Raw genomic sequence first — 115,343 nt, 5'->3', positions numbered from 1 at the left:
AAAGTAATTACAGATTTAAAACTACGGGCTTCTTATGGAGAAACTGGTAGCGAAGATAATGGGGTTGGCGCCTTTGCCTACCTTCCGGGGTATAATTTTGGATCGGGCAACGCTTATTTAGATGGCCAATTAATTACCGGTATAGCAGCCAGAGGTCTTCCGGTTACCAGATTAACCTGGGTAAAGAGTGCCATTACCAACATTGCCCTCGATTTTAATTTATGGAAAGGCAAGCTAGGTGGCTCTGTAGAGGTTTTCAGAAGAGATTTGACGGGCATACCTGCGCCACGGTATGATGTGCTTTTGCCCATTGAAGTGGGTTTTACAGCACCCAGCGAGAATTTAAATGCCAACAGAACTTTAGGCATTGAAATGGCCTTAAACCACTCGGGCAAAAGTGGCGAGCTCGAGTACAGCGTTGGCGTAAATGCCACCCTTGCAAGGTTAAGAAATGTGTACACGTACAAACCCCGATTCGGAAATTCCATCGATCAATACCGAAATTCGGTAGAAGATCGCTGGGCCCGCATCAACTGGGGATACGAATTTATCGGGCAGTTTCAATCGCAAGAGCAAATTGCAAATTACCCGGTTGATATTGATGGACAAAACAATACGACCTTATTGCCGGGCGATTTTATTTATAAAGATCAGAACAACGATGGTGTGATTGATGGGCTTGATGAACGACCAAACGGGTATAGCGAAGGTAACCTGCCTTACCTTAATTTTGGTTTAAACAGCGCTTTTGCTTACAAAGGGTTTGATGTACAGCTCAACTTTGCCGGTGCAACCATGCAAAGCCGTGGCCGTGCTGCCGAATTGAAACTGCCTTTTCAAAATGATGCAAACTCACCCGATTTTCTTTTAAACGATCGCTGGCACAGAGAGAATATCTTCGATGTAAATAGCCCCTGGATTCCCGGAACGTATCCGGCTTTAAAAAAATCCAATAACGAAAGCAACCAACGCGCTTCCAGTTTCTGGTTCAGAAATACTTCTTACTTACGGTTGAGAAATGTACAGCTGGGCTACAACTTGCCGCAAAAATGGCTTAAAGGTGCTAAAATCAGTAAAATCAGAATCTACGCAAATGGCTTTAACCTGTTTTCAATAGACAATTTAAAAGATATTGGAATCGATCCTGAAACTCAGCTCAATACGGGATTAGAATATCCATCTGTAAGGGTTTACAATCTGGGTGCCAACTTAACTTTCTAAAAAGATGAAACAATTTAAAAAAATTATCATATATACCCTTTGCGCCGCCACTTTGGTTCAACTATCGGGATGCAAAAAATTTCTTGATCGCAAGCCAACCGATGTATTACTGGATGAGCAGGTGTGGAGCGATCCGAAACTGGCCGTATCTGTACTCGCCAATATTTACAACCGTTTGCAGCCAACGGGCGGACTAGAAGGCGGAAAATTATCGCCAACCGACCTCGAAGAAGCCATGTGGTCTGGTGGCCTTGGTGCCAATAATGCCCGTAACACGCGGGTCAATTATCCTTATACCGATAAACAGTTATGGTCTTATGACCTGATTCGGGATGTAAATCTTTTTCTCGAAAACCTCGATAAGTCGACGGCAATGCAAGAGGCAGACAGGAAACATTTGTTGGCAGAAGGCCGTTTTATCAGGGCTTACATCTACTTTTTACATGTACGCAGTATGGGCGGCGTACCTTTGGTTACCAATACCTTTCAGTACGATGGATCGCTAGATGTTGATGCCTTAAAAGTGCCTCGAAGCACCGAAGCAGGCATATATGATTTTATCGCCTCCGAGCTGGATGCCATCAAAGATCAACTGCCTTTAACAGTTACGAGTAAAACCAGGGCCAATAAGTGGACTGTTCTGGCTTTAAAATCTCAGGCCATGTTATATGCTGCATCTATTGCAAAATACAATAGTTTAATGACGGATCCTATTGTTTTGCCTGGCGCTGAGGTGGGTATTCCGGCGAGCCGTGCGCAGGAGTATTACCAAAAATCGTTGGATGCAGCAAAAGAGATTATCGACAGCAAACAATTTGTGCTGTATAATGAGAATCCAGATAAAGCACAAAATTTTTATGATCTGTTTACCAAAAAAGCGAACAACCGCGAAGTGATCTGGGCTCAGGATTATACCCTCGACGGAAAATATCACGATTATACGGTAGAGAGCATTCCGCGATCGCTGCGGGAAAATGCTACAGGAGCTGCCGGCGTAACGCCTTCGTTAAATTTGGTTGAAGCTTTTGATTATTTAGATGGTACCAATGGCTCGCTTAAAATTCAAACGCCAAATGGTTCTGATTATATCTATTATACCCGGCCTGAGGATGTTTTTTTGAATAAAGATAACCGCATGTTTGGAAGTATTATTACGCCGGGATCAACCTTTCGGGGCAAACGGATCGACATTCAGGCGGGCGTAATGGAGTGGAATACGGCAACCAACCAATATGTAATGCGTACTTCGCCCGATTTGGGAAGTGTTTTTGCCGATGGAGGAACTTTGGTTGCCGCCGATGGGCCATTGCCCAATGCGGCAAATGTGACCAATACAGGTTTCTATATGCGCAAGTATCTCGACTCGAGAGTCGGCTCAGGCCAATCTGGGCAAGGAAGTGATGTATGGTGGATCAGGTACCGTTTCGGAGGCGTTTTATTAAATGCAACCGAAGCCGCCTTCGAACTTGGCAAAACAGCCGAAGCTTTAGGTTATATCAATCAGGTACGAGAAAGGGCTGGCTTTCCGGCAAATAGCCTCAAAACATTAAGCAATGATGTGATCAGAAAAGAGTTTCAGGTAGAAATGGCATTTGAAGAACAACGTTACTGGGATTTGAAACGTTGGAGAATTGCCCACGAAGTTTATAACGGAAACAGGCAGTCGCCAAATACCTTAGTTAATGCCTTATGGCCATATCGGGTGGTTAGACCATCAGATCCAACAAAACACAATAAATACGTGTTTGTAAAACGTGTGGCGCCACGCTTTACCCAACCACGACTATTTAGACTTGGCAACTATTACTCGGCGGTTCCACAGAATGTGATTAATGCCAACTCTCTTATTGTTAAGAATCCTTATCACTAATTTTTAAATCATGAAACAATTAATATATAGTATTATTTTTTTAGCTATCGGCTTAACAGGTTGTGAATATGATAATTATGAACCACCAAAATCGCAGTTGAGCGGAAGAATCCTTTTCGATGGCAAACCAGTTGGCATTCGGCAAGGCATTAGCGTATTGCAACTTACCCAGCCCGGCTTTCAAACAGTAACGCCAATAAATGTGAATGTAAAGCAGGATGGAACATTTTCGTCGATGTTATTTGATGGTGATTATAAATTGGTACAGGTTGCCGGTAATGGCCCGTGGGAAGCCAGCACTGCCACAATAGATGTATCTGTAAAGGGCAGTACAACTATTGACGTACAGGTTAAGCCCTACTTTTCTATCAATGATGTCAGTTTTGTAGTAGAAAACAATGTGTTAAAAACTTCTTGTCTTGTGGTTAATAATGTAGCTGGGAGGCAATTGGAACGTATTTCGCTCATATTGGGCAAAACAACCATAGTTGATGATCCAACTAAACTGGTTCCCAATCCAGTCGATCCTTTAAGTAGCAAAGCAGGGACAGGTTTAAATTTAGCACAACCCATTTTACTTAGCCAGAATCTGGCCGTGCCGCCATTAACCACCACACCATTTCTTTATGCCCGCATCGCGGTAAAAGTGGTGGGTGTGCCGGAGCTACTTTATTCAAATGTATTTTCTGTAAAGCCCTAGTTATAATACAACAGACCATGAAAAAAATCATCTTTAGCATCACCCTAATTGTAGTTTCCCTTTTGGCCCTGAAATCGAAAGCACAATCTACACCCAAAGCCCGGCCAAATGTAGTGATTATTATGGCCGATGATTTGGACAGCAGGCAGTTGAGCTGTTATGGCGGCAAAAATATTCAGACTAAAAACATCGACCAGCTTGCGGGCGAAGGTTTAAAGTTCGACAAAATATACGCTTCGCATGCTACCTGTGTACCCACCCGAGCATCGCTTTTTACCGGGCTTTACCCCATGCGGCATGGCTCTTTTCAAAACCATAAGCCTGTTTACAGCAACATGAAAAGTATTGGTCATTATCTCGGCGAGTTAGGCTATCAGGTAGCATTAACCGGTAAAGACCATAGCACAAGGCCGAGAACAAGCTTTCCATTCGAAATTTTAGCAGGTTTTCAGCCCAACTGTGTTTCGAGCAATGATGAATATACATTAAATGATATAGAAAAATACGTTGCCAATCCGCAAAAGCCTTTTTGTCTGTTCATTATGAGCATTAATCCGCATAAACCATGGGATCAGGGCGATCCAACGGAATTTGACGCCGAAAAGCTGATTTTGCCACCGAGCATGGTTGATACAAAAGAAACCCGAAAAGCGTATTGCAGCTACCTGGCAGAAATTCGACGTCTTGATAACCAGGTGGGCGATGTGATGGCCATGTTAAAGAAAACCGGTCAGGATAAAAATACCATTTTTATGTTTTTGGGCGAACGAGGCCCTCAATTTGCCGGAGGAAAATGGAATTGTTGGGACCTGGGCCAAAAAAGTTCGATGATTGTGCGTTGGCCCGAGCAAATTAAACCGAATAAGGTAACCGATGCCATTGTACAATATGAAGATATTACACCCACATTAATTGATATCGCTGGCGGAAAGCCTATCGATTCGCTGGATGGGAAAAGTTTTCTTCCGGTATTAAAAGCTACATCCAAAACCGCCAGGAAATATGCTTATGGCATTTACAACAATATCCCCGAAGGACCTGCTTACCCAATGAGAAGCATTAGAGACGGGCGTTATAAACTCATATTAAACCTGAGCCCCGAAAAAACCTACGCTATTAAATGGTACAATGGCCCGGGGGATGTAGGCGTGTGGAAATCATGGAACGACAAAGCTGAAATAAACGAAGAAGCGAAAATTTTAGTAAACCGCATTAAACACAGACCAGCAATTGAGTTTTACGATACCGATAAAGATCCTTATGAACTGAATAATCTGGCAGCAAACCCGGCATATAAAAAACAAATTGATACTTTCAACCGGGCGTTAACGGCCTGGATGAAGCAACAACATGATGAAGGCGCTTCCGTTGATCGGGTTTATGCAAAACAAAATTAATATGAAAGGCTTCCAAAAATTTTTGATACAAGGCGTGTGCCCCGCCGTAGCGGTTTTAAGTGTACTTGCGTTCAGTGTGCCCAACCATAAGCAAAATCGAGACGATCAAAAGCCAAATATTATCTTAATCATGGCTGATGATCTCACCATGTACGATATTGAGCCTTTCGGAAGTAAGCAGGTGCATACACCCAACCTTAAACGTTTGGCCGGCGAAGGCGTATGTCTCGATAATATGTTTAATATGGTTCCCGTGTGTTCGCCCACCAGGCAATCGCTGCTAACAGGCTTGGGCCCTGTAAGAAATGGAGCCTATCCTAATCATACGATGATTTATAATGGAATAAAAACTTTGCCTACTTATCTTCAGGCGCTGGGCTACCGCACTGCAATTATCGGAAAAAAGCACTACGCACCCGAATCTGCCTATCCATTTGAATTTTTAGGAGGAAGAGATGGCGATAACGGTCAGGGACAAGATGTTGATCTCTCTAAAGCTGAAGATTACATCAAAAAATCTGCTGACAAACCTTATTTTTTAATGTTTGCCAGTAATCAACCGCATGAGCCGTGGAATCGTGGCAATCAGCAGGCCTACAACCCGGAAGAGATTAAGCTAAACCCAAATATGGTCGATACTAAACTTACACGGAAGCAAATGGCTAAATATTTTGCTGAAATTACTTATCTCGATAGTTTGGTTGGGGTTTGTTTAGACATTGTAGAGCGATCGGGAGATAAAGAAAACACCGTGATCATGTTTGCAACCGAGCAGGGCAATTCTTTTCCGTTTTCAAAATGGACCCTTTACGATCAGGGCCTTCGTTCGGGATTTATTGTACGCTGGCCGGGAAAAATTAAACCCGGCACTCGCAATCCGGCTATGTTGCAATATGCCGATATTACCCCCACAATGATTGATTTAGCGGGAGGCGATCCTAAAAAAATAAATACAGGTTCGAAAGATGGCAATGGCAATACAGGTTTCGATGGATCGAGCTTTAAAAAGGTGTTGACGGGAGAAACCAACCACCAAAGAGATTTCGTTTTTGCCGAGCATACCACCCGTGGCATTATTCGCGGTAGCGACGCCTACGCCATGAGGTCGGTGAGGAGCGCCCATTTTCTATATATCGAAAATCTAAATAGCGAAAGCCTTTTTAAAAATACGGTTACCAATGGTCCTTTGTTCCAATCGTGGATGACAGAAAACCCCGTTCGGGCAGCTGCCTACCAAAAGAGACCAAAAGAAGAACTGTATGATGTAATCAAAGATCCCTTTAATTTGCACAACCTGGCTGCAGACCCCAGGTTTAAATCGGTTAAAAGCGAACTTTCTTCTAAATTGCTTGCTTTTATGAAACAACAAAATGATAAAGGGCTGGCCACAGAAATGGACGCCTTAAACCGCCAGCCGAAACATCAACAAAAAGATTAATATGAAATATTTAAAGTTATTATTTGCCTTTTTCTTCCTCGCATTTAGCCATACCGCTTTTGCGCAAAACAAAAAACCAAATATCATTATCATTCTTGTTGATGATATGGGTTTTAGCGATGTAAGCACCTTTGGCGGCAATTTCGTGCCTACACCCAATATAGACCGTTTGGCTAAAAATGGTTTAATGCTTAACCAATATTATAGTGGTGCACCCATTTGTTCGCCATCAAGAACCAGCCTGCTTACGGGCATGTACCCCGGAAGATGGAATTTTAGCACTTATCTGGATAATAGGCAACACAATAGAAATGCAGAACAAGCAGATTACTTAAATCCCGAAGCGCCGTCTATTGCCCGGATTTTTCAATCTGCCGGCTATGCAACGGGTCATTTTGGTAAATGGCACATGGGCGGAGGCAGAGATGTGAAGGATGCGCCGATTTTTGAAAAATACGGTTACGATGCCCACGCAAGTACTTACGAGAGTCCTGAGCCAGACCCACTGCTCACTGCTACAAACTGGATCTGGTCGGATAAAGACAGCATTAAGCGTTGGGACAGAACGAAATATTTTGTTCATAAAACACTTGAGTTTTTCAAAGAAAATAAAGATAAACCGCGATTTGTAAATCTTTGGCCAGATGATGTACATACGCCCTGGGTGCCCAATGTTGGAGATGAATATACTGGTCAGTTCCCTTTGGGACGAGAATCTGAGCAGGCTTTTAAACTGGTATTAAAAGAGCTTGACATACAAGTTGGCAGACTGATGGACGGTTTGAAACAAATGGGCGAAGACAAAAATACCATCATCATCTTCACCAGCGATAATGGGCCTCTGCCAAGTTTTAAAGGAAGTCGTACGGGTGGTTTAAGAGGTTCTAAACTTTCACTATACGAAGGTGGAACCAGAATGCCGTTTTTAATTAGTTGGCCCGGACATATTCCGCAGGGAAAAACAGATGCCGGCTCGGAAGTAAATGCGATAGATTTATTGCCTTCGTTAGCCAGTATGGCCGGTGTTAAGCTACCGGCAAACTATCAGGGCGATGGATTAGACCGGAGTAAGGTTTTCGTCGGAAAATCATCATTGAGAAACAAAAATATGTTTTGGGAATATGGCCGAAATGAAATTGCCTTTAAATTTCCTGCCAAGCCCAATAGAAGTCCCAACCTTGCAGTGCGCTCAGGAGAATGGAAATTGCTGATGAATAGTGATGGCTCTGATGTGGAGCTTTACAACATTGTAAAAGATAAAAACGAAACTACCGAGCTAAGCAGCACACAGGTTAAAATAACCAATCAATTAAAAAAAGAATTGAGTGCCTGGTGGGAATCGCTGCCTAAACTTAAACCTTAATAGCTGCAAAATGAAAAAGTATTTATCGAGCATCTTTATTATTTTGTCAGTACCGGGCTTTTTTTTAACCGAGTCGATGGCACAATCAACTAAAAAGCCAAACATCATTATCATTCTCGTTGATGATTTGGGCTGGGGCGATGTGGGTTATCATGGTGGGAACATTCCTACGCCAAATATCGATCGGTTGGCAAAGCAGGGAATAGAGTTAAACCGGTTTTACACAGCCGCTGTTTGTTCGCCAACGAGGGCTGGGTTGCTTACTGGCAGATATCCGGATCGTTTTGGATTGCGGAAAAGTGTAATTCCGCCCTGGTCTGATTTCGGGGTGAGCACCGATGAGGTTTTTCTGCCCGAGTTGCTCAAAGCTGCGGGGTACAAAAACAGGGCCATGCTCGGTAAATGGCATCTTGGTCATGTCGCATTAAAATATCATCCGCTAAACAGGGGCTTTACCCATTTTTATGGTCATTTAAATGGTGCTATTGATTATTTTACCCACAAACGGGAGGGTGAACTAGATTGGCACAATGATTATAATTCGAGCTATGATGTTGGATATTCGACTGATCTCATTGCCGATGAAGCCATTAAAAACATTAAATCGTATCAGGCACAATCGCCGTTCTTTCTTTATATCGCTTTTAATGCGCCACATGGCCCGCTGCAAGCGAAAGCAGCTGATTTAAAGCGTTTTGGTTACGATGCCAGTAAGCCGGTTTTTGCCAATGGAGGCAAAGAAGGCTATGAGGGCAGGGGCAATACTAAGCAACAAACTTATGCTGCTATGGTGAACAATTTAGATGAAAACATTGGGCGGATATTAGCAACCCTGAGCAATCTCAAACTTGATGAAAATACCATTGTGCTGTTTCAGAGTGATAACGGTCCGGCGCCAAATGAGGCGGGCTCCAGCGGAATTCTGCGTGGCAAAAAGTTTACGCAGTGGGAAGGCGGCGTAAGGGTTCCAGCAATTATCAGGTGGCCAAACGGTTTCAAAGGCGGTTGGAAAAGTGAACAGGTAACTGGTTTTATCGACGTTTTGCCAACTATTCTGGCAGCTGCTGGCGTGAAGCAAAGACCAGAAAAACCGCTTGATGGAATTGATGTGCTTCCGGTACTACAACAAAAACAATCGGTCATTAATCGCAACTTCTTTTTGGGCGATGGTGTTTTGGTGAACGGAGAATGGAAAATTTTTGAGAAATTGGAGCCAAATGCTGGCCCGAAACGTGCATCTGATTTACTTTATCAGATTGATAAAGATAGTAGCGAAAAGAACAATGTAAGCGCCAAATATCCCGATGTTTTTCAGGATCTTAAAGAGAAATTAGCGCCGTTTGATGCCATTAAAGCGCCCTTAGAGGTTGCTGGTTTTGATGTGGGTAAAAAAGGTTTTGTAGCGCCAAAAGAGTGGAAAGTTGCGGGATTCCGCTAGTCAGGGTTTGTAACGTGACTTTGTCAGCCCTCGCTAGTCAGGGTTTGTAACCCTGACTTTGGTAGCTCTGGATTTAAAATCCAGCACTATTTAGGTCGAGATTAGAAATCTCGACCAGCAGCGTGCGTTAGCCGTTCGCTAATCAGGATTTGTAATCCTGATTTATTTAGCTCTGGATTTCAAATCCAGTGTTATTGAGGTCGAGATTAGAAATCTCGACCAGCGGTGATTGACACTATTCGCTAGTCAGGGTTTGTAACGTGACTTTGTTAGCTCTGGATTTTAAATCCAGCACTATTTAGGTCGAGATTAGAAATCTCGACCAGCGGTGAGCGCTAACCGGGGTTCCGCTAGTCAGGTTTGTAACGTGACTTTGTTAGCTCTCGCTAGTCAGGGTTTGTAACCCTGACTTTGTTAGCTCTGGATTTCAAATCCAGTGTTATTGAGGTCGAGATTAGAAATCTCGACCAGCGGTGATTGACACTATCCGCTAGTCAGGGTTTGTAAACCTGACTTTGTTAGCTCTGGATTTCAAATCCAGCACTATTTAGGTCGAGATTGGAAATCTCGACCAGCAGCGTGCGTTAGCCGTTCGCTAATCAGGATTTGTAATCCTGATTGACCTAGCTCTGGATTTTAAATCCAGCATAAGTTAAACCAACACTGAATAAATAATCAAGCCTAAACAATTGATTGGGCTTAATAAAAATCACCCTAATAAAAACAAAAAATGAAAAAAGTATCACTTGTTTTATCGCTTTTAGGATTAACACTTTCCCTATCTGCACAACAAAAAACAAATGGAAATTGGTCGGCAGTTAAAGGGAAAATAGCTTCGCCCTGGGCTGAGGAACTTAACCCTAAAAATGTGCTGCCAGAATATCCCCGTCCGCAATTTCAACGCAAAAACAATTGGAAAAGCTTAAACGGATTGTGGGATTATGCTATTGCCGAAAAATCGCAACGTCCCGCTATTGATCAGGGAAAAATATTGGTGCCATTTGCAGTAGAATCGTCGCTTTCTGGTGTAGGTAAAACCGTAGGAAAAGATAGTTTACTTTGGTATAAAACAGCGTTTACCGTTCCATCGAACTTAAAGGGCAAAGAAATACTTTTGCATTTTGGTGCAGTAGACTGGAGAACAACGGTAAGCCTGAACGGGAAAGTGGTTGGCAAACATGAGGGTGGTTTTGATCCATTTAGCTTTAATATTACCCCGTTTTTAAAGAAAAGTGGTACCCAGGTGCTAACTGTAGAAGTTTGGGATCCTACGGATGACGGAACGCAACCTCGGGGTAAACAAGTTAAAAACCCCAAAGGAATCTGGTATACACCAGTTACCGGAATTTGGCAAACGGTATGGATAGAGGGCGTGAACAAAGCACACGTTGATCATATTAAAATGACACCCGATATTGATAGCCAAAGCCTCGAAGTTATTCCCTTTGTTGAAAATGCAGGGGCTGGCGATCAGGTTAAAATTTCTGCCTGGGATGGAAGCAACAAAGTGGCTGAAGAGGTTTCTGATGGTAAATCGGCTGTTAAGCTAAAAATCAATAACCAAAAATTGTGGAGTCCAACCAATCCCTTTTTGTATAACCTCAAAGTAGAGTTGATCTCTAAAAACAAAACCGTTGATGAGGTAACAAGTTATTTCGCGATGCGCAAAACTTCTATCGGGAAAGATACCGACGGAATAGAACGCATGTTGTTGAATAACGAATTTGTTTTTCAGTACGGCCCGTTAGATCAGGGTTGGTGGCCAGATGGCTTATACACCGCCCCAACAGATAAGGCACTAAAATTTGACATCGATAAAACGAAGGAGATGGGCTTTAACATGATCAGAAAGCACATTAAAGTAGAGCCCGCCCGTTGGTATTACTATTGTGATTTAGAAGGTATGCTGGTTTGGCAAGATATGCCTAGTGGCGATTTAGGCAACAGATGGGAAAACCGTCCGGGTGTTTTAGATCGTCAAACTGATCAGAACCGGACACCAGAATCTGAAGGATATTATAAAAAAGAGTGGAATACCATTATGGAAACACTGCACAACTATCCTTCAATTGTAGTTTGGACGCCTTTTAACGAAGCCTGGGGCCAATTTAAAACGATAGAAATTGCAAAATGGACGAAAGAAAAAGATCCATCGCGACTGGTAAACACAGCGAGTGGAGGTAACTTTTTTCCCGTTGGCGATATCATCGATTTACACAATTACCCACATCCTGCCATGCCGAGTCCTGAGTATTTTGGAAAAGATTATGCCCTGGTTTTAGGCGAGTTTGGCGGCCTGGGATTACCCGTTGATAACCATGTTTGGCAACAGAAAAATAATTGGGGTTATCAGAGCTTTAAAAATAAAACCGATCTATATAATAAATACGCAGAATTTGTAACCCGGTTAGAATCGTTAATAAAAGTTGGATTATCAGCTGCAGTTTATACGCAAACTACTGATGTAGAGGTTGAAACAAATGGATTAATGACGTACGATAGAAAGGTGTTAAAGTTTGATGAAACAAAAATGAAAGAAATTCATAGCAAGCTTTATCAGGTTACAGTACCATTAAAAAAATAAAACTGATTTATTATTTAAAATAATGAACAATAAACGCCGCATTTCATCGATGCCGGCGTTTATTTTTGTTAATAAACTGCTCAAAATTATACACCGATTAGTTAGTATATTGATGTCCCTATCAATAAGAAAAAATAATGAGTACAATTCAATCAGCCCAAAATCTACCCAAAAAACAACATTTTGCAATTCTTGATGGCCTAAGAGGAATTGCAGCCATTTCTGTAGTCATTTTTCATTGTATAGAATTTGCTGCTCCAGATTATCACGATAATTTCGTAGCTCACAGCTATCTGGCTGTAGATTTTTTCTTTTGTCTCTCCGGATTTGTTATCGCCTACGCATACGATACCAAGCTAATGCGTATTGGGGTTTGGCAGTTTTTAAAATTGCGTTTAATTCGGCTCCACCCGCTTATTTTTGTAGGCGCCATTATTGGTTTGCTCGCTTTCGTTTTCGACCCGTTCAGTAATCTGTATGAACAATATGGTGGTTTTAACACCTTTCTAATGTTTTTATCTTCCGTATTCCTCATTCCTTATCCCATTGTAACCGAACGCTACTTCAATATTTTTCATCTTAATCCGCCAACATGGTCCTTGTTTTGGGAATATATTGCCAGCTTTTTTTATGCTGTGCTGTTGTTTAAAATAAAAAACAAAACCTTGTGGATATTAACCGGGCTTGCAGCTTTGCTTTTGTGTTACCAGGCCCATCGATCAACCTATCTGGGGGTAGGTTGGGGCGGTGAGAATTTTTGGGGCGGAGGTGTTAGAATCACCTTTTCTTTTATGGCGGGAATGCTTGTTTACCGTTCCAAATTCGTTATTCGTTCTCGTTTAGGCTTTTTCTCCTTAGCCACATTATTAGCACTTGCCTTCCTATTCCCTTATACCGGTCGGTTCAACCGTTTTATCGATCCCCTTATCGTAATCTGTTATTTTCCACTTCTTATTTTATTGGGTGCAGGAGCAAAATCATTATCGCAAAACCATCTCCGGATCTGCAATTTTGCAGGAAATATTTCGTACCCGCTTTATATCATTCATTATCCGTTTTTATGGATTTTCTTAAGTTATATCGAAAAAACAAAACCCAACATGGCCGAAATGCGAATTATTATTGGGGTAGGGGTGGTTTTGCTAATACTTTTAGCGCAAATTGTTTTAACCTTTGTTGATATCCCAATAAGGAAATACCTGAGCAAAAATGTGTTGATCAACAGTAAAGTAATGCATAATCCTAAACCTCACCCTGTGAACGTTTGAGTTGAAAACCTCTCCCTAGTAACGTTCGGGTTAAAAGCAATGCCTTTGCTTTCCCTTCCGACTTTTTCGGAAGGGATGTACAGACAGAACAAAACCCACCGAAATTAATAGGGAGAGGTTTAGCTATTTAATCCGTCCGCTTTCATTTTCCAAAGCCGAGGTTCGGGTTCTTGGCCCTTTTGAGTTTCCGCTCGAGAATTTATAACCAAAGCTCAGTTTCAATTGCCTCGTTTCAAAATAACTATAGTTTCGAATGGTAAAGTCGCCCACACTTTGAAACGAGTTGGCCCGGCTTCCCTTAAAAACGTCGCTGAAAACGATTCTCAACGTTCCATTTTTTTGAAAGAAACTCCGCTGCAATCCCAGGTCTAGCTGGCTGTTGGGTTCGAAAAACTGGTTTGCGCCGATGAGCCTTTTTGAGTTATAAAAGCCCATAATTTCGCCAACAAAGCCTTGCGGAAATTTGAAAGTCTGTTGCAGGCTCAGTCGTGAAGCAATTTGCCTCAGGTCGAGTTTTCTTCCATATCCAAAGTCGATGTTGTTTTTCAGCCCGAAAAGTGTTCCGTTAAATGTGAGCTCCCACCAACTAAAAGGTTTTAACGATTGCGTCAAAGTTAATGCAATGTGTTGCTGGTTACCTATATTTCTTGGAATCATCACAATCTTCGAAGCCCCGATCGTATCCGTTACCTCTACACTAAAGTCGTTGGTATAAGTGTAGCTTAGCCCAATAATGGTTGCGCTTTTATGCACATACTGTATCAAACCACGGTGGCTGATCTGCGGCTTTAAGAACGGATTTCCTTGCCAGAAAGATAGTTCATCCAGCAAATAGATAAAAGGATTGAGGCTTTGATAGGCCGGCCGGTCTATTCTTTTCGAATAGCTGATTGAAAAGCTATTTGCGGGCGAAGCCGTTAAGCTGGCAGAGAAGAAAGGGAAAAGGTTTGTGTAGTTTCTGTCGATCCGTTGCTGATTGCCCGAAATCTGCGAAATTTGTTCAAGCTTACCCGTAGATGCTGAATTTTCCATCCGCAGTCCCCCTTGAAGCTGCCATTTGCCAAATTGTTTTTTATAATTAAAATATCCGCTGCTGATCTTCTCCCTGAAAAAGAACTGATTCGACCTCGAAGGATCCAGCACTTCACCTGCCTGCTGAACTTCGAGAAACCTCGAGTTGTTCGATGACGATACCGTTGAATACTTTACACCCGTTTCTAATTTTCCTTTCCAAAGGTTACTGTTATAATCCAGTTTAACAGCGCCTAAAGTAATATCTATTCCGTTTAACGAGCGATAAAGATTGTTGCTCAATACCGTTTCATCAGCTAAAGTATATCTATTCGTTTGCAGGTTGCCGGCCCGCTTCGTAAAACTGCCATAATCCACATCAACGTTCAACACCCTGCCCAATGTATCTTCATATTTATAATTTGCATTTAAATTATATCGCTGCGTACCCTGCGCATAATAGTCGTTTATTGCAGTTAAAGTTTGTTCAACCAAATTGGTCGATGCCAAGCCAATTTCAGTTTTTGTATCCGTTATTCCGCCTCCAAATAAAAAGTTTCCATTCAGTAATACCCCAACCGTACTGTTTTTATTAATCACAAAATCTGCTCCCAGTCTCGATCCAATTTTATTTCTTTTATCCACATCATCCGTAAAACTGTTGTAAAACCTGCCCTCCTGAATCCTGTCGCCTCCATACAGATAGGAGTAATACCCCAAAAAATGACTATACGTACCGTAAAGGTTAAATCTGTTTTTTCTAAAGTTGATGGATAAATCCTGACTGTTTCTAAAGTAAACGCCATAATTTAACCCCGTGGTGAGGCTCATGTTCAACCCTTCTACAGTTGATTTTAAGGTTTTAACATTGATAATTCCGGCGGTACCTGCGGCATCATATTTTGCTCCGGGACTGTTGATAATCTCAATCGACCTGATATTGGAAGACGACATTGTTTTAAGTAACTCGGCAACTTCTCCATTCGATAGATAAGTCATTTTCCCATCAATCAAAATCGATGCGCCAGCCTTGCCATTCAACGAAATGGAATTATCGCTGCCTACGCTCACCCCCGGGGCCCGTGCCAGTAATTCGAGCGCATTTGTACCTTGCGCACTGATGCTTTTCGAAACATTAAATACAATGTTGCCATCGTTCATTTCGATTACCCTTTGGTTACCACTCACTTGTACCGACTGCAAATTTTTCGACTTGGGCAAGAGCCTGATCTCTCCAAAATGCTGAATTGCGGCTGCACTTTCATTTAATGGAAATTTAACAATCAGATCTTCATAACCCAGAGACGTCAACTTCAACGTAAGGCCCTGATGTTTTTTTATTGGATGAGCAAATTTGAAATTTCCCTGTTCATCCGCAATGGTGCCACTAATGAGGATTCCCGTTTCGAGAAGTGAAACCGTTGCAAACGGAACGCCCTGATGGTCGGGATTAATAACCCTACCCGATATCAGCCATTGATCGGCTTTCGGTTTCTGCTGTTCCGTTGTCCGGCTGCGGATCACAATCAACGATTCTGAAAGGACTTGAGAAAACAGATTCTTCGAAGAGAGTATACTGTCTAGCAATTCACTTACAGCCAGTTTATTAACATTTACAGAGATCAACATCGTGTCCGGTACCACTTCATCGCTATATACGATAGCGTACCCACTTTGATTCTGAATCTGCTTAAATAGCTCTACAATTGGTTTTTTATCCAATTTTACCGTAATTTTTGTCTGCTGGGCATTGGCGCACAAACTAAAAATAACAAACAGTACGAGCGTAATAATTTTACAGCGGTATTTTTTATCTGTCATATCCAATGCTTTAAAACCAAATTAGTTGCCCATCCGCCTGTTTTCTTCCTTATTGCTTTGCTCAATGTTGTTCTGATTGAATTTTTTGCCGAGGCTGAAATTATAACTAAAAGAAAGGCTAAAGTTGCGGGTTTGCCGCTTTTGATAAAAATCGATAATTGTACCGTTGTTTATCGAAAATTCCTTCTCGCGTACCGTATTAAGTACATCAGAAACGTAAAAGCGCAACACACCTTTTTGCTTAAGTATTTTTTGCGAAAGCATCACATCAACGTAGAACATATGGCCCAAGCGGGTATTACCCGAAAGCGACGGCGATTTATATTCGGCAATTACATCCAACGTTGGGATTTTCTTAAAGCTGATGGTTTGCATAGATTTTGCCGCCAGCGTAGTTTTGCTATTTCCTAAAGTATTGGTAGAGGCCCGTGCCCGGTAAACCGAAAGATTAGTATTACTCTGCCAAATTTTTGTTAGCTGATGTGAGGCGTTCATGTTCATACCGTATTCGCGGCCATTTTTAAAATTAAATGATTTATATTCAACCACATTGTTCTCTATAGTATTCGCCAGCAGGGCAATCAGGTTATTGGTTGCAGCGTAGTAAACATCTACATTGTAATGGCGTAAAAAGTTGTAGCCCGCCTGTATGTTGTGTGTATATTGCGGAAGCAGATCAGGGTTTCCCGTTAAAACCATAAAATCATGAACCTGCAATCGGTAAGGGTTCAGGTCGTTAAAAGCCGGACGTTGAAGCCTTTTTGAATAATTGAGAAATACAGACGATCCTTTATCCTCATTTAACGTTCTCATGAGGTATACAGATGGAAAAAGGCCAAAGTATTTTCTTTTAAATGCATCTGCCGAGGTAACCGAAAGGCCATTAGATATGGTTTCCTCAGCCCTTAAGCCAATCTTTATGCTATTTGGGCCTATTGTTTTTTCCAGCGTGGCATACAACATGGCCAGCTGTTCCTTATACAAAAACCGGTTACTAATGGAGGGATTATTTACCCAAATGCCCTGAACATCATTTTCGCTTATGCTCTCGTTATCCCTTTCAATAGCGCTATATTTTACGCCACCTTTAAATTCGATTTTATTTTTCCAGGTTTTGGTGTAATCTGCCTGTGCCGCATAAATTTCCGTACTGCTTGGTGTCAGCGTTCTCGAAAGCATGCTTTTTAACGGGTTAGTGTAGCTGGTTGAAAGTTTGTTCTCCTCGTTTTTAGCATTTTCAGAGTAATCGCCAATAAATTTTAGTGATGATCCCAAACTGTCTATCTTCCATGTATAATTAAGCGTTGTACTGTTAAAATTGATCTTCCTGTCCCAATCCGAACGGGCATAACCCAATTGCGCAACACTGGTTTGGTACACAATATCCGTTAAAAAGAGCTGGGCAAGTTGGTTTGTCGATCCCGTATTTTGGATAGCGATTGATTGTTTTGAAGAAATATCATACACCGCACTCACGCGATACTGATGCCGCGAAATATTGTTGCTGCGGTTTGTTTTATTGCTAAATGTGCTACCATCAGGGTAAAAAACTGTTTCCTCGCCAAACGATGAGTTTCTGTCTTTCGTGTACGAACCGTTTGCAGCAACATAAAGTTTTTTCACTTTGTAGGCCACAGATCCTCCGCCACTCCAAAGTGATTCTTTTCCCTGCTTTTGGTATCTGCCGTATAACGACCCATTCATTCCGTCTTTCCGCGATTTCTTGAGGATGATATGCACGATTCCACCCGTTCCTGCGGCCTCAAATTCTGCCGGCGGATTAGAAATGACTTCTATTTTACTGATATCTTCAGACCTTAACGACTTGAGGTATTCGGCAAGGTCATCCTGCGACATGCGCTGCACCACATCGTTAATCATCACCATTACAGACTGGTTGCCCTTAATTCTGATACTGCCATCCTGACTAACCCATATTCCGGGCGATTTTTGGAGCACCTCAAAGGCCGATAATCCCTGCGCTAACGAACCGTTTTCTACGTTAACAATGTATCTGTCGGTTTTTCTTTCGATAAGCGGCCGGTTGCTGCTAATGTTTACCGTTTGCAAATGCTGTGCATCCTCAAACATCACCAACCGTTTCAACACAGCCGTGTCTGCCTGCTTAAATGAAATTTCAAGCGGCTTATAACCGACACAAGAAACCAAAATTTGATAGCTATAATCGGGCAGAAAATCATGTTTGAGCTGATAATTCCCTTTATCGCTACTAAAAACCTTTTCAATAATATCGGCCGAGCGCATTAAGGTAATGGAGGCGAAGGGAATGCCCGCCCCGTTTTTGTCAGCTATCGTTCCATTAAACCCCTGTTGCGAAGTGATGCTAGTTTTGAGCTGATTATTTGCCTCAGCACCCACCGCAATGAGTTTGTCAGAAATCATTTGGAAAACCAGTTTCTTCTCTTTAAAAATGCGCTCAAGCACAGCGGCGGTCGGCGTTGTTTTTACATTCAGTGAAACTTTCATCGTATCCTGTACTATTTCATCACTATAAATAAAAACATAGCCACACTGTTTTTCTATCTGCTTAAACAACGTTTTAAGCGGTTCGTTCCGTAGCGCCAGCGTCAACGGTTTTTCCTGAGCAGAAACGCTTACATTTGCTATCCACACCAAAATCAGCAATAGGAGTGCCTTCCTCATTCTTGCTCCTTAATAACTACCAACCGCTTATTGATTGTATAGGTTAACGGATAAGATAATTTAAGCGAGGTTAATGCCTGTTCGATCGTTTCATTTATAAATAGCCCACTAAAGCGTTTCTCTTTTAATGCTTCACTTTGGATATTGATCTTTACATCGTACTTTTTCTCCATTTTAACTGCCAGATTCTTAAGTTTTTCCTTGCTGAAAATAAGTGTGTCCGCTATCCATCCCGTCTCTTTTAGCAGTGCCGATTCATTTACAATCTCCAGTCCGAATTTATTTTGACCATCCTTTTTATCACCATTGTACACCACCTTTTGGTTGGGGTATAGCAACAGGCTGCTGTTTTTATCCTTTCTGTTGCTCACTTTAATCAATCCCCTTACCAGTGCTACTTCAATACCGTGGTTGTTCTTTTCCGTTCTTACGTTAAATGCCGTTCCCTTTACTTCGATATCGATATTGCCGGCGTGCACAAAAAGAGGGATGCGGTTATTTTTTACAACATCAAAAAAGGCTTCCCCTTCAATTGTAATTTCCCTCGCTTCCCTTCCAAATGCTTTGTTGTAGCTTAAGGTCGAATGTTTATTTAGCCATACTTTGGTGCCGTCGTTAAGCACTTTAAAAGTTTTTGCATTTGTAGTCGTCAGCTGTTCAATATCAGTTAACGGTTGTGGGTTTATGAGTTTGTAAAGCAGCAAACCAATTAACGAAATGGCAATTAAAGCAGCAGCACCCTTAAGCCAGAACCCCGAATAGCGAGAAAATTTAGGCCAATAATGGTGTTTACCGTTAAAATGGTCGTTCTCGTTGGCATCAATCGTGGCCCAAATTTGATTCAGTTGCTGTTGGCCATTCGAATTATACGAGGTGTTTTGCTTTGTTAAATAATTGTCGAGGTGAGCTGATAAATCCCGGTAGTATTCGTTTTCACTGATCGTTGTGTCCAGCAGTGCCCTATCGTCGGCATCAATTTCACCAGAAAGCTTTTTCGAGAATAACTTAATGAATTTTTGTCTGTTCATCATTCCATGCATTTACATTAAAGACAGTTGTAATTTAGCAACTACTTACTGCGGCTATAAAAAAAAGGAGAGGACCCGCTGCGCTGCTGTGTTTCGCACTTTCTTTGCCTGGGGATGATAACCCAGGTAAGTACTTAGCGTGTCGGCAAGCGATTTTACTGCTTTATAGAGCTGGTTTTCTACCGTTCTGATCGAAACGCCCATAATTTCGGCTACGGCTTTGCTTTTTAATCCATCTTCTTTAATCATGATGAATATCATTCGGCGTTGTTCAGGAAGACCCGCCACTGCCTCGTTAAGCAGTCGGAATAATTCCTGATCGACAAGGCCAGAAACGTCGGTAACCATCGCTGGTTCAACAGATGGTTTTGCTGTTGACCAGGGGCTGAAAATCAGTTTTCGCCTTTTTTCAGAGCGGATTAAATTAAGGCAGGCATTTTTTATGGAAGTATATAAATAGATCTGCGGATTGCTTACCCGGGGCAGATTGGCACGTTTTAACCAGAGTTTTACAAAAAGTTCGGAGGTGATTTCTTCGGCACTTTCTAAGTTTTTAACATACTGCATCGCCAGGCACAGCAGTTTGTGGTAATAAAGGCCAAAGAGCTCGTTGAAGGCAGATTTATTTCCCTGCTCAATTTTTTTAAATAATGTTAAAATCTTCAGTTCTTTCTCTGACATCAGCAGGCAATCTCTTGTAGTTCTGTGCTTTTTGTTAATAAAGACACCGATGTTTCAAGATATACTTATTCTAATGAAAAATAAATTATTTCAGAAAATTTACAAAAAAGACATTTATCCGCTCGTTTATTTTACGTTGCCAAAAAGCCGCTGCCAAAAGGTTGATTTTCAGCATAACAAACAATTTCGTAGGGTGGGAAATCGCCCTTTCGAGGAAAAAACTATGTTTTCTATGTGCCTATGTGGTCGAAAATTTATACTGCAGGCATTAGCTTTTCAGTTAGCTCTGGATTTTAAATCCAGTGTTATTAAGGTCGAGATTAAAATCTCGCTCAGCATCCGTGCTAGTTAGGCAACCCCGCTTGTCAGGATTTGTAATGCTGACTCAGTTAGCTCTGGATTTAAATCCAGTATTTTTCTACTGGTGGGTGCCCCATCCAACAGCACTATTTATCGGCGGGCGGGGGATACCCACCGATAGGGAAGGGAAAAAAGCTATGTGTTCTATGTTTCTATGTGGTCGAAAATTTATACTGCAGGCATTAGCTTTTACAGCAAGGTGTAAAGCATGTTGGTGGTTAAATACACACTATAGATCAGGTTTTGTAAATCGTTACAAACTGCTTTACACAAGCCGCATTCCTCAGTGCCGATGTAGGCTATCTAATTGGTTTTTTGTACTTTGATCATCAATACTGATAGGCTTTTTCCATTTTTGATCAATCCCTTCACCTGAACACAAAAACCTTAAATAATAGAATATATTCAACTATTAACTAACGATAATGGAAGCGCACAAATGGTTGATATAAAAAACCTGAACATCGGTATTTTACACAATAGTTATCTTAAACAAGGGGGCGAAGATGCCGTTGCCAGAAATGAGTATCAATTGTTGGTGGCGCATCATTTGAAGGTTCATTTTTTAAACTTCAAGAATCCCGAAGGTACCCTCAATCAATTTTTTACATTCATTAATTTTTTCTTTAACCTGTATTCATTTATTAAATGTTATAGCTGGTTAAGGCGAAACAAAATAAAGGTTTTACATGTGCACAACTGGTTTTTTACCGCCTCGCCATCTATTTTATGGGCAGCAAAGTTACTTAAGGTTACGGTTTTTGTCACCTTGCACAATTACAGAATGATCTGTCCATCGGCCACATTAACCCACAACGGGAAGCCGTTTCTTAACAGTATGAGCAATAGTTTTTCGTGGCAGGCCATTAAAATGGGTGTTTATCGCAACTCGTCCCTTTTAACCTTTAACCTCGTATTTTCCAACTGGCTGCACCACAAACTGGGCACCTGGCAATTAGCCAAAAAGTACATTACGCTAACCGACCATACTAAAACGGTGTTTGAAAATAGCTACCTCAAGGCGCTAACCACAAAGTTTGTAACCAAACCGAACTTTACGCCAGCGCCAAAATCAACAAACCAACCGCGGGCCGACGATCATTTTCTTTTTGTGGGCCGGTTATCTGTTGATAAGGGGGTAGAAGTACTTTTATCCGCCTTTCAGTGTTCCGAGCATAAGCTAACCATTATTGGCGAGGGGCCATTGCAGCAAATGGTAGCGCAATTTGCCCGCACGCATAAAAATATTACTTATCTGGGCTTTCAAAGCAAAGAAGTTGTTGAACAGGAGCTGAACAAATGCACCGCATTACTGTTTCCATCCATATGGTACGAAACTTTCGGCCTGGTTATGATTGAAGCTTTTGCCACATCAACCCCCGTAATAGCAGGCAATTACAGTTCGGCCTCGCTAATTGTGCAGCATGGTTATAACGGCTTACACTATGAGAATGGCAACGCCATGAAATTAAAACAAACGCTCGATAATTGGATGGCATTTGATACTGCAAAACGAAACCGATACAGGCAAAACGCCTATCAAACGTATTTACAAAAATATACGGCAAAGCAAAATTTCGACCAGCTTATGGACATTTACCAATCGGGTTTAGCAGATGATTAGGATGGATAAAATAATTACAACGAGTTGGGACGATGGTCATCCGCTTGATTTTCGGCTGGCCGAACTGCTCCATAAGTATAACCTTAAAGCAACATTTTACATACCTAAACACAACCCGCAAAATGTGGTAATGGGCGAGCATGACGTGCATTTACTGAGCAAAACATTCGAAATTGGTGGCCATACCTTAAACCATGTTAATTTAACCAGGCTAAACGGCAATGCACTTAAAGAACAAATTGATGGATGTTATAACTGGCTAACGGCCGTTGTTGGGCAAAAGCCGGTATCATTTTGCCCGCCGTTTGGGGCCTTTAACAATACCGTGTTGCGTGCGGTTAGCCATGCAGGTTTTAAAACCATTCGATCTACACAACTGCTATCAACAAGCAGCCAGCAGTTGGTAGCCCATACCACACTACAAATGTACAAGCACACTACCTTAACCTACGCAAAGCATTTAATAAAACGGGCACGGGTAAACGATTTAGCTTTTTGGCTTTTGAGCGGGCCAACGTGTGATTTGTTCAAATTAGTAGATTTTTATCTATGCGATATTGACAAAAATGGCGGCTGCTTTCATTTGTGGGGCCACTCGTGGGAGATAGAAAAATTTAATTTATGGGTAAAGTTAGAATCGCTCTTGCAGCACCTTTCGCAACGCGAGGGTTACCACTATGTGGCAAATGCAGAGTTAGCTAAACGCTGATTGAAAACTTATTAATGTTGATAGGAGTTTTCAGCAATGGCGGCTTTCGTTTCAGAACGTAACTGCTCTGCTGAGTGTGTGGGAAATGATTTTTAAGCGGAAATTTGATTTATAAATGTTGTACACCCCGAAATGAGATTACAATAGGAATTACATACTGAGTTTGCGATCCAGTACAGTTTCGGCAAAAGTGTCGGCTTCTTCCAACTCTTTTATCACACGTGCAATGCTAAACTCTTTTTCCAAAAGCGCAATTGCGCCGTAGTTGGCTTTTCGGTTGCTTAACAAAAAGAGGTTGTACTCTAATTTCTTTTGTCTTTTGATGTTGTCGTCTTTCGTGTCGCCATCCGGCAGGGTCGCAATCACGGTGTTTATCGCCGACAATTCTACCGTTAGTACCTCAATTTCTGAAGTAACCTCTACCGTTGTATTCGCATAGTTTTCTTGTTGGCGTTCTAACGAAAGTTTCTTAAACGAGAGGTCTTTTTTCTCCTTTTCGATGAGAGCCAGCACGGTGTCGCAGTCCGCAACCGTTGTTAATGTTGATACTGAATAATTCATAATAAAATAATTTTGGTAATAAATATTCCTAATAGTAGTAAAATATCTTTTAAAGGAACAGTTATAGGTTTCATTTTTTTGTATGATTATAACTACCGCCATCTCTTGCTCAAAACAACAGTTTACTTTATTAATGCTCCCTATTTTTTGCCAGCTGAAATTTCTGCGCCGAAAAAGAGCCCCTGTCGTCGCTTAAACGAAGTTGGAAACGTTTTTTTTGGAAACAAAAAAAAGTTTCCAAGAAAAGTGTTTCGCAATCCCGAAACGATTTTTCACGAAACAAAAAAATGTTTCTGACAATTCTGTTTCGAAAAAGGATTAACTTGGATGAAAATTTCAAAGCGTGAAAAAATTAAGGGAACAACTGGGCTTAAACCAATCCGAAATGGCGAAGCTGCTTGGCAGCAGTAAAGCCACCGGAAGCTTGTACGAAAAGGGCGCTCGAGAGCTTAATGCCAAATCGCTGAATATGTTAACCACGATAGAGTTTTTGCTGCAAAATCCGGCCGAAATCTGCGTGACCGATAAAATTCGCCTTAACGAACAAAAGGCCTTAGTGGCTATGCTTAAAAAGCTGGCTTATGAGCAGAAGCGTGCAGAACACAAGCATGAGCTAGTGCACGAAAAACTTTTGCGCATGCAAGAGGTTTACGCCTGCAACCAAAAACTCTGGCGTTTGCTTAATGAATTAAAAACAAATTTAAAAGGCCCCGGTGCCAACCCTTTTATTGGCGTGCTGGAAGTGAGGTGTTTGGATAAACTTAAAGCTTGCGGCCTCGATCAACAGGTTGCCCTCCACCATCAACTGGCTATCCTCGATGCCGAAATGGCCTCTGCAAAGCAAATTATTGAAGAATATGAAGGGTTCGGGCTGCCAGATTGGGGAAAAGATGAGTTAACGTAGTTGTAGGCAACCACGCTAGGCAGGCTCGTAAATCCTCACTCAGTTCAACGCTGGATTAGAAATCCAGTGTTAATTAGGCCGAGATTTGAAATCTCGCCCAGCGTCTTCGCTAATTAGGCTCCCCGCTAGTCCCCGCGCTAGTCAGGATTTGTAATCCTGACTCCACTAGCCCTGGATTTGAAATCCAGTATTAATTAGGCCGAGATTTGAAATCTCGCCCAGCATCCGCGCTAGTTAGGCTCCCCGCTAGTCAGGATTTATAACTGACCCCACCAGCCCTGGATTTTAAATCCAGTATTATCAAGGCCGAGATTTGAAATCTCGCCCAGCATTGAGCACTAACAATCCCCGCTAGTCAGGATTTGTAATGCCACTAGCGCTGGATTAGAAATCCAGTATTAATCAGGCTGAGATTTGAAATCTCGCCCAGCGTCTTCGCTAGTTAGCCCCCCCGCTAGTCAGGATTTGTAATCCTGACTCCACTAGCTCTGGATTTGAAATCCAGTATTATTGAGGCCGAGATTTGAAATCTCGCCCAGCATCTTCGCTAGTTAGCCCCCGCGCTAGTCAGGATTTGTAATGCCTCCGTTAGCGCTGGATTAGAAATCCAGTGTTAATTAGGCCGAGATTTGAAATCTCGCCCAGCATCTTCGCTAGTTAGGCTCCCCGCTAGTCAGGATTTGTAATGCCACTAGCCCTGGATTAGAAATCCAGTATTAATCAGGCTGAGATTTGAAATCTCGCCCAGCAGCCCCGCTAGTTAGCCCCCGCGCTAGTCAGGATTTGTAATCCTGACTCCACTAGCCCTGGATTTTAAATCCAGTATTAATCAGGACGAGATTGGAAATCTCGCCCGGCATTGAGTAATTACTCCCTTAGCGCTGGATTTGAAACCCAGCATTAGCCAGAATGAGATCGCAAATCTTGTAGCTTAAATAACCTCCAAATCAAACTATTTCTGGCAATAATGGTTAGCAACGTATGAAAATATCTCTCCTTACTTTGGTTTACAAGCGCAGGCCGGCCATTTTGAATATGTTACGCGGGCTTAGCGAAGGAAGGAAATTACCTGCCGAAGTGGTGATAGTACACATGAATGAGCCCATTTATGAGCTGGCTGAATATCCGTTTCCCGTTAAGGAGTATACGCTATCTACTAGCGATACCCTGCCTCTTGCCCATGCACGAAATTTCGCGGTACAAAAAGCATCGTTTGATAATATGATTTTTTTAGATGCCGATTGTATTCCTGCCGCGGATTTTCTCGAAGAATATGAACATGCCTTTCACACATCCGATAGCCTTTTTTCGGGCCGAGTTGCTTATTTGCCAAAAGCTGTGATGCAGAAGCCAGATTTGTTGCAGGTAATGGCGCAGTTTGGCATTCCAGATCCCGTTAGGGGAGGCGTAGATCAATATCCTTTTCAACTGTTCTGGTCGTTAAACTTTGGCTGCTCCAAAACTACTTACACAAAAATTGGCGGTTTTGATGAGGATTTTTCTGGCTACGGTGCAGAAGATACCGACTTTGGCTTTTCGGCAAACAAACAGCAGGTTGAGCTCATTACCATCAATGCCATGGCCTATCATCAATACCATCCGAGCTACGATCCACCGCTGAACCACCTCGAAGCTATTGTAAAAAACGCCATTAAATTTAACGCTAAATGGCAAACCTGGCCAATGGAGGGCTGGTTGAAGAAGTTTTGTGCAATGGGCTATACCTGTTTTGAAAATGGGCAGTTACAGATTTTACGGCTCCCCGGTGCCGATGAAATAGCCGCTGCTTTAAAAGAGCGTTGAGTTTTTGAACGTAGAATAATAGGTTCGTTTAATATAGTTTGCCGCTTCGCTTGCCGCATCCCATCCAACAATGGCGCTCCAATCGGGTTTTAGCCCAATTGTATCAACAAACAAATCATGCCAACAGGTGCTGAATAGCTCATCGGTACGAACAATAGCTGCCAAATTCAGCTTCCGTAAAATTTCGGCCTTAACCACTTGCTCATCAAAAGGGCGCTCTTCCGGTATGACAATAAATCGCTTGCTCAACGCCGCTACTTCCATAACCGTGTTGTGGCCTGCGTTGCCAATAACTATAGCGCACCGGGCCAGTATGGCTTTCGGATCGGTTACATTGCCCAAAAAACTAACGTTCTTATAATCGTGTTCAGTGAGCTCCAAATTTCCAAGGATGTTAAAATGCCATTCTGCACAGGTTTTGGCAAGGTGTTGTATAAACGGGATATTAATGCTTGTGCCTCCGCGGCCAATCACAATGGCAATTTGCTTATTGGTTAACTTAGCTTCGTCGGGCTGAGGTTGATAACGGGATATGCCCCCCGCAAAAAATGTTTTCGCTAAGATCCAGGGCGCATCGTTGTCTTTCATTTTTTCAGGGTAAGGTGCAAGCAGGCCAACGGCATTATGGTAAGCCTGCAAATGCGGTAAATCGTTCCTGTTTCCATGTTGTTTCACCGTAATAAAGGGAACACCGCAAAGTGTAGCCAACATGGCCACTTCTACCGAAACATCGACCACCAGCAGCAAAGGGAAAGTGCTTTTAAAAAAATCTGTCATTAGGTTTACCCGTTCCCGCTGCCGCCTGATATTTAGTGGTGCATAATGTAAGCCTTGCGGGTCAAGAGGTTTAAAATCCAGGTCATCATCTTCCGGTGTATCCATCGGCAAATTTACCATGTTATACTCTGGCGGAATACGATCTGCATAAGCCTTAAGGTTACTACCCATAAGGGTTATGCCAAAGCCCGGAAGCATTTTTGCAATGGCAAGTGTGCGCATCATGTGCCCTGCGCCGTGGTGATGAACGTAAAAAGCAATATTACAACACGGAAACATTTTTTTGCTGTTCAATAGTGTCCATCAGTATCTTCTCGTAGGCCGCTGTTGTCCGTTCAATATTCAGCATCTTTTCAGCATACGTTCTGCAGTTTTCTCTTTGCAGGTGAATGGCACTGTTAATGCATTCGGCCAGTTCTGATGGGTTGGTGCTGCTGGTTAAGCAACCCGTTTGCGCATTAACGAGGTAAGGCAGCGCACCTTTTGCAATGCCCGCAACAGGCGTGCCGCAGGCCAGGCTTTCGGCAACTACCAGCCCAAAAGGTTCTTCCCAACAAGGGGTAATGACCGAGCATAGTGCATTGCCGATTAGTAAATTCAGTTCTTCGTGATCGCAATTGCCCAAAAGCGCTACATTGTCATCCAATAAAGGTTCAACATAAGTTTGGTAGTAATGATGATCGGCGATGCTGCCTGCAACTTTGATTTTGTAACCCGCAATTTTCGCGGCCTGAATGGCAATGTGAGTGCCTTTATCAGGATGGATACGGCCAAACCAAATCACATAATCGCCCGAAGGCCGATCGATATATTTCCAGCTGCCTACGTCTACACCATTTGTAATTACCTCGCAAGCGTTAAGGTAGGGCTGCCAGGCTATTGCATTCGAGTTGGATACACTAACATACCTTACTTTCCCCGTTTTCCGCTCGTGAGACATTGCCCTTTTCAGTTCAAAAATGGGTGGCGTGTGCAACACCGTAACCATAGGCGTTTCGATAAGCGTAGCCATGGTTACCGGAACGTAGTTTAAGCTGTTGTTGAATATTACATCGTGTTCTTTGCCATCAATATCCTGCATCAGCTCCAGGTAGGCATGGTGGGTAGAAATAAAATCTTCGCTAAGCTCGTGCGAACGAAACCTGCTAAAAGTTTCGCGGTCGTAATCGATATCACTCAGAATAACCGAAACGTTCAAGTCTGGATCTGAGTGTTCACTTGCATAAAGTGTAACCTGGTGACCTTTAGCGGCCAATCGTTTTGTAATTTCGTAGGTGAAAGCCTCAAGGCCACCCATAAAAGGTTTTTTAATCGGGTGTTTGAGATGCGCTATAATGCCAATATTCATAGGTACACAACCATGAACACCGTTACTAAGTTTTCGTTTTGTTTCAATGCGGTAAGCTGGCGACCTTTGTAAAGCCCTTTTCGGAGTTATTAAGCACTTTTTGGAGTACGAATGTTGGTGCTAGCGTCAGTGGGTGTCTAAATTTTTTCCACCCTTGGGTGTCCTCACGCAATAGCCTATATCGGCAGATAGGGACACGGCCAATAGCATTTAGTTAAGGATAAAACTAAAAAACATTGTCACCCTGAGTTTCCCGAGAAATCGGGACAAGTGGTCGAAGGGCAATTAGACGGGCTTCGACAGGCTCAGCCTGACAGGCGGCTAGCTTAACTAAACAGCAAATGGGGACACGGCCAATAGCGTTTCTGCCCGGTGGCATCAGTCCATCTGTGTTTTCGATTTTTCAACCTGCGCCAACAAATTTTTTATAACCGCCCGCGGGGTGCTTTGGTTTAGCTGTGAAAGAACATGGTGCAAGGCATTGATCAGCATGCGATCCTTTTTTCCATAATCCCAAATTGGAAAAATACAGTCTTCAAAAATTTCTTCAAAGGTTCTTTCACGGATAAAAATTCTGGTCGTTTTTTCATCATCCTGAAGTGTGTTGCCCGGGTAGTGTAGTGCCCTGAAAGCGAGTAACTGGCCCAGTGCCTGAAGGCTTAAAATTGCCGTTCCGGGATCGTTAATTCCCGGGCTCAGCGCCTTTAGCGCCACCTCCGTTAACTGGCGTAATCCATAAAAGTAGTTGTTGGCTATGCTCTGCCCGCCGTGAATGTTGATCGTACCGTTTATTTGGTCCTTTACGTCACGCGAAACACTTTGCACATTTAAAAACCTGATAAATGGAGTGCCTTCAATTAATGATGTTCCTGTAGGCACATCGATGCTGAGTATAAGGTTTTCTCTTTTGCAGAGGGCCAGTAGCGGTTTTTCCATAAAACCCTGATAAACGCCCGATTTGTTGGCGGGCAGGTTGAGCCCGCTCGCCGTAAGCGTACAGGTTTGTGTTACTGTAGAAAACTGCCAGTTTTTTTCCAATGCCCGCTGGGTAGTGTCGGAAATCTGATGGATGATGGTTTCATATTTTACAGACTGGGTAACATAGTGCAAAAAATAGATAAAAAGGAAAATATCGATCACGGTGAAGCTGATGAGCAGATAGGTGCTAATGGCGGGCACATAAACCCCTGAATCAATATCGCGAATGGTGCTCATTAAAAACAAGGCGTATACAATGGTGCCGATATAAAAACCGAGCACAATTTGCTGAAAGCGGTTTCCGATGAGTTTATCCAGAATCCGGTTGCTCATTTGCGACGCGGCCTGGTTTAACAAAATCATCACCATACTAAAACTAAACACCGTAAGCGATATAATTCCGCCGGTTATGGTCGAAATAATGCTCCTTGCCGTACTCGCATCTTTCAGCGTAAGCCAGTGGGCGTTTGCTTTAATGGCCTTCCCTGCATCAGAATAGTCGAATTGTACCATAACTAACGAAAGTATAAGAAACAACAGGGCTACTACCGCCGGAATAAAGGCAATGCTGCTAACGATTTTGAAATACAGAACAGAAACAGACTTCAGTCCTTTTTGAGTAATCACTTTTATATTCATTTATATCGTTTGATGTTTTGGTGATTGTAGGTTTTGGTTTTTTAAGCTGAAAAAAAGCCAGAAGTTTTTACGATTTCGCCGCCTTCTGACGAATTTTTCAATGTCGATGCTTCAGATTTAATCTAATCTGCCGATGTAGCCAGGTCAATATAAGCAATCCATCAATAAATTTATGCCCAGGCACAAAGTATGATTTTTTTAGCAAACCATCGGTGACACCAGCTTTGCTAAAATCTGCAAACCCTGCGGTAAGTTTATCGATTTTTCTCATGAGACATTTTTCGGCCAAACGCCATTTCGGCAACCAATGCCGTAAACTGCGAGCTGCGTAACTAAATCATTGCCTTTAAAAAAACGTTTTGCCAACACGATTTTATTAGCTAGTTTTAAGGAGTGATCAATAGCACGATCAGGTTTTATCACATGGTGTGACCTTGATGAAACATCAACTAACCAAATTAAATTTATAACCCAGTCCCTCAAGTCAGCCTGTTGAGCAACACTTGCCGGGCTCAACACCATTAATCAACTTACAATGAAACAGAACAGACGAGATTTTATAGAATTATGCGGCCTTTCGGGCTTGCTTTGTGCTTTTTCTGGTGCAATGCCATTATTGAGCTACGGTAAGGATAAAAAAGACCTGTTTAAGATTTCGCTGGCCGAGTGGTCGCTGCAAGCTTCGCTGTTTAGTAAAAAAATGACGAACATGGATTTCCCGGCGCTGGCCAAAAAGGAGTTCGATATTTCTATTGTAGAGTATGTGAGTGTCTTTTTCGACGGTAAGGAAACTGATTCTGCTTACTTAAAGGAACTGAAAACGAGGACCGATGATTTGGGGGTGCAAAACCACTTAATTATGGTTGACAGGGAAGGGGATTTGGGAGATATTGATAAGACCAGGAGAGCTAAAGCGGTTGAAAATCATTTTAAATGGGTAAATGTAGCCAAATTTTTGGGTTGCGATAAAATTCGGGTAAATGCCAGTGGCAAGGGGAGTATGAACGAGGTAAAGGAAGCTGTAATAGATGGGCTAAGCAAGCTGGTGAGTTACGCCAAAGCGCAAAACATCAGCGTTATAGTAGAAAACCATGGTGGCTATTCTTCTAACGGTGCGTGGCTCGCCAGTGTGATGGATGGTGTTGGAAGCAATTATTGCGGTACGCTGCCTGACTTTGGGAATTTTAAGATCAGCGAAAATGAAACTTACGATTTATACAAAGGCGTAGGCGAATTACTTCCCTATGCAAAGGGCATCAGTGCCAAAACGTTCAGGTTTGATCAGGATGGGAACGAGGCGGATATGGATTACATGCGCTTGTTTAAAATGATCAAAGATTCTGGTTTCAGGGGAATTGTAGGGATTGAGTGGGAAGGAAACTCATTAACCGAAAAAGAAGGCATAATGGCTACAAAAAGGCTTTTAGAGCGGGTAAGGACCAAACTGAGTTAATATTTGCTAATGAGCCAAATTGCGGCAGTACCTACCTTTTGAGCGCCACCGCAAACTTCGCTGCAGCATTTTTGTTAACAACCCGGGCAATAGCTTAAATCATTGCCCTGTTTTAACTTTACCTTATTTTTATCAATCCCTTTACTTACTCAACAATGGCCAAAAAACCGACCTCAAAAAAAATTGCATTAGCGCTATTTATGGCGTTATCGCTCCATGCTGTTACTAATGCCCAAACCAAGCTAAACGTTGCCATTGCTGGCCTGAGCCACGATCATGTTTACCTGATTATGAACAGTTACCAAAAAGGTGAGGTGAATATTGTGGGCATTGCCGAACGCGACACGCAATTGGTGGCCCGTTTTAAAAAGCGCTATCAAATTCCCGCACAATTATTTTATAATGACCTGCCAGGTTTGCTCAAAAAAGTAAAGCCCGATGCGGTGCTGGCCTACAATCCCATTAGCGAACATTTGGCAGTGGTTGAAGCCGCGGCCCCATTGGGTATTTCGGTGATGGTAGAAAAGCCTTTGGCAGTTACGGTAAAACAGGCCGAACGAATGGGGCAGCTTGCAGCGCAGTACCATATTAATGTGCTTACCAATTACGAAACCACCTGGTACGCGACCAATCAGGAGGCATTTCGATTGATAAAAGAACAAAAAAGCATCGGCGAAGTGCGCAAAATGATAGTACATGACGGTCATCAGGGTCCAGCAGAAATTGGCGTGAGCCAGTCGTTTCTCAGCTGGCTCACCGATCCTGAAAAAAATGGTGGCGGCGCATTGGTCGATTTTGGCTGTTATGGTGCCAATTTAATGACCTGGCTAATGGATGGAAAAGCACCGATTTCGGTTTCGGCAATTACCCACCAGATAAAGCCCGATAAATACCCGAAAGTTGATGATGACGCCACTATTTTATTGGAATATGCCGACGCAACAGGCATTATCGAAGCCTCATGGAACTGGCCTTTTAGCATTAAGGATATGGAGGTTTTTGGAGATAACGGTTACCTGCAAGCGGTTAATGAGCACGACCTTCGGTTTAGAGGGAATGCCAAACCGGAGTATACGCTTTCTAAGGCAAAGCCGCTCCCTGCTGCGTACGGCAGCAGTTTGGGTTATCTGGCAGCCATACTTAAAAAAGAAATCACACCCGTGAACGATCTGTCTTCTTATCAAAACAACCTCATTGTAGTGAAAATACTGGAAGCCGCTAAAACATCGGCCAAAACCGGGAAAAAGGTGATGCTAAAGTAGTGTATGTTTCGGGAGTCTAGGTAGTTCTATGTCGGCTGGCGGGGCGCCCGCTCAATGTTATTTAGTTAAGGAAAAAACAAAAAACATTGATAGCAATCGGTAGGGGACCTAATGCGCAAAAATCGTGGCCTTGCATTACGATTCCCACCTGCGTGGGAATGACGAACGGTCGAAAGGAGATGTGTCCATACGACAGGAGATCAATACTATTAAGTTAAGCTTGTCAATTTCCGTCTTTGCTCCAAAGGGCTACTTTGTAACGAAATCGATTTTTAATCGGTTGAAGCAATCTCAGTCAAGATAAATAGCATACACTTCAAACATTCTGCTTGTTTACGGGTTATTCTATCTTTGCAATCTGCGTCTAACTGATAAATCGATTTAAACATGACAAATCCCTCGGATCTTCCTGTTTCAGGTAATGATCCAGCAAATATAAAGCTCCTCAAGGCGGCCCTTGATTCTTCCATCTCGGGCATCATTATTACCGATAATACACAATTCGACAATCCGATTATCTATTGCAACAAGGCATTTGAAAAATTGTCGGGCTATTCCAGAGAAGAGGTAATTGGTCGCAATTGCAGGTTTCTGCAGGGAAATGAGCGAGACCAGGAGGCCCGTGGAGCGATTAGACGAGCGGTGCAAAAAGGCGAGCCAATTACGGTTGAACTTCGCAACTACCGCAAAAGTGGCGAGTTGTTTTGGAACGAGCTTTATATTTCTCCAATTAAAGGAGAAAAGGATCAGATTACCCATTTTATCGGCGTACAGAACGACATCACCAGGCGAAAAAATGCAGAGGAGAACCTGATTTACGAACGCGATCTGGTGGAACAAAAAATACAGGAGCGCACGCGGGAATTGAACGAGAACCGCGAGTACCTCGATAGTGTGATTCAAACCATCAGGCAGGGGTTGTTGGTGCTCGATCCCGAATTCAAGGTGATATCGGCCAATCACTTTTTTTTGAAAACCTTTAAGGTAGAGCAACGCGACACCATCGGCCGATCGCTTTATGAACTCGGAAACGGCCAGTGGAACATTGAACAGCTCCGGACGCTGCTTGAACAAATTTTACCAACCAGTAATCCGGTGCTCGATTTTGAAGTAGACCATGAGTTTCCGCACATTGGGCGCAAACTGATGCTTTTAAATGCACACCGGATTGAGTTGGAGGGCGACTTTAAAGACCGCATTTTACTTGCTATTGAGGATATAACCGAAATCCGTGCATCGGAGGTACGCAAAGATGATTTTCTGTCCGTTTCGAGCCACGAACTCAAAACGCCGCTAACCACAATAAAGGGGTATAACCAAGCCATATTGCGCCTGCTTCCGGCAGATGTTAACCCAAAAATCCATTCGATGGTAAGTAAGTCGGCCCGGCAGGTAGACCGATTGCATAACATTATTACCAGCCTGCTCGAAATGTCGAGAATACAATCAGGAAAGCTGGTTCTCGATTTTGAACCCATTGATCTGAATGTGATGGTTGGCGAACTGCTGGACGAATTTCGGGAAAGCCATTCGAGCCATGTTTTGAGCTTGCAGGGCCAAATATCGGCCATGGTGCCCGGCGATGAATCGCAGATTGCGCAGGTGATCCAAAATCTAATTACCAACGCCATTAAATATTCGCCCGATGCCAGAGAAATCAAAGTAATTTTATCTGAGGTAAGTAATTATGCAAAGATATCGGTAACCGACTTCGGCCTGGGCATAAGCATGGAGGATCAAAAAATGATTTTCGACCGTTTTTTCAGGGGGTCTACCATTCAAAAGCATTTCCCCGGAATGGGAATTGGCCTGTATATTTGTTCGCAAATTATTAAACAGCACGGCGGTACATTATGGGTAGACAGCGAGCCGGGAAAGGGAGCCACGTTTAGTTTTACTTTGCCGTTGGATAAGGAGAAAAAAAATGACTAAGAAACTGCTGATCTGTGATGATGACATCAATATTATAGAGATGCTCGAAATTGTTTTGGATGATACGCCAATAGAGATCATTACCGAAACGGATAGCAAAAAGGTATTCGATTTGATTAAGGAGCGCACGCCGAATTTGGTGTTGCTTGATTTATGGATGCCTGTAGTTAGCGGCGATCAGGTATTGCGGCAAATCAGAGAAAGCGAGCAAATTGGCGATCTGCCTGTGCTCATTATGTCGGCTGCGCAGGATGGTAAAGAGGTTGCCATGCGCTCGGGGGCCGATGGCTATATTGCCAAGCCCTTCGATATTGATGAGCTGATTGCAAAGGTGGAGGAGCTGATCGGAATGAATTAGCAATTTAAGCGACGTTACTGCTTGCACTATAAATTTTCGACCACATAGGCACATAGAAAAATATAGATTTTTATGTATAAACTATGTGTTCTATGTTTCTATGTGGTCAGCTTTCGTAGGTAGCTATTTTACAGCATCATGTTTAGCCGTTTCTTGCGTTCTGCGTTTCATCGCCTGGGGATCCTTCGTTACGCTCAGGATGACAGTCTGATTTTTTATGCTGAGTTTTAATCTATTGCATAAGAGCAATTTAAGCGACGTTACTGCTTGCAGTATAAATTTTCGACCACATAGGCACATAGAAAAATATAGATTTTTATGTATAAACTATGTGTTCTATGTTTCTATGTGGTCAAAACCGCAGAATTACGTTAATAATTCATCTTCAAGGCTTTCTTGAATCGGAAACATCGAAGCTGTAACCAGTTTGGCTGCGGCCTCACCGAAATCGAGTCCCGAGAAGTCGGGATTGTACCCGCCGATATAAGGAACAGCCAGCATGTAAATCCGCCCGCTGGTGGCTCCATACCGGTCAAGCACCTGAAAATGATCGTTAATGGCAATTCCGGTAACCAGTTGGTAATAACTGCCATCTGCATATTTAATTATCTTTTCATCGCCCGATTCGTGGCTTTTTTGAGCAAGGAGCTGATCGTTGAACTTCAGCATGGCGGGCGAAATGGTTCCGGCACTCAACAGGCTGGGATAGGGGATGTCTTTCATTTCGAGATGCGACTGGCCAATGGCATCAACAAAGGTTTGGTAAACGGTATTTATCTTTTTACCCGATGCGTCGGCATAGGTATAAACGATTTCGCCATTTTCGTTCACCAGCACTTCGCTGTTGTCGCCAACGCTTACAATAGCTAAAACTCCGGCCTGATGAAGTGCCATCAGCTCGTTGACCGAGCTTTGTGGAGCGAAAGCAATAACAACAGAAATCAGGGGCATGAGGCTCACTTTCAAACGTTGCATATCTTCCGCAGAAAAGTGCTTGGCAGGGTAGTTCATTGCGTAGCTCAGTACGGCCAGCATTTCTTTCCAGTTTACCGATTTGCGTTCCCTTATAGAGCGATCTGCCTCCTTTATTTCCAGCGCCAGAAGCTCGAAGGCGGATAATCGCTCGCGTTCGGCCATCATTTTCTCAACAAACTGTTCTATAGAAAGATCTTTGATTTGGGCATAAAATGCGGGATCGGCCGCTGCCAATGGCTCGAGGAAGTTGCGCTTAAAAACATGATCTAGAGGTAAAAAGCCATCATTTTCGGCCATCACCCTGGCAATCTCGTCGGCCGATAGCACTGCGTCTTTCGAGAGATGCGAATCTTCGAGGTGAAACCTTACCGCGGGCAAAAATCCGCTACGCGAATGCATCAACATGCTAAAATTCGGGCTTTTCTGATCAAGAATATAGCTCAAATCGCCATTTTCCGATTTTTCAAATGTACCATTGGCCCTCGCCAACGTTCTTATTGCATCAATTGCCGTTAGCGATGAGCCACGAATGGCAACCGGGTGATCGGTACGATGGGCAAGCTTTTCGGGCGGATAGGGCGAGTCGAAATAGCCTTTAACCTTTCCCTCGTGCCTTGTTGGCCAATGGTGTCCGCTGCAAATAATTACCCTGTCAAACTGATGGATCCCATTGGTGTGTACAATATGGCAAACACCGGCTTGCTCATCATCGATGATATCGGTAACCTCGCAGCCAAAATGCACATTTACCACCATGTTTGCCTGTTTGGCCCGGCTAATGAGCGCTTTGAATTGATCGGACAGGTAACGGCCAAACAACAGCCGTGGCAACACCTTGTAATCATTAAAATGACTGGCGTCGACCTTAAACCTGTTCAGTGTGTGCAGGTGTTCTTTCGCAATCCATTCCTCTACCGATGAAAACAACGCCGGAATTTCGTTTCCTGAAACGTTGGTTACATGTTCATCGAGCGCTCCATGCCGACTGTAGGGCATTCCGGCTCCGAGGAGCTGTTTTTTTTCAAATATATCTACGGAAATGTTCTGATCTCCGTGATCGAGTAGTTTTTTGAACATCAGAAGTGCAGTGGGTCCTCCACCAACAATTCCGATTTTTAACGGGGCTGAATTTAGGTGCATGTGTGTTACGGCGGATAGAGCCGCTTTGTTATAACTCAAACTTCGAAAAAATGTTTTCACTATTCAACTCCTGTTTGGAGAAAAGCTTATATTCGCCTGTCTTTGCATGTGGTAGCTAGCCAAAAAGCGCATAACCGCTTTCAAACCTGCATAAAGGGTTAATTAATTGGCTTACGTAGCTCGCAAAGAGAAGAAGATAACGATTGATGGTTGAAAGGTGCGCCTTAGCGGTACTCTTAAAGTAAATCGTTTAACTGAATAAAAGAGTTGCCACAGCATTGAACGGTTTTATTGAATCACACTTTTAATATATGAATTTCCAAATCTCCCCTCGTTTTTACCTTATTCTGCTAACCAACCTATTTTTATCAATATATAGTGTATCGGGGGCAACAGTACCGCAACCTGCAATGCTGCAATGCGAGCATATGGTGAGGCCAATTGGTGTCGACAACCCCAACCCACGGCTTTCGTGGTTAATGGCTGATGATCGAAAGGGAGCGAACCAGCAAGCTTATAGGGTAATTATCGGCTTAGATTCTGTGCAGATCAGTAACAAAACGGGCATTGTTTGGAACTCGGGCAAAGTGGTTTCGCCCCAAAGCTTAATCATTTATAAAGGCCCTGCGCTCCGTGCATTCACAACGTATTATTGGCAGCTTGAATTGTGGGATAAGGATGGAAAGCCGATAAAAATTGCCACTTCGAGCTTTGAAACGGGAATGATGGGCATGCAAAACTGGCGGGGCACGTGGATCAGTGACAACAATAATGAAAACACTTTACCTGCGCCGTATTTCAGAAAAGATTTCAATGCCAACAAACAGATCAAATCGGCCCGGGCGTACATAGCGGCCGCAGGTTTATATGAGCTTTACTTAAACGGAAAAAAAGTCGGCAATCATCGTTTAGATCCAATGTACACACGTTTCGACAGGCGAAATTTGTACGTTACATACGATGTAACCGCAAACATTAAAAGCGGCGACAATGCCATTGGGGTTTTGCTTGGCAATGGCTGGTATAACCACCAGTCGTTGGCAGTTTGGAATTTTGACAAAGCACCGTGGCGGGCAAGACCTGCATTTTGCCTCGATTTACGGATTACTTATACCGACGGTACCGTTGAGCTGGTGAAGTCGGGCGCCGATTGGAAAACAAGTTTAAGTCCGGTAATATCCAATAGTATTTATACGGCAGAACACTACGACGCCCGTTTGGAGCAAAAAGGTTGGAACACCGCGGGTTTCGATGACTCGAAGTGGAAGGAAAGTAATTTGCGGGCGGCACCATCGAAAAATATTGTTTCGCAGGTAATGCACCCGATCAGGAATGTAGAAGAAATTGCTGTTAAGCACCTGCGCAAATTCAGCGACACCAATTATGTGTTCGATCTGGGAAGAAACATCGCGGGCGTAAGCAAAATTAAGGTAAAAGGCGAGCGGGGAACAGTAATCAGGCTTAGACATGCCGAGCGTTTGTACGCCGATGGACACACCGATTTATCGAACATTGATGTTTACCACAGGCCCAAAGATAAGTCAGACCCTTTCCAAACCGATATATTTATCTTAAGCGGAGAGGGGCAGGAAGAATTTATGCCTTTGTTCAACTATAAGGGTTTTCAATATGTAGAGGTAACGAGTTCTACGCCAATAAGTCTCACCGAAAATAGTTTGGTTGGCTATTTTATGCACAGCGATGTTCCTCCGGCGGGAAAAATTTCCTCATCGAACCCTCTGGTTGATAAATTGTGGTGGGCAACCAACAATTCGTATTTATCGAACCTATATGGTTTGCCAACGGATTGCCCGCAGAGAGAAAAAAACGGGTGGACGGGAGATGGCCACTTTGCGGTTGAAACGGGGCTTTATAACTTTGATGGAATTACCGTTTACGAAAAATGGATGGCCGACCACCGCGATGAACAGCAACCCAATGGCGTTTTGCCCGATATTATCCCAACAGGCGGGTGGGGTTATGGCACAGCCAATGGCACGGATTGGACGAGTACAATTGCGATTATCCCCTGGGAAGTTTACATGTTTTACGGAGACAGTAAATTGCTCAGCGATAATTATGAAAGCATTAAAAGCTATGTTGATTATGTGGAAAGTACGAGCAAAGGTTATTTAACCACCTTTGGAAGAGGCGACTGGGTACCGGTTAAATCGACATCTGATTTAGAATATACCTCGTCAATTTACTTTTATGTAGATGCCGATATTTTGGCGAAAGCGGCCAAACTGTTTGGTAACCAAAATGATTACTTAAAGTACAGTGCGTTGGCCCAAAATATTAAGAAGGCAATTAATGCGAAGTTTTTTAATGCTTCGCTCGGAATTTATGGCAAAGGCGTGCAAACGGAATTATCGATGGCTTTGCATTGGCATATCGTTCCCGAAAATTGGAGGCAGCGGGTTGCCGATAACCTTGCAGCACGTGTAAAAGCCGATGGTATGCACATCGATGTGGGGGTGCTCGGGGCTAAAGCGGTGTTAAATGCATTGAGCGACAATGGGCATAGCGATATCGCGTACAAACTGGCTTCGCAAGATACTTATCCGGGTTGGGGCTGGTGGATTGTAAACGGAGCAACAACGTTACATGAAAACTGGGACATGCAAGCCAAAAGGGATATTTCTGATAACCACATGATGTTCGGTGAAATTGGCGGCTGGTTTTTTAAAGGCATCGGCGGAATAAAAATTGACGAAACGCAGCCGGGTTTCAAGCATATTTTAATGAAACCACACTTTGTAGAGGGCTTAGATCATTTTGAGGCCTCGCATAACGGACCTTTTGGCACCATTGTTTCATCGTGGAAGCGAACCGCCAATGGGATTAAATATGAGATCACCATTCCTGCAAATTCCTCGGCCAGTGTAGAAATTCCCGTAACCGCTGGTAAGCGGGCCTACCTGAATGGTAAAGTGGTTGATGGCATGGTGACAGTAGCAGCGGGACGATATCAATTTGAGGTGAAATAAGAACGTCTCGCTGTTGAAGTCGGTAGTTATTGAACTTGCAGTGGTTTTTGGTGTTCTGCGTTCATCGGTGGGGGATCCTTCCTGCCCCTCCGGTCAGGCGGGCGCTTAATGTCGTTTAGTTAAGGATAGAACTGAGAAACATTGTCACCCTGAGCATTTCGGCTACGCTCAATACAGGCTCAGTCGAAGGGCAGGTGTTAATAGATTTATCCTTCAAAAAAAGGTCTTCGACTCCGCTCAAATCCGATAGCTATCGGATGACAGCCGTCGGGCCTAACTAAATGACATCGCGGCCACTCGCAATGACCACTTTAGACCAATTAAAGCTCCTCGCTTGCACGGCCGGTAAAATTTCCGCGGTCGAAATGGGTGTGGCGATAGAAGTTTGCCCTGTCAATTTCCACAATTTCCTCTTCCATTCTTAAAGCAGCGGGGCTTCCGATTACCCATCTGATGTTGTTCTCCATTTCGTGGGTAACTTCGCCAATGATGTATCGGGGCATTGCTTTATACTGATCGTAATGAAAATCGGGCACGATAACTTCTTTTTTATCGTCGCCAAGGTTTGCAATACCAATGGGAATCAACACGGCTTTTTCTTCCAGTTCGGGGCCCATATCAGCCAAATCGACAATGATGTAACGCACTGCATTGTGATCGGGTTCGAACAACAGATCACGCACTTTTCCTACCACGTCGCCGTGCTCATTTTTAACCGGCCATCCGGTAATATCGGCCTCTCCGCTGGTTAGTTTGTAATCTGTTTTGGATAGTTCTTCTAAGTTACTGTAAACGATATTTTGCTGTTCCATAGTTTCTGTTTTTTAACCGGGCGTTCAAAATTGTGCCCTTCCATACAACAACATTTGGTATTGATGGTTTTTGCAAGTTTGCTGGCGGTGTGGTTTTTGAAAACAGAAATGTAGTTTGATGCTGGTGGATTTTTGAAGCTAAAACCGCTCTGTTACAGTAACATGGAAATTGGTAAAGTAAAGCTTGAAAATGATGAAAAAGCGGTTAAAAAAACTTTTGGAATGGCATTACGCTTTTTAGGCGGTCGTCATTGCCCCAAAGGGGCAATGACGGCTCGGTGAAAAACCTATCATCCGACTCGGCTCAGGTGGCAATTGTAATAAAATTCGATTACTAAAGCTTTATTTGAAACGTGGTAACGCCGGGTGGCCACGTTTTAAGCGAAAACTCAAAACCGTGGTTTAAAAGGATTTCGCGAACCAGTGTGAGGCCGATGCCCTGACCATCTTTTTTGGTGCTGAAAAAAGGACTAAACAATTCGGCGGCATGCTCATTCGAAATTCCCTTGCCGTTATCAATTATTAATAACGCCCGGTTGGTGGTATCAATACTTAAGATGATTTTTCCATCACCGTCAATGGCTTCTATAGCGTTTTTTATAACGTTGATTAATGCCTGCTCCATTTGCTCCATGTCGGCCGCAATAAAATAAGGTTCGCTGGGTAAATCGAGTTTGAACGTAACCTGTTTTTCGAGGGCTGCAAAGTGCATCAACTTCGCTACCGACCTGATCAAACTTGCCAAATCGATCTTTTTGATGTTTACATCGGGAAGCTTAACGAGGTTGGCAAAATTTCGCATAAAAATGTTGAGGTTCTGGTTTCGCTCGACTGCAATTTTCATGGCGTTCTCAATTTGGTCATCATCTGTTAACCATACATTTTTTTGCGCCAACGCCGTGTTTATAATGGAGTTAACCGGCCCGATGGTGTTGTTTACTTCGTGGGCCATCATTCTGATTACCTTGCCGTAAACGTTTTTTTCTGCCGCAAAAATTTCGGCAGTTACTTCTTCAAGCATGATGAACACCCGCTCGAAACCTCGGTCGATAAACCGCGACTTTTGAATTTTATAGGTGTGCAAACCATCAACGCGGAGCATTTTTGAAGTGCCTGTTTTGATATCTTTAATCTGGGTGTCGAGTAAGTTCGGGTTTGTGTTTAAAATTTCGGTCGCCTTGGGGTTTATCTGCTTTACCTGTCCGTCGTAATCGAGGATGATAATGCCCGTAGGGGAAGTTTGAACAAGCTTCTCGAGGAAAAAATGCTGCTCCTCCTGCTTGGTTCGCTCTGTTCTCAATTCATCAATCATCCGGTTATAAACATCAACCAGTTCATCGACCTCTTTTTTACCGGTTGATAAAAATTTAACGTTAAAATCTCTGTCTTTAATGGCCGCAATGCCTTGTTTTAAATAGGTGAGTGGGCTAATGAGCTGCCGATACAGGCTTATTGAAATGACCACAGAAATAATGATGAACACCTCGGCGATCATAAAGATGACTTTATTTTTTTCGAAGATGTAATAGCTCATCACCAGACAAATGAGATGAAGAATAACGATAAAAAGAATATACTTAGTCTTCAGTTTCATTAAAAGGGATTTGATGTTTTTCGAGGCGACGGTAAAGCGCATTTCGGGTAATGCCCAACGATGCAGCGGCTTTTGTAATTCTGTTTTTATGAAAATTCATGGCTTGTTTAACCATCTCGGCCTCCATTTGGTCTAAAGTGATGGTGCCAACGCCGGGCAGGTTGACTTTGTTGCTCTTTAACGGCGACATATTTAACTGCGACTGAAAATCGTCAATCTGCAATTCATTTGTACTGCTAATGAGTACGGTTCGTTCTACCAGGTTTTTCAACTGACGGATGTTTCCGGGCAAGGGCAGCTGTTGCAGCCAACGCATTGCCGATGGGGCCACAAAAAGGTGGGGCCTGCCGTAAATTTCTTTCATATTTTTGATAAAAAAATCGACCAGCAAAGGGATGTCAGAAGCACGTTCTCGAAGTGCAGGCAAATGAATGGTAATCAGGTTGATCCGATAAAGCAGGTCTTCTCTAAAAAGGCCCGATGCCACCATTTCAGCAAGGTTTTTGTTGGTGGCGCAAACTACGCGGGTATCAACGGTTTTGGTTCGGCTGCTGCCCAGCACTTCGTAAGTTCGATCTTGCAAAACCCGTAACAATTTTACCTGGCTGGAAGCTTCCAGATCGCCAATTTCATCTAAAAAGATGGTACCTTTATTAGCCATTTCAAATCGGCCGGTTCTATCAAAGCGGGCATCGGTAAAAGCACCGCGAACGTGGCCAAACATTTCACTTTCGAACAACGAAGTGGAAATTCCGCCAAGGTTAACCTTTACAAAAGGCTTGGCAGACCGGTTGCTGTTTTCGTGAATGGCTTCGGCAATAAGCTCTTTTCCGGTTCCGCTTTCGCCGGTAATTAAAACGGAGGCGTTTGTAGAGGCCACACGACCTATGGTTTCCAAAATGCTTAACAAACTGGCATCTTCGCCAATAATCTGCCTGAAATTATATTTTTTATCGAGTTCTTTTCTTCCTCGCGACAGCGGCCGCTTTCCGTTTAACTGGAGCAGCGTTTCTACGGATTGAAGTACGTAATCGTTGTTCCAGGGCTTGTTTATAAAATCGTTGGCGCCGAGTTTCATCCCCTGTACGGCAAGTTCGATACTGGCCCATCCGGTAATTAAAATAATGGGAACATTGGCATCAAACAACCTGATTTTTTTGAGCAGGCTCATGCCTTCGGTGCCTGATGTATCAACCGAGAAATTTAAATCCAAAATAACCAGTTCAGGCTTTTGGGTTTTTACAACCTCAAAAGCCTGAACGGGACCATCGGCCGTAACCACCGCGTTTCCACCATCTTTTAAGAGGAGGGAGAGCGATGTTCTTACCGCTATATCATCATCAACGATTAATATCATATACAAAGTTAAGATAAGTATTATTCTTCGTGCAAAGCAATTGCGGGATGAATACCCGCGGCTTGTTTGCCGGGGTATAACGAGCAGGCGAAAACCAGGGCGTAGATAAACACAATGGAAATTAGTATGGATATGACATAAACGCTTGCGGGAACATTGTAAATGTTGAGTAATGGAAACTGAATAGCGAAAAAGCAACCCACAATTAACGACATGGTGGCTAAAATTATCGATTCCATCACCAACTGGTACGAAACAGCATTGCCACTGGCCCCAATAGCCCGCCTTAAGCCAATTTCGCCCTTGCGTTTATTAATGTTGTACCACAATACGCCGAAGAGGCCCAGGGCCACATTGATAATTAAAAAGCTAGCAATGATGATAAAAATCGTCATCGGGATAATGGTCTGCTTGTTCCTCGCATCACGCATTTCATCAACATGTTGTATTTCAACCGAACTGTTTGTTGCCGTTGCCATCAATTTGTAAAGCTTGCTTTCGAAGGTGGCATCGGCGGTTTCGCGTACTTTAAGCAAGGCCGTGTTCGTCCACCGCAAATATCCGGTATCTAAGCGGCTAAACATCGCGTTATTACCGGGAACAAAATCGCCATTCATTTTTACGTCTGCTATCACACCCAGCACTTTAAGCTTGTTGGCGCCGTTATAGTCGCTTATAAACTTCCCGGCAGCGTTTTGGGTACCAAACATTTCGGTTTTGAGGGTTTCGTTTATAATCACGCCTCTGTCTTTACTCACGGCATCTTCGGGTGTAAACCACCGGCCCTCTAATAGCGATATATTCCATACTTTTTGGTAATCATCGCTCACCCTAAAATCGCTTACATTATTAAACTTTTTTCCTTTATGAGTTAGGCCCGTGCTCATAAAACTATCTGAATAAGGATAATTGCTGCCCGAGTAGGTTACCTGTTCTATTTGCGGCATGGCTTTTAACGATTTGGTAAGGTTATCGTAAAAAGTGTTCAGTGAATCAAGATCTTTCGGTAGCTGGCGATTTCCATAGGTTATCGACCACACTTTTTCGTATTCGAAACCCAGGGGTTTCCGGTAATTCTGATAATAATAGGTGAGGTACGAGAAAACCGCAAATATAACCAGGAAAGAGATCAGAATCTCGGAAAGGAAAAGGAAATTCTGTTTCCTTTTATTCCATATCAATTTAAATAAGTGTTTAAACATAATTGTATTTATTAGGCTTTAAGGGCTTTAACCACATTTAGTTTCGACATTCTCCAGGCTGGGTAAACACCCGATAGAAGCCCAAAAAATACGCAGGCGAGCAAACTGTAACACAAAACGGTTAAGTTGATTGATAAGCGCATGTTTGAAACAAAATTGGTTTCGTTAATCAGAAAAATGACCAGCAGGGAAAGTACGATTCCTATGAAACCGCCTAAAAAAGTAAGGATCATGTTTTCTACTATAAACTGGTAAACAAGGGTTTTTGATGAGGCGCCGAAGGCTTTGCGAACGCCGATTTCGGATGAACGCTCCATAATTCGGGTAATGTTGATGTTGACGAGGTTGATGGTTGGCAACAGTAAAAACAGCAGTAAAAATCCGGCAGCCATCGAAATTACCTTGCCTACGGCTTCGTTGGTAGCGTCGCCGCCAAGTCTTCGCGTGATGCTGGTAAAAAACGGATCGGCATTGCAATACAGCTTATCAAAATCGGTCGGAATCGGCAAACGCTTTACCATCTGGGCAAACTCATTTCTCAATTTGGGGAGGTCGTCTTCACTTTTAGCTAATAAAACGGCGTTATACCCCCCCATTAAATTCGTACTGTTCCCATCTTCTTTAGCAATACTGTAAGGCAAATACATGTCGCCGCTAAAATTTCGAACGGTTTCCGATACGTTTTCGACCACGCCAATTACCCTGTAGTTGATATTATCTGCAGAAATGTACTTACCCACAACCGACGGGGCATCGCCGAAATACGCTTCCTTGGTTTCTCTGGTAATTACGGCTACCATTTCGGCGTTGTCTATTTGTTTTTGAGCAAATGGTTTCCCCTCTAAAAATTTGTATTCAAGCACATTCCAGTAATCGGCATTGGTGTATTGATAATTGATAACGAGCTTTTTATTGTTTACATACGCATTTGATGCTTTTGAGGTCGATGTAATGGCCACCATTTGAAGGTGGTTGAGTTTGGCTACATAATGTTGTAAAAAGTAGCGAGATACATTACTGGAATTCATCCAACCTTCTTTGGAATTTTTAAACTCCATTCGCTCCACATATAAGGAGCGATCTCTTTTGAAGTCGGGGTAATCGGGGCTGATCATCTTATCAGTAAGCGCTGTAGCCACCATTAAAATAGTTAGCGTAAAGCTGATGCCGAATAAGCTGATGAAAGTGAAAAACTTTCGTCGTTTTAATACGGCTATGGCGATTTTAAAGTAATTCTTTAGCATAAATCGATTTTTATTGAACTTGAGAACCATCAAAAAGACGTACCAAACGGTGTGTTTTATTGGCCATGCTTTCATCGTGGGTTACCATTACAATGGTAGTGCCTTCGTTTTTATTCAGGTTGATGAGGATTTCCATAATCTCGTTCCCCATAGCGCTATCCAAATTTCCGGTGGGTTCATCGGCCAGAATAATCTGCGGCTTGCCAACAATTGCCCTTGCAATGGCAACGCGTTGGCGCTGGCCACCCGAAAGCTGTGTTGGGAAGTGCTTTAACCGATTGCTCAGGCCCACTTTTTCGAGCGCCTCGGTAGCCAGTGCTTTTCTTTCTTTGGCCGATGTATTGCGGTACAACAGCGGAAGCTCTACATTATCGAGCACCTGTAAATCGTTAATCAAGTGGTAACTCTGAAAGATGAAGCCAAGCTTCTGGTTTCTGAAATTGGCCAGTTTTTGATCTGAAAAGCGGCTGATATCCTGGTTGTCGATGCGGATGTGTCCTTTTGAGGGCTCATCCAGCAAGCCCATAATGTTAAGCAAAGTGCTTTTGCCGCAACCCGACGGCCCCATGATAGAAAGAAACTCTCCTTTTGCAATATCGAGGCTTATGCTGTTTATCGCCAGCGTTTCTACGGTATCGGTTCGGTATACCTTTTCAATTTTTTGTAAGCTTATCATAATGTATAATTAGTAATTAAGATTTGTTAATAAATGAGTTCAATTCGTATTTTTTAATCAAGCTGCTTCTATGAAAGGTCGTCATTCCCGCGCAGGCGGGAATCTTAATGCAATTGACCCATTTTCGTGCATTAGGATCCCCAGTCAAGCTACCAATGACAGCATGGGTTTTGTCATGCTGAGGAACGAAGCATCCGCAACCTACATCTCACCGACCTTGCTCACTCGCCATCTTTTGGACAGTGCATTATTGGCGCTTTGCGTTCCATCGCTTGGGGGTTCTTCGCTATGCTCAGAATGACAGCATTGAAACTTGTCAATAAATTATCTTCATATTTTTTTCAAAGTCGTAAAGTGATAAATACCGAAGCTGGTAATAGGCGCCCCAAAAATCGCGAAGCGAAGAAACGTAATCTCTTTTGGCGGCATCGTTCTCCTGAAAGGCGATGCTGAGATCGGTAATACTGAGGTTGCCCAAAACATACCTTTCGCTGGCGATCTTATACTTTTCTGCTGCAATTTTTTCGGCGGCATCGGTTAGTTTAATTTGTTCTTTCATCATATTAAAAAGGGTAACCTGCGTTACAATTTGCTGTTTAAACGTCTGTTTATCTTGCTCAACGGCGTAGGTGACAAATTGCTCGTTGGCCTGGGCGGTTTTCGTTCGCGATTTCGATCGTCCCCAGTCCATCACCGGAATAGACAATTGCAGCTCAATCGACTGCTGGTTTTTCGGGTTGCGGTACACATCAAAAGCAGTTAAGGCCGCATTAGAGAAACCGAGGTTTGCCCTTAAAGTAGCCTTTAAACCATTTTCGCCCTTGGCTTTGGCCACGTCTCTTCGGGCCTCGGCCAACCTGCGGATAAAGCCAATGGCATCAGACCGGTTTTCAAAAGCCTCGGCCAATACTTTTTCGGTGGCCACCGACATTTGCGCCACAACCTCTGGCATTTCGAGCTTAATCCGGTCGTCGCCCTCAATGCCAGTGTAACTGCGCAGGTTGAGCGTGGCAATTTCTACGTCGCGGTTGGCCGTTCCCACTGCCTTTTGCGAGTTGAGCACCTCGAGCTGCAACTGAAGAATTTCATTTTTCGAAATCTTGCCCAAGTCAAATTTTGTATCGGCAATAGATAAAATCCTTTTGGTGTTGGCATAATTCAGTTCGGCAATATCGAGGTTAACCTGTGCCAGCAGCAAATCAAAAAAGTATTCGGTAACGGTAATCGATATTTTTTCCTGCGTTTCAATAAAAGTTTGCTTACTCTCATTGTATTTCAGCGGTTCAATCTTTTTATCCCACTTTAAGCTGTTAAACTGCAAAATGGGTTGCGTGTAACCAATGCCGTAGGGGATGCCGTTGTAGAGCACATTTTTCCTATCGAAATCGGCAAATCGCTGCAACTGCGTGGTGCCGTAAATAGTACCGCCTGTTGCCGCAATGCTTTGGCTAAAATTCAGCGTTAGCGACGAGTTATCGTAATGAACGGGTTGAAAAAGAATAGTTCCGTTGGGCTGTTGCACTTGCGTATAGGTTTTGGTATAACCGGGCAAAACGCCTTCCAGCTCAAGTTGCGGCTGATAATTGGACTTAAAGGTGCGCCATTCCCAATATTTGGTTTCTTTAACTGTTGTGGCCTGTTTAGCAGCAATAGAATTGGCTTTGGCCATTTCTACCACCTGCGGCAAGGTCAGTTTTAAGGTGTCTGTTTTGTCAACGGCAAAGGTTGTTAAGTGGCAACAAATCATAATCGCAATAAATAGCAGTTCCTTCATTATCTTAGTTGCTTATGGTTACCGTTTTTGCATTTTTGTAATCGCCCATGTCCGAAGTAATTACTTCATCGCCAACTTTCAATCCACTCAAAATTTCAATAAAATCGAAGTTGCTTAGGCCCGTTTTCACCGTTCGCCTTTCGGCAACCCCATTTTTTAAAACGAAAATTTCCTGCAGGTTAGCGCCGTTAAATGCTGCACCATTGGCCACCCGCAACACATTGTTTCGCGTGTCGGTTACCAAAAAAACATCAACCTTTTGGTTCGGCCGCAACACTTTACTGTCTTTCTGGTTTAACTGAATATCGAAAGAAACAATTGCATTGCTTATCGCAGGCGAAATGTTTACAATGGAGCCCCGCAGTTGCGTGTCGCCAATGCGGATTATGGCGGTCATGTTTTTGTGAATTTTATCGAGGAGATTGTCAGACATGCTTCCGGCCACCTTAAAGCCGCTTAAATCAGCAATCCGAACCAGCGCATCACCCTCTCGCACGCTCGAGCCAATGTTTTTATTTACCCAGGTAATCACGCCCGGCCTTGTGGCAATTACATCGGCCAGATCGAGCTTCCGTTTCAATGCGTCTAACTCATTTTTTTGAATGGCGAGCGCAATTTCAGCTTCTCTGATCTCGATTTTCATCGTTTGTTGCTTGCTCTTGATTTCGTTTTCGAGTTGTAGTTTCTCCAAATCGGCCACTTTCAAATCGAGTTCGGCACGTTCAACATCTTCTTTAGTTCCGCCGCCAGCCTTAAGCAACCGCTTTGCCGAAGAAACCCCATCTTTTAAGTTGCTGATGCGCAATTGTTTGATGCTGTTGTTCGATTTGATATCAAAAAAGCTCTTTTCCAGATCGAGTTTCAGCTTTCTGATTTCATTCTCTTTGGATTCCATTTGGAACTGCAGTTTCCCAAAATCGGCTTCCGTTACCGATTTATCCAGTTGTAATATCGATTGTCCTTTGTTAACCCGGTTTCCCGCATCCATTAAAACATCTTTTATCGATGCATTGATCGGGCTGGTTAAAACCTCTTCAAACTCAGGCAGCACTTCGCCCGTTGCGTTAATCGTGTTTTCGATTATTCCCGTTTCTACTTTAGCGGTCATAATATCAGCTCGGGTTAACTCAGGCTTAAAATAAAAGCGGATAAACCAAATGCTTGCGGCAATTACCATTACGATTACAAAAACCAGTAAATATGTTTTCTTTTTCTTTTTTGATGAAATTTCTTCTTCAATAGCTCTATCCATTCAACTGTTTGTTTCATTTGGCTTTTGCAAGAGCAGTGCCAATGTTTATCGCTTGATAATCAGCTGTTTATAAAATTTTTGGAATTGAAAAATGCCCGATATCGAACGTTCTGTTTGTTATCGGGCACAAATGCGCATTGAACGCCCCTACGAAGAAAGCATCGTTGTTTTTAAAATCGTTGTTTCAGAGAAAACAGACCGTGCCGAAAACGATGAACAATATTGAGCATTTCGCCGTCAATTGCTTTTGAAAAAATAACATGGCGCCACCCAAGTTGGCGCAAAATCTGATCTTATGCAATCGAATCTAACATCGCACAACGTGTTAAAAAAAATGATTTACATCATTTTTTAAAGTAATTCGCGTCTAACCCCCTTTCGTGGCGGTTCAATAGGTTTGTGGCATCAAAAATCCCTTTATGTTGCATACTTTTCACATCCCGGTTCTAGGCTTGGGCTACTCGATAGATACCCCTTTAAAAGTCGCCCGCTACGGAATTTCATCTGTTGTATCTATTGTCGATGACGAATTAACCGAGCGCATGCGTGCTTACCACACCAAAAAAGCAGGTTTGGAGTTTGTTCCGATACCAAAATCGCAAACAGATTACCGAGCCAGAAGAATTGAAGCCTATCTTAATTTGCTGAACGACCTGGTAGCAGTGCAATTCGGTTTTATAAGACAACAAAAATTTGATTCCGGCAGCGATATCTGTCGCTATTTTGAGCTTTTACCCGATTGTAGTGCTTTAAAACAGGGCTACGATTTAATGCTCGATTACCCGGAGGGAACCAGCAGGCAAGTATTTCAAAATCGGTTGCGCGAAGCGATACGGGCCGGCGCTATCGATGTGAACATTATGGCGAAAGTTGATAAAATGAATTACCTCGACGATGAATTTACTGGCGATGCAAATACCGATGCATTGGCCGCGTTACGCGGTTTCGCCATGAGTAAGCTAAGCTCATCCGTAATTCTTTCGGCAGGGATGAACCCTAAGCTTTATACTTACATTGCCAGCTTCAACGATTTTTTCCCTGATGAAAAGGGCTCGATTAAAAAAAAGATCATTTTAAAAGTGAGCGATTTCCGGTCAGCCTTAATTCAGGCAAAATTTTTGGCCAAAAAAGGTTTGTGGGTTTCCGAGTTTAGGGTAGAGTCTGGTTTAAATTGTGGCGGCCATGCGTTTGCAACAGAAGGTTATTTGTTAGGGCCTATTTTGGAAGAGTTTAAAGCAAAGCGAGTGGCCATGCGGAATGAGCTTTTTGAAATTTGCCAGTCTGCATTGCAACAGAAGAATATTTTTATCAATATCGCTCCCAAACAAACAATAAGCGTGCAGGGTGGAATAGGCACTGCCCACGAGAACGATTTTTTGCTAAAATATTATGGCGTCGATGCAACAGGGTGGGGAAGCCCCTTTCTTTTAGTGCCCGAAGCCACAAATGTTGATGCAACAACGCTGGCGCAACTGGCCAACGCCAAGGATAGTGATTTTTATTTGAGTTCGGCCTCGCCGCTGGGTATTCTGTTTAACAATTTCAGAAACAGCAGTGCCGAAAAACAGCGCCAGTTACGCGTTGAAAAAGGCAGACCCGGAAGCCCCTGCACCAAAAAATACCTCTGCAACAATACCGAGTTTACTGCACAGCCCATTTGCACAGCTTCAAGAGAATATCAACACCTTAAAATTCAAAGCCTGCAATCATCAGCGCTTTCAAACGACGAACTGCGGACTCAGATTGATACAGTTACCGAAAAAATTTGCTTGTGCGAGGGTTTATGTTCATCGGCCTACCTTAAATATAATATGAACAAACCGAAAGAAAATACAGCTGTAGCCATCTGTCCCGGGCCGAATCTCGCTTATTTTTCAGATCTCTATTCATTGGATGAAATGGTTGGCCACATTTATGGCAAGCTCGATCTCCTTTCGGAAGTTGAACGGCCACATATCTTCATCAAAGAACTAAACCTGTATATCGACTACCTGCAAAAAGAACTTCAACAACATTTACAGCACTTTAGCGATAAAAAAAGAAAACAACTGGGGCAATTTAAGCAGCAATTACTGGAGGGCGCAAACTATTATAGAACGTTGTTTACAGATTTAACAGAACAGGCCACCGAGCAGCTAAAGGAACTTGGAATATCGAAAAGCAAACTCGACGCAATAATTGTTGATTAACGAATGAGCGGCTTAAATTTCTATATTTACAGCGTTACAAATCATAACTAATGGACAGGTCGAAATTTTTAGATGCAATTATAGAAAATGCTATCGATGGCATTATTACTATTGATGACAGCGGAATTATAGAGCACCTGAATCCGGCCGCATTGGCGCTTTTCGGTTATTCGAGATCGGAACTTGTTGGCAAAAATGTTTCGACCTTAATGCCACAGCCCGATAAGGCCCGGCACGATAGCTACATCCAAAATTACCATAACACTGGACAAAAACATATTATTGGCATTGGCAGAGAGGTGCAGGGGCAACGTAAAGATGGTTCGGTTTTTCCTTTCAGGCTGGGGGTAAGCGAGGTTAAATTTAGCGACAGGCGAATTTACACAGGTTTTATTCACGATTTGAGTAAAGAAAAGGCCAGCGAGGAACAGATTAAAAGCTATACCGAAAAACTCGAAGTGAAGATTAAAGAGCGCACCCGCGATTTGGTGAAACTTGTTTCGGAACTTGAGATGGCTAAAGAAAATATGCGTGCGTTGTTTCAAAAAGAAAAGGAACTGAACCAGCTAAAAACCCGCTTTGTATCAATGGCTTCGCACGAATTTAGAACGCCATTAAGTTCCATCCAGTTGTCAGCGTCGCTAATTGATAAATACACTTCCAAAAACGACGTGTCGAACGTGGAAAAGCACACTTCGAAAATCAAGAACTCTATTAATAACCTGACCACTATTTTAAACGATTTCTTATCGCTGGAGAAACTCGAGGCCGGTAAAGTAGAAGCATCGGCCCAGCGATTCAACATCGTTAGTTTCGCCGAAGAAATTGCCGAGGAAATGCAATTAATGACCAAGCAGAATCAACATATTATTTATGAGCATACGGGGGTTACGGCCGAGGTAAGTATCGATCCAAATTTGTTGAGAAACTGCATTATCAATCTCATTTCCAACGCAGTTAAATACTCGGGCGAAGATACGCTGATTCAGTTTAACACCTTTTTAACCAACGATAAGCTGGAGTTGGAAGTAAAAGACAATGGCATCGGCATTCCAGACAGCGATCAGAACAACTTGTTCGAACCGTTTTTTAGGGCGCACAATACTGGCGATATTCCCGGAACGGGCCTTGGCCTAAACATTGTGAAGCGATATGTCGGTTTAATGGGGGGCACCGTTTATTGTAAAAGCAGACTCAACAGCGGCACCGTTTTTACATTGAGTTTCGATTTAATGGCCGATAACAACTGATTTTAATGAACAGAAAAGTTTTAATTATAGAAGATAACGACGACATCCGCGAAGGTACCGCGGAGGTTTTAACACTTGCAGGCTATGAGGCCATTGCGGCTAAAAACGGGAAAGCCGGCGTAGAAATGGCCTTACAGCATGGGCCGGATATTATTCTCTGCGATATTATGATGCCCGAACTTGATGGCTATGGCGTACTTTATTTATTGAATAAAAACCCAAAAACCGCTTCCATTCCTTTCATATTTATTACGGCCAAAACCGAACGGGCCGATATGCGCAAAGGCATGGAAATGGGTGCCGACGACTATCTGACGAAACCTTTCGACGATATTGAGCTTTTTAAGGCCATTGAAAGCCGCTTTAAAAAGAAAACCGCTGCGGCTGGGTTTGGCGCTTCGGCCAATAATCTCGACGAAGTTTTAAGTGAGCTTCGCCAAAAAGGAAAAAACAAACAGATAGCGCGTAAGCAGATTATTTATGTAGAAGGTGATGAACCGGGTTACCTGTATTATGTTGTTAAAGGACAGGTGAAGACTTATAAGCGATTTAAGGATGGGCGTGAACTTTCTTCATCGTTGTACAACGACGGCGAGTTTTTTGGGTACGAGAGCTTGTTTACTGCAGAAACTTACGCAGATAACGCCGCCACTTTAATTGATAGCGAAATTATCCAGATCCCTAAAGGCGATTTTATGCAATACCTGTTATCCCATCAGGCCATTTCGAAAAAGTTTATCGATTTGTTATCGGGCAATGTTCGCGATAAGGGATGGCAAATGTTGCAGCTGGCCTACTCTTCGGTGCGTAAACGCGTTGCAGAAGCTTTATTGCAGGTGGCCGTAAAGTTTGGCGCTGGCGAAAGCGATAGCTGCACCATTAAAATATCGAGAGATGACCTTGCCGCACTGGTTGGAACCGCCAGCGAAACCGTAAGCAGAATGCTCGCCGACTTTAAAGAGGAAAAACTGATTGATAAAAGCGGCAACGCCATCAATATTCTCTCCATCGAAAAACTCAGAAACGTAAAGCAGTAAACAGGCTTTTTGTGATGAAGATCATTTTTTAGTCTAAGTAACCTCATCATTGCTGCATTTTTAAGGCTTTAGCTTTGTAATACATAAAACAAGGTGATGAAACCATCGTAATTTTCAGGATCAGCAACGATACTGCAAGTTGTGAAAGCTTCACCACCTTGAAAACAAAGTTAAGCCAATGAAAGTTATAGCCTACAATATTAAGCGTGATGAAAAGGAATGGTTGGCGCTCGCCAATTACAAAAAACACGATATTACCGTAATTGCCAATAGTTTAACTGCCGACACGCTATCGTTTGCAGCCGGCAAAGAAGCGCTATTGGTTTTTAACAACGACGTGCTAACGGCAGAGATTATTGCCGGCCTCAAGGCCCTCGGTATAAAATACATTGCTACTTCATCGTTTGAAACCGATCACCTCGATTTAAGGGCTGCCGGGGCAGCGGGAATGAAAATTGCCAACGTGCCACTTTCCGGAACCGACAATAAACCCGAACTGCGCATGCAACAGGTAATTAAAAACCTCGATTTGTGGGCGGCCGGCAAATGTGTGGGTAAGGCGTGTTGTTGCCAAAATAATTGTGGTGTTGTTAAAGCCTTTAAGTAATGGAAACGCCGGCACTACTTAAGAAATACAATGTAGCTGCACCCCGCTACACCAGCTATCCAACCGTTCCGTACTGGGAAACCGAGCATTTTAGCGCCGAAAAATGGATTAATGCTGTTCAGCATACCTATACCCGCCATGCCACCGAAGGCGTGAGTTTGTATATCCATTTGCCTTTTTGCCAAAGCTTATGTACCTACTGCGGGTGCAATACGCGTATTACCAGGAACCACGCTGTAGAAATGCCCTATATAAATGCGGTTTTAAAAGAATGGAGCATGTATGTATCTATTTTGGGCGAGAAGCCAAAAGTTAAAGAAATACATTTAGGTGGCGGAACACCAACTTTTTTTAGCGCCGAGAATTTAAGTGTGCTCATTAGGGGCATACTGCATAAAGCAGAATTAGCTGCCGACGCTGAACTATCTTTTGAGGCGCACCCTGCAAATACAACAACCCAGCACCTTAAAACGCTTTATAATTTGGGTTTCCGGAGGCTAAGTTTGGGCGTTCAGGATTTCGATCCTGTGGTACAACTGATGATCAACCGCATTCAAACTCCTCAAGATGTTCTTCGTGTAACCAATGAAGCCAGGGCCATCGGGTACCAGTCTGTTAATTTCGATCTGATTTATGGCTTACCGGCACAAACCATGCAGGGCCTGCAAGAAACCGTGAATGAAGTTATCGCCATGAAACCCGATCGAATTGCCTTTTACAGCTATGCGCATGTGCCGTGGCTCAAACCCGGTCAACGCCATTATACCGAAAAGGACCTGCCCGTTGGCGATGCCAAGTTTGCACTGTACCAAACCGGAAAAGACAAATTAACAAGTGCCGGTTACGAAGATGTGGGCATGGATCACTTTTCGCTTACAACCGATAGCCTCTATGCCGCAAGTCGCGCTAAAAAGCTTCACCGAAATTTTATGGGCTATACGCATCAGCATACCCATTTACTTATTGGCCTGGGGGTTTCGTCAATTAGCGACAGTTGGGGCGCCTTCGCTCAAAATCCAAAAACCGTTGAGGCTTATCTAACGAAGATGGAAGAAAATGTGCTGGCGGTAGAAAAAGGCCACATCCTATCCACCGATGATTTAACTACGCGGGCGCACATCCTGAATTTGATGTGCCGCGGCGAAACCACATTCGATGGCCAAATTCCCGATAGGGTAAAACAAAGACTATTGCCCTTGCTTGATGATGAACTTATATTACTGAGCGAAGATGCTGTTCGGGCAACGACAAATGGTAAATCGTTTATTAGAAACGTGTGCATGGCTTTCGATGAAAAATTATGGCTTAAGAAGCCCGAAACACAGGTATTTAGTTCAGCAGTTTAAGCACAGCAATATGGGAAATAAGGAGCATACCATTTTAAGGACAGTTTGCTTTCATTGCGGAGAAGATTTGCCTGCACTAAGATACCAGCTCGATGATAAGGAATTCTGTTGTGCCGGCTGCAAGGGAGTTTACAAAATCCTGTCTGAAAATAACCTTTGTAACTACTACGCCTATAACGACAACCCCGGGCAGCGTTTCAATAGTGATAGTCGTTTAGAATACCTCGATGAAGAATCCATAATCAACCAGCTTATTGATTACAGGCAAGGTTCATCAAGTATCATTACCTTTTACGTGCCGGCAATTCATTGCAGTTCGTGCATTTGGTTGCTCGAACACCTGTACAAAATAAATCCGGCAATTTTCAGCTCAAGAATCGACTTTTTAAAAAGGCAGGTTACGATAAACTTTAACCATGATGAGATCTCATTAAGGCAGCTGGTGCAAATCCTTATTCAAATCGGTTACGAGCCACTCATCAGCCTCCAGGATGTAGTAAAAGAAAACAAAAATGCCGATAGCAAAGCGCTGATCATCAAAATTGCCGTTGCAGGCTTTTTAATGGGAAACGTAATGCTATTCAGTTTTCCAGAGTATTTTGGGCTGTCGGGCTTAGAGCAACAGTTTCAAGAGCTGTTTGGCTGGCTCAACCTTGCCTTTGCAATTCCTGCAACCTTTTATTGCGGCCGCGATTACTTTTTATCGGCAATAACCAGTTTAAAACACAAACACATTAACCTCGATACACCTTTGGCGTTAATTATTGCCGTACTATTTTTTAGAACCGCGTTCGAGGTTATTTTTAAGGCCGGACCGGGCTTTGCAGATACCCTAACGGGCCTGGTGTTTCTACTGCTGATGGGCAAGTGGCTAAGGCAACGCACTTATCATCATATATCTTTCGATAGGGATTACCGCTCATATTTCCCAATAGCAGTTACCACGCTTGCTAACGGAAAGGAAAAGCCTGTAGCCATTAACGATGTTAAAATTGGCGACCGTTTATGGATCCGCAACGGCGAGCTCGTTCCGGCCGATGCCATTTTGATGAAGGGAAACGCCTGCATGGATATGAGTTTTGTTACGGGCGAATCGGAACCTGTACATAAAGTACTCGGCGAAATTATTTACGCCGGGGGCAGGCAGACAGGCGAGGCAATTGAGCTCGAAGTGATTAAACCAGTTTCGCAAAGCTACCTGACCGGCCTCTGGAATAACGAAAATTACCATGCCGATCGGTCGAAACAGAACTTTAACGATAGTGTAGCAAAATATTTTAGTCTGGCTGTGTTTATTATCGCCTTTGCTTCGGCAGGCTATTGGGGCTTTGCGGGCAACACACACAAAGCATGGTCGGCATTTACCGCGGTAATTATTGTAGCCTGTCCCTGCGTTTTGGCACTAAGCACTCCCTTTACCTTATCGGCCATTTTATCGGTGTTTGATAAGAAGGGGTTTTATATCAAGAACACCGATGCCGTTGAAGAACTTGCTAAATGCGATACCCTTATTTTTGATAAAACAGGAACCCTAACCAGCAGCGACAGCGCCAAAACAACGTTTAAGGGCTCGTTATCTTCAGCAGAAAAAGTATTGGTAAGTTCACTTATGCGGAATTCTACCCATCCAATGAGCCGGCATATACTGAGCGAACTGAATGCTGACCGATTTTATACTGTAGCCGACTTTGTGGAGATACCCGGTAAGGGGTTGCACGGAACTGTAAATGGTTTAAGCATTTATGCCGGAAACCTTTCTTTACTTCCCTCGCATTTACGTAGGGTAGAGGGCAACGGCGTTCACATTGTAATCGATAATAAGTATCTTGGTTCTTTTTCCGTCGAGCAGCAATGGCGCCCGGGCTTAAAAGAGCTGATTAGCACATTTGACAATAAATTCAAATTGCAGGTATTGTCCGGCGATACAGATAAAGACGAGAAAACTTTAAGAGCTATTTTCCCTGCAGCCGCAACTATTGCCTTCAAGCAAAGCCCTCACCAAAAACTAAGTGTAGTTTTGGCGCATCAGCAGCAAAAATTGCACGTAATGATGCTTGGCGATGGCTTAAATGACGCCGGTGCTTTAAAGCAAAGTAATTTCGGCGTGGCCATAACCGATAACATCAACAACTTTACACCGGGTTGCGATGCAATTATGAAGGGAAGCGCACTGAACCTCCTGCCAGCATTTATCCAATTGAGCAGAGATGGTTTAACAATTATCAAGATAAGTTTTGCCATTGCAATAGCCTATAACCTCATCGGTATTTATTTTGCCGTTCAGGGAACTTTATACCCGCTTGTTGCCGCAGTTTTAATGCCGTTGAGCACCATTACCATTATTTGTTTCACCACCCTTGCCACAGGCTTTTTTGCCCACAAACGCAAATTAAAATGAACATCCTTTACTTTTTGATCTGCTGCAGCATGCTTGTGGCACTGATATTTCTTGCCGCATTTTTTTGGGCATCAAAAACCGGACAACATGATGATGTTTACACACCGGGCGTCAGAATTCTTTTTGATGACGACCCGCAAAGTGAAAAAAGTGAAGAAGATCATTTTTCTAGTTAAGCAGCATCATCATTTAAAAAGGCATCCCGCAATACCTTTGATCCATCAAACGAACAAACCTCCCTATTTACATTATGCAGTTAGAAAAATTTACCTACGACAACAAAATTGTTCGAAATTTTGGAATCGCTACGCTCGTATGGGGCATCATCGGTATGACCGTTGGCTTGCTTGCCGCGATGCAACTCTTTAAGCCCGCCATGAACTTGGGCAACCAATACACCACTTTTGGCAGAATCAGACCATTGCATACCAATGCAGTGATATTTGCCTTTGTAGGAAATGCCATTTTTATGGGCGTTTACTATTCGCTACAGCGCTTGTTAAAGGCACGTATGTTTAGCGACGTACTCAGCAAGATCCATTTCTGGGGCTGGCAACTTATTATTGTATCGGCCGTAATTACACTCCCATTAGGTTTTACCACCTCGCATGAGTATGCCGAACTGGAATGGCCTATAGATATTGCCATAACGGTAATATGGGTGGTTTTTGGAATAAATATGTTTGGCACCATATTTAAGAGACGCGAGCGCCACTTGTATGTGGCCATATGGTTTTACATTGCAACATTTGTAACCATTGCGGTTTTGCATATTGTAAACTCGTTTGAGCTGCCAATTTCATTTATGAAAAGTTACTACCTGTATGCGGGCGTTCAGGATGCGCTGGTACAATGGTGGTATGGGCACAATGCGGTTGCTTTTTTCTTAACTACACCCTATTTGGGCATGATGTATTATTTTCTGCCCAAAATGGCCAATAGGCCGGTATACTCTTATAAACTGAGTATCCTTCACTTTTGGTCGCTTATATTTATTTACATCTGGGCAGGGCCGCACCATCTGCTTTACACCTCGTTGCCTGGCTGGGCACAATCGTTGGGTGTAGCTTTCTCCATTATGCTTATTGCACCGAGCTGGGGCGGTATGATAAATGGTTTGTTAACCTTACGTGGCGCTTGGGATAAGGTTAGAGATGATGTAACCCTTAAGTTTATGGTAGTTGCCTTAACAGCCTACGGTATGGCCACTTTTGAGGGGCCGATGTTATCCCTTAAGCAGATTAATGGCGTAGCCCATTTTACCGATTGGATAGTTGCACACGTACACGTAGGCGCCCTGGGGTGGAACGGATTTTTGACGTTTGGCGTGATGTATTGGTTAATTCCAAGGATTTACAAAACCCAGCTTTACTCAAAAAAACTTGCCGGCTTTCATTTTTGGATAGGCACACTGGGTATCTTATTTTACGCCGTACCCATGTATTGGGCCGGGTTTACCCAGGGCTTAATGTGGAAAGAGTTTACCCCCGAAGGTTTATTAAAATACCCGAATTTTCTGGCTACCACCTTACAGATTATTCCAATGCATGTTTTGCGCTCGATAGGTGGGGCCTTCTATTTGATAGGAGTTATTGCCATGACTTATAACCTGGCGAAAACAATGCTCGGTTCCAAATTGGTTGCCAACGAGCCCGCGGAGGCCATGGCCCTCGAAGGTGTTGTTGTAGATAGTTCGCCTGCAGACAAGGCCTGGCACCGGGTTTTAGAGCGCAAACCCATGAAATTTATGGTGCTCTCGCTCATCATCATTTTAATTGGTGGCATGGTAGAGATGATGCCAACGTTCACCATTCAATCTAATGTGCCCACCATTGCCAGTGTAAAGCCCTATTCGGCATTAGAGCTTCAGGGCCGCGATTTGTACATTAGAGAAGGCTGTGTAAACTGCCACTCCCAAACTGTGCGTCCGTTTCGATCAGAAACCGAGCGTTACGGCGAGTACAGCAAGGCCGGAGAGTTTGTGTACGATCACCCGTTTTTATGGGGAAGTAAAAGAACAGGTCCGGATTTGCATCGCATAGGCGGTAAATACGCTGATGCCTGGCACTTTAACCACCTGCTCGATCCCACTTCAATGTCGCCCGGAAGCATTATGCCGCCATATCCCTGGTTAGTTGAGCAAAAGCTCGATGTGGCTACCACGCCTGGTAAAATCAGGGCCATGCAATCATTAGGCGTTCCATACCCTCAGGATTACGATAAAAAGGCAAACGACGACCTAAAAATTCAGGCAGAAAAAATTGCGCTGGAGTTGAGCCAAAATAACATCAAGGTGAAAAGCGACAGGGAAATTGTTGCCATTATTGCTTACCTGCAACGTTTAGGAACCGATATTAAAACCAATAAAGAAATTATTCCTTCAAATCAATAAAACTATGTTCAATCAGATAAAAGACCTGGCAGGAGGCGAATTCTACCTAATCACCTCACTGCTTCTATTTATGGTGTTTTTCATAATTGTGGGTATTTACCTGCTAAAATTGAATAAGCAGCATATCGAAATTATGGGTTTACTTCCAATTCAAGAAAATCAGCCTGACGAACATGAAGAAGATTAACACACTTATTATTTTATTGTTTTTATCGCTGAGCGGATTCGCCGCCGATGATAAAGCCCCTGCTATAGCCGAACAGGCAGCGCCGGGCCTGGGCTTAACCCAATCGGAACTGTTAATCGTAATCATGCTGGTGTTTATGCTTGTATTGCTATTTGTTTCGGTTACACTGCTCAATGCGTTTAAAGTATTGTACAACGAACGACAGAACCCAACGCCGTACGCTGTGCCCGAAAAAGAGGTTGTGCTTGATTACGATGTTTGGCTGAAAACCAAAAAGAAACAACGCTCACTTTGGGAAAAGGTTTTAAGTTTGAAACCTATTGAACAAGAAAAAGATCTTGAAATTGAGCATGCCTACGATGGAATAAAGGAACTTAACAACCCGGTTCCTACCTGGTTTAATGTGCTTTTCTTTGGTACAATGTTCTTCGCCGTAGGATACCTTTTTTATTATCACATAGGTGGATACGGCGATTTGCAAGATAAAGAGTACGAGCGTGAAATGGCTATGGCGCAAGAAGAAAAAGCAGCCTATTTGGAAAAATCGGCCAATACCATCGATGAAAACTCGGTACTTGCAGATAACACGCCGGTAACGCTTGAACAGGGAAAAGGCATTTTTACGGGCAATTGCGTGGTTTGCCACGGCGATAAAGGACAGGGGCTTATTGGACCAAATTTAACCGACGACTTTTGGCTTCACGGAGGCGGCATAAACAACATTTTTAAAACCATTAAATATGGCGTGCCCGAGAAAGGAATGATCAGCTGGGAAAAAAATCTGACGCCCAAACAAATCAGTGCTGTCGCCAATTATATTTTATCATTGCATGGCACTAACCCGGCGGGCGCAAAGGCGGCCCAGGGAGAAAAATACGACGAAAAGGATGTAAAAGATAGCGAGATGAAAAGTGTTAAAGATAGTTTGAACCAAGCCAATGCAGCAGCAAAGTAAAACTAAAGGCAGAACCTTTCTTTATCCCAAAAAACCATCGGGCAGGTTATATAACTACCGCAAATGGGTGGGTTTTGCACTTCTGTCGGCCCTGTTTCTCTTTCCTTTTGTAGAGTTTAATGGCGAGCAGTTGGTTTTGCTCAATTTCCTGGAGCGGAAGTTCGTGTTTTTCGGGTTAAATTTTACTCCGCAAGACTTTTACCTGTTTGCCCTCGCAATGCTGATTTTTATTGTTTTTATTGTGAGTTTTACCGTGGTTTTAGGGAGGTTATGGTGCGGCTGGCTCTGTCCGCAAACCATTTTTATGGAAATGGTTTTCAGACGGATTGAATACTGGATTGAAGGAGACGCGAATAAACAAAGAAAACTCGATGCCGGCCCCTGGAACGCCGAAAAAGTGTTTAAAAAGACGATAAAGCACCTCATTTTTATTGTTATCTCGTTTGCAATCGCCAATACTTTTCTCGCTTACATCATCGGCTCAGACGTATTGATCAAGATTGTTACTGAGCCCATTCGCTTGCATATTTCGGGCTTTGCATCCATCTGCTTTTTCACATTTATATTTTATCTGGTGTTTGCCTATGTTAGAGAAATAGTTTGCACGGTAATTTGCCCTTATGGGCGTTTACAAGGCGTTTTGCTCGATAGCCAGAGTTTGGTGGTAGCTTATGATGTTACCAGGGGCGAGCCCCGGGGAAAAATTCAAAAACAAAATGAGGCTATTAAAAGCGGCGATTGTGTCGATTGTACTTTGTGTGTGCAAGTATGCCCAACGGGTATCGATATCAGAAAAGGCACGCAACTCGAATGTGTTAATTGTACCGCCTGTATTGATGCCTGTAACGAGGTAATGGTTAAAATCGGTAAGCCCAAAAATTTAATTGGTTTCTACAATCAGGACTTCATTAGCGAACGCAAACCCTATAAAATAGGAATAAAGCCCTATGCCTATGCCGCTGTACTCATTGCTGTTTTGATCGTTTTTTCATCATTGATTTATAAACGGGAGGCCGTTCAAACTACCGTTTTGCGGGCCAGCGGTACTTTGTACCAGGCTAAAGGGCCGAACAAAACCAGCAACCTGTATAATGCGGAGTTAACCAACAAAACAAATAAAAACATAAAATTCAGTTTCAAACCGCAAAGCGATGAAGACGAGATCGACTTCATTCAGCATGCACAGATTTTGCCAAAAGAGGGCACCGCACACCTTACTTTCTTTCTTGTAAGAAAAAACAATGCAATAAAGCGCTACAAAACTGATGTTGTTTTTGAAGTAGTATCTGAACGGAAAGTTTTAAGCACGGCTAAAACGAGCTTTTTTGCACAGCCGGGCGAATAATAATGGAATAGCGTAGACATGTAAAAGAAGATAAAGTTATGAACTGGGGAACGAAGATAGTTTTAGGGATGATAAGTTTTATGTTATTCATCGTTGGTATGGTAATTTACATGTTTCATGTGCACGGTCGCGATGCCCTGATTGAAGAAGACTACTACCAAAAAGGCATCGATTACAACACAGAATATAACGCAAAACAGAATGTTGATGCCGATAATGCGAAGCCGGCAATATCGGTCACACCTAAACAAATCATCATTCGGTTAAAAGACTCTGCAAGTTACGAACTCGTTTTACGACGGGCGGCAAACAGCGCCGACGATTTAAGGTGGAAGGGAAATACCGCAGGCAGTTCAAATGTAATCCTTGTTGATAAAGTAAAAATGGGTAGCGGTTTGTGGTTTCTACACCTGACCTGGCACTCAGGAAAAAAAGAGTATTTGTACAAACAAAACATTACGTTGTGATAAATTTTTTTCCACTCGCATTTTTGATGGGGCTTTTCGGCAGCCTCCACTGTGCAGTGATGTGCGGGCCGATTGCGCTTGGAATGCCATTCCAGAAAAAGAGCTTCCTCCAGTCGGCCCTGCAGCTTTTGCTCTATCAGTTTGGGCGAATATTGGTATACACCCTTTTGGGCCTGTTGGTTGGCGCATTAGGCAGTACCATCCGAATTTACGCCAATCAAAAAAGCCTGGGCATTACCATTGGCATTTTGTTGCTTCTGTTTACAGCCTTCCAATACAATGCAAAATACCGCCACCACTTCGCTATTTTTCAAAACAAGCTGTTAAATCCCATCAGTAAGTTAATGGGAACCGTTTTTAAGCTTAAATTGTGGGGGCTGTTTGCCGGCATGCTAAACGGATTAATCCCTTGTGGCATGGTTTACCTTGCACTCGCAACAGCACTAAATACCGGAAATGTACAGGCCGGGGCATTGTTTATGTTTCTTTTTGGCCTCGGAACGATGCCTTTGATGATGATGATTTCCATCGGTGGCATTTACCTCAAAAAGTACATTCGGTTCAATACCCAGCAATTAGTTCCCTGGTTTATGGTGTTTTTTGGGCTCCTGTTTATTCTTCGGGCGCTCAATTTGGGCATTCCTTTTTTATCACCCGAATTGCCTGGTGTTTATGGCCATTCCGTGCTATGCCAATAGCCTGAACAACCGTTGCCGTTATTTTTCGTAAACCCATTATCTGGAAATAAATACACCCTTATTTTCTTTCCCACCACTGCATGCGTTTCAAACGTTTGAAATGCCCCGATAGTCCGCATCGCCGCATTAAAATGAAAAAAGATAATGTGTTTTTGGTATTCTCTGTCTACATTCAGCCTTAGCTGTCACCTGTTCATTTTTAGATCAGCGCTACGACATCGATAGAAAATCATCTCAGAAATATGATCTTAAACAAGCCTCTTATTTTGGTTTTTGTAGCCATTTTGTTTAATTGCCTCGTGGGTTTTAATGCGGTTGGAAAGGATGTTATTCTCGGCAACCAAGTGGTAATTTACACCGATGCCCCGGCCGATAGTCCTATTGCTATCGCCATTTCGGCCCTAAAACGCGACCTGGGCACAGTGTTGGGTGCCAATGTGGTAATTAAGCCTACTGCACAACTTGCCGGTCCGGGTATTATTGTGTTTAACTCCAAATCTGCCGTTGCACTTCCTGCCACTGTAACAGGGTGGGAGGAGAGCCACGTTTATATTAGCAAAGTATCTTCGGGGGAACACATTGTACTCGAGGGGAGTGACGTTCGCGGAACTATATACGCCATTTATACCTTTAGCGAAAAAATACTTGGCGTGCCGCCGTTGTGGTATTTTTGCTCCTGGAAGCCAATCGCAAAAAAGCAGGTTGCGGTGAGTGATCGACTAAATATCCTGAGCAAATCGCCAACAGTTAAATATAGGGCGTGGTTTCCCAACGATACCGACTTATTTGCGCCCTGGAGGCAAAAGAGCGAGGCTAATTATGAGACCTGGCTGGAAACAATGCTGCGCTTAAAACTAAATACGGTAGAGTGGTTTGACGATGAACGCGACTACAACAAGCCCTACAGCGTATCTAAAACCACCAAGCTCATTCAGGCTTACGGATTGATCAATACCACCCATCACCACAGTCCGCTTAATGCCTCATTTGCCGGTTGGAAAGATTACTGGGAAAAAGTAAGGCACATGGCGCCGCCTAAGTTATTGCTGGCTAATTTAGATAAGCTGGAAGAATTTTGGCGATACAATGTAGAAAGCATCGTTCGAAATAAAATCGATATGCTTTGGGTGCTGGGCTTTAGGGGCAGTGGCGATCACCCTTTCTGGTATACCTTTACCGATGCGCCCGAATCGGCCACCGAACGCGGAAAAGTAATTAGCGACATGCTGGAAAGACAACGCCAGATTGTATTGAGCGTTACCAAAAATCCAAACACGCAATTCCGAACCATTTTTTACGATGAGCTCTCTGATCTTCTGGCCAGAAACCTCATTAAACCACCGGCAGATAGTACTTTTATATGGACTTATGTAGCAACCCGCAGAGATCACTACCCGAACCTAGATTTACAGCAGTTGGATCAATCGAGAAATCTACGCCTTGGTTATTACTTCAATTACCAGTTTACATCAACCGGAAGCCACCTGGCTGCAGCAGAAGGTCCGTGGAAAATGGAGCAGAATTTCCGTTACGTTGCCTCTAAAACCAATCAGCCAATTGCATTTGCTGTGGTTAATGCCGGCAACCTCCGCGAGCATTTAATGGAGCTTTCTGCCCACGCCGAAATGATGTGGAATTTTAACAGCTTCGATACCGATGCCTTTCTTAAACGTTATTGCGCCACCTACTTTGGTAAACAGCGGGCTAACAGCATCGCGACACTATACAGCGCCTTTTACCAATCTTACTGGAACCAGCGAAAGCCGGTACTGGAAGGGTTCGACCGCCAGTTTGTATTTCAGGATTTGCGGTATAACCGTGCCTTGAAAGAGCTTGCCACAGCCTTTGGCCGCCCTTATACCAGTAACCCGTTAACAGATATACCAGCCGAACAAGAGAAGAACCGAACTTATAACATTGTGCCGCAAGATAACGGATGTGAAACGGTAATTGAGGCGCTGATTAAAGAAACCGAGCGCTCAGCTACACGTTTTGGCGAGGTAGCACGCAAGGCAGAGATCGTTAAAAAGTCGGTAAGTGCCGGGCAGCGTACTTTTCTCGATGATAATTTAATTGCTCAGGCCAAATACATGGAACACCTTAATCTGGCGCTGTTTAATCTTTCGATGGGCTATAGCAAACAACCTGATAACAACGGGCAGCGGTTGGCATTTGTTAAAAAAGCAATCGACGAACTTCAGCAGGCACGTTCGGCACTTGGTAGCACCCAGCACGGAATTTTTGTCGACTGGTATGCCGGCGATCGCGTATTCGGGTTCAATAACGTACTCGAAAAACTTCAAAATCTGTTAAAATAGCACCATTGACGAAAGCAACCATGTTGAAAAATTTTTTGAGAATCGCTTGTTTACTCCTTCTTGTACTCGGTAGTTATTGGGCAAAGGCCGAAGATGGTTACAAGTTGTGGCTGCGGTATAACCGCATTACCAACAAAGCCGTGGCAGCCGAATACAGAAGCTTTTTAAGTGCTGTTTATTTCCCCTCAACTTCGCCCACTGCCACGGTGGCAAAACAAGAGATCGAAACCGCTTCAATCGGCCTCCTGGAAGCGCGTTTAAGGCTGGCGAGCTCGGTTGAACAGGCTACCCTTATTGTAGCAACGCCCAGAACGTGCCCAGAACTTGGAGATTTAGAACAAACCAAAGCGCTGAGCAAATTGGGCAAAGATGGTTTTATGGTATTTACTGCCAAACTTAAGGGAAAGCAACGTTTGGTTGTTGTCGCCAACGAGGATGTTGGCTTGCTTTATGGCGTGTTTAAACTGCTTACTGAATTACAAAATGGCGTACATTTGAAAAGTATCTTCATTAGCGATTACCCGAAAATTGAGAACAGGATTCTTAACCATTGGGATAATTTAGACGGCTCGGTTGAGCGGGGCTATGCCGGAAATTCCATTTTTAAGTGGGAAGAGTTGCCCAAACGAATTGATCCCCGCTACATCGATTATGCACGGGCCAACGCTTCAATAGGAATCAATGGAACGGTATTAAACAACGTAAACGCCAACTCAAAAATACTTTCTACAGCATACATTGCAAAAGTAAAAGCATTGGCCAATGTGTTGCGGCTGTACGGCATCAGGGTTTATCTCACCGCTAAATTTACGGCGCCAATGGAACTGGGCGGGTTAAAAACTGCCGATCCACTAAATGAGGACGTTAAAAAATGGTGGAAAGAGAAGATAGCAGAAATTTATCAGGCGATACCTGATTTTGGCGGCTTCTGCGTAAAAGCAAACTCCGAGGGGCAACCAGGCCCGCAAGATTACGGGCGCAGCCATGCACAGGGAGCCAACCTACTGGCCGATTTATTAAAGCCGCATAATGGTTTATTGATGTGGAGGGCCTTTGTTTACAACAACAAGGCGAGCGACGACCGGGTGGTTGAAGCCTACAACGAATTTAAACCGCTCGATGGACAATTCAGCTCCAATGTGCTTTTGCAAGTTAAAAATGGCCCCATCGATTTTCAGCCCCGCGAACCTTTTAACCCTTTGTTCGGCGCAATGCCAAATACACAGCTGATGCTTGAAGTGCAGATTACCCAGGAGTATCTGGGGTTCGACAAGCATCTCGTTTATCTGGCGCCCTTATTTGAGGAATGCCTGCAAGCAGATACTTATGCATGGGGAAAGGGGGCGACGATTTCAAAGGTGATCAGCAAAAAGATCTCAGCCGGGCAGCAAACGGCAATTGCGGGTGTGGCCAACGTCGGTAACATTAAAAACTGGACAGGGCATCCCTTTGGACAGGCCAATTGGTTTGCGTTTGGCAGGTTGGCCTGGAACCCTGATCTAACATCAGCTGACATTGCAAAGGAATGGCTCGGATTAACGTTTTCCAACGATCCGAAATTTATCAATACCGCACTCGATATGATGATGAACTCAAGGGAGGCCGCTGTAGATTACATGACGCCTTTGGGATTAACGATGTTAATGGACGTTAGCCACTACCGGCCGGCGCCCTGGAGGCGAGATAAGCCAGCTCCCGTTCTTTCAGCAGAGAGTTTTCACCGGGCAGACCGTTTAGGAATTGGGTACGATAGGAGCAGCGCTGGCAGCAAGGCCACCGCACAATACCAAACCCCGCTCAAAGAGATTTTTGATGATCCTAAAAGCTGTCCCGAAAAATACCTCCTGTGGTTTCATCATGTGAGCTGGGATTTTAAACTGAAATCAGGACTTCCGGTTTGGGATGGATTATGCAGACATTATTATCAAGGTGTTGAACAGGTGGCAAAAATGGCTGACCAATGGAACCAACTTGGCCCCTTTGTTGATGCTGAGCAGTTCAAAAAAGTGCAGTCGCTTTTAACCACTCAACATGAGGAAGCCACGCTGTGGCGTGATGCCAATGTGCTTTATTTTCAGTCGCTTTCTAATCGGCCGATTCCAGCTGTGCTTACGCCGCCCGGCCGCTCACTCGATGAAGTGAAAGCATTATTAAAAACCCAAGGCAGTCGCTAAGGTTCATTCCAATTGTGGAGTCGTTAAATCTTTTAGTCATCCGATGAACACCTGCAAGTAGCCTATATTCATCGGATGACCGATAGGCCACTGGTAGGCTCATTACATTCATTGCCGTTGACTTCAGTTAGCGGATAAAAAAAGAACATGTAGTCATCCGATGAATACCTGCAAGTAGCCTATATTCGTCGGATGACCGAGAGGCCACTGGTAGGCTCATTGCATTCATTGCCGTTGACTTTAGTCAACGGATAAAAAAAGAACATGTAGTCATCCGATGAATACCTGCAAGTAGCCTATATTGATCGGATGACTGATAGGCCACTGGTAGGCTCATTGCATTCATTGCCGAAATAATGGAGAAATCCTGTACGACCAAGAAAAGCTCCTCACTATGTATATACATAAATAACTCGCTTTTCAATTCTAATATTCCTAAAAAAAGAATAAACTGTCATTAAGACACATATTAACCCTAAATAAATAATCAAAAAATATTTGCATCCTAATTTTTTAATAATACATTTGTATGTACATACTAACAAAGTGTATTGTCTAACCAAATTTTTAGCGAGTTTTCTCAAAAATTAAAATTACCAAATTCATTTTTTAAAACGGGGCTAGTCAATACAGTTTTTGGAATAACTAAAACGTTTTCATACAGAGTCAGTAGCGTTCACCAATGCTCGTTTAGATGAATAGCAGCGACTTTTAAATTGAAAACAATGTGTAAACATGAACGAAAATAAAAGCAACATTTATCAGAATCTCAACACAGATATGTCTATAGAAGAACCGATGCGAAAAACCCAGCAGGAGATTATGCCGGCATTTACTGAAGCCATTAATAAGCCCACTGGTTACGATATATATCCGTATTATCCCCTTGGTGATCAAAAAATATTTAACGGTTACGCAGCCTTAAGTGATTATATCGCCGAACAAAAAACAGTTGTTATCGACGGTTATGTAGGCGTTTATTGGAATCTTTTTATTAGTTCATTAACACAGGAACTCGGTTCGCGGGGCTTGAGCTTAAACATTATAGATACCGCCTCTTTTTTCAAAAATGAAGCGGTAATCGACGAAATGGCCGGTGAATTTCTCGGCGAAAAAGACGCCGTTTGGGGCAGAAAGACTACATTAACATTGGCAGACTTTTTCGATTTGGAGGCAATGAAAAGCAGTGCTGCCAGCCACGAGTTCGATATTAATATTATGGTAGGCTGCGGTGCTTCGCTAAGCGATTGGGATGCCGCCCTTGTTTATGTAGATTTACCCAAAAATGAGCTCCAGCACCGTATGAGTGCAGGTGCAATCTGCAATTTAGGTAAATCGCAACCACAGGAGCCAACAGAAATGTACAAACGTTTCTATTTTGTTGATTGGGTGGTGCTCAACAACCATAAAGAAAGTTTGGTGCAGCGTGCAGATGTATTCGTCGATGCGCAGTGGGATGAAGAAATTAACTGGGCGCATGCTGATACCATTCGCGATGGGTTGAATAAAATGTCTACCTCCGTTTTTCGGGCCCGCCCGTGGTTTGCCGCCGGCGCCTGGGGCGGCCAATGGATGAAACGGCACATGCCGCAGCTCGATCAGAATGAGGTTAATTACGCCTGGTCGTTCGAACTGATTGTGCCAGAGAATGGCATCGTTTTCGAAAGTGAAGGGCTCTTGCTCGAAGTATCGTTTGATTTACTGATGTTTCTCCAGGGCAAAAATATTTTGGGCAAACACGCTGAACGTTTTGGAACCGAGTTTCCGATCAGGTTCGATTTTCTCGATACTTTCGAGGGCGGCAATCTATCTATACAGTGCCACCCAAGCCTAAACTATATTAAAGAACAATTCGGCGAGCAAATTACGCAGGATGAAACCTACTATATATTAGATTGTAACGACGATGCTTCCGTATACCTCGGTTTTCAGGAAGACATTAATGCCGATGAATTTAAAAATGTGCTTCAAAATAGCAATGAAAATGGAGTAGAAGTGGACATTGAAAAATATGTTCAGGTTCACAAAGCCAAAAAGCACGACCTGTTTTTGATTCCAAATCGCACCATTCACAGCGCCGGCGCACAAAACCTCGTATTAGAAATTAGTGCAACTCCATACATCTTTACGTTCAAAATGTACGACTGGCTGAGGCTTGACCTGAATGGGAAACCTCGGCCAATCAACATCGATCACGCCTTTAAAAATCTCGATTTCAGCAGAAAAGGCGACAAGGTTACAGAACAATTAATATCCAAACCGTATTTGTTGGACGAAGCCGATGGAGTGGTGTGCTATCATTTGCCTACGCATGCCGACCATTTTTACGATATACACCGGTTAGAATTCGATTCGGAAGTTGAAGTACAAACCGAAGGCCTTTGCCATGTGCTGATGCTGGTTGAGGGAACCTCAATTGCGGTAACCACAGATAATAGCGCTACCATGAGTTTTGCTTTTGCCGAAACGTTCGTTATCCCCGCAGCAGCTAAAAGCTACAAGATAATAAATAATGGCAAGGCAAGGGCGAAAGTGATTAAGGCTTTCTTAAAATAGAAACATGATGCTAAAAGAACAAAATATGGAAATAAAAAGAAGCAGTTCCTACCTCTATCTGGTTTGTTTGGTTGCGGCGCTTGGCGGGTTTTTGTTTGGCTTCGATACCGCAGTAATATCCGGAACGATAAGCCTCGTAAAAAACGATTTCGGGCTCGATGCCGTTAGCGAAGGCTGGTTTGTGAGTTGTGCACTCCTTGGCTGCATTATCGGTGTAGTAATTTCTGGTAAGCTGAGCGACAAATTCGGCAGAAAAATTGTGCTTATTCTTTCCGCATTGCTGTTTCTGGCCTCCGCACTCGGTTGTATGTATGCCGCTTCGTTCACTTCCTTAATCGTGTTTAGGCTTATTGGCGGAATTGGAATTGGCGTAGCCTCTATGGTGTCGCCGCTTTATATTTCCGAGTTTGCACCATCAAGGTTAAGGGGAACCATGGTATCATTATATCAGCTTGCGCTAACCATTGGCATTGTAACCGCTTATTTTACCAATGCTTATCTGGCAAGCCACCAAATCGATTTGTTTTCAGGCAATCATGCTGAAAAAATATTTTCGGCCGAGGTTTGGCGGGCAATGCTCGGGCTTGGCGCAGTGCCTGCACTTATATTCCTTATCTCGTTGTTTTTGGTGCCCGAATCTCCCCGCTGGTTGCTTTCCAGAGGGCGAACCGATCTGGCCAGTAAAATCCTTATCAAAATTGATGGCGAAACGGCCGCGAGAAAAGAACTCGATGCCTTTGCCGCACAAGAAACCGCCAGCGAAGACCGCTCGCTCAGCACCTTGTTTAAACCAGTTTACCGAAAAGCATTGTGGATTGGCCTTTTACTGCCCTTTTTATCGCAGGTTTGCGGCATTAATGCAGTAATTTATTACGGACCAAGAATCCTCGAGCAAGCCGGTTTTACCTTAAATAATGCACTGGGCGGTCAGGTAACTATTGGCCTTGTAAACGTGGTTTTTACCTTTGTAGCCATTTTTACCGTTGATAAATGGGGAAGAAAGCCGCTGTTATACATTGGTGTTGGCGGCGCAGTAGTTTCGCTAATCATTATTGGTCTGCTGTTTCAACTCGGCGTTATTTCAGGTCCGTGGATATTGATTTTCATTCTTGCTTTTATTGCCTGTTTTGCCTTTTCTTTCGGACCCGTTTGCTGGGTGGTCATCGGAGAGATTTTTCCCAACGGAATCCGTGGCAAGGCCATGTCGTTGGCCACGCTAACACTTTGGATCGGCAACTTCTTCGTCGGACAGCTTACCCCGATTATGCTGCAGGGACTCGGCTCATCGTGGACGTTTTGGATCTTCGCAATTTGCTGCTCTCCGGCACTTTACCTTACCTGGAAACTGATTCCCGAAACCAAAGGACGATCGCTCGAAGAAATCGATGCCCATTGGCAGCGAAGCTATCAGCAAAACAAGCACACCAATTAAACCCTAATAAAAACCTAACCCGATATACAAAATGCTTACCAGCATTTAACTAACCAAAATGTTATGAGACTTAAATTTTACGAAACAAAAAAACTTAGGCGACTGCCCCTCTGGCAGCTTGTGCTACTGGTATCAATACTGGTTCCCTTTACGCCTGGCTACCTCGCTGCCAAGCCATTAGCAACGGCCGTTACAGCGCAACACGCTGCAAATGTTACCGTTAGCGGTAAAGTTGTTGACGAAAAAGGATTGGGGCTTCCCGGTGTAACCGTGCAAATTAAGGGTACATCGGTAGGAGCAGTTACCGACAACAGCGGTGTATACAGCCTTTCCGTTCCCGATAATCTCGTTTCCCGGAGCCTTACTTTCTCCTATGTAGGCTACATTAGTCAGGATGTTGCAATTGCCGGGCAAACCACAATCAATGTTCGGTTGCAGCCGGGCGGCGAAAATGCGTTGGATGAGGTTGTTGTTGTAGGTTACGGTACTCAAAAGCGGGTATCGATTACCGGTGCAGTAAGCACTATCGATGCAAAAAACATAGAGAATAAACCTGTACTTAATGCCTATCAGGCCTTGCAGGGCGAGTCGCCGAATTTAATTATTCAGCAAACAAACTTAAATCCGGGCAGCAATGTAACCGTAAATATCAGGGGCGTAGGCACGCTGGGAGACAACACCCCATTGGTTGTTGTAGATGGTATCGTTGGTGGCAATTTAAATACAATCAACCCAAACGACATTGCCAGTGTATCCGTACTGAAAGACGCAGGTTCGGCCGCCATTTATGGTTCCAGAGCCGCCAATGGCGTTATACTCATTACCACCAAGGCCGGAAAGATAAACAAGAAGACCACTGTTACCTATAATGGCAGTTATGGCGTTCAAGATGCCAACGTTTTGGTACATAAAGTGCCGGCCTATCAAAATGCTTATTATAAAAACGAATCGCTGGTCAACTCCGGGTTAAGTCCTGCCTATACGCCCGATCAAATTCAGGAGCTGAAAGCGCAGGGCGATGGTACATGGGATATTGAGCACCTTTTGCGCACCGCACCCCAGCAATCGCATAATGTAAATATCGCAGGTGGTGGCGAAAAAAGTGCATTTTTTGTTTCTGCCGGATTCCAGGATCAGGAAAGCAATTTCATCGGCAATGGCGGAGAGGGCGCTAATTTTGGCTATCAAAAGTATAACCTGAGGTTGAACCAGACCAATATTATCGGCAAGCTCAGAACAAACTTTATCCTCCTTTACACAAAAAGCCGAAACAAAACCAACAGCGTGGGCGATAATAACATCTTCGCCGATGCCAACAGGGTTCCGCACAACTTTAACTGGCAAGATGAAAACGGCAACTATTTAACCAATCCCTTCGCCTCTCAGTACAACGAATATGGCGTGTTAGAAAAAGGCGGTTTCAATCAGGCCGATAACGACGAAATTTTCGGCTCTTTCAATGGGCAGTTGAACATTACAAACGATTTAAAGTTAACAGGTCAATTCGGTGGTACGCTGCAAAATAACGGCACGTTTTTCCGTCGGACACAGGTAAATTATCTGCCTTCGGGAGTTTATGGCGATGACCGTTCGGTGCTCGATGCAAACAGTAAATCGCAGCTTTTTAACACCAAAGTTTACCTCGAATACGGTAAAACAATCTCCGACCACGAGTTTAAGGCGCAAGTAGGCGTCGAAAGCGAAAACTACAATCAGCGGGGATTTCAATTGCAAAAAACACTTACCGATCAGTTACTGGGTACCCCAACAACCGGAACCCTTGTTGATGCCATTAACTCAAACAACAGCCTGGCCATAAATTCTTACAGCCTTGTTTCGGCGCTTGGCCGGTTAAACTACAGTTTTAAAAACAAGTACCTGTTTGAGGCCAACGCAAGGTACGATGCTTCATCAAAGTTTGCGAAAGGAAATCGCGGCAGCTTTTTTCCTGCGGTAAGTACCGGCTGGATTATCTCTGAAGAACCGTTCATGCAATCCATCAAAAAAACAGTTAACAACCTTAAGCTGCGGGTTACTTATGGCGTAGTCGGCAATCAGAATGTGGGCAATTTTCAGTACCAAACCACCTATTTCAATTATGCCAGTGCTTACGGCTTTAATAATGTACCCGTGGGCGGAGCGGGCACCCTGCTATCAAACAAAGACCTAACCTGGGAAAAAGCATCGACTTTTAATATCGGTTTAGACGCAAGCCTTTTTGATAACAGGTTAACGGCCTCTTTTGATTATTTTAACAAGGTAACCAGAGATATTCTTCAGCCAAGGCAGGATGTACCCGCAATTTTTGGTGCCGCAACGCCCGATTTTAATGTGGCCAAAGTACGAAGCAAAGGTTGGGAAGCAGCTTTAACCTACAACTTACGCGGAGAAAATGTTACCCAGAGCTTCAGCATTAACGTAGCCGATAACCAAAATAAGTTACTTAAGCTATCGGGAGGCGCAACCGAGCAAATCATCAATCAGGATGTGTTTCAACTCTTGCGCCGTGTTGGAGAACCAATTACTCAGTATTATGGTTATGAAACCAATGGTTTCTTCCAAAATCAGGCAGACATTACCAACTCGCCAAAAATTGCAGGCAATGCGGTGGTTCCGGGCGATGTGAAATTTAAAGACCTGAACAACGACGGCGTGATCGATGCCAAAGACAAAACGGTGCTGGGCAACCCTTTCCCACGGTACACTTTTGGATTTACCTACCGTTTGGCTGTTAAAGGCTTCGATTTTCAGTTGTTTATACAAGGCGTTGGCAAGCGTGAAACATTTTTAAGGGGCGAGCTTGTTGAACCATTTCACTATGGCTACGGCGCAACGGTTTATGAGCACATGACGGATTACTGGACACCCAACAACCCGGATGCCCGTTACCCGATATTTGCAAACATCGGATCACCATCAAACACCAATAACTGGAGAACAGGATCAGACCTTTACAAATACGATGCGGCCTATGCACGCCTCAAAAACGTAAATATTGGCTATACACTACCGCAAGCTTTCACCAAAAAAGCAGGCATAGAGCGTTTGCGTGTATCGCTGATCGGCCAAAATCTGTTTACGCTCAGCAAGCTTAAATTCATCGATCCCGAAACTTCGGAGTTTGGAAACAACCTAAGCACCGGTTCAAGCTCAAACAGTGCCCGCCAATATCCTTTACCAATATTTTATGGCGCAGGGCTCGATATCACTTTTTAATATTCACGGTTAGAATTACTCATATGAAATTTTTAAATAAAAGCCTCATCATAGCTGCCATCATCCTTGCAATTGCAGGATGTAAGAAGCTGGATATCGCCCCAACGGATAGGTTTTCGGACTTAACCTTCTGGACAGTGGATATCAACGTAACCAATGCCTTAAATAATAATTATAGCCTGCTGTACAACAGTAATCTATATTTTGAACCCGAGGCGCTTTCAGATAATGCCTATTCTCCATCGGGCGATTTAAACCTCATTGCCAGTGGCAACGCAACATCGCTTACGGCGAAATTTGCCGGCGATTGGGCGAGTTATTATAAAACCATCAAGTCGGTAAACATATTTTTAGAAAATGTAGATCAGAACAAAACGCTTCCGCAGGCAACCATTGCACGCATGAAGGCCGAAAACCAGTTTATGCGGGCATTTGCGCTGTTTAACCTAACTAAATGGTATGGCGATGTGCCGCTTCCAGATCACGATTTAACGCCGGAAGAAGCACAAGTGATTCCACGCACTTCCAAAGCAGCAGTAGTAGATTATATAGTGAGCCAACTAGAGGAAGCTATTCCCAACTTGCCGAGCAAAGACCAGCTGCCAGCGAGCGAAAACGGCCGCATAACCAAAGGCGCAGCGCTTGCTTTACAAATGCGCACATTGTTGTATCAGGGAAACAGGATGCAGGAAGTTGTAACCATTTGCGAAAAACTGATTAATAACCAGGCAACTTACGGCACCTATTCACTAACGCCAAGTTACAGTGCCTTGTTCAGCGATCCCGCGACTAATACAACCAACAACGAAAGCATATTGTCGCTTCAATATGTGCCTGCGGTAAGAACATGGCAAAATTTCTGGGACTTTGCACCGAGAACTGTCGGCGGCAGGGTGAGCAATATGGCACCAACGCAAGAGTTGGTAGATGATTATATTATGCTCAATGGAAAAGGAATTAAAGAGGCCGGTTCGGGCTATGTAGAAAGCAACCCGTACGTAAACCGCGACCCAAGGCTTACGGCAACGGTAGTTTACGATCGATATAGCTGGGTAAATCCCGATAATACGACAAAAACGATTTACATCAGGCCCGGTTCAGATCCGGTTCAGCCCGGCCTTGACGAATATTCGCCTGGCTCGCAAAGTGCATCGGCAACGGGCTATTACTGGCGGAAATATTTTGATCCCAGCGCATTATCGAGTTTTGTATCGGGCAATAACCTGCATTTATTCCGTTATGCCGAAGTTTTATTGACCTATGCCGAGGCCAAGAATAGTCTTGGTCAAATGGATGCGGCAGTTTGGGCAAAAACAATTGGTGCGCTTCGTGCAAGGGCAGGGTTTACCGATGCTGCGGCATTGAGTTTTCCCTCGGGCGATTTAACCAACGTGATCCGTCGAGAGCGTAGGGCAGAATTGGCCATGGAAGGATTGAGAGTGGATGACATCAGGCGATGGAAAGTGGCCGAAGTGACGATGAACGGCTTCGCCCACGGCGCAAAGTTTGCAGCCGACCAAACCATCGATGGGGGATACATCAGAACCCAGCAACGCAAATTTAATCCCCAAAGAGATTATTTATGGGCGATTCCCTCAAGTGAAATCGGCCTCAATAAAAATTTAACTCAGAACCCAGGATATCAATAATCAGCAACGGTATGAAAACTTTAAAAATAGTATTCGGCTTGTGGTTTGCATGCATTGCACTAAGCTCATGTAAAAAGGATGAAAGAGCGTTAAACGAGAACATCGGCGCTGTTGGCGCGTTAAACTTACCATCCGATCAGGCAAGCATTAAATTAACCCCTTCTGATGCTACTGCGACGCAGCAGTTTAAATGGGCGGCGGCCACACCAGACGACGGCGGGCTGGTTCTTTACGAGGTGGCTTTTGATAAAGACGGCGGCGACTTTGCTAATCCCGTTTTTAAAGTCGTGTCTGATGGAGCAGGCGTGCAACCGCAGGTAACCATCTCTCATAAAGACTTAACAAAAATAGCGGCCCTGTGCGGCATCAATTCATCATCTACCGGAAAGGTGAGGTGGACGGTTATCGCATCGAAAGCGAGCAACGCCAAACCCGGACAGGAAAGCAGAACACTTCAGCTCGAACGCCCGGCAGGATTTGCTGAAGTGCCAACCGAACTCTATTTAACCGGGTCGGCTACCGAAGCGGGCGATGACTTGGCTAAGGCACTTAAGTTTAAAAAACTCGAAGAAGGTGTATTCGAAATTTATACCTCTTTAAAACCGGGCACTTATCAGCTCACCAATAAAGCGGGCGACGGAGGTCGGAAATTCTTCGCTGAAGGGACGCAGATTAAAGAAGGAACCTCGTCAGTCACCGTATCGGGCAGCACCAAAGCCTATTATTTAAAATACGATTTCAATGTTGCTGCGGTTGTTGAGGCTACCGAAATTCAAAGCGTTGGATTGTTTATGTCGGCCTACGCCGCAGAAATTGGTCAATTGGCTTATGTAGCCAATGGCGTTTGGCAATCGGGAAATATTCCGGTAGAGTTTTACCAATTTTCGTGGGGAAGAGATGAACGCTACAAATTTGCGCTGCATACCTCGGCTGGTATTAAGTATATGGGAAGCAGCAATGTAAACAATGTGAGCCCGGTTGGGCAATCGGCCTCGTACTTTTATCTCAATCCGGTAACCAACGATCAATGGAACAATACCTACAAATTTAACCCTGCAGCAGATAACAAAAGCGTTAAGGCAATGTTAAACTTCGGTTCTGGCGGTGCTTACACCCACAGTATTGTTGTTCAATAATTGTTTGCGCACTCCGCCGGCAGAACTTGCTGGCGGAAAAAAAATCGATCCTATGAAAAAAATCATTAGAAATACCTGCCTGATATTTGCGTTGTTTCTTTATGCCTCGTGCAAAAAAGATCCGGCACCGGTACCCGTTACGCCGCCGCCGGTTACCCCGCCTGTTACGCCGGGCACAACAGTAAATTATCTTCAACAGGCAAAAGAAACCCACACCTTTACCGTAAACAACCTGTTAACTGCCAGTTATGGGTATCGGGCCAATACCACAACACATTCAAACAATTGTTACGAATGGTACAACGTGAGTCAAATTTATGCCGATGCAGCAATGGTAAGCCTCGGCGAAACCACCTATCTGGCCTACATGAACAATACTTTTAAGTTTATGGAGAACATGTGGGACAAAAGAGACCTGCGAGGCGGGTATTTTGCATCGGTAAATCTTGATGGCTCGGGCGCTGCCGGAGATAAATATGTTGATGACAACGCCTTAACAGGTATTGTTTTTCTCGAAGCCGCAGAAGTAACCACTGGCGCCGATAAGCAAGCTTATTTGGCTAAGGCAAAGGCTTGTGGCGACTGGCTCATTAACAGTGGCTTATGGGACAACGTGTACGGAGGCGGATTTTACTGGAATACGGCTAAGCCCGAAAAACCCACGCAAACCAATGGGCTGGCATTGCAACTGTTTTTAAAGCTATACAGTTTAACTGGCGATGCCATCTACCGCGATTGGGCCGTACAGGTAAACACCTGGCTAAACACCAAAATGTTTGATACCAACACTGGCCTCTATATCTGGAAGATTGATGGCGCTGGAGATGGTGTGAAGCATAATGAAAAATTCACTTACGATAACGCCATTATGGTTGAAGCCTTTATATTGTACAGTAAAATAATGAACGATGCCGCTTACCTAACCAAAGCACAGAGCCTTGGCCGGGCAATGAACAACACCTTATGGAATGCATTATATAAAGGCTATGTTTTTAACACAGCCGAAACGCGGATTAACCCGGCGTGGTGTGCCTGGGGCTCGCAAGCGATGATTCGCCTTTACGAAACAGACAAAAACGAAAGCTGGCTGGTATACGCTAAAGAAAATATCAACCGTTTAAATATTGCCAACAGAAATACAACTAATTTCGGCTATTATTTCTTTGCCGGCTTTGATGGGCAAAACCGCTCAACGGAAATGGAAACTGTAGATCAGGCCTGGATGCAGCGGATTCAGGCGCTCTTGTCGAAATATTAAAATCACAATCCTTACCCTTATGAAAATAGGTTATAAATCAGCACTTCCCTTAATTATCTTGCTCTTCCTTATGCCCGCGGCGTTTGCCCAGGACGTTTTAAAATATGTAAATCCAAACATCGGTACTGCACACAGCAGGTGGTTTTTTTACACGCCCGCCGCCGTTCCGTACGGAATGGCCAAATTGGCGCCATCAACAAATGGAAGTTATGGAAACAACCAGGGATGGGAGGCCGTAGGGTACGATACCCGCCACAACTCGATAGAGGGTTTTGTCCATTTTCACGAATGGCAAGTTGGCGGAATCAGTTTTATGCCAACAGCAGGAACGCTAAAAACCGTGCCCGGCGAATTAGAGAAGCCGGGAAGTGGATACCGGTCGGCCTTCGATCGTAAGAATGAAGTTGCACAGCCGGGCTACTATTCGGTACTGTTAGATGATTTTAATATAAAAGCAGAGCTCACCGCTACAAAACGGGTCGGTTTCCATCGCTATACCTTTCCTAAGAGCAACACTTCGAGGATCATTTTATCCGTTGGCAATGTTCAGGGCGAAAGCGGCCCAATTACCGATGCATCTGTGGAAATGATTGATGATACGCATTTTCAGGGCTTCGTGATTACTTATCCGAAATATGTAAAAACCTATGATGAGGGCGGGAAAGTGGCCATGTATTTTTTTGGAGAACTTGGTAAAAAGCCCGCAGAAGTTGGCGCCTTAAGTAAAACAGACGCTATTGCCAATCAAAAATCATCACAAGGAATAGGTGCAGGTTTGTTCCTCAACTATACTACGCAACAAAATGAGCAGATTGAAATTAAGGTTGGCCTTTCTTACACTTCCATTCAAAATGCAAAGCTAAATCTCCAAACAGAAGCAGCGAACTTAACCTTTGCCCAGGCAAAAGCGGCCGCCCAAAACGAGTGGCGCAGCGAAATGGCAAAACTTAAGGTTTCAGGTAAAAACGAAGCCGATAAAACAAAATTTTATACCGGGCTTTACCATGCTTTACTCGGTAGGGGCATAGCCAGCGATGTGAACGGGAACTTTCCACGTCACGATGGTACAATTGGCCAGTTACCCAAAGATGCGAAAGGGAAATTCAGCTATAACTTTATGAATACCGATGCCATTTGGGGCGGATTTTGGAACCTTACACAATTGTGGGCACTATCGTACCCCTCGCATTACAGCGATTTTGTACATACACAACTAGAAATTTATAAGGAGCGGGGTTGGTTTGGCGATGGTATCGCAAACAGCAACTTCGTTTCGGGCGTAGGTACAAACTTTGTTGGTCTGGCCATTGCGGGCGCTTATCAGGCCAATATCCGCGATTATGATTTGGATTTAGCCTATAAAGCCGTGCTGGGCAACGAGCTCAATTATAAAAACCGATTGGTTGGATCGGGAAAAATGGACACCAAAAGCTTTGTATCGCGAGGATTTGTTCCGTTTTTGGATGCTGATAAAACCGATTCTACAGGCGCTCATTTCTCTGGCTCCCATACGCTCGAATACAGCTTCAGCGCCTTTGCTGCGGCACAACTGGCTAAAAAGATGGGTAAAACGGCCGATTACAATAAACTCATCAATTTATCTAATGGCTGGAAACTGATTTTTGATCAAGACCTTAAACTTGTGCATCCTAAGGATGAAAACGGAAATTTTATTGATAAGTTCGATCCCTTAGAGGCATGGCGGGGCTTTCAGGAAGGCAATGCCACACAATATACGTTTTACGTTCCGCAAAATCCCGAAGGTTTAATTCAGGCAATCGGGCGCAAAACTTTTACTGAGCGTTTAAATGGAATTTTTCAAACGTCTCAAAAAAATGCCTTTGGAGGCGGAAAAACGATCGACGCCTTTGCAGGTATTCAATCGCTCTATAACCACGGCAACCAGCCAAACCTCCATATTAGCTGGTTGTTCAATTATTCAGCTGCACCGTGGCTTACACAAAAATGGACGCGGGCAATATGCGATGAATTTTATGGCATCGAAAGCATCCACGGGTATGGTTATGGGCAGGATGAAGATCAGGGACAACTCGGCTCCTGGTACGTAATGGCCTCAATGGGTCTGTTTGATGTGAAGGGTTTAACCGACGCCAGACCAACAATCCAGATCGGAAGCCCCGTTTTTGATAAATCCGAAATTCAGCTTGGCAATGGAAAGCGCCTGGTAATCGAAACTAAAAACAACTCAAAGGAGAACGTTTACGTGCAGTCGGCCCTGTGGAACGGCAAGGCATTAAATAACGCATGGCTGTATCGCGACGTATTAATGAATGGCGGTACGCTGGTATTAACTATGGGCAGCAAGCCCAACCAAACCTGGGGTGTTAAGCTTCCGCCGCCCTCAGTGCAATAAAAACAAATCCTTATTATGAAGTATTTTTTGATCTTTCTTGGAATCATCCTGTTCCAACACAGCTATGCTCAGGAGGCCAAATACAGCGCATTTTATAAAGAAAGGGCCGAGCTGATGTTCCAAAAGGTTTGGCAGCATTACCGCGTACCACAACATAGCGGTCTGTTCAGCGAGCATTATCCAACGGGCGGAAGGGTTAACCTCGACTACTTTCAGGGTGCCGGAGTAAAAGAGAAAGAAGTCAGTTTCTTGTGGCCCTTTTCTGGCGTGTTTTCTGCCGCGAACGTGCTGATTAAATACCCCGATCTGCAAGCCAAATACAAAAAATACCTCGACACTTTAAGCATTGGCGTTTTGGCCTACCGTGATACAACCCGTATTCCGGTAGGATATCAGGCTTATCCGGCAACCCTCGAAAAGTCTGATCGTTATTACGACGACAATGGATTAGTTTGCATCGATTATGTCGAAGCCTATTTCAATACCAAAGATGCTACTTACATTACCAAAGCCAAAGAAGTGTTCAACTTTATCATCAGCGGGTGGGATGACAAGCTGGGCGGCGGCGTTTACTGGCTCGAGGGGCATAAAGACCAAAAACCGGCTTGCAGCAATGGCATGGCCACTTTGGCGGCATTAAAACTGTATCAGGCCACAAAAGAGCCATTTTACCTCACCTGGGGCACACGTTTTTACAATTGGATGCACAGCACGCTCAGAAACCCGGATGGAATTTATTATAACGACGTTAAAATGGATGGCAAGCCAAACGAAACCTATTACACCTACAATACCGGCTCGATGCTGGAGGCTGCGGTGTTGATGTACCATTTTACCGCCGATCAAAAATATTTAAAGGAGGCACAGCTTGTGGCCAGCAATTCGTTCGGTTTTTTCTCAGAAGAACATCATGGCGTAAGGCAGTTTAAAATCGATTTGCCGTGGTTTGTTACTGTTCTGTTTCGCGGCTACGAAGCGCTGTATAAGGTAGACCGCAACCCGCGGTACATTAACGCCGTTGCTGCAAATCTAGATAGGGCCTGGCAAGAATCGGCAGATCGCTATGGCTTTTTAACCGCTAAATGGGCCACCGACGATGCTTCTAAACGGAAGCCGAAATGGTTGCTGGATGAGGCCTGCATTGCCGAACTGTATGGCAGAATGAGTTTATTGAATATTAAATCCAAGCAAGAATAAAATGCACGAAAATATTATTGCAGGCGTTGATATTGGCGGTTCGCACATTACCTCGGCTTTGGTCGATGTAAACCAGGGCGTAATTTTAGCAGGCTCATTGCATCGCGAAAAGATCGATTCCTCAGCCGAAGCAGATCAGGTAATCGCCGCCTGGTGCAACGTAATTAAAAGGAGCCTGCAAGCAGGAAACAATTCTGGCCGGGTAGCAATAGCCATGCCGGGGCCATTTGATTACGAGAACGGAATTTCGCACATGATTGGCATGGGTAAATACGATGGACTTTATGGCCATAACGTGCGCTCGCTAATGCTTAAAGCGTTGGGTATAGCGGTAAACGACCTTTGTTTTATAAACGATGCGGGTTGCTTTTTACAGGGCGAACTTAGCCACGGAGCGGCGAGAGATTATGCAAATGTAATGGGATTTACGCTAGGCACCGGCTTTGGATCGGCGGCAGGCATTCAGGGAAAAGCAACAGATGCCGATTATTGGTGCTATCCGTTTATGGGCGGCATTTGCGAAGATTTTTTCTCTTCAAAGTGGTTTGTTGCCAAATACAACCAATACTCGGGTCTCGAAGTGGCAAACGTAAAAGAGCTGATCGATAATAGCGATCGCGGTAGTCATTTACTGCAAGTATTTGATGAGTTTGCCATGAACCTCGGCATTTTTTTGACTCAGTTACACAAAAAAAGCAAGTTCGATTGTGTGGTTCTGGGCGGTAATATTGCCAATGCATCTACACTTTTTCTGCCCCAATTGCGCTACTATCTCCAAACCATGTCGGTAGCGGTTTCAGTTTACATTTCTACCAGGGGCGAGGCTGCGGCATTAATTGGGGCCGCGTGTTCGGTATAGATTCGGTTTTACTCGTTTTTGCCCCAACTCATTTAAGTGTCGATTTGCCGGACCTGAACACATTTGGAGAAGTCAAGTTTTTAAAACTTGACTTCTCTGATGTCACGTGATCCGATGGAGCACTTAAACCTGTATTGCCCTTCGACTACGCTAGCACTGACGTTATTTGGTAACTTATTGGTAGTAGTTAATTATTTATAGGCTAGCCAAATAAATGGAACGCCAACTACGAACGGTCGTCATTCCCAATTTAATTGGGAATCCTAAAGCGAAAGAAAGGCTTTAGCTTGGCATTAGTCCCGTACGTACGGGACCGCCTGCCCGTCCGTTCAGGCGGGCGCGGGAAAGACGGCAAGAATACATAACGTCATTCCTATTGATTTTTTCTGAAAAATTCACGCTCAGGGTGACAGCTAGCGTAAGATGCACTGTACTAAAGTTCTTTTTCGAATGGGCGAACTCTTAAAGATTTTCTCAGCTTCGAAAGTATAGCTATCGGGATAAGCCATCCGATGAATAGCTGCAGGTAGCCTATATTCGTCAGATGACTACTCAATTTTCTCTTCAAACTCCATGAATGGCGGATAAAAAACTCATACAGCCATGAAACTCTTTAATCGAGAAAATTAATGTTTTCGTAAAGGATTTTAACCTTTCGATATAAAATTTTTTTACAACGACAAATTAAGTTGAATCTTTGGAATACTCGAATCAATTTATTTAACGCTCTCAACTAATTCACAATGCAACAGCAAGGAAAATTTATTCTTATGAATCTATCGGAATTTGAGGATTATATGCATAATCTTCAAATATACTTCACTCGTAAGATAAACCATTTACAACATCATCACACCCACGTACCCTCGTATAAAAATTTCGATGGGAAGAATCATTTTGCCCGACTTGCTGCTATGGAAAGATATCATGTGCAGAACAACCTCGGACAAATTGCACAACACTACACCACATTTCCTGACGGACAAATTGCTGTTTGTAGAAGTTTATCTATAATTCCAGCCGGCATCAAGCGACATAATACCGGAGGGATCTGCATCGAAAACATAGGTAACTTTGATCTCGGGCATGACGTAATGACGAATGCTCAACGAGAAAGTATTATTAAACTTACGGCACTACTTTGCGACAAATTCAACCTCGAACCGAGTTTAAACTCCATTATATATCATCACTGGTTTAGACAAACAGATGGCGTTAGAGATGACGCTGGTGGAAAGCGGATTCTAGAAAATCATAAAACCTGTCCGGGAACAAATTTTTTCGGTGGCAATACAGTCCTAGATTTTCAGACTTATTTTTTGCCTGGTGTGCAACGGACTATGTCGTTTTTGAAGACACATAAGGAGCCCGTTTTAATGAAAGGTCGGGTTTCTGTAAGCCAACTTAACGTACGTAAAGGACCATCTAAATCCTTTCAAAAAATTGAGGCAATTATGAAAAACACACTCGTCTCTATATACGAAACAAAAAACAATTGGTATCGTATCGACAAGGCAAAGTGGGTTTACGCAGAGTACATATCAGTTGAACGCCAATCGAAAGCTTATCAAAGATAGCCTTACAAACGTAATTTCTTCAATTATTGCGAGCCCATAAGCTCTGGTACGCGTCGCGTGTGCGAATATTTATCTTTTAACCAAATAAAATTAAACTTTTATATGCCTAATACACCATGTCTTTACGGGCCGCCTTTTTCCTTGTTGGGAGAAATGTATTTTATTGACGATCAAGTAGATTTTTACGTATCTGTTGATAGTTCAGCACAACAAAACACCATTAAAGCCTATGAATGGTACCTTGATCAATCGTTGGTTTTGGAAAACAATACAAGTGCGTTTAGAGCTAAGGTTACCGAGGGAAAGCATATTGTTGGGGTAAGGATTCTTACCGCAGATGGTTGGTCGGGAATCAAAACTTTCAGTTTTAACACCTATAAGTTTCCAGTATCACTTAATATTTATGGCGTGGATACCCTTGATGAGGGGGGAAGCACTGAATATCGAATAGTTAGAGTTTTCTCTGATCAAACTACAGAGGATGTAACAGACGAATATACGCTTTGGAGCACCGGAGGATGTTTCGATGGAAATATCTTTACTGCAAGGATAGATCCTGATTCAGATCAGGATATGAAGATTACGATAAATGCGTCGAAAAATAGCGATGTAACTAAAGATGTGACAATTATTAACACCACAGGGCCTGTATTAAAATCGATTATGATAAATGGATTGACTGTTGTTAATGAGGGAACGACCACCCCGTATGCGGTTACTGGAACATACTCTGACGGCATCAAGCGAGATATTTCTGCCAGTTATACGCTACAAAGCAGCGAGGGGCATTTTGATGGATTAACCTATTATGCACCCACTAATAATACCTTTAACGATACCCGCCAGGTTACCATTACGGCGGTCCAAAACGGAGCAATAAAGGCGACTTCCGTAATTACCATTAAGGACGTTAATTCCAAGCCAGGAGTTTTAGTTGTCGATTTTCTTAACTCGCCGCCAATGAACATGATCGCCTTCATCGAAAACGATGAGGTTACGGTAAGCCATGAACCAGCTTATACTAGAAGAAACACTGTTCCGAGTTTTGGAGATATAGCGCAAATGTATGTTTTAGCATCTGACTTTATAAGTGAAGGGCCGGTTAAATGGCGAGTTCAGTTTAACATTGCCAGATTAATGGCAGAATACCCAGGATCAGAAAACTTTGCATTTCACATTAAAGGCCGAGCAAATCAGGCCACGGGATTGTCGGGTGCTTACTCTTTAAAAACCCACGACGCTCAGATGATCATGAGAGGAGCTTCAGGCAGTCTAGTCCCATCGGTTTCTGGAGGCAGTAATTACAGTAGTCTGGTCAACTTCAGTGCAAATGCAGGAGGGGGAGCCAATGGAGATTTTACAGAACAGACGTTATCTACCATTATTAAATTTAACTATAACGTACCTAACGATATTTTAACCTATTCGCTCTCAAGCTTGGACTATCTTTCTGATGAAATTCAGGAAGTAGTCCAAAAAAATGACTGCGATCAAGACCTTGAAGGTTCGTGGGTTACTTATACCCTACCTGCTGGGGCATTCAGTTCACGTATAAGCCAAGTCGAGGCCAATAATCATGCTAGGAAATTCTTCGACTCGAATAAGCAACAGCATGCAAATTATAGTGGTACATGCGCCGATGCATCAGTCGATAGAACTTTTACTGTTTTTGTAACAGGGAATGGCTTTTTACTAAAAGCAGATAATGAACCCATTACTGAGGATTTATCTGTGGAGATGACGTATAAAATTAATTATTCGCCAAATGACCCCAACTATCCAGGGGAAGAATCTCCTTTGTTAAACGCTACAATTACGTTGCCAGCATACACTACTAGCATACAGGATGATAGTATTAACCCTAGTCCTCACGGCACCATCAGTGTTTTAAGTCATCTCTTTTGGCCATCAAGAAGTGATAATCATCATATCAATGTAGTATTAAGCAATTAAAAAATTTTTAAATAAAATTCAAAATACATGTCATTTTCATCTAACTTCGCTCCTCAGTCTTATTTTTTCACCGATCCTGCCTCGATTACCCAATCCGAATCGGAGGCCTTCGGCCCTGTGAATGCGGAGAGGTTCAACCTCACCTGCGCTTTCAGCAGCAGCGGGGCCATGGCCTATTCCATCTGCAAGGGAGTTGCGCTGCTACAGCCGCAGGCAGGAAACACGGACGCCGTCAACCTGATCCTGCGCCCCTTCGGGCAGCCCATTACCGGGCTAAATATCAAGTACTTCGTTTACAGGGGGCTGGCCAAGGCCGACTTCATCAGCGGCGAGACCGTACTGGCCGATGGCGATAGCGCCTCAGACTTCGTCAAGAAGATCAACAAGAGCTTCAGGGACTTTTACGCCAGTACCGCACCCGACAGTGACGTGCCGCCGTTTTTGGCAAGATACATCGGCTTCGACCCCGCACTTCAACCCGACAGCCTGCCTTTGGATCAGCTGTTTTTCAAGCAGTCGGAGTACGTGGAGAGCAACGGCGAGTTCGTTGAGAAGGAGGAGGAGGCCTTTGAGCTGCCCATGATAGGCGCAGGTTCCAGCCTTGGGCACTTCATCACTGGCGAGTGCGGGATCGATATCGTGCTCAGCTATGGCGACTATTCGCTACCCACGCCCCACGACCAGTTTACCTTCGACCTCGCCTATGCCAGGGACAAAAAGGCCGTGATAACCCTTGCTGAGGAAGATAGCGATATCCAAAAGAGGCACAAACGAGAACAGATCTTTCAGTTCCTCGATGCCGCCGCCTATTATGGGTTCCACAGCGACAACGGCGAGGTAACGCTGAAAAAGGGCGATGGGAATGAGAAGAAGAAGGGCGAGGCCATCTACACCGACATCGTGTCCAAGTTCCATACCAGGAACAACCTCTACCTCTACATTCAGAGCAACAGGGGACGTTCCTACGACTATTACGGCAACTACGGCGACCTGAAGGTCGGCCCAACCCAAGAAAGCCTTGACAACAAAGCCTACCAAAATGACGGCTGGCCCCTGATGATTGACAAGGCCCCACAGGCACACGACGAGGTAGCAAACACCCTCTGCCTTCAACTAAGCACCGACAATGGCCAGGACACCATGCTCTACGGGCAGGTGGCAGAGATTGCCAGTGCCAAGAACAACTTCATGGATGCCGCAGGCCTTAGGCAGCCCACGGCCGACGACGGGACAACCAGCGACTATACCAGCACCATTACCCTAAGCAACCCCGCCGTGGGCGAGGGCGGTGCAAAGCTCAACATCGCCAACTTCAATACCCTGGTCTATCAGGGCCGGGCAAACCCATACCAAACGGGAACGGCGACCGATAGCAATGGACAGGTTACACCAACATATGGCATACCCAACTTCTTCGACGACGTATTTGACCAGGTTACCGCCGAGCCTCTGCTAAAGGCCAGCGAGGCGAGCGACTTTGGCATCCTCTCCGCTCAGCGCCTCAAGCTTATCAACCACTATTACAACAAGAAACAATACGGCATTACGGCCGTACAGAGCCTGAACATCAACGATGCGATAGACACGGATGAAACCGGGGCGACCCTGAAACGGGTAACCTACGTAACCGAGGCGGTAGACGTGCTGAACAGCGCATTCTCCCTATCGGGCACCATCACCGCCGACACAAAAACGCGGCCCTCCGTATCCGGAGCGGTAGGCGGCAGCAATACCTACCAGCTGCCCGAGCCCTATTACTACAGCCTGCAGCCCTTTACCGATGGGACAGAGACCATTAGAGGGCCCATCCTAAAGGTGAGCGATGGCACCATCCCCGCCAAGATCGTGCTCGGGCTCACCAAGGCAGAGAACGACAGGCTAAGGGACCTGATCAGCACGGACAAGGTAACCAACGCCCGGCTGTTCCTTGTCGACCTCTTTGGGGACGGCAACGAGCTGATCTCACCAGAGAACATTACCTACCAAAAGTACAGGGCAGGTATAGTGGGCGAGGACGGCGATGGCGTATTAAGGCTCTACACGCCCGAGGAGGACGTGATGGTATACTCGCTCGACAGGAAGTACCACTTTAGCAAGGGGTATAGTGAGTATATGCCAAACATCGAGCAAGAATACAAAGAGTTTTTAATCAGTAAAGTGGAAAGATAATGGAAGTTGTAATTTTAACAGACGGTACGCCCGTAACCTTGAACACAGATTTTAAGAACAAGGCGCTGGATACAGATGGTTTTTTAATAGAGTTTAATTATAAGGACAACATTGATAATCGCTTTAGGTACTATAACCATACGATGTTCAAAGAGGATGATAGAAAACGCTATACATCATTAGCGGGCTATTATTTAGAGAAAGAGTTTCTAAAATATCTCCAACAGAACGTGAGTGATCCACCTACAGTTCAGTTACTAATCTCAAAATACAAGTTTAACTTTGACAGTTTCAAATCGAAAGAAGGTGATCCTGTAAAGCTGAGCATTGTAGATTTTGGCCCCCCGTACAATACCTATTATCAAACAGCTGATTATACATTTAACGTCGAAAAAGCTGTCGACGATAAAACCGTAAAGAACTATAAGCATTCAATTTATCAAGGTCTAAAGCTGATTGGTTATGAGATCAGTGTGCCCAAAAATGCCACTAGAAAACTTACAGAATATGTTACAAGTAATCCAGCAACCCGGTATTTCTATCAGGTAAACTATACGGCATATCTAGATAAATGGCAGGATGATACCACCAAGCGAAATATAAAGAAACTTGCAACCTTGACTGCCTTTAGGATCAATGATATTAACAATGAGATCTTTCCAAAGCTGGCACAATCCTCAACTTGGGACAATATCGACGCGGTGCCAAATATCCTGGCAGGCAATTTAGATGGGTTAAGCCAGTTTCAAAAGCTGCTGTTTTCCCTCAAGCAATCTTGGTGCTATTATTACGATCGTTATGCCGCCCCAGATTACCTTTATAAGAAAGAACCACAACCCGTATTTGCCGATACTCCAGATTATGATGACTATTTGCAGTATTACAACAATCTAAGCAGTTTTTACTTTACACTCTATGATATTCAGGATAAACTCTTGGATATAAATGAGGATTTAAGGTTACATTACCTATTGGATATCCTGCCTATATCGGCATTTGCAGTTATTCCCTTTGAGATTATTAAAGATGAGTTATCAAATCTGTTGCAGTTTAAGAGCTTGCCTCAAAATACACAAAGGTATCTGGTACACTTGGTAATAGCCTTGTCGAACAGGGCAGAGCTGGCTGATCTTTTCTTGGATTTCTTATTGGAAAGACCTGATACGAAAACCACGAATTTCGAGATACTGTATCGCTTGTTGGTAGATGATAGAAAGGAACGCTACACTATTGTCAACTGGTTTGTAGATGAGCAACCAAACAGAAAATACTTCGCTTATGCGGTGCACGAGTTATGGAAGGTGTCTAAATATAATCCAATGTATGCGCCCGATGATGATGGAGTTAATGCACAATCGTTCTTTATCAAAAACCCAAAAAGATATAATGAGAAGAACATTTTTGAGTTTAGCACATACAAATGGAAAGCTGGCGACGTTATAAAAGATAATTCCCTTTACTGGGGAACACTTAAAAACTCGACATATACATTTACCTTGGTTGGCGACCAGTTTAATACAATTCGCCATAATTATAGCTATGTAAAAGATAAGTATGCGGGAAAATCAGAAGAACAAACATGGAATGAAGACTTAAAGGCCTTTCATATATTCCATCCCCTGTTATTATTGGATTACAAAAACAACCTCGACCTAACAATCCCAGATCGTAAGCCAATACCTGCCTTTCTGTTCTACTATGCCGAGGAATACGATAAACTAGTCGAGTACGACGCAAGGGTTTCGCTGGCCATCGATGTCTCGATTGATATAGCCTTGTTTTTTGCAACAGGAGGCATCTCGGTTATCAATGACCTCAAGTACTTAAAGTACAGCACGCAACTTGGGCGTGCCTTAGCAGGAAGATTTGCAGCGAGTGAAGCACTTACCGTTTGGCGAGGAGCGGAAATTGGACTGGAGGGAGTAGCGTTGACTAATTCTACCCTTGCCAATATTAACAATTATCTAATAGCAACCGAAGATGACGAGGAAAAAAGGAAGCATCTTAAAAGGATCCAATGGATTTTTATGGGGCTTTTATTTGCCTCTGCAGGAGCTGTTGTTTATTCAAGATTTAGAGCTGTAAGAGAAGCTGAGGAAGTATTGGAGATTATTGGAAAATTCCCTGGAAAGACCCACGGAGTGCCAGACGATGTGGTTGACTTATTGAACAAATTGGCAGGAAAAGAGAGTGTGGCCATAGCCAAGGGAGCCAACGATCTGCAAAACAAACTTCAAGCCCTGAAGACCAGCGGTGCACAGGTTGACGATGTAATTTCGAGACTCAATACTTTAACCAACAAAGACCGATATGAGTTTTGGCAAGGTTTTGGTAAAATGAACGACCCGAAGGAATGGGCCAAATTAAACCTTAATAACGGAGTAGCCGTCGATCGTTGGTTGGCATTAAAAATAAAAGGAATTGTAGAAGCTGTTGACATGAATTATATCACTCATGTTGATAGATACCAAGCCCTAACAAGGTATTACGATGAGGCAGAGTTTCGTGAAATTTTAGAGACTTTTAGCGCTAGCAAAAAGTTAATGTTTTTTGATTCATTTGGGCAACAATCAGATGAATGGTTCAATTTTTTAAAAACCAATCCTTCAGCTATTAGCCGCTGGGTAACACTAAATCCAATTGGAAAGGCTATTGCGAAAAGTAATCCTAATAAATGGCTTTACACATTCGATAGGCTTTATCAGAATATACCGTATGCCGCACGTCTTTCAGATACAGAAATAATCCAACGTTTTGGGCAAGGACCATTAGGCTTTGTTAATCATGTAGAGGCAAAGGCGTTGGATCATATTTCTACAGTCGATTTTAGTCTATTAAAAAAGCACGAGTTAATATCTGGGATGTATGATAAAGCAACGAATACAATCTCTAAGACTTTTCATAATTTTAGTGGTTATGATTTTAACAAAGGTGGTGCTTACGATATTTTTATGAACGGTGCAATGAATAATCCTAATAGGTGTTTTCCTAATCTAAGAAAAAGGATTGAAGATGTTATTGCTTTTAAAGCTAAGGAAAACTACAACATGTCGGATATCGAATTTTTTGGTAATGCGGGTAACATGCCAGGAGCCCATGCCGAAATACGGGCGCTGGACGATTCGGCCAAAAAAAGATTTCCTAGTTATTTAACAAACCCACCGACTGACGAGGTTTTTGATGCCTGGCTAAAAAACGATGTGTTGGGCTATAACCGAAACATTAGATATGGCATCGATCAACAAGAGGTAATTATGCACACCTGTGTAGATTGCTTTCATATTTTAGATTTAGTTACCTTTATAAAACCTTAAATATTAAAAAATACACAATTATGTTACGAGTAGAATACAACGACCCCGATATGAAGTTAAGAAATAGGCCCACAAACTGGGGGGGGGGGGTTTACCTTTATAAAGGTCAGCCTTTTACAGGAGTAGAGACTTATCATGACCCTAATACAAATATATTAGTGGCAGAATATGAATATATGGACGGCATTTTTGATGGCCGCCAGGCAACGTATTGGCCAAATGGAAAATTAAAAGAAGAGTATTTCCAGAAGTACGATTACCACATTGGCTCATTTAAAAGATGGGATGAAAAGGGCAACCTGATAAGCCATCAAGAGAATGACGAATTTGGCAATTGGATAAAAACAATTCTTTAATGATTTTAGCTTTAGATGTACATTATAGAGAACAAAAAGCCAAATCAGTTGGTATCTTGTTTAATTGGAATGATATTGAACCACAAAGCATTATTGTAGATTACTATGAAGATATTGAAGAATATATCCCAGGGCAATTTTTTAAGCGAGAATTACCTTGCTTATTAAATGTTATTAAAAAAATAGACTTACGAACCGTTGAGGTGATCGTAATTGATGGTTATGTGTATGTAGACAACGATTATAAGTTTGGTTTAGGAGGTGTTTTATGGGAAAAATTAAATGAACAAATCTCTATAATTGGAATAGCAAAAACATCATTCTTCAAAAACAAAGAGACTGTTATTGAGATTGTTAGAGGAGCAAGTATCAAGCCTTTGTATATTTCAGCAATCGGAATGGAGTTAAAAACAGCCGCAGAATTGATTAAAAATATGAAGGGAGATTTTAGAATGCCCAGCTTACTTAAGCAATTAGATACTATAACCAAGGAATAGGAAATTTTTACAGTTTCGATTTTGTGTCGAACATTAGTTTTGAAAACAGGCAGCATTTCTGTTAAGTAAGGGGAAACCGGAATTTTTTGCCAAAAGAAGGCCTTAGCTTTGCTCTTGACTAATTCAGGTCAATTTAAAACTATTAACATGGCGATTAAAATTACATGCATTAACAAGGACAATGGAAATCATGAAAATCCAAATGTTGCAATTACACATCTTGGTTGATTAGATGAGGTAGAAGCAACCTCCGGCAAAAGTACCAGATTAGAGGTTTACAACTGGATAAAAAATGATAATAAGCAACTATACGTAAAGGATGCTAGCGGGAATAAGGCAAAATTGATTACTGCAGAAACTTCAACTGGAACAAAATATGTGAAAACTGAAGCGGATACTAGCACCAAAAACAATTTGCTCTCTCTATCAGAATGTAAATAATTTGACGAACTGCATCTTAAAAAATGTCAAGTTTTAGTTAAGTCCTTAAAAAAGTGGCCCTGTCTTGAAGTAAAGTAGGGCCATTGTTATATTTCGGTCTGGAGACCTTGATTTCAAAAAGGTTTAAGCGACCCGATGGAACACTTGAATCTGTGGAGGTATTGCCCTTCGACTACGCTCAGGGTGACAGCTTGCATAAGATGTACTGCTATTAAAGTTCTTTTTCGAATGAACAAGGTTTAAAGATTGCTCAGCTTTGGTTGAAATGTAGTTGAGGAGCCGCTTGCCATGAGCTGAACACATTTAGAGAAGTCAAGTTTTTAAAACTTGACTTCTCTGATGTCACGTGATCCGATGGAGCACTTAAACCTGTATTGCCCTTCGACTACGCTCAGGGTGACAGCTAGCGTAAGACTTACCCCTCTCAACCTAAAAATCTACATGATAATCTTTAGGGAATTTTTTTCCCGCCCAGGCTTTTTTGGCTGTCCATTCAGCAGCTGGTGCGCTCCAAAACTCGTCGTCAGCAGGAAGTCCTAACGGTAAAAATGAAAGCGTGGCCATATACAAACTGCCTGTAGAAGTGTAATAATCGGCAATATCGGGGTCGTGGCCGCAGAAGCCGAGTTGCAGCCAGTTGTTTTTGTCGAAAGTACCCGGCGTTTCGTACATGTTCTGCTTCACCAGTGTTAATGCCGAACGCACCTGCGCAGGTTTAATGCCATCTGGTAATTGTTTCATCAATGCAACCTGACTTAATGCCTGAAAAGCGCCTGTGCGGTAAGTAATTGATCTGCCAATGGGTGGATAGGTGCCTTCCGGAGAAATCATTCTTTCCAATCCAGTCGCGTAGCGCTGCATTCTTTTCAAGGCCAGATCGTAGCGTTCCTTTTTGATCAGATTCTTATCCAACATAACGGCAAGTGTATCCACCATCATCGGGTGAATAACGAAAGAGTTATAATAATCAAAAGCCAAATGCGGCCCGTCGCCATACCAGCCGTCGCCTTTGTACCATTCAGTAAGTTTATCTACCCCTTCGTTTAAACGTTTTTCATCAGGAGCAATTCCAATAGATAGTAAGAATGCTTCGGTAATAGAACCAAATAATAACCAGTTGTTTTGAAATGGCTTTTTGCTACGCAAGAGTTTAAATGATTCAATAATCGCTTCCTTGGTTTCGGGTTTTAAGGGCTTCCAAAGTGCATTGGGTGCCCTTAAAAAAGTTTGCGCCAAATAAGCGGCATCCACAATGGGTTGGTAATCTTTACTAAAGTTCAGTTGATCGGGACTGTTTGGTGCAAAGCAATTATCTAAACCTGTAACGGCCTGCTGGCGAAACTTCTTTCTTAAAACACCCTCTTCTGTATTGTCGTCTGGCAGGGCAAGCCAAGGCGCAATGCCAGCGTATGTTCGGCCAACGGCTTCTAAATAAGTTACCGTTGGGCTCCGCGAATCGAACGTTGGAGAAGTAATTAAGGGCATGTTTTGCTTTAAAGTTCCGTTTGCCAGATTAGAAACCACCGGATTTGCAATTTTGTGCAGCAATTTATACCAATAAACGCGATCGTTTTTCGGCTTTGTGCTCAGCGCCGAATTTTTGTTTTTTTCGGCCGAGAATACTTCGTTGGGCTTTAAAAAACTCAACACCCCGGTAAACGAAAGCGCTCCGATAAATTTTCTTCTTTCCATATTTATTTTATAAGTACCAATTTTTATAACGTGTTAAAGCTTCGAGATAGTAATAGTCTGCATAGGTTAAAGGAACATCGATTTCCGATTTTAGCGGCAATGCTCCCGTGCTGTGCATCAATATGAAGCCACCATTTGAGCCTTTAGCTGCCGTGTAAGCATTTGATGAAAGCGACCTTAACATCAGCTCAGCACTGTTTTTATAAAGTGCCTTGTTTTTGCCGCTGCTAAACTGCCCTAGCTCCAGCAATGCCGATGCGGTAACAGCCGCTGCCGAGGCATCGCGATAGGTGTTCGGGATTTTTGGTGCATTAAAGTCCCAATAAGCTACAAAATCTTTCGGCATTGATGGGTTTTTAAGGATAAATTTTGCAATGTTTTGCGCAAAATCGAGGTATTTCCTTTCTTTGGTAAAGCGATAAAGCATCGTGTAGCCATAAAGTGCCCAAGCCTGACCGCGGCTCCATGATGAACCATCAGCAGCACCTTGCGAAGTGCCTTTTCTGATCACTTTGCCCGTTGCCATATCGTAATCTACCACGTGATAGGAACTGAAATCAGGTCTGAAATGATTTTTCATCGTCGTATTGGCATGGTTAAGTGCAATTTCGCGGTACTTTTTGTCGCCACCATGTGCCGACACCCACAACAGCAATTCGAGGTTCATCAAATTATCGATAATAACCGGACCTTTCCATGTTTTTCCCGAGTTCCACGATTGAATTACATTGGCCGCAGGGCGATAACGGGTAATTAACGATGCGGCCGCTGTGTCGATCGTAGGTTTGTAGTGCGCATTTCCGGTGATGCGATACGCGTTGCCGAAGCTGCAAAACATCATAAAGCCCAAATCATGGTTGCCTGTGTAATGCTTCTCTTTCTCTAAGATGACAAGCCGTTTTTTAGCTTCATTTAAAGTAGCCGAATCTTTGGTGTATTCGTAAATATAGAGCAGTGAACCGGGATAAAAACCACTGCACCACCATTGCGTATCACTGCTTTCGGATTTTTTAGTCAATGGATAAAAAGTTTTTGGCATCCGGTTTTCCGGTGTATTCTGAGCCAATAACTCATATTGTTTTTGAGCAAGTTTAAATTGTCGGTCAATTAGGTTCTTCATCGGTTCCTGCCCGTTTGCATAGGCAAGGCAAAAAATCGAAGCCAGTAAAAAAAATAGTCTCTTCATGTTAATGTAAATGTTAGGTTTTCGCTTTCTCGTAGTTCTGGTTTGATTTTTTATCGGTATCTGTTTCGAAGGTGATTACGAACGGTTGTTTGGCACTTGGGTTGTTAAACTCAATAAAATATTCGTTGGCCTTAATTTCCTCAATCTTAAGTTTTACGCCCGGGTTCGATAACGGCGCAGCCATACTAATACCCATTTTTGCGGGAAGCTTAACCCTATATTTTCCGTTTATAGGCGTGTTAAAAACCAGCATATAAATTTTATTGCTGCCTGTTTTTTTGGTGAAATAGCCCCAATCTTGCTTATCAAGGACAGCATATTCACAATTGTAAATGGCCTCGCTGTTTACTTTCATCCAGTCGCCGATTTCCTTTGCCAATTGAAGTTCCTCCTTTCGGATGGCTCCATCGCCCTGCGGACCGAAGTTCATCACGAAGTTTCCGCCTAACGAAACCGATTTGGCAGTCATTTCAATCAGTTCAAATGCCGTTTTAATGTGGCCTTTCCAAGCCTTGTTATACCCCCATTGGTTTTCGGGAACCGTCATTACACAATCCCAATCATTTCCATGCACATCCGCTATCTTTTCAGGAAGCTTCCTTTCCCAACCTTGCTCGTAATCGCCAATCAATACCCCGTTCGAATCGAAATGGCGTTTTCCGTATTCATCAGCACGGAAACGACTGCCGATAATAATTCCGGGGCGTAGTTTCCTTAATTCTTGTTCCAGCTCATCGGCAAATGCGGCCTGTTTTACCCACGATTTATCCCAGGTTCCATCAAACCATAAACCTTTGGCGGTGGGGTACAGCGTTAATAATTCGATGAGTTGATTGCGGGTAAATTGCTTAAAGCCTTCGAAAGCGATGCTGTCTGCCTCCGTTTTAATGTCGTATCGCCAGCCGGGATGGTTCCAGTCCATTACCGAGAAATACAGGATCACATCTATGCCCGCGGCATCATAAGCATCAACCAGCGGTTTTATAATATCCTTTTTCCACGGCGAATTGGCAACGGTATAATCGGTGTACTTGCTTGGCCATAGGCAAAACCCGTCGTGGTGTTTGGTGGTAATGGTTACGTATTTTGCGCCCATTTGCTTGGCCGTTGCCGCCCAGGCCTTGGCATCAAAGTTTACGGGATTGAACTTATAGATCAGCGAATCGTAAGTAGATTTCGGAATACCGTCCCACGAGCGAATCCATTCGGCGGCTCCGTTATACGTTTTACCATTCCATTCGCCACCCGGGATAGCGTATAATCCCCAGTGGATAAACTGGCCAAGGCCATAGCCACGCCACTTTTTCATGGCTTCATCCGGGCGCTTACCATCGCGATGGGCACCATGAACAAGGTTAATTTTTTCTTTTTTTACAGGAGCTATATCCTGCGCAGTAACGCAATTGCCGTAAATAAACAACAGCAAAAGCGGGATGATTTTGAGCAGGCGTTGTTGGTTCTTTTTCATTTTGTATGTGTGTTAATGTTGTGTTTAATGTTTTTTGTCACCTTTCCTTTCAGTCGATTGTCTTCCCCGAGCCCGCCTGAACGGACAGGCAGGCAGGTGGTTCCGTATGCACGGGATTGCTGCAAAGCACCCAATTTTTGCGCATTAAGATCCTCAGTCAATGACAGCTGCAACGGTCGTCATTGCGAGGCACGAAGCAATCTCCCTGTGGGGGCCGCTTTAAGATTGCTTCAGCTCGCTCAAGCCAGCTTCGCAATGACGAAATGGCTACCTTTGATTATGTTAAAACCTGTCATCCAAACTACAAATGACAGCACGGGTTTTTTCATCCCAACTCCGTTATTTTTCTAAAACTGACTTCTGAGGATGATGAAATCTTTAAGAATTTGCTTTGCGGCTAACTCCCAAATTACGCCATTTATTTTGATGTTCTGGAAACCACCTTATCGACCGCTCATTCGAGCGGCCAATTCAGCGGTCAACTAATCATCAACTAAAGCTTTTTACCATCCCGGGTTTTGGACTAACAAGTTTTTACTTTTCAATATCTCGGCCAACGGAATTGGCACAAAATACATGGCCGGTGCTAAAAATTTCATTTCCAGTCGGTTTTCTACGCTATAGGTAAACGGATAGGTGCTACCCGTTGCGCTCGGTTTCGCCCGGATTAGCGTAGAGTTGCCGTTTTCAGTTTCCTCGGCGGTTTTCCACCTGCGTGTATCGTAAAACCAATGTCCTTCGGCAAAAAACTCCACCCGGTATTCATTTCTAATCAAGGCTCTTAATTGTTCTTTGCTTACGCCAACAGGTATGCCGTAACGGCCATCCGTCGCTGCTGTAATGCCTGCTCGCTGGCGAATCTTTTTCAACTGAATTACTGCTGCTTCGGTTTGCCCCAACTCGTTTAAGGCTTCGGCGTAACCAAGCACTATTTCTGCCAAACGCATCACTGGCAACGCTCTATCAACGGTTAAGCTGGTGTAAGGCACCCGATCGTTGCACATTTTACGGGCGTAGTAACCCGTTTTGGTATAATAGGCTTGTAATCCGTCACCAACTCTATTGTTGTTTGCATCCGAATAAATGTTGATGGTGGTTTGCGCCGTAGTAGTTCTGCTGGTCATGGTGGCCTGGTTATACAAGATCGAGTAATAAAACCGCGGATCGCGGTTTTTATAGGGATCTTGCACATTGTAGCCCGAAGTTCCGTCGGTAATTAATTTCCCATTGGCCATGCCAAATGCATCAACCACGTTTTGGCTGGGGTTCATATAGGTCAGGTCTCCGGCGCCACTAATTGATCGTGGAAACCATGCGGCCTCCAAAGTTTTTCCTCCGGCGGCCAAATTGTACACAAAAATAAATTCCGAATTTTTGCGCCCGCTGGTAAACAGTTTCCAAAAGCCGTTGCCCGGATAGGCAGGCAAGGTATTATCCACCACCAAGGCGTATTCGGGCAAATCGATCACGGCTTTACAGGCGTCGGCAGCTTTTTGCCATAATGAAGCATCGTAGCTTGTTGAATAAGAAATTAACGGTGCTATGCTCGCATCAGTACTCGCGGGGCTCCCGTTAAACAAGGGGCTGGCGGCGGTAACCAATAATCGGGCCTTCATGGCCTTGCAAGCGCCTGATGTGGCCCTGCCGTAATTAATGGCCTCTAGCGTAGCCGAGCTGGGCAAATCTGCGGCCGCCTGATCGTACTCGGTAGCAATGTAATCAATACATTCTTTATAGGTGTTTCTTTTGTAATCGTAGGTCGGGAAATCGTCGCTAACCAAATCGCCTACCAATTGTACGCCGCCGTAAAAGCGAACCAACATCTGGTAATAAAAGGCCCTTAAAAACCGAGCTTCAGCGGTTAGAACTTTTTTTCTCGCAGCCGAGATAGGCGATGCGCCCACGTTGGCCATAAACTTATTTGCCCCTCTAATTTTTCGGTACATCAAGGCCCACATCGGTAATAACGGGTGACTGGTGCTGGTTGATGTTCCTTTTAAAAAAGCATCTTGCCCCGAATAGCCACTGGCGGCGTTTGATGTTAGGGTTTCGAAACTATCGTTCCAATCGCTGCTGCCGGGGCCACCGCCTGTTGCACCGCCAATGGTGTTGCGGTAGGAGTGGAGATCCAAACCGGTGTTCCAATACAAGTTATTTAGAAAGTTAAAGGTTAATGCGCTATCGGCAAACACCTTTTCTTCGGTTAAAGGCTCTACTTTTGGATCGAGGGAGCTTCCCTTTTTGCAAGAATAGATCAATATTGAACTCGCGATGACTAGAAGCGAAGTGAATATTTTATTTTTCATAATTGCTAATTTTTAAAGATTTTCTTCTTAAGTCATCGGATGAATACCTCGCGAAGTGGCTATATTCATCCGATGACTGCTGTTTATAAGCCAAACTGAACCCCAAAATTGAACACGCGTTGTTGCGGATACTCACCAGCAGATGAAGTTAAGGCTGATTCGGGATCGACTGAGGTTGGTAATTTGGTGTAAACAATGCCCATGTTATAGCCATTTGCATACACGCGGATGTTGTTTACATGCAGTTTTTTGCTGAAGCTTGATGGAAACCGATAGCCGAGTTCGAAGTTTTTCCAGCGGATATAATCGCCCTTTACAAACCAAAATGTTGACCAGTAAGAGCCGCTTCCATCAAAGCCGTTTTGGGCACTGCCCGATAACTCGGGGAAAGTTGCGTTTTCGGCGGTAATGGGTGTCCAGCGGTTTAAGTTCCACGGTACAGAAACACGATCAGGACGTGCATAGGCAAAGGCGCCTCTGTTCATATTGATGATGTAATCGAAAGATCCCTGAAACAAGGTGGAAATATCGAAGCCTTTGTAAGAAAAACCGAAGCTTAATCCGCCTGTGTAATTGGGGTTATTGTTGCCAATATATTGTTTATCGTTGGCATTGATGATGCCATCGCCTGTTAAATCTTTGTATTTTACCGATCCTAACTGTAGCGAGGATAGCGGCGTAGATGCTGCCAGGCGGGGCGCTGTATATAAATCGGCCAAGCTTTGATAAAAACCATCGTAAGTATATTGAAAAACAGCACTTACAGGTTTTCCGGTCAGGGCCAATCCATCATATAAATAAGCGGGCTCATCACGGTACAATACCTTGTTTTTGGCAAAGGTGAGGTTGGTATTGACAAAAAACTCGATGTTTTCGCCGATTTTGTCTCTGTAGGTCAAATCCAACTCGTAGCCTCTGTTTTGCACACGACCGAGATTATAGGGCGGTAGGGCAGCGCCGAACGAGCTCGGAATTAAGCCCGGCGTGGTTAAAATATCCTTGGTCAGTTTCCTGAAATAATCAACCGTTACCGATAACTTGTTGTTGAACAACTTCATGTCGATACCCGCATTAAAATCTTCGGTAGTCATCCACGTAATGTTTGTGTTGCCCAGGGTTGGTTCAATAATTCCGGTGTAACTTTGTGGCGTTTCGCCAAAAATGGCCCCACTTGCGCCAGTGGTGTAGGTTTTTTGATAAGCAAAGGTCGAAGTGCCAATATTATCATTTCCGGTGATACCGTAAGCGGCCCTGATTTTAAAGAAATCGATAAACTTCAGGTTGTTCTTAACAAAGCTTTCCTCGCCGAGATTCCAGCCCACACTTACCGCCGGAAACCACTTGTAACGCTTGCTCGATTCGAACCTGTCAGACCCATTATACGCTGCGGTAAGATCTAACAAATATTTTTGGTTGTAAGCATAATTAACCTTACCGGTAAAGCCCTGAATATTATATGGATCAAGCAAAGTAACTGTTGATGCGCCTACAGGCAACACGGTTGAGGTTGTTCGGTTAATTAAGGCCAAACCGCCAATGTTGTGCTTTCCAAAATCGCGGTTGTAGTTTAATCCTGCCCTAATGTTCAGGTTTTTCTTGGTTAATGTGCTTGATGATGAGCGGGTTAAAGCGCCCATCCTGTAGAGGTTGGCGGTTACCGGATTGTAGCGTTGTGTTGCGGGATCGTAGGTGTAGGCCAAAATCTCACCCGAATTTCGGGTTAAGTTTGAGCTGAACGAGTAATCGGTTGAAAAGGCCAGTAATACATTGGCCGATAAACCGGGAGTAATGAAATCGAGCTGTTGATTGGCGCTGGTAACCGCTGATATATTGTTCCCATACGAACGGTTATAGCCCGAATACATCAAATTAGCCACGGGATTTGGCTTGGTAAGTGATGATGATGAACTGGCGATTAAACCATTTGGCCAATAAATTGGATATAAAAAGGACGACAATTCGCCATTCCATAAGTATTGAAAGGTTGTTCCGCCATTGTTCCAGGGTTTATCGTTCGGTTCGTTGGTTACACCAAACCTGCCCGATAAATCGATCTTGATCTTCAGCGATTTATTGGGCGTAATATCGATGTTCGATCTGAAATTGTATCGGTTGTACAAATAGTTTGAGTTGTATCCCTGATCTTCAGAAAAATCTTTAAATAAACCGCCCTGATACAAATAACCTAAGTTGACAAAGTACTTTACGGTATTGTTTCCGCCCGAAATATCAAAATTGATCCGGTTTTGAATACTTACCTTTTTCATCACTTCATCCCACCAGTTGATGTTTGGATGATTGTAGGGATCATCATTGGTGAGATAATGTTGCAGGTTATCGCCCGAAAAGTAATCGGCATAAGAAGTTAACGGATTGGTGTACAAGCCCGCTAAACGTTCGCGTAATAAGTTTAAGGTTGTATAACCATCGTTAATAACGGGGCGTTGCGTGGGTGTTTGCAGGCCTGTTTCGTTTTTAAAGTTTAAGGTAGGTTTACCGCTGGCACCACGACGGGTGGTGATAATGATGACGCCGTTTGCGCCCCTAACACCATAAACGGCCGTTGTTGAGGCATCTTTTAAAATCGTAACGTTTTCTACCTCGTTTTGGTCGATCAGGCTGATTTGATCGCTCGTTACTTCCACATCATCCACAATAATTAACGGCGTGGTACCGCCCGAATAGGTGCTTATTCCCCTAATTTGGAAATCGGCGCCGTCTCTACCCGGTTGCCCGCTACGTTGCTGCGAGAAAAACCCCGGCAAGCGTCCTGCTAAGCTGTTCTGTAAGCTGGCCGAAGGGCTCTGCCTGATTTGCGTACCCGAAATTGAGCTTACAGCACCCGTTAAGGTTATCTTTTTGGTAGTTTGCCCAACGCCCAGCACCACCACTTCTTCTAAACCCGTTGCATCTTCCTTTAGCGATACATTAACGGTTGTTTTGGTTGATACATTGATTTCCTGAGAAAGATAACCGATTGATTTTACCACGATAATGCCTTGCTGTCCGCGGAGTTTCAGCTTGAACTTTCCATTTTCATCTGTCGATACACCGTTGTTTGTAAACTCTTTTTCGAATATGGTTGCGGCAGGTAAAGGTCCTCTGTTATCAGAAATGGTACCTGTTATTGTTTTCCCTACTTGTGCAAAAGTGGCGTGGCTAGCCATGAGCGCAACAAACAAGGCAAATAGTTTTATAAATTTTTTCATGTGCTTCATCTTTAAGGATTACCAATTAGGATTTTGAGCCATTGATTTGTTCGATATTACCTCGTTTAGCGGAATGGGAAACAGGTACATCTTGTTCACATCGAACATTATCGTTGTAGCATCAACCACTTTGTAGGTTTTAACGCCATTATTTAGCGTGGCCTGAATGCCGTGTAGCGTTCCGTTTAAAACATTGCCCGCAATTTTCCATCTCCTAATGTCCCAAAAGCGATGTTCCTCAAAGGCAAACTCCACTCTTCGCTCGTGCCTGATTTTATCACGCATTTGCGCCTGCGTTAATCCTGCTGGCAAACCTGGCATCCCTACTCGGTTGCGGATGGCGTTTACGGCGCTGTAAACGGTATTGTCGGGTCCTGCTGCTTCATTTTGAGCTTCGGCATAATTCAATAAAATCTCGGCATACCTAAAAATCGGGAATACATGCGGGTAATTGGAATAGCTGGTCGCACTCGAATTGCTGGTCATAAACTTGCGCAGGTAATAACCTGTGCGGGTTTCGCCCTTGGTAACCCTGCCATAGCCAAAAGGTCTATCCAAACCGCCATCGTAGGTTTGTACGTTTCGGTTTAGCCAATACAAGCCATCGAACATAACGGTTCCGGGCAAACGCGGGTCTCTGTTATAATAAGGCATGGTATGATCGTAGCCCGAACCACTTTCGGTGATCTGTTTGCCATTCGTCATTTCATACTCGTCTACCAGTTCTTGCGTAGGATTGGTTTTGCCCGATGTAGCTGTGGCACGTGTATAGCCAACGGGATCGTTAGCACTTTCGACGGTTGAGTTATTGGTAGCCATGTAGGGCAAAATAATCTCGTTGTTACTTGCGGTGCTGAAAATGCTTAAGAATTTGTTTACGTTAACGGTATAGCTACTTAGTGCTGCCGTTGGAACCAATGGGGTTAATTGGGTATTGGTATAATGTGCCGTGGTGGCTGCATTTTGTAGCGTGTACGTAAATTTGGTGGCACTTACGCTATCCATTACTGCTTTGGCTGCTGCTGCTGCGTTGGCCCATTTGCTTACATCGTTTGTGGGGTTGTTCAGCGGGCTGGCCAAGTAGAGCAACAATCGGCTTTTTAACGCCATGGCGGCGCCACGGCCAAATCGCCCATAAAAATTAGATGCAAATGTTCCGTTTACCGAGTTGTTTGCGGTTAATAAAAAGGGCATGGCGGCATCAAGCTCCGCAATAATATAATCGCTGCATTGCTGGTAGGTGCTCCGCGGAATATCGACCACTTCGCCTGCGTTGTATATTTTATCGCCTATTACTGGCACACCGCCCCATCTTTTAATTAATTCGAAGTAGGCCATGGCTCTTAAGCAGCGGGCTTCGGCCTTCCACCTGTTTTTGTAACCGGGCAAATTAAGCGGCACTACATCGATATTGGCGAGGAAAATATTCACCTTTCTGATATTCTCGTAGTTTTTTGCCCAAACATTATCCGGAATATTGGTTGGGCTGATGCCATTATTGCTATAATACTGCACAATATCGCCTACTGCGTTGGGTATGGCATCATCTGTACCCGCATCTAAAATGTTGTTGTTAATGCGATTATAGCCGTTTGGTAAACCCGAGTAAATGTTGTTTAAAAAACGCTCTGCATTTACGCCCAATGAGTCTTTTGAATCGAAAACATACTCCAATCCCGTAACCTCGAGCGGCGAATCCTCACTTAATTTTTTACAACCCCATATTATCGTTAAAAAGCAGGCGAAAAGGCCAACTGTAAAATACTTTTTCATACTATTCATCTATAATGTTAATGATACACCACCGTTAATTACGCGTTGATTGGGGAAGCCGCTCAAGTACGATTCCGGATCAAAATCCAACTGGCTTATGGTTAATAAATTGTAGCTGTTTACAAAAAACCGGAGGCTTTTAATCTTCAGTTTATTGGTGAGCTGACGGGGCAAGCTATAGCCAAGCTCTACATTTTTAAGCCTGAGGTAATTGCCGTTTTTTGACCAAAAGGTTGATGTTTGGTTGTTGTTTACATTGGTACCTAACGTTAAGCGAGGCAAGGTTGCGTTTTCTTGATTTTGCGGTGTCCAACGGTTTTCAGTGGTATAATCAAGCACATAACCCGTGTTGTTGTTTAGCGCCAGTTGCGAGGTCGGATCAATCATAATCTCTCGGTTAGCGACCCCTTGAAGAAGCGCTTTTAAATCAAATCCTTTATAGTTAAATGAAAGATTTAGTCCGCCAAAAACAAGCGGTTTGTCGCCACTAATCCGCTTTTGGTCGAGTGTTGAGATTACCCCGTCGGCGTTTAAATCGCGATACTTAATATCGCCTGGAACGGGGCTATACCCCAATAATGTTGCCGTATTAGCGGCAGTTTCACCACTTTTATAAAATCCGATGGCCTCATAACCGAATAGTCCGGCAGGTTGCCCGGCCGCATACATCCAAGGGTAAGGCAAGTTAGGCTCTGCGGCATCAAGCAGCTTGTTCTTTTGCACGCTTACGTTTAAGCCGATCTTGTAGCCCAGCTCGCCCGCTCTTCCTAAAAAATCTATTGTACCCTCGAAGCCCGTAAAACGTGTTTTGCCAAGGTTTTGACTAGGGTAGGGCTTGCCGATAATGGTCGACGCGTATGGCTTCGCGAGTAAAAGATCGTAATATTTGTTGTTGTAGTAGGTTAAGCCTACGTTTAGCTTGTTGTTGATAAAGGCGGCATCGGCACCGATCTCAAATTTTTGTGCTTTTTCGGGCCCAACGCCTACCGTGGCCAGGCCCATTTCGGCTGCGCCAGCTACCCCAGTAAGGCCCGTTCCAAACACATAGCCCGTGGTATTGAGCGAGTATCGTTGTAAATAAGAATAATAATCGGCCGTGTTGGCATTGGCCGTTAAGCCGAAAGTGCTCCTCAGCTTTAAAAAGTTTACGGTATTGGTGTTAAACCAGTCTTCTTTTGATACTTGCCAGCCTAAACCAATTGAGGGTAAATAGATCCATTTTTTGGCATCCGCATAGCGGTTATAGCTTCCGTAGGCATTGCCCATTTCGGCAAAATATTTCTCTTTAAAATTGTATTTCAACGCTAAGCCCGCGGTCTTAAAAATTTGGTTCAGCTGCCCGATTGATAGTAAGCTATTGTCGCCATTGTAGGTAGCGAGCACATGCAGATGATGATCGTTGAAGCTTCTGTCGTACCCGGCCATAAAATTATAGTAGGTTTGCTTAAGCTGTGCATCGAGGTTAAAGCTGCCCGTTCCCAAGCCCACATTTCCATCCGTGCCCGATTTGGTGTAGCTTACATCGCTGCCGTTTACCGTTGGGTAGTAAATGGCAAAGGTTTTGTTTTTGGAGATAAACTCATTGTAGTAATTGTTGATGGATAAACCGCCTTTAACCCACAAACCGGGGGTAATATCATCGAGCTTATAGGTTAACGCGACATCCGAGTTAATGGAACGCGTTGTTGCCCTAATGTACCCGGCATCAATGGTGTTGGCCAAAATATTGCTGGTAATGGAAGCGGTTCCGCCATAGGTACCATCAGGGTTTTTTACGGCATAAGCCAAAGGCGAAGTGCTGTAAATCAAGTTCATGATGTTGGTCGCAAAACCGCCGGGCTGATTGTTGTTTTCTATTGAGCCAAATATGTTCAGCTGTAACGAAATATCATCGTTAAACTTAATTTCGGCGTTGGTTCTAATGTTGTATCGCTTGTAAAAGTTGTTGGTATTGTAGTTGTTTTTACTGTCGGTTACAAAGTTTCCGTCTGAGTTAAAATTCTCTAAACTGGCATAATATTTAAAGTTTTCTGATTTGCCCGCAACGCCAACGTTGTATCGCTTTTGGGCGCTGTTCTTTTTATAAACCAGATCGTACCAATTGTTGTTGGGTTGCAAAAACGGATCGTTCGTTCGGTTATCGTAGGCAGCAATTACGGCATCGCTATATAGCGGCGTACTGCCCGGCGAGGTGTTTTGTTGTGCTTCGTTATATATTCGGGCGTAATCTCCTCCGGTTAAAAATTTGGGGGTAAACAGATTTTCGAGGTGACCGTATTCGGCTCCGAAATGGATCTCGAAGGGGTTATTGTAAGCCTGTTTTTTGGTGGTGATGTAAACCACGCCGCCCGATGATCGCTGGCCGTACATCGAAGCCGATAAAGCATCCTTAAATACGGAAATGCTCTCCACATCGTCGGGATTAAAGCTGGTGAACGATCGCACCACACCATCAATCACAATTAGCGGCGCTTGCCCCCTTAAGGTTAACACCGAATTATCGAAACCGGTACGAGCCGATGATTGCACGGTATACAAACCCGTTATCCTACCTGCCAAGGTGCTGGTAATATCCGAAACCGGGGTAGAATTTACGTCGTCGCTGTAAATAGTTGCAACGCCCTCAATCTGGTTTTCCTTTTTTATGGTGCTATTCCAGGCGCCCAGCTCTTTTTGCTGATAGTTCTTTTGATCGTATCGCTTAATCAAAGTGCTATCTACCGTTTTGGTGGGCGTTTGTTGCGCATAGCTTAAAGCCGGAAACAGCCCTAAGCAAGCTACAACGATTTTGAAGTTAAAAGGTGTAGTTGTTTTATTCATGATATAAGCTTAAGGGTTAATAAGATTGCATTGCGCCCCTTACCAGTCCGTTTGGCTGTTGCGAGGATGAGATCTGCAAATAATTGGTTTTGGTATTTAAGTCGGCAATAACCTGTTGGCTAAGCTCAACAGCGCCTTTTACCTCCCTGTTGGCGTCAAAGGCTTCGTTAGCCAGCTCAATTAATACGGTGCCGCTTGTTCCGTTTGCGCCCGTATAAATGCTACCCTTAAGCGGAACATCGTTATTGTTTAGTGGGCTATCAAAATACAGGTAGTAGTAAAGCTTATTGTCGGTCATTAAATAAAATACAGCAACCGCATGGTCGGTTCTGCCCGAAATAGCAGGTAAAACATTGCCTGTAGTTAAGTCTACTTTCCACTGTCTCAGCGTGTAAATGGCTGAAGTATCTTCCTTTTTGCAAGAGAATAACAGCAAGGGTAGGCAAAGGCATAGCACCCTGACCCCCTTTAAAAAAGAGATTGATTTCATGAGTTTGGTTGTTTAGGGTTAGTTTGAATTGATCAGGGTCAAACGATCGATTCGTGTTGGTTTTTTGGGTTTTTTGGTTGGTTAATGCATAGTTAGGTTAGGGTAATTTATTAGTTGGTTGTCATGTTAATCGCTGGCAGTACCTTGAACTATAAAGTGTAGCGATGCTCATTTGGTTAAATCAAAACTGGGCTATTTGGCTTTAAAAAAAGATGAATATTTAAAAGAAAATGGTAGAAAATTGAATAAATAGGATGGTTTGGGAATGATTTACCGCATGAAAGCGAATAATCTGGGTGATTCACATTTGATTGGTGGGGACACCAACCAGTAGAATAAGGCGAGTGTAAGAGAAGTCAAGTTTTAAAAACTTGACTTCTCTAGGCCATAAGCAACTGACCTTTCTTGGATAACTTTTTATCTATTGGTCGGTGTCCCCACCGACCAGCAAAATGATAAACCACAGGCATCAATTCCACCTACCCTGTGCTTTCATTTCTCGCTGAAAAGAAATTTTATATATTTACTGAGTCCTTAAAAAAAATATTTCCATTAATGATGAAGTGTAATCGGCTCGTTCAAGTTTTGCTCTGCCTGTCGATTTCGCTTGCAATTTTTCCTGCTAAGGCTCAATTGTCATTTTCAAATCTGGCCGTGGAGAACGGCTTATCTCAAAATTCTGTAATTGCTATTGCGCAAGATAGTACGGGATTGATTTGGCTCGGCACCAGACAGGGGTTAAATCGGTACGACGGACATCACTTTAAAACCTACAAGCACGATCCAAAAATCGCTGGCAGTATTTCAAATGGCGAAATCACTTCGATCCTTACCGATACCAAAGGAACGATTTGGGTGGGCACAACTGCAGGCTTAAACCGCTATAACGAAAAAACCGACGATTTTCAGCTAATTAAAGGACTAAGCAGCAAGGGTATAGAAGTTGTTTATCAAGATCGGAACAAGCAGATTTGGGTGGGTACCTTAAACGGGTTGAACCTGTTGACGAGCGATAAAAGCGATCGGTTTAAAACCTTTCGTTTCGGCAACCAACCAAACGATCCGGCAAATAGCATTTACGCCATTTTTAAAGCTAAAAATGGTGAAGTTTGGGTAGGCACGGGCAACGGAATCTTTACCATCAATTTAAAAAACGGAAAATATGAATGCCGTAAAATGCACTTTAGGCAAGCGCTTCCATCCAATTATGTCACTGCACTTACGGCCGATGATGCGGGCAATATTTGGATAGGCACAGCCAATGGCCTCTGCCGATATCATCCATTAAGCGGTAGTATGCAAGTGTTTTTTCACGATAACAGCAACCCTCATTCACTTATTCACAACGATATTCGGGAGGTGGTTGCAAACCCAAACGGCCAGCTGTGGGTAGGTACACAAGATGGTTTAAGTATCCTCAATCCTAAAAACCTCAGGTTTGTAAACTATCAGCACGATCCCGAAATCAACAATACCATCAGCCATAATTCCATTCACAGTATTTTTATCGATAGAAACAAAAACACTTGGGTGGGTACCTATTTTGGTGGCGTAAACATGGTTTATCCCGTTACAACCAAGTTTAAGGTGTATCGCAACAGCAGGTTTACGCCCAGTATCAGCGGCAATGTAATCAGCGCCATGGTAGAGGATAGCCAACATAACCTGTGGATCGGTACTGAAGGTGGTGGACTCAATTACTACAATAGAAAAACGAATAGCTTTAAAAGCTACAAAACCAACTCCGAAGATCCGAACAGCATCAGTTCAAACCTGATCAAAATGATGGTTAGCGAGGGTAGGGGAAGCAACAGGCTGATTATTGGTACGCACCGCGGCGGCTTAAATATCTTTGACCCGGCAACGGGACGATTTCAACATGTAAAAAACGTAAAGAACAGCGCGGGGGCAATTGGCTCGGCAGAAATTGTTGCCCTGCAGGTCGATCGCCGTGGAACGGTTTGGGTAGGTTCACAAAACGGGTTGACTACGCTACGTCAGCAAAACGGCAAATATCCGGCGCAAACCACCAAAAGCACTTTGGATCGTTACTTGGTTAACAAAACGATTCAGCATCTTTTTGAAGACAGCCGAGGCGATTTGTGGATTGGTACCAATGCTGGCCTGTACCGTTTTAACTTCATTACAAAGCAGTTTACCCAATTTTACAGAGACGAAACAAGGGAAGGCAAGCTACAATCGGATTATATTAACTGCATTGCAGAAAACAGCGCTGGCCATATCTTAATCGGAACTTATTTTGGTGGCCTGAGCATTTATCATCCCAAAACCAATCAGTTTAAAACGTATACCGAACATAACGGATTGATTAACAATAATGTTTTAAGTGTGGTTGAGGATGAGAAACAGAATTTATGGATCAGCACAGCGAACGGCCTTTCGGAGCTGAACCCAGCAACGGGCAGATTTAGAAATTACACCAAGAGCGATGGCCTGGCGGGCAATGAATTTAACGCCCGATCGTACTTTAAAGATAGCCGTGGGGAGATTTTTTTAGGTGGAATAAACGGGCTTACATCCTTTTACCCGAGGGATATTCAGCTGAACAAGTATGTATCGCCACTTATTTTGACGGAACTCAAGCTATTTAACCAGCCTGTTCAGGTTAATGGCGACGATGGATTATTGCGGGCACCCATAAACGATTCGAAAAAATTGGTGTTTAAACACAATCAAAACCACTTTACCATTGAGTTTGCCTTGTTAAACTTTGTTAAACCAGATAAGAACAAGTACGGCTATTTTTTAGCGGGCTACGATCGCGAATGGAACTACACGGCTACACCGAGTGCTACCTACACCAACCTTCCTGCCGGCAAATATCGCTTTTTAGTTAAGGCAACAAATAATGATGGTATTCCCGGGAAGGCCGTTTCAGTTACCGAGGTGATTATTAAACCTGCCGTTTGGGCAACGTGGTGGGCTTACCTGCTTTATTTTATAGCGTTTTCTGCCATTCTTTTTTTGGTGGTGAGATTTTTGTTCCTCCGGGCGCTGTTGAAACGCACCAAAGATATACAGCAAATGAAATTGCGGTTTTTTACCAACGTTTCTCACGAAATCAGAACGCCACTTACCCTGATCCTTGGGCCCTTGGAGCGACTCTTAAAAAGCAGCCATAACCTGCCCGAAATACACCAACAGGTGGTGCCGATTAAGCAAAACGCCGATCGGTTAATGCGGCTGATTAATGAGTTGATGGATTTTAGAAAAACTGAAACCGGAAACCTCAGGCTGTATGCAGCCAAACAGGATATTGTAAATTTTGTGCACGAAATTTATCAGTCCTTCAGTCAGCTGGCCGAGAGCCGCAACATTACCTACACCTTTGTAGCCAAGGTGGCATCGACCGAGATTTGGTTTGATAAAACCCAAATGGAGAAGGTTTTTTTTAACCTGCTCTCCAACGCCTTTAAGTTTACCAAAAATAATGGGTCAATTCGGATCCTCATTACCGAAGATCAAGATGTGGTTTGCATTGAAGTGCGGGATAATGGCGTCGGAATCCCTGAGCATAGCCGGGATAAATTGTTCAGCGATTTTTTTCAGGTCGAGAGTCCCGGAGTGGCACATATCGGCTCGGGCATAGGCTTGGCCCTTTCAAAAAGTATTGTAAATGCACACCACGGCAATTTGTTGTTAAAAAGTAAGCCTGAAACTGAATTTGAAGCGGGCGACACTTGTTTTACGGTTGTTTTAAAGAAAGGGAATAATGGGCTCGAAACAGCAAACGAAAAGGAGCATGCAGCACACAATCATTCGTTATATTCGCCTGTACTTCCGCCCGAAACTGTTGTTAACGAAACTACATCCGCAAAATATCCAAATAAGGAAACGGTATTGATTGTTGAGGATAATGCAGAGATCAGACAGCTTTTGCAAACCACATTAGGTGCATTTTATCAGGTTTTGGAAAGCGAAGACGGTAAAAATGGGTGGGAAATGGCCAGTACGCACATACCCGATTTAATTGTTTGCGATGTGATGATGCCCGTTATGGATGGATTGGAGTTGTGCAAGCAGCTTAAAAATGATGTGCGAACGGCACATATCCCCGTGATATTGTTAACCGCAAGGGCTGCACATGCGCAGCAGGTTAGCGGTTTGGAAACAGGGGCTGATAGTTATATTACCAAGCCTTTTAGCGTGGAGCTTCTCTTGTTGAACGTGAAAAACCTTTTGCAATCGCGGGCAAATATGCGCAGAAAATTTAGTGAGCAGGTAACGCTCCAACCGCAGGATGTAACCGTTAACACCGTTGATCATAAATTTATTATCAATGCCATTAAATGTATAGAGGATAGGATGACCGATCAGGATTTTGGGGTTTATGAACTGGCTAAGGAGGTGGGGATGAGCCAGCCCGTACTTTATAAAAAAATAAGGGCGATAACCGATTTGTCGGTCAACGATTTTATCAAATCAATCCGCTTAAAAAAGGCCGCCGTTTTACTCGAATCGAAGATTCATAACGTATCGGAAGTGGCTTACCTCGTTGGTTTCAATGATGCGAAATATTTTAGCCGCGAGTTTAAAAAGCAGTACGGTTATACACCAAAAGCTTATTTGACTAATAAGGCGAAGCAGGATAACGTGGTTTAGTAGCATGGGCGGTAGTTAGCCTGAGAGATCAACTCAACTCGTCGTAGCGTCTCCAATGCTATTAAGTTAAGGATAAAACGAAAAAATATTGTCAGATCTGATAGCTATCGGATAACAATTGACAAGCTTAACTTAATAGCATTGGTAGCGTCTCGCTACGACTGTTCTTAATTGGTGTTTCATTCATTTGGCTAACCCATCGATGAAGCAGCTGAAGTTCA

76 protein-coding genes (1 of these 76 only partly in view) are annotated in these 115,343 nt (G+C 43.6%); 51 read left to right on the top strand and 25 right to left on the bottom strand.

The genetic code is table 11. The annotated features are described in order from the left end of the window. The 9 genes from IZT61_RS06480 to IZT61_RS06440 form a co-directional block, all read left to right on the top strand. Positions 1–1,221 carry the 3' portion of a SusC/RagA family TonB-linked outer membrane protein gene (locus IZT61_RS06480; RefSeq protein WP_196100362.1) on the top strand. Its footprint begins 1,908 nt before the window's first position, so only the last 1,221 of its 3,129 coding nucleotides appear in the window; its start codon lies beyond the left edge, outside the window; its stop codon occupies positions 1,219–1,221. A 4-nt stretch (positions 1,222–1,225) separates the two neighbouring features. Then, positions 1,226–3,091: a RagB/SusD family nutrient uptake outer membrane protein gene (locus IZT61_RS06475; protein ID WP_196100361.1), complete on the top strand. Its 1,866-nt coding sequence runs from the start codon at positions 1,226–1,228 to the stop codon at positions 3,089–3,091. A gap of 10 nt (positions 3,092–3,101) precedes the next feature. Next, on the top strand, positions 3,102–3,791 hold the full coding sequence (locus IZT61_RS06470) for a DUF3823 domain-containing protein (protein ID WP_196100360.1): 690 nt from the start codon (positions 3,102–3,104) through the stop codon (positions 3,789–3,791). A 17-nt stretch (positions 3,792–3,808) separates the two neighbouring features. Then, on the top strand, positions 3,809–5,188 hold the full coding sequence (locus tag IZT61_RS06465; RefSeq protein WP_196100359.1) for a sulfatase family protein: 1,380 nt from the start codon (positions 3,809–3,811) through the stop codon (positions 5,186–5,188). Position 5,189: 1 nt separating this feature from the next. Then, a complete protein-coding gene (locus tag IZT61_RS06460; RefSeq protein ID WP_196100358.1) occupies positions 5,190–6,626 on the top strand; it encodes a sulfatase family protein in 1,437 nt (478 codons plus the stop codon). 1 nt (position 6,627) lies between these two features. Then, complete coding sequence (locus IZT61_RS06455; protein WP_196100357.1) at positions 6,628–7,989, top strand: sulfatase-like hydrolase/transferase; 1,362 nt, start codon at positions 6,628–6,630, stop codon at positions 7,987–7,989. A gap of 10 nt (positions 7,990–7,999) precedes the next feature. Further along, positions 8,000–9,427, top strand: coding sequence for a sulfatase-like hydrolase/transferase (locus tag IZT61_RS06450; RefSeq protein WP_196100356.1), 1,428 nt, complete (start codon positions 8,000–8,002; stop codon positions 9,425–9,427). 730 nt (positions 9,428–10,157) lie between these two features. Next, the gene (locus IZT61_RS06445) at positions 10,158–12,011 is read left to right on the top strand and encodes a glycoside hydrolase family 2 protein (RefSeq protein WP_196100355.1); all 1,854 of its coding nucleotides are present in this window, start codon (positions 10,158–10,160) and stop codon (positions 12,009–12,011) included. A 137-nt stretch (positions 12,012–12,148) separates the two neighbouring features. Beyond that, the gene (locus tag IZT61_RS06440; RefSeq protein WP_196100354.1) at positions 12,149–13,279 is read left to right on the top strand and encodes an acyltransferase family protein; all 1,131 of its coding nucleotides are present in this window, start codon (positions 12,149–12,151) and stop codon (positions 13,277–13,279) included. Positions 13,280–13,402: 123 nt separating this feature from the next. Here IZT61_RS06440 and IZT61_RS06435 read toward each other — a convergent pair whose 3' ends face one another. The 4 genes from IZT61_RS06435 to IZT61_RS06420 are packed head-to-tail and all read right to left on the bottom strand — an operon-like array spanning position 13,403 to position 20,484. Beyond that, positions 13,403–16,111 (bottom strand): outer membrane beta-barrel protein, encoded by a 2,709-nt coding sequence (locus tag IZT61_RS06435; RefSeq protein WP_196100353.1) that lies wholly within the window; start codon positions 16,109–16,111, stop codon positions 13,403–13,405. Positions 16,112–16,132: 21 nt separating this feature from the next. Next, complete coding sequence (locus tag IZT61_RS06430; protein WP_196100352.1) at positions 16,133–18,775, bottom strand: outer membrane beta-barrel protein; 2,643 nt, start codon at positions 18,773–18,775, stop codon at positions 16,133–16,135. After that, positions 18,772–19,806, bottom strand: a complete 1,035-nt coding sequence (locus IZT61_RS06425) for a FecR family protein (protein WP_196100351.1) — start codon at positions 19,804–19,806, stop codon at positions 18,772–18,774. The genes IZT61_RS06430 and IZT61_RS06425 overlap by 4 nt, the downstream gene beginning before the upstream one ends. A 51-nt stretch (positions 19,807–19,857) precedes the next feature. After that, positions 19,858–20,484: an RNA polymerase sigma-70 factor gene (locus IZT61_RS06420; protein ID WP_196100350.1), complete on the bottom strand. Its 627-nt coding sequence runs from the start codon at positions 20,482–20,484 to the stop codon at positions 19,858–19,860. A gap of 799 nt (positions 20,485–21,283) precedes the next feature. On the opposite strand from IZT61_RS06420, the gene IZT61_RS06415 reads away from it, so the two are divergent. Continuing rightward, on the top strand, positions 21,284–22,468 hold the full coding sequence (locus tag IZT61_RS06415; RefSeq protein ID WP_196100349.1) for a glycosyltransferase family 4 protein: 1,185 nt from the start codon (positions 21,284–21,286) through the stop codon (positions 22,466–22,468). A gap of 1 nt (position 22,469) precedes the next feature. After that, the gene (locus IZT61_RS06410) at positions 22,470–23,177 is read left to right on the top strand and encodes a polysaccharide deacetylase family protein (RefSeq protein ID WP_196100348.1); all 708 of its coding nucleotides are present in this window, start codon (positions 22,470–22,472) and stop codon (positions 23,175–23,177) included. A 150-nt stretch (positions 23,178–23,327) separates the two neighbouring features. On the opposite strand, the gene IZT61_RS06405 is transcribed toward IZT61_RS06410, so the two are convergent. Continuing rightward, a complete protein-coding gene (locus IZT61_RS06405; protein ID WP_196100347.1) occupies positions 23,328–23,738 on the bottom strand; it encodes a hypothetical protein in 411 nt (136 codons plus the stop codon). Between the two features lie 343 nt (positions 23,739–24,081). Between IZT61_RS06405 and IZT61_RS06400 the strand changes: the two genes are divergently transcribed. Beyond that, entirely contained in the window at positions 24,082–24,642 is a 561-nt protein-coding gene (locus tag IZT61_RS06400; protein WP_196100346.1) for a helix-turn-helix domain-containing protein, read from the top strand. 981 nt (positions 24,643–25,623) lie between these two features. Further along, positions 25,624–26,445, top strand: a complete 822-nt coding sequence (locus tag IZT61_RS06395; protein ID WP_196100345.1) for a glycosyltransferase family 2 protein — start codon at positions 25,624–25,626, stop codon at positions 26,443–26,445. On the opposite strand, the gene IZT61_RS06390 is transcribed toward IZT61_RS06395, so the two are convergent. The 3 genes from IZT61_RS06390 to IZT61_RS06380 all read right to left on the bottom strand — a co-directional run bounded on the left by IZT61_RS06390 (position 26,431) and on the right by IZT61_RS06380 (position 30,187). Beyond that, positions 26,431–27,501: a glycosyltransferase gene (locus IZT61_RS06390; protein WP_196100344.1), complete on the bottom strand. Its 1,071-nt coding sequence runs from the start codon at positions 27,499–27,501 to the stop codon at positions 26,431–26,433. The genes IZT61_RS06395 and IZT61_RS06390 overlap by 15 nt on opposite strands. After that, positions 27,485–28,570, bottom strand: a complete 1,086-nt coding sequence (locus IZT61_RS06385) for a glycosyltransferase (protein WP_196100343.1) — start codon at positions 28,568–28,570, stop codon at positions 27,485–27,487. The genes IZT61_RS06390 and IZT61_RS06385 overlap by 17 nt, the downstream gene beginning before the upstream one ends. A 378-nt stretch (positions 28,571–28,948) precedes the next feature. Beyond that, positions 28,949–30,187 (bottom strand): DUF2254 domain-containing protein, encoded by a 1,239-nt coding sequence (locus IZT61_RS06380; RefSeq protein WP_196100342.1) that lies wholly within the window; start codon positions 30,185–30,187, stop codon positions 28,949–28,951. 535 nt (positions 30,188–30,722) lie between these two features. On the opposite strand from IZT61_RS06380, the gene IZT61_RS06375 reads away from it, so the two are divergent. The 4 genes from IZT61_RS06375 to IZT61_RS06360 all read left to right on the top strand — a co-directional run bounded on the left by IZT61_RS06375 (position 30,723) and on the right by IZT61_RS06360 (position 35,192). Then, complete coding sequence (locus IZT61_RS06375; RefSeq protein WP_196100341.1) at positions 30,723–31,640, top strand: sugar phosphate isomerase/epimerase family protein; 918 nt, start codon at positions 30,723–30,725, stop codon at positions 31,638–31,640. Between the two features lie 155 nt (positions 31,641–31,795). Next, positions 31,796–32,902: a Gfo/Idh/MocA family protein gene (locus tag IZT61_RS06370; RefSeq protein WP_230383878.1), complete on the top strand. Its 1,107-nt coding sequence runs from the start codon at positions 31,796–31,798 to the stop codon at positions 32,900–32,902. Positions 32,903–33,289: 387 nt separating this feature from the next. Continuing rightward, a complete protein-coding gene (locus IZT61_RS06365) occupies positions 33,290–34,834 on the top strand; it encodes a PAS domain-containing protein (protein ID WP_196100340.1) in 1,545 nt (514 codons plus the stop codon). After that, the gene (locus IZT61_RS06360; protein ID WP_196100339.1) at positions 34,827–35,192 is read left to right on the top strand and encodes a response regulator transcription factor; all 366 of its coding nucleotides are present in this window, start codon (positions 34,827–34,829) and stop codon (positions 35,190–35,192) included. The genes IZT61_RS06365 and IZT61_RS06360 overlap by 8 nt, the downstream gene beginning before the upstream one ends. Before the next feature lie 366 nt (positions 35,193–35,558). On the opposite strand, the gene IZT61_RS06355 is transcribed toward IZT61_RS06360, so the two are convergent. Beyond that, positions 35,559–37,307 carry an FAD/NAD(P)-binding protein gene (locus tag IZT61_RS06355; RefSeq protein ID WP_196100338.1) on the bottom strand — a complete coding sequence of 583 codons (1,749 nt, stop codon included), beginning with the start codon at positions 37,305–37,307 and terminating at the stop codon, positions 35,559–35,561. A gap of 311 nt (positions 37,308–37,618) precedes the next feature. Between IZT61_RS06355 and IZT61_RS06350 the strand changes: the two genes are divergently transcribed. After that, complete coding sequence (locus tag IZT61_RS06350) at positions 37,619–40,297, top strand: alpha-L-rhamnosidase (RefSeq protein ID WP_196100337.1); 2,679 nt, start codon at positions 37,619–37,621, stop codon at positions 40,295–40,297. A gap of 320 nt (positions 40,298–40,617) precedes the next feature. Here the strand turns inward: IZT61_RS06350 and IZT61_RS06345 are convergent, their stop codons facing one another. The 8 genes from IZT61_RS06345 to IZT61_RS06310 all read right to left on the bottom strand — a co-directional run bounded on the left by IZT61_RS06345 (position 40,618) and on the right by IZT61_RS06310 (position 50,208). Further along, on the bottom strand, positions 40,618–41,109 hold the full coding sequence (locus tag IZT61_RS06345) for a PRC-barrel domain-containing protein (protein ID WP_196100336.1): 492 nt from the start codon (positions 41,107–41,109) through the stop codon (positions 40,618–40,620). 334 nt (positions 41,110–41,443) lie between these two features. Then, positions 41,444–42,703, bottom strand: a complete 1,260-nt coding sequence (locus IZT61_RS06340; protein WP_196100335.1) for a sensor histidine kinase — start codon at positions 42,701–42,703, stop codon at positions 41,444–41,446. Then, on the bottom strand, positions 42,687–44,060 hold the full coding sequence (locus tag IZT61_RS06335; protein WP_196100334.1) for a sigma-54-dependent transcriptional regulator: 1,374 nt from the start codon (positions 44,058–44,060) through the stop codon (positions 42,687–42,689). Before IZT61_RS06335 ends, IZT61_RS06340 begins: the two co-directional genes overlap by 17 nt. A 20-nt stretch (positions 44,061–44,080) precedes the next feature. After that, on the bottom strand, positions 44,081–45,262 hold the full coding sequence (locus IZT61_RS06330; protein ID WP_196100333.1) for an ABC transporter permease: 1,182 nt from the start codon (positions 45,260–45,262) through the stop codon (positions 44,081–44,083). 11 nt (positions 45,263–45,273) lie between these two features. Beyond that, positions 45,274–46,506 (bottom strand): ABC transporter permease, encoded by a 1,233-nt coding sequence (locus IZT61_RS06325; protein ID WP_196100332.1) that lies wholly within the window; start codon positions 46,504–46,506, stop codon positions 45,274–45,276. A gap of 10 nt (positions 46,507–46,516) precedes the next feature. Beyond that, positions 46,517–47,182 carry an ABC transporter ATP-binding protein gene (locus IZT61_RS06320; RefSeq protein WP_196100331.1) on the bottom strand — a complete coding sequence of 222 codons (666 nt, stop codon included), beginning with the start codon at positions 47,180–47,182 and terminating at the stop codon, positions 46,517–46,519. A 316-nt stretch (positions 47,183–47,498) separates the two neighbouring features. Beyond that, positions 47,499–48,956: a TolC family protein gene (locus IZT61_RS06315; protein WP_196100330.1), complete on the bottom strand. Its 1,458-nt coding sequence runs from the start codon at positions 48,954–48,956 to the stop codon at positions 47,499–47,501. A 4-nt stretch (positions 48,957–48,960) separates the two neighbouring features. Beyond that, positions 48,961–50,208: an efflux RND transporter periplasmic adaptor subunit gene (locus IZT61_RS06310; RefSeq protein ID WP_196100329.1), complete on the bottom strand. Its 1,248-nt coding sequence runs from the start codon at positions 50,206–50,208 to the stop codon at positions 48,961–48,963. A gap of 91 nt (positions 50,209–50,299) precedes the next feature. Between IZT61_RS06310 and IZT61_RS22415 the strand changes: the two genes are divergently transcribed. The 32 genes from IZT61_RS22415 to IZT61_RS22570 all read left to right on the top strand — a co-directional run bounded on the left by IZT61_RS22415 (position 50,300) and on the right by IZT61_RS22570 (position 95,555). Further along, positions 50,300–50,434, top strand: a complete 135-nt coding sequence (locus IZT61_RS22415; RefSeq protein ID WP_262895713.1) for a hypothetical protein — start codon at positions 50,300–50,302, stop codon at positions 50,432–50,434. A gap of 193 nt (positions 50,435–50,627) precedes the next feature. Continuing rightward, positions 50,628–52,397, top strand: a complete 1,770-nt coding sequence (locus tag IZT61_RS06305; protein ID WP_196100328.1) for a hypothetical protein — start codon at positions 50,628–50,630, stop codon at positions 52,395–52,397. Between the two features lie 50 nt (positions 52,398–52,447). Further along, positions 52,448–53,647: a PAS domain-containing sensor histidine kinase gene (locus IZT61_RS06300; protein ID WP_196100327.1), complete on the top strand. Its 1,200-nt coding sequence runs from the start codon at positions 52,448–52,450 to the stop codon at positions 53,645–53,647. A 5-nt stretch (positions 53,648–53,652) separates the two neighbouring features. After that, positions 53,653–54,684: a response regulator gene (locus tag IZT61_RS06295; RefSeq protein ID WP_196100326.1), complete on the top strand. Its 1,032-nt coding sequence runs from the start codon at positions 53,653–53,655 to the stop codon at positions 54,682–54,684. Between the two features lie 178 nt (positions 54,685–54,862). Further along, positions 54,863–55,291 (top strand): Rossmann-fold NAD(P)-binding domain-containing protein, encoded by a 429-nt coding sequence (locus IZT61_RS06290; protein ID WP_196100325.1) that lies wholly within the window; start codon positions 54,863–54,865, stop codon positions 55,289–55,291. Then, positions 55,291–56,637, top strand: coding sequence for an oxygen-independent coproporphyrinogen III oxidase (hemN, locus tag IZT61_RS06285; protein ID WP_196100324.1), 1,347 nt, complete (start codon positions 55,291–55,293; stop codon positions 56,635–56,637). The genes IZT61_RS06290 and hemN overlap by 1 nt, the downstream gene beginning before the upstream one ends. Before the next feature lie 10 nt (positions 56,638–56,647). Continuing rightward, entirely contained in the window at positions 56,648–59,035 is a 2,388-nt protein-coding gene (locus tag IZT61_RS06280) for a heavy metal translocating P-type ATPase (protein ID WP_196100323.1), read from the top strand. Further along, positions 59,032–59,211 (top strand): cbb3-type cytochrome oxidase assembly protein CcoS, encoded by a 180-nt coding sequence (ccoS, locus tag IZT61_RS06275; RefSeq protein WP_196100322.1) that lies wholly within the window; start codon positions 59,032–59,034, stop codon positions 59,209–59,211. The genes IZT61_RS06280 and ccoS overlap by 4 nt, the downstream gene beginning before the upstream one ends. 74 nt (positions 59,212–59,285) lie before the next feature. After that, the gene (gene ccoN / locus IZT61_RS06270; protein ID WP_196100321.1) at positions 59,286–61,427 is read left to right on the top strand and encodes a cytochrome-c oxidase, cbb3-type subunit I; all 2,142 of its coding nucleotides are present in this window, start codon (positions 59,286–59,288) and stop codon (positions 61,425–61,427) included. A 4-nt stretch (positions 61,428–61,431) separates the two neighbouring features. Continuing rightward, positions 61,432–61,614 (top strand): hypothetical protein, encoded by a 183-nt coding sequence (locus IZT61_RS06265; RefSeq protein WP_196100320.1) that lies wholly within the window; start codon positions 61,432–61,434, stop codon positions 61,612–61,614. After that, the gene (locus IZT61_RS06260) at positions 61,601–62,569 is read left to right on the top strand and encodes a cbb3-type cytochrome c oxidase N-terminal domain-containing protein (protein ID WP_230383877.1); all 969 of its coding nucleotides are present in this window, start codon (positions 61,601–61,603) and stop codon (positions 62,567–62,569) included. The genes IZT61_RS06265 and IZT61_RS06260 overlap by 14 nt, the downstream gene beginning before the upstream one ends. Continuing rightward, positions 62,553–63,914 (top strand): cytochrome c oxidase accessory protein CcoG, encoded by a 1,362-nt coding sequence (ccoG, locus tag IZT61_RS06255; RefSeq protein ID WP_196100319.1) that lies wholly within the window; start codon positions 62,553–62,555, stop codon positions 63,912–63,914. Before IZT61_RS06260 ends, ccoG begins: the two co-directional genes overlap by 17 nt. A 38-nt stretch (positions 63,915–63,952) precedes the next feature. Further along, positions 63,953–64,381, top strand: a complete 429-nt coding sequence (locus tag IZT61_RS06250; protein ID WP_196100318.1) for a FixH family protein — start codon at positions 63,953–63,955, stop codon at positions 64,379–64,381. Next, a complete protein-coding gene (locus IZT61_RS06245) occupies positions 64,378–65,079 on the top strand; it encodes a sulfite exporter TauE/SafE family protein (RefSeq protein WP_196100317.1) in 702 nt (233 codons plus the stop codon). The genes IZT61_RS06250 and IZT61_RS06245 overlap by 4 nt, the downstream gene beginning before the upstream one ends. A 242-nt stretch (positions 65,080–65,321) precedes the next feature. After that, positions 65,322–67,397 (top strand): glycosyl hydrolase 115 family protein, encoded by a 2,076-nt coding sequence (locus tag IZT61_RS06240; protein WP_196100316.1) that lies wholly within the window; start codon positions 65,322–65,324, stop codon positions 67,395–67,397. Positions 67,398–67,417: 20 nt separating this feature from the next. Then, entirely contained in the window at positions 67,418–69,571 is a 2,154-nt protein-coding gene (locus IZT61_RS06235; protein WP_196100315.1) for an alpha-glucuronidase family glycosyl hydrolase, read from the top strand. A gap of 735 nt (positions 69,572–70,306) precedes the next feature. Next, positions 70,307–72,127: a class I mannose-6-phosphate isomerase gene (locus tag IZT61_RS06230; protein ID WP_230383875.1), complete on the top strand. Its 1,821-nt coding sequence runs from the start codon at positions 70,307–70,309 to the stop codon at positions 72,125–72,127. 4 nt (positions 72,128–72,131) lie between these two features. Beyond that, on the top strand, positions 72,132–73,559 hold the full coding sequence (locus IZT61_RS06225) for a sugar porter family MFS transporter (protein WP_196100314.1): 1,428 nt from the start codon (positions 72,132–72,134) through the stop codon (positions 73,557–73,559). Positions 73,560–73,622: 63 nt separating this feature from the next. After that, positions 73,623–76,775 (top strand): SusC/RagA family TonB-linked outer membrane protein, encoded by a 3,153-nt coding sequence (locus tag IZT61_RS06220; protein ID WP_196100313.1) that lies wholly within the window; start codon positions 73,623–73,625, stop codon positions 76,773–76,775. A gap of 23 nt (positions 76,776–76,798) precedes the next feature. Further along, a complete protein-coding gene (locus IZT61_RS06215) occupies positions 76,799–78,424 on the top strand; it encodes a RagB/SusD family nutrient uptake outer membrane protein (RefSeq protein ID WP_196100312.1) in 1,626 nt (541 codons plus the stop codon). A gap of 11 nt (positions 78,425–78,435) precedes the next feature. Beyond that, on the top strand, positions 78,436–79,560 hold the full coding sequence (locus tag IZT61_RS06210; RefSeq protein ID WP_196100311.1) for a SusE domain-containing protein: 1,125 nt from the start codon (positions 78,436–78,438) through the stop codon (positions 79,558–79,560). Between the two features lie 52 nt (positions 79,561–79,612). Further along, the gene (locus tag IZT61_RS06205; RefSeq protein ID WP_196100310.1) at positions 79,613–80,818 is read left to right on the top strand and encodes a glycoside hydrolase family 76 protein; all 1,206 of its coding nucleotides are present in this window, start codon (positions 79,613–79,615) and stop codon (positions 80,816–80,818) included. Between the two features lie 19 nt (positions 80,819–80,837). After that, positions 80,838–83,192, top strand: a complete 2,355-nt coding sequence (locus IZT61_RS06200; RefSeq protein ID WP_196100309.1) for a GH92 family glycosyl hydrolase — start codon at positions 80,838–80,840, stop codon at positions 83,190–83,192. Positions 83,193–83,207: 15 nt separating this feature from the next. Next, positions 83,208–84,389: a glycoside hydrolase family 76 protein gene (locus IZT61_RS06195; protein ID WP_196100308.1), complete on the top strand. Its 1,182-nt coding sequence runs from the start codon at positions 83,208–83,210 to the stop codon at positions 84,387–84,389. A 1-nt stretch (position 84,390) separates the two neighbouring features. After that, the gene (locus IZT61_RS06190; protein ID WP_196100307.1) at positions 84,391–85,248 is read left to right on the top strand and encodes an ROK family protein; all 858 of its coding nucleotides are present in this window, start codon (positions 84,391–84,393) and stop codon (positions 85,246–85,248) included. A 743-nt stretch (positions 85,249–85,991) separates the two neighbouring features. Further along, positions 85,992–86,825 carry an N-acetylmuramoyl-L-alanine amidase gene (locus IZT61_RS06185; RefSeq protein ID WP_196100306.1) on the top strand — a complete coding sequence of 278 codons (834 nt, stop codon included), beginning with the start codon at positions 85,992–85,994 and terminating at the stop codon, positions 86,823–86,825. Positions 86,826–86,978: 153 nt separating this feature from the next. Next, positions 86,979–88,778, top strand: coding sequence for a DUF5977 domain-containing protein (locus tag IZT61_RS06180; RefSeq protein WP_230383874.1), 1,800 nt, complete (start codon positions 86,979–86,981; stop codon positions 88,776–88,778). Between the two features lie 27 nt (positions 88,779–88,805). Beyond that, the gene (locus IZT61_RS06175) at positions 88,806–90,947 is read left to right on the top strand and encodes a hypothetical protein (RefSeq protein WP_196100304.1); all 2,142 of its coding nucleotides are present in this window, start codon (positions 88,806–88,808) and stop codon (positions 90,945–90,947) included. Continuing rightward, complete coding sequence (locus tag IZT61_RS06170) at positions 90,947–94,261, top strand: hypothetical protein (RefSeq protein ID WP_196100303.1); 3,315 nt, start codon at positions 90,947–90,949, stop codon at positions 94,259–94,261. The genes IZT61_RS06175 and IZT61_RS06170 overlap by 1 nt, the downstream gene beginning before the upstream one ends. A 20-nt stretch (positions 94,262–94,281) precedes the next feature. After that, the gene (locus IZT61_RS06165; RefSeq protein WP_196100302.1) at positions 94,282–94,617 is read left to right on the top strand and encodes a toxin-antitoxin system YwqK family antitoxin; all 336 of its coding nucleotides are present in this window, start codon (positions 94,282–94,284) and stop codon (positions 94,615–94,617) included. Beyond that, positions 94,617–95,114, top strand: coding sequence for an endonuclease V (locus tag IZT61_RS06160; RefSeq protein ID WP_196100301.1), 498 nt, complete (start codon positions 94,617–94,619; stop codon positions 95,112–95,114). The genes IZT61_RS06165 and IZT61_RS06160 overlap by 1 nt, the downstream gene beginning before the upstream one ends. Before the next feature lie 285 nt (positions 95,115–95,399). Next, positions 95,400–95,555, top strand: a complete 156-nt coding sequence (locus tag IZT61_RS22570) for a DUF3892 domain-containing protein (RefSeq protein WP_196101231.1) — start codon at positions 95,400–95,402, stop codon at positions 95,553–95,555. A gap of 429 nt (positions 95,556–95,984) precedes the next feature. On the opposite strand, the gene IZT61_RS06150 is transcribed toward IZT61_RS22570, so the two are convergent. The 8 genes from IZT61_RS06150 to IZT61_RS06115 form a co-directional block, all read right to left on the bottom strand. Next, complete coding sequence (locus tag IZT61_RS06150) at positions 95,985–97,247, bottom strand: DUF2264 domain-containing protein (protein ID WP_196100300.1); 1,263 nt, start codon at positions 97,245–97,247, stop codon at positions 95,985–95,987. 7 nt (positions 97,248–97,254) lie between these two features. Beyond that, positions 97,255–98,433 carry a glycoside hydrolase family 88 protein gene (locus IZT61_RS06145; protein ID WP_196100299.1) on the bottom strand — a complete coding sequence of 393 codons (1,179 nt, stop codon included), beginning with the start codon at positions 98,431–98,433 and terminating at the stop codon, positions 97,255–97,257. Between the two features lie 13 nt (positions 98,434–98,446). Beyond that, positions 98,447–99,901, bottom strand: a complete 1,455-nt coding sequence (locus IZT61_RS06140) for an alpha-L-fucosidase (RefSeq protein ID WP_196100298.1) — start codon at positions 99,899–99,901, stop codon at positions 98,447–98,449. A gap of 503 nt (positions 99,902–100,404) precedes the next feature. Beyond that, a complete protein-coding gene (locus IZT61_RS06135; protein ID WP_196100297.1) occupies positions 100,405–102,207 on the bottom strand; it encodes a RagB/SusD family nutrient uptake outer membrane protein in 1,803 nt (600 codons plus the stop codon). Between the two features lie 83 nt (positions 102,208–102,290). Continuing rightward, on the bottom strand, positions 102,291–105,416 hold the full coding sequence (locus IZT61_RS06130) for a SusC/RagA family TonB-linked outer membrane protein (RefSeq protein ID WP_196100296.1): 3,126 nt from the start codon (positions 105,414–105,416) through the stop codon (positions 102,291–102,293). 18 nt (positions 105,417–105,434) lie between these two features. Beyond that, entirely contained in the window at positions 105,435–107,189 is a 1,755-nt protein-coding gene (locus IZT61_RS06125; RefSeq protein WP_196100295.1) for a RagB/SusD family nutrient uptake outer membrane protein, read from the bottom strand. Between the two features lie 9 nt (positions 107,190–107,198). Next, the gene (locus IZT61_RS06120) at positions 107,199–110,009 is read right to left on the bottom strand and encodes a SusC/RagA family TonB-linked outer membrane protein (protein ID WP_196100294.1); all 2,811 of its coding nucleotides are present in this window, start codon (positions 110,007–110,009) and stop codon (positions 107,199–107,201) included. A 16-nt stretch (positions 110,010–110,025) separates the two neighbouring features. Next, positions 110,026–110,499 carry a CHRD domain-containing protein gene (locus IZT61_RS06115; protein WP_196100293.1) on the bottom strand — a complete coding sequence of 158 codons (474 nt, stop codon included), beginning with the start codon at positions 110,497–110,499 and terminating at the stop codon, positions 110,026–110,028. Positions 110,500–111,054: 555 nt separating this feature from the next. Between IZT61_RS06115 and IZT61_RS06110 the strand changes: the two genes are divergently transcribed. Next, positions 111,055–115,122 (top strand): hybrid sensor histidine kinase/response regulator transcription factor, encoded by a 4,068-nt coding sequence (locus tag IZT61_RS06110; RefSeq protein WP_196100292.1) that lies wholly within the window; start codon positions 111,055–111,057, stop codon positions 115,120–115,122. The last annotated feature ends 221 nt before the right edge of the window (positions 115,123–115,343 follow it).

Origin of the sequence: Pedobacter endophyticus (assembly GCF_015679185.1) — a bacterium.
Classification (GTDB): Bacteria; Bacteroidota; Bacteroidia; order Sphingobacteriales; family Sphingobacteriaceae; genus Pedobacter; species Pedobacter endophyticus.
The sequence above is the reverse complement of the archived record's forward strand: the minus strand, read 5'-3'. Positions and strand labels throughout refer to the sequence as shown.

Excerpts from the sequence above, each read along its gene's own strand:
- IZT61_RS06190 (WP_196100307.1), top strand. The coding sequence starts at position 84,391 with ATGCACGAAAATATTATTGCAGGCGTTGATATTGGCGGTTCGCACATT.
- IZT61_RS06330 (WP_196100333.1), bottom strand. The coding sequence starts at position 45,262 with ATGTTTAAACACTTATTTAAATTGATATGGAATAAAAGGAAACAGAAT.
- IZT61_RS06290 (WP_196100325.1), top strand. The coding sequence starts at position 54,863 with ATGAAAGTTATAGCCTACAATATTAAGCGTGATGAAAAGGAATGGTTG.
- IZT61_RS06250 (WP_196100318.1), top strand. The coding sequence starts at position 63,953 with ATGAACTGGGGAACGAAGATAGTTTTAGGGATGATAAGTTTTATGTTA.
- IZT61_RS06475 (WP_196100361.1), top strand. The coding sequence starts at position 1,226 with ATGAAACAATTTAAAAAAATTATCATATATACCCTTTGCGCCGCCACT.
- IZT61_RS06185 (WP_196100306.1), top strand. The coding sequence starts at position 85,992 with ATGCAACAGCAAGGAAAATTTATTCTTATGAATCTATCGGAATTTGAG.
- IZT61_RS06165 (WP_196100302.1), top strand. The coding sequence starts at position 94,282 with ATGTTACGAGTAGAATACAACGACCCCGATATGAAGTTAAGAAATAGG.
- IZT61_RS06200 (WP_196100309.1), top strand. The coding sequence starts at position 80,838 with ATGAAAATAGGTTATAAATCAGCACTTCCCTTAATTATCTTGCTCTTC.
- IZT61_RS06135 (WP_196100297.1), bottom strand. The coding sequence starts at position 102,207 with ATGAAAAATAAAATATTCACTTCGCTTCTAGTCATCGCGAGTTCAATA.
- IZT61_RS06125 (WP_196100295.1), bottom strand. The coding sequence starts at position 107,189 with ATGAAAAAGTATTTTACAGTTGGCCTTTTCGCCTGCTTTTTAACGATA.
- IZT61_RS06230 (WP_230383875.1), top strand. The coding sequence starts at position 70,307 with ATGAACGAAAATAAAAGCAACATTTATCAGAATCTCAACACAGATATG.
- IZT61_RS06430 (WP_196100352.1), bottom strand. The coding sequence starts at position 18,775 with ATGAGGAAGGCACTCCTATTGCTGATTTTGGTGTGGATAGCAAATGTA.
- IZT61_RS06225 (WP_196100314.1), top strand. The coding sequence starts at position 72,132 with ATGATGCTAAAAGAACAAAATATGGAAATAAAAAGAAGCAGTTCCTAC.
- IZT61_RS06455 (WP_196100357.1), top strand. The coding sequence starts at position 6,628 with ATGAAATATTTAAAGTTATTATTTGCCTTTTTCTTCCTCGCATTTAGC.
- ccoN (WP_196100321.1), top strand. The coding sequence starts at position 59,286 with ATGCAGTTAGAAAAATTTACCTACGACAACAAAATTGTTCGAAATTTT.
- IZT61_RS06415 (WP_196100349.1), top strand. The coding sequence starts at position 21,284 with ATGGTTGATATAAAAAACCTGAACATCGGTATTTTACACAATAGTTAT.
- IZT61_RS06375 (WP_196100341.1), top strand. The coding sequence starts at position 30,723 with ATGAAACAGAACAGACGAGATTTTATAGAATTATGCGGCCTTTCGGGC.
- IZT61_RS06450 (WP_196100356.1), top strand. The coding sequence starts at position 8,000 with ATGAAAAAGTATTTATCGAGCATCTTTATTATTTTGTCAGTACCGGGC.
- IZT61_RS06350 (WP_196100337.1), top strand. The coding sequence starts at position 37,619 with ATGAATTTCCAAATCTCCCCTCGTTTTTACCTTATTCTGCTAACCAAC.
- IZT61_RS06180 (WP_230383874.1), top strand. The coding sequence starts at position 86,979 with ATGTATTTTATTGACGATCAAGTAGATTTTTACGTATCTGTTGATAGT.
- IZT61_RS06295 (WP_196100326.1), top strand. The coding sequence starts at position 53,653 with ATGAACAGAAAAGTTTTAATTATAGAAGATAACGACGACATCCGCGAA.
- IZT61_RS06130 (WP_196100296.1), bottom strand. The coding sequence starts at position 105,416 with ATGAAAAAATTTATAAAACTATTTGCCTTGTTTGTTGCGCTCATGGCT.
- IZT61_RS06390 (WP_196100344.1), bottom strand. The coding sequence starts at position 27,501 with ATGTTTCCGTGTTGTAATATTGCTTTTTACGTTCATCACCACGGCGCA.
- IZT61_RS06150 (WP_196100300.1), bottom strand. The coding sequence starts at position 97,247 with ATGGAAAGAAGAAAATTTATCGGAGCGCTTTCGTTTACCGGGGTGTTG.
- IZT61_RS06345 (WP_196100336.1), bottom strand. The coding sequence starts at position 41,109 with ATGGAACAGCAAAATATCGTTTACAGTAACTTAGAAGAACTATCCAAA.
- IZT61_RS06175 (WP_196100304.1), top strand. The coding sequence starts at position 88,806 with ATGTCATTTTCATCTAACTTCGCTCCTCAGTCTTATTTTTTCACCGAT.
- IZT61_RS06280 (WP_196100323.1), top strand. The coding sequence starts at position 56,648 with ATGGGAAATAAGGAGCATACCATTTTAAGGACAGTTTGCTTTCATTGC.
- IZT61_RS06120 (WP_196100294.1), bottom strand. The coding sequence starts at position 110,009 with ATGAATAAAACAACTACACCTTTTAACTTCAAAATCGTTGTAGCTTGC.
- IZT61_RS06435 (WP_196100353.1), bottom strand. The coding sequence starts at position 16,111 with ATGACAGATAAAAAATACCGCTGTAAAATTATTACGCTCGTACTGTTT.
- IZT61_RS06340 (WP_196100335.1), bottom strand. The coding sequence starts at position 42,703 with ATGAAACTGAAGACTAAGTATATTCTTTTTATCGTTATTCTTCATCTC.
- IZT61_RS06215 (WP_196100312.1), top strand. The coding sequence starts at position 76,799 with ATGAAATTTTTAAATAAAAGCCTCATCATAGCTGCCATCATCCTTGCA.
- IZT61_RS06195 (WP_196100308.1), top strand. The coding sequence starts at position 83,208 with ATGAAGTATTTTTTGATCTTTCTTGGAATCATCCTGTTCCAACACAGC.
- IZT61_RS06470 (WP_196100360.1), top strand. The coding sequence starts at position 3,102 with ATGAAACAATTAATATATAGTATTATTTTTTTAGCTATCGGCTTAACA.
- IZT61_RS06335 (WP_196100334.1), bottom strand. The coding sequence starts at position 44,060 with ATGATATTAATCGTTGATGATGATATAGCGGTAAGAACATCGCTCTCC.
- IZT61_RS06300 (WP_196100327.1), top strand. The coding sequence starts at position 52,448 with ATGGACAGGTCGAAATTTTTAGATGCAATTATAGAAAATGCTATCGAT.
- IZT61_RS22415 (WP_262895713.1), top strand. The coding sequence starts at position 50,300 with ATGCCCGATATCGAACGTTCTGTTTGTTATCGGGCACAAATGCGCATT.
- IZT61_RS06145 (WP_196100299.1), bottom strand. The coding sequence starts at position 98,433 with ATGAAGAGACTATTTTTTTTACTGGCTTCGATTTTTTGCCTTGCCTAT.
- IZT61_RS06115 (WP_196100293.1), bottom strand. The coding sequence starts at position 110,499 with ATGAAATCAATCTCTTTTTTAAAGGGGGTCAGGGTGCTATGCCTTTGC.
- IZT61_RS06210 (WP_196100311.1), top strand. The coding sequence starts at position 78,436 with ATGAAAACTTTAAAAATAGTATTCGGCTTGTGGTTTGCATGCATTGCA.
- ccoS (WP_196100322.1), top strand. The coding sequence starts at position 59,032 with ATGAACATCCTTTACTTTTTGATCTGCTGCAGCATGCTTGTGGCACTG.
- IZT61_RS06220 (WP_196100313.1), top strand. The coding sequence starts at position 73,623 with ATGAGACTTAAATTTTACGAAACAAAAAAACTTAGGCGACTGCCCCTC.
- IZT61_RS06170 (WP_196100303.1), top strand. The coding sequence starts at position 90,947 with ATGGAAGTTGTAATTTTAACAGACGGTACGCCCGTAACCTTGAACACA.
- IZT61_RS06420 (WP_196100350.1), bottom strand. The coding sequence starts at position 20,484 with ATGTCAGAGAAAGAACTGAAGATTTTAACATTATTTAAAAAAATTGAG.
- IZT61_RS06110 (WP_196100292.1), top strand. The coding sequence starts at position 111,055 with ATGATGAAGTGTAATCGGCTCGTTCAAGTTTTGCTCTGCCTGTCGATT.
- IZT61_RS06265 (WP_196100320.1), top strand. The coding sequence starts at position 61,432 with ATGTTCAATCAGATAAAAGACCTGGCAGGAGGCGAATTCTACCTAATC.
- IZT61_RS06160 (WP_196100301.1), top strand. The coding sequence starts at position 94,617 with ATGATTTTAGCTTTAGATGTACATTATAGAGAACAAAAAGCCAAATCA.
- IZT61_RS06460 (WP_196100358.1), top strand. The coding sequence starts at position 5,190 with ATGAAAGGCTTCCAAAAATTTTTGATACAAGGCGTGTGCCCCGCCGTA.
- IZT61_RS06445 (WP_196100355.1), top strand. The coding sequence starts at position 10,158 with ATGAAAAAAGTATCACTTGTTTTATCGCTTTTAGGATTAACACTTTCC.
- IZT61_RS06355 (WP_196100338.1), bottom strand. The coding sequence starts at position 37,307 with ATGCACCTAAATTCAGCCCCGTTAAAAATCGGAATTGTTGGTGGAGGA.
- IZT61_RS06205 (WP_196100310.1), top strand. The coding sequence starts at position 79,613 with ATGAAAAAAATCATTAGAAATACCTGCCTGATATTTGCGTTGTTTCTT.
- IZT61_RS06320 (WP_196100331.1), bottom strand. The coding sequence starts at position 47,182 with ATGATAAGCTTACAAAAAATTGAAAAGGTATACCGAACCGATACCGTA.
- ccoG (WP_196100319.1), top strand. The coding sequence starts at position 62,553 with ATGCAGCAGCAAAGTAAAACTAAAGGCAGAACCTTTCTTTATCCCAAA.
- IZT61_RS06370 (WP_230383878.1), top strand. The coding sequence starts at position 31,796 with ATGGCCAAAAAACCGACCTCAAAAAAAATTGCATTAGCGCTATTTATG.
- IZT61_RS06360 (WP_196100339.1), top strand. The coding sequence starts at position 34,827 with ATGACTAAGAAACTGCTGATCTGTGATGATGACATCAATATTATAGAG.
- IZT61_RS06380 (WP_196100342.1), bottom strand. The coding sequence starts at position 30,187 with ATGAATATAAAAGTGATTACTCAAAAAGGACTGAAGTCTGTTTCTGTT.
- IZT61_RS06465 (WP_196100359.1), top strand. The coding sequence starts at position 3,809 with ATGAAAAAAATCATCTTTAGCATCACCCTAATTGTAGTTTCCCTTTTG.
- IZT61_RS06440 (WP_196100354.1), top strand. The coding sequence starts at position 12,149 with ATGAGTACAATTCAATCAGCCCAAAATCTACCCAAAAAACAACATTTT.
- IZT61_RS06325 (WP_196100332.1), bottom strand. The coding sequence starts at position 46,506 with ATGCTAAAGAATTACTTTAAAATCGCCATAGCCGTATTAAAACGACGA.
- IZT61_RS06310 (WP_196100329.1), bottom strand. The coding sequence starts at position 50,208 with ATGGATAGAGCTATTGAAGAAGAAATTTCATCAAAAAAGAAAAAGAAA.
- IZT61_RS06405 (WP_196100347.1), bottom strand. The coding sequence starts at position 23,738 with ATGAATTATTCAGTATCAACATTAACAACGGTTGCGGACTGCGACACC.
- IZT61_RS06425 (WP_196100351.1), bottom strand. The coding sequence starts at position 19,806 with ATGATGAACAGACAAAAATTCATTAAGTTATTCTCGAAAAAGCTTTCT.
- IZT61_RS06365 (WP_196100340.1), top strand. The coding sequence starts at position 33,290 with ATGACAAATCCCTCGGATCTTCCTGTTTCAGGTAATGATCCAGCAAAT.
- IZT61_RS06315 (WP_196100330.1), bottom strand. The coding sequence starts at position 48,956 with ATGAAGGAACTGCTATTTATTGCGATTATGATTTGTTGCCACTTAACA.
- IZT61_RS06140 (WP_196100298.1), bottom strand. The coding sequence starts at position 99,901 with ATGAAAAAGAACCAACAACGCCTGCTCAAAATCATCCCGCTTTTGCTG.
- IZT61_RS06240 (WP_196100316.1), top strand. The coding sequence starts at position 65,322 with ATGATCTTAAACAAGCCTCTTATTTTGGTTTTTGTAGCCATTTTGTTT.
- IZT61_RS06385 (WP_196100343.1), bottom strand. The coding sequence starts at position 28,570 with ATGAATATTGGCATTATAGCGCATCTCAAACACCCGATTAAAAAACCT.
- IZT61_RS06395 (WP_196100345.1), top strand. The coding sequence starts at position 25,624 with ATGAAAATATCTCTCCTTACTTTGGTTTACAAGCGCAGGCCGGCCATT.
- IZT61_RS06260 (WP_230383877.1), top strand. The coding sequence starts at position 61,601 with ATGAAGAAGATTAACACACTTATTATTTTATTGTTTTTATCGCTGAGC.
- IZT61_RS06235 (WP_196100315.1), top strand. The coding sequence starts at position 67,418 with ATGTTGAAAAATTTTTTGAGAATCGCTTGTTTACTCCTTCTTGTACTC.
- IZT61_RS06410 (WP_196100348.1), top strand. The coding sequence starts at position 22,470 with ATGGATAAAATAATTACAACGAGTTGGGACGATGGTCATCCGCTTGAT.
- IZT61_RS06305 (WP_196100328.1), top strand. The coding sequence starts at position 50,628 with ATGTTGCATACTTTTCACATCCCGGTTCTAGGCTTGGGCTACTCGATA.
- hemN (WP_196100324.1), top strand. The coding sequence starts at position 55,291 with ATGGAAACGCCGGCACTACTTAAGAAATACAATGTAGCTGCACCCCGC.